This is a genomic window from Amycolatopsis keratiniphila (assembly GCF_000400635.2).
Classification (GTDB): domain Bacteria; phylum Actinomycetota; class Actinomycetes; order Mycobacteriales; family Pseudonocardiaceae; genus Amycolatopsis; species Amycolatopsis keratiniphila.
This window is the reverse complement of record NC_021252.1, coordinates 1-114,109: the sequence shown is the minus strand read 5'-3', so window position 1 is coordinate 114,109 and position 114,109 is coordinate 1. Positions and strand designations below refer to the sequence as shown.

Here is a 114,109-nt window from a genome sequence, read left to right as displayed (position 1 = left end):
CGCGCGGACGGGACCGGAGTGAGCGGCGGGCCGTCCTCACGAAGGCGTTTCTTCAGGTGGATCGTCTTGTACCCGGTGCTCAAATACCCCTCGTTCTTGAGCTTCGCCATCTCGGCGTTGACCGACGCGGGTGAGGCGCCGATCGCGGAGGCGATGTCCGCGTGGTTCAGCCCGATGTCGATGACGACGCCGTTTTCACCGGGAATCCCGTAGAGCGCCTGCATCCTGGTCAGGAACGCGGTCAGCCTGCTCCGGACCTTGGCCGTCGCGAACCCCAGCGCGACGTTCCGCAGCCGCAGCCGCACGGCCAGGTGCGCGGTGATCAGGGCCATCACCTCGTGATCTTCGTCGAGAAAGCCCTGGAAGGCGTACCGCGGGATCTCCAGTGCGCGAACCGGTTTCGTGGCGATGTACGAGAGGTGACTCGGCCGTCCGGCCAGGCAGTCCTCGACGCCGAGCACGTCACCGGCGCCGAACAGGTCCACGATCGTCGGCGGCGAGCCGCCCTGTGCCGCACGCAGCGCCTTCACGTAGCCGGACCGCGGGATCAGCACCGGCGGCGCCGGGTCACCCTGGTTGAGCAGTGTCGTGCCCGCCGCGTGATCCACGTGTTTGCCGAGGTCGAGCAGCCGACGGCGCTGCCGTTCGGTGACCGCGGCCAGGAAGTCCCCGCCCATCAGCCGGCCACCGGAAGCGGGTCGGATGTCTTTGCCGTCAATGGTGACTCCCAGTGAGAGAAAAAAGTGAATCGATTTCTTGCCCGGCCGGGTGAGAATCACGTCGGGTAGGTGAAAAACGCCTTGCCGTTCAGCCGGAGACTAATGCTCAGCGCCATTGCGACAAAGCAACACGGAGCGAGCGAAACCCGTCCAGGGAGCGATTTCGCGACGGAAAGTGACCGACGATCCGTTCGACGGCCCGCGAAAAGATCACGCACCGTACTCGATCACGAGCGCGGAATCCCGCGCGATACCGCTGGATTCGTCAGGAAATCAGGGTTAGCCGTACATCCGTCTGATTCCGAATCAGCGATCGGAATCCCACCGGACTCCTGGTGGAGACGAAAAAGAGGCGGGTGTGGCGTCAGTGCACGTGCAGATGCACGACCTAACCCAGGTCCCGTCCGGCGCTGGATTAACGGAGAGTCGAAGTCATGTCGCCCTTGACGACTCCCCGTCACCGCCGCAGGTTTTTCGGCAATCTCAGCATTTTGGGGGAATCTCAACCCCGGCGAGGGCTGACGAGTCCCGATTCGTAGGCGAGTACCACCAGCTGCGCCCGGTCGCGCGCGCCGATCTTGGTCATGATGCGGCTGACGTGCGTGCGGGCGGTGGCCGTCGAGATCACCAGCTGCGCGGCGATCTCGTCGTTCGACATGCCGCCGGCGACCAGGCCGAGGACCTCGCGTTCGCGGTCGGTGATCTCGCGGACGGCGCTCACGTCGATGCGGCGGTTCTCCGGGCGATCGACGAACTCCGCGATCAGCCGGCGGGTCACGGTCGGCGCCAGCAGCGCCTCGCCCGCGGCCACCACCTTCAGTGCCCGCAGCAGCTCCACCGGATCGGTGTCCTTCAGCAGGAACCCGCTCGCGCCGGCGCGCAACGCCTCGTAGACGTACTCGTCGACGTCGAAAGTGGTCAGGACCAGGACCTTCACCCCGGCCAGCTCGGGATTCGCGGTGATCCGCCGCGTCGCTTCGAGCCCATCGACGCCGGGCATTCGGATGTCCATCACGACGATGTCCGGCCGATGCTCGACGGCGGCCGCGACCGCCTGCTCGCCGTCGCCCGCCTCGGCACAGACCTCGAAGCCGTCTTCGGTCTCCAGCAACACCCGGAAACCGGCGCGGACCAGCACCTGGTCGTCGGCGAGAACCACCCGGATCGTCATTCTTCCCCCTTGATGGGCAGGTCCACGCGAACCTGGAAACCGCCGTCCACCACGGACGTCGTGAGCGCGCCGCCCAGCGCGGCCGCCCGTTCGGACATCCCGCGCAGCCCGTGCCCGGGCGCGGGTTCGACGGCGCCACGGCCATCGTCGCGGACGAGCAGTGTCAGCGCACCGGTTTTCCGCTCGAACCTGACGTCCACACCCCGCGCCTGGTTCGCGTGGCGGACCACGTTGGTCAGCGATTCCTGCAGGATCCGGTACGCGGCGCCGTCGACCGGGGCGGGCAGCTCCCCCGGCTCGCCGTCGACGCGGACCTCGAGCCCGGCGGCACGGGCGTGCTCGAACAGCTCGTCGGCCTGGGCGAGGCTCGGCGCGGGCGCCTTGTCCTCCCCGGAGCGCAACACGGCCAACGTCGCGCGAAGGTCCTTCAGCGCCGAAGCGCTCGCTTCCTTGATGTTCAGCAACGCCTCTTTCGCCTGCTCAGGCCGCCTGTCGGCGACATGCGCGGCGACGCCTGCCTGGACGTTGATCATCGCCAGGCTGTGCGCGACGACGTCGTGCACCTCGCGGGCGATGGTGAGCCGCTCCTGCTCGGCCATCCGGTGCCGGTGCTCGTCGGCCTGCTCGCGGCGGGCCCGCGCGGCGGCCATCCCGTTGCGCACCGCCGTCCCGACCCCGACGACCGCGATCACCCAGACCAGGCCCAGCCCGGCCCGCAGGTCGAAGCCGGCGAACCCGTGCCGGGCGAACAACACGATCCCCGCCACCGCCAAGAGCGCTCCGCCGGTGCCGCCCGCGACGAGCGGCCCGCGGATCTTGGTGAGCAGGAAGAGCGCGATGGTCGGCAGCACGATCGCCGGTCCGCCCGGGTTGCCGGACATGTAGTAGCCGAGTGTCGACGCGGATGTGAGCAGGAAGATCGTCATCGGGAAGCGGTGGACGATCAGCAGCGGCACCGCGGTGGCGACCAGCCAGAGCACCCCGGACGAGGTCAGCTGCGGCGCGTCCGGCTGCCAGCGCGAGGCGCCGCTCGTGGCGCCGAGGACGAACCCCAGCGGCAGCACCACGCGCAAAACGCGGCCCACCCAGGGGGTCCATGGATACCGTTCCTTCAGCAGCACAGGACGAAAGCTACCCGGGGCGGGGGCGGGTCGCGTCCGTTGAAAAGCGGCTTCCGGGCTACGCCGCGTGCGGTAGCCGCCGCAGGACCGAGACCATCATCAGTACCCCGCCTGCCACCTGCACGGCCAGCACCGCCGCGTGATCGGCGGATCCCATGGTGAACGCGGCGAACAGGCCCCACGCCCCGGTGCCCGCCATCGTCCCGGCGCCGGTCCACACCAGCACCAGCCGCGGCCAGAACCGCCCTCGCGAAACGTTCGCCAGCGCCAGAGCGGCGAGGACGGCGAGCACCGCGATCACGATGTCCTGCCCACGAGCGGCGACGCCACCGGGACCGAACGCCCAGACCGTGTGGAAGGCCGCGCAGACGAGTGCGGTCACGATGCCGAGCCCGCCCGCCGCACCGATGGTCCCCGGCTTCACGGTGCCGGTGACGACGAACCACCAGCGGTCGCGGGCGTAGAGCACGAACGCGGTCAGCAGCATGATCCCCTGCCAGGCGAAGCCGCCGTAGACGACGGCCCAGACCCAGTTCTCCAGCGGCAGTTCGGCCGATTGCGTGGTCGTCAGGTCGGCGGCGATCACCGGGATGTCCAGCACGATCGGGGCGAGCAGTCCGGTGCCGATCCAGATCGGGAACAGCAAGAGCGGCGCGGGGATCCGGCGTCCCCAGGAGTAGGTGAACGCCAGCGCGAGGATCACCGCGACGACGTCCATGCCGCCGGTGACCAGGTTCGCGAACACCATCAGGTCTGAGTCCACAAAGGACGCATCACGGAGGCCGAGGCTGCCGCCCGTGACCCAGGACGCCTTCAACGTCAAATACGGGAGCGTGCCGAGGATCGCCGCGTAGCAGACGATCAGGCGAGCGCTGGAGATCTTGGGTGGAGCCATCGCTACGGTCATGCGACCAGCGTCGGCGTTCACGCCGCGGAAAGGCTCCCTCGCGAGCCTGGTCCGCCTCCCCCTTCAGAAGGAGCTGGGCAGCTTCGCCGCCGTCTCTTCGTCGGCCGGGGTCAGCGTCGCCAGGGAGATCTCGGAACGCCGCCCGAGGTACAGGTACGAGAACTCGAACCGCAGCAGGCCGACGTCCGGGTGCAGGTATCGCTTGAGCACGATCCGTTCGCCTGTGACGTCGTGTTCCTTCCACATCCGTTCGAAGAGTTCGGACTCCTGCCGCAGACGCTTGACCAGGTTCTTCCACGCCGGCTCGGCGATGTGCTCGGCCATCGCGGCGCGGAAACCGGCGACCACCCGGGGCAGGTTGAGCTCCCAGTCCGGCAGCCTGCGGCGCCACTCGGGATTGGTCAGGCACTGGATCAGCGTGTTGCGCTCTTCGAACGGGATGTCGTCGAGGCCGCCCATGAGCCAGTCGTAAGCGCGGTTGTAGGCGAGGATGTCGCATCGCGCGTTGCGCACGCAGACCGGGAACGGCTCCAGCTTGTCCATCATCCGGTGGATGTTCTGGCTGAGGAGCTTGCAGTCCTTCTCCAGCGGGGGCTCGGGCGCGCCGGCGAGGGTGAACAGGTGCGTGTGCTCGTGCGGGTCGAGCCGCAGGGTGCGCGAGATCGCGTCGAGTACCTGCTCGGACGCGTTGATGTCGCGGCCCTGTTCGAGCCACGTGTACCAGGTGACCCCGACCCCGGCCAGCTGCGCGACCTCCTCGCGGCGCAGTCCGGGCGTGCGGCGCCTGCCGCTGATCGGCAGGCCGACCTGGTCCGGGGTGATGCGCTCGCGGCGGCTGCGCAGGAACGCGGCCAGCTCGTGCCGCCGCACCTCGGCCACTCGCGAATCGACGGTCATGGTCACCTCATCAGGTTCGCAAAGCTCGAAGCCGGTTACCAGGTAGTGGCGGTACCAGGATAAACACACTCCTGGTACCAGGGTCGCGATCGGCTGATCGTGGTACTCATGACTTCGACGCAAGTTCCGGCGACGCCCGCGCGCGTCACCGCCGGACCGGCCCTGACTTCGGCGGGCCTGGTCACCGTGCTGCTGGGGGCGGCACTTCCGCTCATCGACTTCTTCATCGTCAACATCGCCCTGCCCGCGATCGGTTCGGACCTCCGCACCTCGTCGGCCACCTTGGAACTGGTGGTCGCGGCCTACGGGATCGCCTACGCCGTCCTGCTCGTCGTCGGCGGTCGGCTCGGTGACGCCTTCGGCCGCCGCAAGCTGTTCCTGATCGGGCTGGCCGCGTTCACGTTCACCTCCCTGCTCTGCGGGATCGCGCCGACGGCGTTGACGCTGGTGCTGGCACGGGCCGCGCAGGGGGCGGCCGCGGCGCTGATGCTGCCGCAGGTGCTGTCGATCATCCAGGCGACGACCACGGGCGAACGCCGCTCCAAGGCTCTGGGGCTCTATGGCGCGACAGCGGGACTTTCGATGGTGTTGGGGCAGTTCCTCGGCGGCGCGCTGGTCGCCGCCGATCTCTGGGGTACCGGCTGGCGGCCGATCTTCCTGGTCAACGTGCCCGTCGGGATTGCCGGCCTGGTGGTCGCGCGGCGGCTGATCCCGAAGAGCCGTTCGCGGAACCCGATCGGCATCGACCGTCCCGGCACCTTCTTCCTGGCGATCGCGCTGGTGTCGCTGCTGCTCCCGCTGGCGGAAGGACCGGTGCAGGGCTGGCCACTGTGGACGATCGCGTTGCTGGTGGTGTTCCCGTTCGCCGCGGCCGGGTTCGTCCACGTCGAGCGCCGGATGGAACGCCGGGGCGGTGTCCCGCTGCTGCCGCCGTCGGTGATGCGGATGCCGAGTGTGCGCCAAGGCCTGCTGGTCGGGGTGCCGTTCTTCATCGGGTTCAGCGCGTTCATGTTCGTGTTCGCGGTGACGCTGCAGGACGGTCTGCACCTGGGGCCGTTCGGTTCCGGCCTGGTGACGGCGCCGCTTTCGCTCGCGTTCTTCGCGATGTGCCTGGTCAGCAGCCGTCTGGTGACGCGGTTCGGCCAGCGGGTGGTGGCCGCCGGTCTTTCGGTGCAGCTGCTCGGGCTGCTGACGCTGATCGGCACCGTGCTGCTGGAATGGCCGGATCTCGGGGTGCTCGATTTCGTGCCGGGAATGCTGCTGTGCGGTCTCGGCCAGGGACTGGCGATGACGACGGTGTTCCGGATCGTGTTGTCGAAGGTGCCGCCGGAGATCGCCGGGGTCGGCAGCGGGATGCTGACGACGTCGCAGCAGGCCGCGATGGCGCTGGGCGTGGCGACGCTGGGGACGTTGTTCGCGTCCGCCGGTGCCGGGCCGCTCGGGATGAAGGGCGCGTTCGCGCTGGTCATCGGCATTCAGGCGGTGCTGACAATCGGCGTGATCACGGTGGCGCGGCGGCTGCCGGATCCGCGGGCCTGAGAAAATTCGATTTCACCCGTCGGAGTTGTGGCTCCCCGAGCGACGATGGGGTTGTGACGGAACCACGGGTGCATCGGGACCCGGCCTTCGCGCTGCTTTCGCTGTACGAGACGGCGTTGCCGAAGGTCTACGGGTACCTGCTGTCCCGGTGCGGTGATCGCACCCTCGCCGAGGAGCTGACGTCGGAGACGTTCCTCGGCGCGGTCAGGGCCTGTCGCAAGGAGCTCGCACCGCCGGTGAGCACCGGGTGGCTGATCGGCGTCGCCCGGCACAAACTCGCCGATCACTGGCGGCGCAAGGAACGTGAGGAGCGCGGGCTGCGGCTCGTCCACGAGGAGGAGTACACCGATCCGTGGGACGAACGGCTGGACGCGCTGCTGGCGCGTGAGGTGCTCGCGTCGCTCGGGGCGCATCATCAAGCCGCGTTGACGCTTCGCTACGTCGACGGCCTTCCGGTCCCGGAGGTCGCCGAGCATCTCGAGCGCACGGTGCACGCCACGGAGGCGTTGCTCGTGCGGGCCCGTGCCGCGTTCCGGCGTGCTTATCAGGAAAAGGAGGGTCGCGATGCCTGATCCGTTCGACGCGCTTCGCGCGCCCTCGCAGCCTGTCGAGCCTGACCCGCTCTTCGCCGCCGAACTGCGCGACAACCTTCGTCGCGCCGTCCTGAACGGAGCCGAGATGACAGTCGATGCCGAAGTCCGCTCGTTGACGCCGTACCTCGTGGTGACGGATGCCCGCGCCGCGCTCGATTTCTATGTCGAGGTGTTCGGGGCGCGACGGCGGTCCGAACCGATCGTGATGGAGGACGGCCGCGTCGGGCATGCCGAACTGGCCATCGGGGACAGCGTGCTGATGTTCGCCGAGGAGTTTCCCGAGCTGGGCATCGTCGTGGCGCCCTCCGGTGGCCCGCTGATCCGGGTCGAGGTCGCGGACGCGCACGCTTCGGCCGCGCGGGCCGTGGAGCTGGGCGGAGAGCTGCGACGTCCCGTCGCGGACGAAGGCCACGGGCTGAGCGGGGAGATCAAGGACCCGTACGGCCAGCGATGGCTCGTCGCGCAAGCGGCGCCTCGACCTGCCTCCGCGGCTACGCCGATCCGGCACGGCGAAGCGGGCTACTTCACCTTCCAGGTCCCGGACGACGAACGCGCGAAGGCTTTCTACGGCGCCGTTCTGGGCTGGCAGTTCTCGCCCGGGACGGTCGAGGGCGGCTGGGGCGTCGAAGGCTCCGGCCTGCAGGGCGGCCTCTGGGGTGGCCCGGGGCGGCAGGTGGGCTGGAAGCTCATGTACGCCGTCGACGACCTCGCCGCCGCCCTCGACCGTGTCCGGGCACAGGGCGGCCAGGCAGGCGAAACCGAGCAGCAGCCCTACGGCCTGAGCGCCGACTGCGTGGACAACCAGGGCATCGAATTCTGGCTCTGGGAACAGCCGCGCTCTTAAGTCACCACCCCACCCCCCACCACTCCCAGGGGGGCGACCCCGAAGCCAGTCTATCGCCGATGGGGGCGGGGAGGCGGACGTGAGCCGGGTTGTCCACAGGTGGGAACCATTGTGGACAACCGCTTGCCGTGAAGGCCTCCTTCCCTACCCTGAACGTAGGGAAGGAGGCCTTCACGGCAAGAGAGTCAGCGGCCTGCGGCGTAGCCCTGCATTCCGCGCGCGTTGGCAGCGGCGCGAAGCACGCCACCGGAACGAGAAACGGCCGAAAGCCGCCCGAGCGCCCAAGGACCGGCGTCGACGACGGCATGCCCACGCGCGGCAAGGGCGTCCATTGTGGACTGACCGAGCCGCGACTCGACCACCAGTTCCCGCGGCGTCCACGAACGCGGATAGAACGAACTCGGGAACGCGGTGGTGTGCCACGCCGGCGAATCGATCGACTCCTGCAGGTTCAGCCCGCCGAGCGTGTGCGCCAGCCAGAAACACAGCTGCCACTGGTCCTGCTGGTCGCCACCGGGGGTCCCGAACGCGAGCACCGGCTCGCCGTCCCGCAGGCCCATCGACGGCGAAAGCGTGATCCGCGGCCGTTTGCGCGGCGCGAGCGAGTTCGGCAGTCCCTGCTCCAGCCAGAACATCTGCCCACGTGAGTCGAGGCAGAATCCGAGTTCCGGGATCGTCGGGCTCGATTGAAGCCAGCCACCCGACGGCGTCACCGAGATCATGTTCCCGGCCGCGTCGACGACGTCGATGTGCACGGTGTCGCCACGGGTCTCGCCCAGCGGCCCGACCGTCGGCTCCCCTGTCGCACCGGAACCGGATTCCAGCCCACGCAACCTTTCGAGGATCGCGGGCAGCCGCGGCGAGGGACCTCCGGGCCGCAGTTCGGCGGACGCTTCGTCGGTGATCAAAGCCCGTCGGGCGTCCGCGTACTCGCGGGAGATCAGCAGATCGATCGGCACCTCGGGCGAGTCGCCGTACCAAGCCTCACGGTCCGCGAACGCCAGCTTCGCCGCCTCGACGGCCAAGTGCACCGTGCGTTCCGTCGGGATTCCGTCCACATAGGACAATTCGTCGCGCAGGCCGTCCAGCAGCCGCGCCTGCTGCAGCAGTGCCGGACCTTGCGTCCAGGCGCCCATCTTCACCAGGCCCCAGTCGCCGAAGTCGACCTGCAGCGCGTCCTCGTACGTCGCTTCCCAACCGGCGATGTCCTCGCCGGTGAGGAGACCGGCGTGATCGCGGCCGGAGTCGTCACGGAAAGCCTTGCGGCTGAACGCCTCGATCGCCTCGGCGACGAAGCCTTGCGACCACGCGCGGCGCCCGGCGTCGATCTGCGCCTCGCGGCCGCTAACCGCCTCGGCCTCGGTGAGCAGCCTCTCCCAGGTGTCCGCGAGCGCCGGATTGCGATGCAACCCCTCGGCGGGCTTGCCGTCCGGCAACCAGAGCGCCGCGGACGTCGGCCAATGCTCGGTGAAAAGTTCCTGGACCGCGCGGATCGTGTCGCCGACCCGGCTGACCAGCGGAATCCCGTTACGCGCGTACGAAATCGCGTAGCCGAGGACATCGCGCAACGACTTCGTGCCGTGATCCCGCAAGAGCAGCAGCCAGCCGTCCCACGCGCCCGGGACGGTCGCGGGGAGCAGGCCGCTGCCGGGGATCAGGTCGAGCCCGAGGTCGGCGAAGTACTCCGGCGTCGCGGCCGCGGGCGAGACCCCCTGACCTGCGAGAGCACGCGGAGTCCGATCCGCGGCGGTGACGAAGATGCCGGGGACCTGACCCGCCGGACCGCACAGATGCGGCTCGGCGACCTGCAGGACGAACCCGGCGGCCACCGCCGCGTCGAAGGCGTTGCCGCCGTTTTCGAGCACCGCCATACCGGTGGCCGAGGCCAGCCAGTGCGTCGATGCCACCATGCCGTGGGTGCCGGCCAGTTCCGGCCTGGTCGTGAACACGACGGTGATACTACGCTTTGCTAACTACTTTTTCAGTCCCAGCAGTTGAAGAGCACCTCGCCGATGAAGTCGGGCCGCCAGTGCTGGACGTCGTAGTGGTTCTTCCAGCGCGGTGCCGTGATGTCGATCGGTGCTTCAAGCTCCGCGCGCGTGAACAACCGGTACCCGGGAAGGAGTTCTCTCAGAACGGCCAGCAATCCCGGCTCGTCGACGAAGGTGATCGATCCGTAGCCGATGGATGCGTCCGCGATGCCAACGATCTCCCGCCGTCCGCCCTCGTCCCAGTCCTGTGTCCACAACACCGCGACGGTTCGATGTTCATAGGCGATCTCGCCGGTTTGGAAGTTCCGTGCCACGTCGCCCGGCACGAATCGGACGACCTGGCCACGCGTTCGCCGGGCGGCCTCGTAACAGACCTTACGGAACTCCTTCGCCTCCATCACCCACCGAAACTATCCGCGCGCGGCCACCGGAGCGTCATAGTTTTCCAGCGTCGCCGCGTTCGCCGCCCGCGACGTGATCCACGTGAACACCTTGGTCATCGGCCGCGACCCCAGGATCCGGTACAGGAAGTTCCGGTAGCCGACCATGAACCGGGTCTTCGGCGCGAGGAAGGTGCCGATGCCGGCCGCCTGCTTCTGCGAGACCTTGACCGGACCGCGCAGTTTCTCTTCGTAACGGGCGAAGGCGACTTCGTGGTCTCCGTGCGCGGCGGCGAGTTCCCCCGCCAGGACGTACGCGCCCATCATCGCGAGCCCGGTGCCCGAACCGCCCGGCCCCGCGCACCAGGCGGCGTCACCGAGCAGCACGACCCGGCCCCGCGACCACTTGTCGAGATGGATCTGGCTGAGCGAATCGAAATACAGCGTGTCGGTATCGCGGAGGCTCTCCAGCAGCGTCGGGACTTCCCAGCCGAAGTCGGCGTAACGCTCGGCGAGAGCCTTCTTCTGCGCTCCGACGTCGCGTCGGTTGACCTCCAATTCCCCTGATGCGAAGACGAAACTGACGTTGAGTGCCGAGCGATCGCGGCCGCTGGCGACCATGACCGTCCGGCCGGGGACGCTGCAGATCTGGCCGAGGTGGTCCAGATCCAGGTGATTGGGCGCGTTGAAGCCCGCGGTGTGGAAGCCGAGATCGGCGCGGAACAGCTCTTCCTCGCCGAACGTCAGCCGCCGCACACCCGAGTGCAGCCCGTCCGCGCCGACGACCAGGTCGAATCTGCGCGGCTCTCCGTGGGCGAAGGTGACGTCGACACCGTCCGAGCGCTCGTCCAGCCCGGTGATCCAGTCGCCGAAGACGTACTCGACGTCGTCTTTCGTGTGGTCGTAGAGGATGCGCGTCAGATCTCCGCGCTCGATCTCGACTTCGCCGCTGAAGAAGACCGACGGCATCTGGGCGACCTTCTTGCCCCGCGGGTCGACGATGACCTGCGCGCCCATCGCGGTTTCCTTCGCGCGGATGTCCTCGAGGATCCCCATGCGCTTCAGCAGCGTCATCTGCTCGCCGCGGAAGTCGACCGCGCTGCCGCCTTCACGCAGGGCCGGGGCGCGTTCGACGACGGTCGGCGCGAAACCGCGCTTCCGCAGCCAGAAGGCGAGGGCCGGACCCGCGATGCCGGCGCCGGAGATCAGAACGGTGGTCGTCATGGCTTGCTCCCTGGGTTCGTGGTGATGGGAGCGACCGTACGGCAGATTTGCACACTTGGTCAAGCCGCTTGGTTAAACCAAATGGATAAACCGCGTGGTCTAGGATCTCGGGCATGGGTAATCGCGAGGACCTGATGGCGGGTGCCATCCAGTGCTTGAAGGAAAAAGGCTGGTCACGCACGACCGTGCGGGATATCGCGACGGCCGCGGGAGTCAGCCACGCGGCGATCGGCTACCACTTCGGATCGCGCGAAGCCCTGCTGCTGACGGCGTTCTCTCAGGCGATGGACGACTGGGGCAGGGAGATCCAGGTCGAGATGCGGGGCGCCGTCGACCCCGACGCGTCACCGTCCGAGCAGTACGCGGCTTCCTGGCGCGCGATGATCGACTCGTACGGGCGCAACCGGCAGCTGTGGATCGCCTCGATCGAGGCGTTCGTGCAGTCCGAACATCACCCTGAGTTGCGCAAACAGCTCGCCGCCGCGCAGCGCGAAGGCCGCCGGGGGATGGCGGCGGGCATCCTCGGGATCGACGAGGACACCCTCACCGAGGCGGACGAGCGCCGGGTCGGCGCGGTCGCCACGGCCCTGAACTCGGGCGTGATGCTGCAGCACATGCTCGATCCGGAGAACGGTCCGACGGCCGAGGAGGTCGTGGACGGGCTGATGAAGCTCGTCTCCCTAGTGTCATGAAAGGGTCGTTCAGGACGGGAAATGTCCTGAACGACCCTTTCATGACACCCGCGGGAGGCAGGTGGGTCAGGAGACGGCGACCTTCCGCCGCAGCGCAGCCCGCGGCCGCCCGACGCCCTGCCACGACAGGCCGGCGTCCAGGATCTGGTGCGGGTCGAGGAGATTGCGCGTGTCGACGACCGAATCGCCGTCCATCTGCTCGGCCATGTAGGTCCAGTCGAGCCGTTTGAACTCGTCCCATTCCGTCAGCACGACGACGGCGTCGGCGGCCTTCGCGACCTGGTACGGGTCGTCGACCACGGTCATGCCGTCGATGTGCCCGCCGACGGCGGGGTCGTACGCGGTCAGTTCCGCGCCGAGCGCGCCCAGCACGGAAGCGACGGCGAGGGCGGGCGAGTCGCGCAGGTCGTTCGTCCCGGCTTTGAACGCCAGCCCGAGGACACCGATCCGCGAACCGGCCAGCGTGCCGCCGACGGCGCCGGCGATTTTCGCGACGACGCGGTCCCGCTGCGCGATGTTCTCCTCGATCGCCGAGGTGAGCAGCGTGAAGTCGTACTGCACCGACTCGGCGACCTTCACCAGCGCGCTGGTGTCCTTCGGCAGGCACGAGCCGCCCCAGCCGGGGCCGGGTTTGAGGAACGAGCGGCCGATGCGCCGGTCGTAGCCCATGCCCTCGGTGACGAGGTCGATGTCCGCGCCGAGGCGTTCGCACAGTTCGGCGATCGAGTTCACATAGGACAGTTTCATCGCGAGAAAGCAGTTCGCCGCGTACTTCACCAGTTCCGCGCTGGCCGCGTCGGCGACGACGACCGGGGCGGCGAGGTCGGCGTAGAGATCGCCGACCCAGCGGGCGGCCGCGACGTCGTCCGAACCGACGACGATCCGGTCGGGACCGAGGAAGTCCTCGACCGCGGTGCCTTCACGCAGGAACTCGGGGTTCGACACCACCGGCACGTCCGTGCGGCCGAGCATCGCCTGGATGCGCTTCGACGTCCCTACCGGAACGGTCGATTTGGTGATCAGCGCGCACCCCGGCGGGATGACGTCGCCGATCTCGGCGGTCACGGCTTCGACGGCCCGCAGGTCCGCCGAGCCGCCCGCGCCCATCGGTGTTGGCACACAAAGGAAAACGGCCTCGGCGTCGCGAACGGCTTCGCGCGCGCCGACCACGAACTCGAGTCTTCCGCTGGTCAGCCCCCTCGACACCAGCTCGGACAATCCCGGCTCCAGGATGTCCACTCGTCCGGCGGAAAGCCTTGCGACCTTCGCCTGGTCGACATCGACGCAAGTGACTCGATGCCCCAGGCCGGCCAGGCAGGCCCCCGTGGTCAATCCGACGTAACCGGTCCCCACCACCACGATCCGAGCAGCGCTCATGCTGCTGAAGGTGACAGCCGGAGTTGACCTCCGAGCGAACGGAATGCTTCAGGCCCGAATACTCCTCACGACATGCTCCGCACCGTAGTGAGCCATCCCACCCGGGCCCGATGCGAACGAGCGTTAACCTATGAACGGTTGCCGACGAAAGGGAGAACATGCAGATCACCGATACCGCGGCGCTCGTCACGGGTGGCGCGTCCGGGCTCGGCGGCGCGACCGCGAAGGCGCTCGCCGCGAAGGGCGCGCGGGTCTTCGCGCTGGACCTCGCCGGTGCCATCGCCAACGCCGAGCAGGTCGAGGGCATCACCTACGTCGAGGCGGACGTGACCGATCCGGAGCAGGTGCGCGCCGCCGTCGCGACCGCGGCCGAGTCCGGGGTGCCGCTGCGGACCGTGGTGAACTGCGCCGGGATCGGCCCGTCCGCGCGGATTCTTTCGAAGAAGGGCCCGCACGACCTCGCCCTGTACGCGAAGGTCGTCCAGATCAACCTGATCGGCTCCTTCAACGTGCTGACGCTGGCCTCCGAGGCCATCGCCAAGACCGAGCCGCTGGCCGACAACGCGCGCGGCGTCATCATCAACACCGCGTCGGTCGCCGCCTTCGACGGCCAGATCGGGCAGGTCGCGTACTCGTCGTCCAAGGGCGGCATCGTCGGGATGACCCTGCCCGCCGCGCGCGACCTCGCTTCGCACGGGATCCGCGTGCTGACCATCGCGCCGGGCATCGTCGACACCCCGATGCTGGCGACGGTGAGCGAGGAGTTCCGCGCTTCGCTGGCCGAAGGCGTGCCGTTCCCGAAGCGGCTCGCGCGGCCGGACGAGTACGCGCAGCTCGCGCTGTCGCTGATCGACCACGACTACCTGAACGGCGAGGTCATCCGGATGGACGGCTCGCTGCGCATGGCTCCTCGCTGAGCCTGCCCCCGCGTGAGAGGAACGGTCCGTTCCTTGCGAAATTTGCAAGGAACGGACCGTTCATTGCATCTCAGGGGCGGGTGAGGCGGACGTCCAGGCTGATGCCCGACGTCGAGATCTCACCCCTCCGGAACGCGGTTTCGGCGACCAGCCCACCGAAGTCGACCGGCGTGTACGCACGCCGCCGCAGCTGCGCGAGCGTCTGCCGCGTCGCCAAAGCGGCCAGTTTGCCGAGCCGCATGCTCTCCACCTCGCGCGCGATGTCGCCGTCGGTCGAGTCCCGGTTCATGTCCTGCACCACGGCCGTACCACCAGGGCGCAGCACCCGGTACATCTCGTCGAGTGCCTTCACCGGCCACACGAAGTTCTTGAACGCCGCCTGGCACACGACGAAGTCGAACGACTCGTCGCCGAACGGCATCGCCGCGACATCGCCCTCGCGGAACGAGACCTCGACGCCTTCGGTCCGCGCGTATTCGCTCGCGATCTCGACGAACGTCGGCGCGACGTCGAGGCCGGTGACGGAGAACCCGAGCCGCGCGAGTTCGACGGCGAAGTAGCCGGGGCCGAAGGCGACCTCGAGGATCTTCGCGCCTTCCGGCAGGTCCGCGGTGAGTTCGCGCGCCTGCCGCCGCCAGCTTTCGATCTGCGGTCCGGTGCCGCGCTGCCGGGCGTAGTTCCGCGCCAGCGCGCCGCCCATCTCCGGCACGATCTTGAACCGTTTCCTGTCCTTGATGTTCGACATGTCTCTCCAGGTTGTTCGCCCGGAGCCCGGCTATCCTCGAAGTGCCGTCTCGTGGCCGGGTTCCGGTTGCGGGATCGTCGCCCCGGCGGGGTGCTGCAACACCTCGCCGGGGCTCTTTCAACTGCGGGTACTCCCCCTTTCCGCCACCATGGCCCGCCACTGCGCGAGCCCCGGCATCGAACCGGAAGTCAGTTCCCCGAGGATCGAGCGGACCCACTCGGCCTCGGCGACCCGGATCGCCAGGTGGTACTCGGTTTCGAGCAGCACCAGCCGCGGGATCTCCTCGATCAGCCGCGCCAGCTCCGCTCGCGTCGAGGCGATGTCCTCGTCCAGCGCGGCCAGGCGGGTGCGGAGCAGGGCGACCACCTCGTCCGGGCCGAGCCACCCCATCACCGACAGCCCGGCGACGAACTTCGGCTCCTCTGGCGCGAGCTCGGCGAGGAGTTCACGCAGCCAGTCGAGCATTTCGTCACGGCCGGCATCGGTGATCCGGTACACCGTGCGCTCGGGGCGGGCGCCGTCGCGACCGCTCTCCGCGGCCTCGATCAGGCCGTGTTTCCGCAGGTTGCCGACGACCGTGTAGAAGGACCCCCATTTGATCCCCATGTCGCGGTCCTTGCCGCGGCTCTTCAGGACCGAGGCCATTTCGTACGGATGCATCGGGCGCTCGTTCAGCGTGGACAGGATCGCCAGCGCCAGCAGATTCCCCACCTTGCGCCGCTTCACCGCGCCTCCTCGTAGACGAGTACTCGTCAACGAGTATCCACAGGCGCGTGAATGATCGCAAGCTCCGCAGGAGCCGGGATCAGAGGTCGTTCATGTACGGCACGGACGTCTGCGCGTGGTCGGTCATCCAGTTCCGCAGCGCGTGCGTGGCCAGGACGTCGTCCTCGTTGTAGCGCAGGAGACGCTCCCGCTGGACGTCGTCGGGGACACCGCCGTCCATGCCGACGGCGTCGCGGTACCACCTCATCGACGCCTCGCCGCCCGCTTCCGGGTCGCGCCACGCGAACCCGGCGACCGGGGCGATGACCTTGAGTCCCTTGCCGTGCGAGCACAGGAACTGGTCGGTGACGCTGCGGAAGAGGTCGATCCATTCTTCGGAGTCCACAAAGGACGCGATCTCGGCCTTCTTGGGGACACCGGGGTACTCGCCGAACCGGGTCGCGGAACCGAAGAGCCACCGGTTCTCGGCGAGCGCGTTGTAGCAGTAGGCGCGGAAGGTCAGGCCCGCGGCGAGCGTGCGCTCGCGGACTTCGGTGAACCAGGCCCAGAACTCCGCGAACGACCGGGCCTCGTCGGCGGTCGGCAGCGGCTCCCAGGTCGCGAACGCCCGATAGCCCTGCTCAATCCCGATGTCGGCGCCGGTCAGCAGCGAACCCCACAGGTACGCGCCGGAATCACCGAAGCTCTCCATGTCGACGTCGACCTCGACGTCGCCGCGCGGGACCTCGACCCGGTCGACCTTGCGCACCATCGTGAGATCGGCGAGCCAGGCGCGCGCCAGGATGATCGAGTCGGCGAAGGTGCCGCCGGTCCAGTTCATCGGCGGGGGCTCGTCGGCCGGATCGAGCGCGGCCAGCTTGTCCACTGTGGACACCCCGGCGCGGCGCAGCTCCATCGCGTCCTCGCCGCGGACGACCAGGCTGACGTCGCGGGTTTCGGTGAGCACGACCTCGCACGTCGGCCACCAAGGGCAACGCCGGCACTCGAGGACGCGAGAAGGCTCGGCGAGCGGTTCTTCCCCTTCGGCGGCGGCGGTCGCGATAGCGAGCCTGTCGGCGAAGCGGCTCTGGTACTCCGTCAGCGCGCTTCGGCCGCCAGGCCAGGTGGCCGCGGACAGGTCGTGCCAGACGACGACGTCCGCGTCGAGCCCGATGACGCCGCCGACGGCGCGGTGCCCTTCGTGCTTTCCGAGCGCTTCGAGCATCCGATGGAGGTGCGCGAGCCGCATCTGGTCCCGCGGTTGCGAGCGGACCTTTCGCGCCGGGTCGGGCAGCCGGTTCGCCGGATCGAGATCGGTCATCACGGTGGTCGGCGCACCCGCGCCCCGATCGGTGATGCGGTGCCGCACGACCAGCACCGGCACGTAGCCGTCGCCGGTGTTGACGAGGAGCTCGGAGCCGCCGCGCCGGTGACCGGCGCGATCCACCGGAAGCAGCGCGCCCCAGATGTAGCGCGCTTCGGCGGCGAAGGCCTCTTCAGTGAGCTGCACACGCTCGGCGGCCGGGAGGTCGCGGGAGATCTTGACCCAGGTCGCCTCGGGACCGGTCGCGTCCATGAGCCGCTGCACGATCGCGTCGCGATGCGCCGACGCGTCGGCGATCCGCTGCTGGGCGGCCGGGTCGGGCGGGGCGAGCGGGACCTCGCGCATCGCCGGATCGTGTTCCAGGTGCACGCGACGCCGGCAGCGGCTCACCGCTCCCGCGTCCAGTAGCACCTCGTTACTCACGGACAACACTCTAGAAGGCCACCGGCAAGCCGACATGCCCGCCACATCGGGGACCAGTAAGTTCGTCAGTGACACAGCGTGGGAGGTGCCATGGCGCGCAAGGCCAAAGCCGTCGAGGGCGAAGGCAGGTTTACCCCGAAGAAGGCGAAGAACGCCGTCGCGGTGGCCAAAGTGGTCGGACCGGCCGTACTGCCGGTGATCGCGCCGTACGCCGTTCGAGCGGCGGGCGCCGCACGAGAGCTATACGACCGTTATCAAGCGAAGAAGCTCGGCGTCGCCGTCGACCAGCTCGGCGAGTTCAGCGGACGCGGTGCGGCGTTGCACGCGCGGATCGCGGGGCTGACGCAGGGGCTCGCGGAGCTGAAGAAGTCCGCGAAGGCGACAGACGCCGACGTGGCCTTCGCGAAGGACACCCAGGGGACGCTGGAGCAGCTTTCGGCGACCGTTCGCGCTTCGGAGCGGATGCCGGCCGCGCGGCGGAAGGCGGCACACCGGGCCGTGGCCGGGGAGCTGGACCAGCTGGAGGGGAAGCTGCTGCACCGGCTGGGGATCTGAAGCCGCTCTCGAACGCTATGAACGGGCCGTTCCTTGCAAATTTTGCAAGGAACGGCCCGTTCATAGCGTTCGGCTACTTGATGAAACCCTTCTTCTTCATCCATTCGTAGGCGACCTCGCCCTGGTCCCGCCCGTCGACGTCGACCTGCTTGCACAGCTCGATCATCTGCTTGTTGTCGAGGGCGGCGGCGACGGTTTCCAGCGGTCCGCGCAGTTCCGGGTGCTGGTTCAGGAATTCCGTCCGTAGCGTCGGCACGGCGTTGTACTGCGGGAACGCCTTCTTGTCGTCTTCGAGGACGCGGAGGTTCAGCCCGGCGATCCGGCCGTCGGTCGTGAAGATCTCGCCGATCGGGCAGGTCCCGCTCGCCACGGCCGAGTAGATCGTCCCGATGCCGAAGTTCTTGATCACCGGGTTCTGGAACCCGTACGCCCGCACGGCGGCGGGGAAACCGTCCTGGCGGCTGGTGAATTCGGTCTCCAGGCAGAACACGTTCTGGTCCGGTTTCCGCTTCAGGAACTCCGCCAGGTCCGAAGTCGTCTTCAGGTTGTTCGCCGCGCCGTAGGCCTCGGTGACCGCGAAGGCGTACTGGTCGTTGAGCGGCGAGTAGTTCAGCCAGGTGACGCCGAACTTCGCCTCGTCGGCCGCCTTCGTGGCTTCGTACTGGGCCTGTTCCCCGCCGGGGACGGGGAGTTCGTTGCCCTGGTAGTTGATCCAGCCGGTGCCGGTGTACTCCCAGGTGACGTCGGTCTGGCCGGCCAGCAGCGCCTGCCGCGACGAGTTCGAGCCCTTGATGTCGGTCAGGTCGACGACGTCCGCGCCCGCCGCGGAAAGCGCCATCTCGGCCATGTAGCCCAGGATGATGTTCTCGGTGAAGTCCTTGGAGCCCACCGTCACCTTGACGCCCTTGAGCGATTCGACGGGCTTGATGGAACCGGGTTCGATCTTGTACGGCAGCGCGGTGTTGACCTCCAGCCCGCACGCGGAAAGCGTGCCGCACAACAGGATCGCGCCGAGGATCGCTTTGATTCGCATGTCAGCGCAGTCCCTTCGGTCCGAAGAACTGTTCCGCCACCGCGCCGAGCCAGTCCACCAGCAGCGCCAGCGCGACGGCGAGCACCGAGCCGGTGATCAGCACCTTCGTCAGGTTGAGCTTGTAGCCGGTGTCGATCAGCAGGCCGAAACCCCCCGCGTTGACGAACATGCCGAAGGTCGCCGTGCCGACGGCCAGCACCAGCGAGGTCCGCAGGCCGGCCAGGATCAGCGGGATGGCCAGCGGGAACTCGACCCGCCACAGCACCCCGGAGGCCGACATGCCGATCCCGCGGCCCGCGTCGATCAGCGACGGGTCGACCTGCTGCAGGCCGACCATCGTGTTCCGCAGCACCGGAAGCAGCGAATAGAACGCCAACGGCAGCGCGGCGACCCACAGCCCGCCGGTGGCGCCGGTGACGATGAACCACAGCACCAGCACACCCAGCGCGGGCGCGGCCTGGCCGATGTTCGCGACCGCCAGGAAGACCGGCGCCGCCCATTTCGCCCACGGCCTCGTGACGAGCACGCCGAGCGGCACCGCGACGGCGACCACGATCGCGGTGACCACGACGGTCATCGCCAGGTGGTCGCGCAGCGCGGCGAACAGCCCGGCGGCGTTGAGGGTCTCCTTCTCCGTCGCGCTCAGGTCGCTGCTGAACACCCAGATCAGCACCCCGGCGACGATCAGCAGCACCGCGGCGGGCTGGGCGAACAGCCGGACCCGTTCGGCGCCTCTCGACGAGGACTCGGTGGAGAACCCGGTATCGACGGCCGTCATGCGGTCACACCTTCCGCCGGGCTGTCGTCGGAGTGCTCCTCGCGCAGCTGCTGGATCGTCGCGATGACGGTGTCGAGCTCGATCGTCCCGGCGTACTCGCCGCGGGCGCCGGTCACCGGGACGCTGCCGCCCTCGGCGAGCATGGCTTCGAGCGCGTCCTGCAGCGTCGACTGGAGGCTGACGTAGTCGCGCAGCGGTTTGCCCGCGGTGGACAGCGACGTCGCCTTGGTCAGTTCGCGGACGTGCACCCACCGCATCGGACGGCGCCGCTGGTCGAGCACCAGCGCGAAATGCTTGCGCTGCTGGATCAGCTTCTCGCGCACCTCGGACGGCGACTCGCTCACCGTCGCCGTGAGCGCGTCCTGCTTCAGCTCGACGTCGCGAACCCGCAGCAGCGTCAGCTGCTTCAGCGAGGCACCGGCGCCGACGAAACCGGCGACCGTGTCGTCGGCCGGGTTCGCGAGGATCGCGTCCGGGGTGTCGTACTGCAGGATCCGCGACTGGTTGCCGAGCACCGCGATCTTGTCGCCGAGCTTCACGGCCTCGTCGAAGTCGTGGGTGACGAAGACGATCGTCTTCTTCAGGTCGGTCTGGAGCCGCAGCAGTTCGTCCTGCAGGTTGCCGCGGGTGATCGGGTCGACCGCGCCGAACGGCTCGTCCATCAGCAGCACCGGCGGGTCGGCCGCGAGCGCCCGCGCGACGCCGACGCGCTGCTGCTGCCCGCCGGACAGCTGACGCGGGAACCGGTCACGGAAATCGGCCGGGTCCAGCCCGACCAGGTCCATCATCTCCTCGACCCGGTCGTCGACCTTCTTCTTGTCCCAGCCGAGCAGGCCGGGCACCACGGCGATGTTCTGCGCGACGGTGAAATGCGGGAAGAGCCCGGCCTGCTGGATCGCGTAGCCGATGCGGCGGCGCAGGGTGTCGACGTCGAGCTTGAGCGCGTCGTCGCCACCGATGGTGATGCGGCCCGACGTCGGCTCGATCAGCCGGTTGATCATGCGCATGGTCGTGGTCTTGCCGCAGCCGGACGGGCCGACGAAGACCACGATCTTGCCCGCGGGCACCACCATCGAGAAGTCGTCGACCGCGGGCTCACGGGTGCCGGGGTAGCGCTTCGTGACGTTCTCCAGCTCGATCTCGACGCCGGATACGGTTTCAGGAGACTCAGCCACGGACACCCCTAGAGACGGTCAAACGGTTGATCAGGACGTAAACGGCGTCGAGGACCAGTGCGAGGACGACCACGCCGAGCGTCCCGGTCAATGCCTGGTTGAGGGAGTTCGTGCTCCCCGCGTTGGTGAGGCCGGAGAAGACCTCGGAGCCGAGGCCGGGACCCTTCGCGTAGGCCGCGATGACCGCGATGCCCATGAGCATCTGCGTCGCGACCCGCATCCCGGCGAGGATCGCGGGCCAGGCGAGCCGCAGCTCCACCCTGGTCAGCACGCCGAACCGGCTCATGCCGATACCGCGCGCCGCGTCGCTGACCGCCGGATCCACCCCGCTCAGCCCGACGATCGTGTTCCGCACGATCGGCAGCAGCGCGTAGAGCACGAGCGCGATGACGGTGGTGTTCGCGCCGAGGCCGAACACCGGGATGAGCAGCCCCAGGAGGGCGAAGGAGGGGACGGTGAGGATCGTGCTCGCCAGCGCCGTGGCGACGGCCGACCCGATCGGGCTGCGGTAGACGGCGACGCCGATCACCACACCGAGGACGGCGGCCAGGATCGTGCACTGCACGACCGCGCTGACATGGAGGAGCCCTTGGAGGGCGAGTCTGTCCCACCGATCCGAGATGTACTCGAAGAGGTTCATCGCGTGCTGGTTCTCCCGCCGCCTCTGGGTGAGCCTCCTCACCCATTCGGAGTAGCTGTATCGGGAGCCTGACTACCCAAAACGCTCGCGGTCAAACCCCTGTTTACCGCCTTTTATCCCGCCAACCTGCCCGATCCGGCCTGATCGGGCAAACGCACACGCCGTCTTTCCCGCTGCTCACCAGCCGGGAGGAGATCGACCACCCGGACGTGCGTCGAATACCCTTCACCCGTGAGTAAAGGCAGCCATCACCGAAGCGCGTTACGCGTTGTGCGTGGTGGATTGCTCGGCGTGAGTTCCGCGGCGCTGGCCGTGACCGCTCACATGATCGGGGACGGCGACCTCCCCGATACGGCGATGACGCTGTTGCTCACCGTGCTGATCGGCTGGAACGCCGCCGCGCTCGCCGCGAAGGCGCGCGGGCCGCTGGCCACCATCGTCGACCTCGGCGCCGGTCAGATCGTGATGCACCTCGTGCTCAGCTCGCTGAGCACGCACGGACCGGTGCACGACGAACCGGCCCCCGTCTCGGGCGGGCTCGCGATGACCGTCGCGCACGTCGTCGCCACGCTGATCACCGCGTTGCTGCTGGCCAAGGCCGACGGACTGCTGCTCGGCGTCCTCTCCTGCCTGCGCGCACTGGTCCCCTTCATCCTCAACGCGCTCCCGGTGCCCGCCGCGGTCGCGGCCCCGGTGCTCGCCCGTCCGGCGGGCCCCGGTCACCTCGTGCGGGTGGACCTCCGCCGCGTCCACGGCAGGCGCGGCCCGCCGCTGTTCTCCTGAACCCACGACATCCCCCGTAATCCGGCGAGGCCCTCGAGCCCGCCGCCTCAGTCACGTTCAGGAGTTTTCGTGTCCAAGCACGTCTTCAAGCGCGCCGGTTTCCTGGCCGCCACCGTCGGCATCGCCGGCCTGCTGTCGGCCGGGGTCGCCTCGGCGCACGTCACCGCCAACGTCTACGGCCCCCAGCCGTCGAAGGGCGGCTACGGCTCGATCTTCTTCCGCGTCCCCAACGAGGAGAAGGACGCCGGCACCATCAAGGTCGAGATCACCGTCAAGCCCGAGTACGCGCTCAGCTCCGTGCGGGCCAAGCCGCTTCCCGGCTGGAAGGCCGAGGTCGTGAAGTCCAAGCTGCCCACCCCGGTGACCACCGCGTCCGGCACGCAGATCACCGAGGCCGTCTCCAAGGTCTCCTGGACCGCCGAACCCGGCACCAAGATCGCCGCCGGATCGACCGAGTTCCAGGAGTTCCAGATCAGCGCGGGCCAGTTCCCGACCAACGTCGACTCGATCGAGTTCCCGGCCACCCAGACCTACGAGAACGGCAAGGTCGTCGAGTGGAACCAGCCGACCCCGGCCTCCGGCGAGGAGCCGGAGCACCCCGCGCCGACGGTGAAGCTCGCCGAGAAGACCGCTGACGGGCACGGTGGCGGCCACGGCACCGACGCGAAGGCGTCCGAGGAGTCTCACGCCGCTTCTTCGTCGTCCGACAACACCGCCCGCTGGCTCGGCGGCGCCGGCCTGGTCGTCGGTGCGCTCGGCCTCGGCGTCGGCGCCGGTGCCACCCTGCGCGCCCGCCGCGCCACCGCCGTCTCCGGCAAGAGCGACACCGAAGGAAAGTAGATGCGTAAAGCGATCGTCGCGCTGGCGATCACCGGGGTGGCGTGGCTCGCCACGGCCACCCCGGCGCTGGCGCACAACGTCCTGATCTCCTCCGACCCGGCGAAGGGCGCTTCGATCGCCGCCGGGCCCGCGAAGATCACGCTCACGTTCGACCAGTACGTCCAGAACGCGAACGTCAACCAGATCGCGGTCATCGGACCGGGCGGCGGCCAGTGGGCCGAAGGCCAGGTCGAGGTCCGCGACAGCGTCGTGACCGTGCCGCTGCGGCCGCTCGGCCCGGCGGGCGAGTACAAGATCGGCTACCGCATCCTGTCCGCGGACGGGCACGCCGTGACCGGCGAGGTGCCGTTCACCCTCACCGCCGCGGGCACCGGGACCCCGGCGAGCGCCGACGCCGCGCGCAGCAACGCGGGCCAGGCCGAGACCGCCCCGGCGACCGGCGGCGAAGGCTCGTCCGGCGTGCCGATCTGGGTGTGGATCGCGGGCGCCGTCGTACTGCTCGCCGTCGGACTGACCGTCGCACTGCGCACCGGCGCCGGTGACAAGGAGAAGAGCGGGTCATGACCCAGGCCGAGACCACCTCACGCGCCCGCGTCGCCGTCCTGTTCTGCGTGGTGACGGCGGGCATCGTCGGCGCCCTGATCGGTGTCGCGCTGACGGCCACCGCCCCGGTGCCCGGGGTCGCGCAGGTCAGCGAGGTGGTCTCGGTCTCGATCCCGATCGTGCGGGTGCTGCTGGACATCTCGGCGGTCGCGACGATCGGGCTGGCGCTGCTTTCGGTACTGGTCGGCTACGACCGGCCGAAGCTCTCCGAGCCGATCATGCGGATCGCGCGGCCCGCGGGCGTCGCGGCCGCGCTGGTCTGGGCGACCACCGCGCTCGTCGCGCTGATCCTGCAGACCGCCGAATACCGGCCGGGCTCCAGCACGCTGTCGATTTCGGACGTCGGGAGCTACATCGCCGACGTCGGCGCGGGGAAGGCGCTGCTGATCGTCGCCGTCCTGGCCCTGCTGCACGCGGGGCTCGGGATTCTCGCGCTGAAGCACGGCGAGAAGGTGCCCGCCGAGGTCCGGGTCGGGCTCGGGCTGTTCGCGCTGCTTCCGCTACCGGTCACCGGGCACGCGTCGAACTGGAACTACCACGACTACACGATGATCTCGATGGAACTGCACGTGATGAGCGCCGTCGCCTGGACCGGCGGGCTCGGCGCGATGGCGGTGCTGCTCGTCGGGAACCGGACACTGCTGGCGCACGCGCTGCCGCGGTTCTCGAAGCTGGCGACGCTGTGCCTGATCCTCGGCGCGGCGACCGGGCTGTTCAACGGGCTGATCGAGATCTCGCTCAACCCGTCGCTCGGGTTCTGGGAAGGCGTCTTCACCACGCCTTACGGGCAATTGGTGCTGGCGAAGCTGTTGTGCACCGGGGTGATCGCGGGCCTCGGCGCGTACACGCGCTGGAAGCTGATGCCGCAGATCGTGCGGCACAACCGCACGGCGCTGGCCGCGTGGGCGACGCTGGAACTGACGGTGATGGGGCTCGCGTTCGGCTTCGCCGTCGTCCTCACGCGAGCCCCGGTCGTCCCGACGACCTAGTCGTCCTGTGTCAGAAGCGCGTCGCTCGCGAGCTGTGACACTGTTTGCTCCATACGGCCGCATTTGGGCGGTTTCACTGTCCTCCGCCGGGCTCCACCGGAATGCTCTACGCGTTCGCTGGGGTTAACCCGAAGAGGGGATGGTTGATGGGCGGCCCGTTGCCGGGTGAAAGTGAAGTCAGCACGCCACAGGTACCGCGGCAGCGATCGGCGGTCAGGCTCACCAGGCAGGTGAGTTCTGGCCCGCGCCAGCTCCCGCCCGCGCCCGCGCATTTCACCAACCGCACCGCCGAACTCGCGCTGCTGGAGAAACTGCTGGCCCAGCACGACACCGACGGCCCTGCCGTACAGCTGATCAGCGGACAGGGCGGGATCGGGAAGACCGCGCTGGCCACCGCGTGGGGCCGTCAGCTCGGAGAACGCTTCCCGGACGGGCACCTCTGGGCGGATCTCGGCGGGTTCAGCACCAACGGCCCGCTCTCGGTGAGCGAAGCGCTCGGCCGGTTCCTTCGCGCGCTGGGTGTTCCGCCGGAGGGGCTGCCCTCGGACGTCGAGGAGCTCACCGCGCTGTACCGCACGACGACCGCCGAACGGCCGTTGCTCGTGCTGCTCGACAACGCCGGATCGACCGAACAGGTGCTTCCGCTGCTGCCCGCCGGCGTGGGAAGCCTCGTGATCGTGACTTCGCGGCGCCGTCTGGGCAGGCTCCAGACCGAACATCGCGCGCGGCTGGTCGAGTTGGCCCCGTTCGGTTCCGCACACAGCGCTGAGCTGCTGAGTCGCGCGGTCGGCGCGGGCCGCGTCGACGCCGAAGCCGCGCAAGCGCGGGACATCGCCGAGCTGTGCGGCGGTCTGCCGATCGCCCTCACCACGGTCAGCGCGAAGCTGGCCGGACGGCCGAAGATGTCGCTGGAGAAGATCGCCACCGAACTGGGGAAGGAATATCGTCGACTGGCCACGCTGTCGACGAAAGAGGCGCAATCGGTGGAAGCCAGCTTCAACCTCTCCTATGACGAGCTTCCCTCGGACGCGGCCGCGCTGTACGCGGCGCTCGGGCTCCATCCCGGCCCCGATTTCGGCGTCGGCGTGGCGGCCGCGTCGATCGCCGTCCGCGAGGAGGTGGCCGAAGACCTGCTGGACCAGCTCGTCGACGTCGGGCTGCTGATCGACCGCGGCGACGACCGGTACACCTTCCACGACCTCGCGCGCCTGCACGCCAAGGAGAAGACGGCGGGCAACTCCTACGACCGCGACATCGCGGTGCGCCGCATGCTCGAGTGGTACCTCTTCACCGCGTCGAAGACCACCGTCATGACGGTCCCCGACCAGGACCCGATCCCGTACCGCTACGAGTACCGGCCACCGTCGCCGATGTCGTTCGCGTCGTCCGACGAGGAACTCGCCTGGCTCGAACTCGAACGCGAGAACCTCATCGCCGCCGTCAAGACCGCCGAAACCTGGCAGCTGCCCGAACTGGGCTGGCAGCTGGCCGCCGCGATGTGGCCGCTCTTCCTGCTGCGCAAGCACTATCCGGACTTCCTGGAGGTGAGCCAGGCCGGCGTGCGCTGCGCGCGGGCGTGGGGCAACGCGTCGGCGGAGGCGTTGATGCACAACCGCGCCGGCGCCGCCTGCCGCGGCACCGGCCGGTACGACGAAGCCGTCTCGCACTACGAGGCGGGACGCGAAGCGGCGCGGAAGGCCGGGAACGAGGTCGTCGAGATCCGGTCGGTGGAAGGGCTCGGCCTGGTCGCGCTGGCGCAGGGCAGGCTCGACGACGCGGTGCGGTGGTTCACCGAAGACCATCGCCTGAGCGAAGGCCAGGACCGCACGCACGACATCGGGCTCGCGCTGATCAACCTCGGCTCGACGCAGCTCAAGGCCGGACGGCCGGAACCCGCGATCGAGCACCTCACCCGCGCTCGCGAAGTGCTGTCCGCCGACCCTTACAACGTGGCCCGCGCCCGCACCGAACTCGGTCGTGCCCTCACCGCGACCGGGGATCTCGCGACCGCCCGGACCGAACTCGAAGCGTCGCTGGCCACCATGGAGGCCAGCGGGTCGAGGTTCGAGGTGGCCAGGGCCCTGGCCGCGTTCGGCGAGGTCGCCGAGGCGGAAGGGAACACCGACGAGGCCCGGCGGTACTACGACCGGGCGTTGCCCATCCTCGTCGGCCTCGGCCGCCCGGAGGCTGACGCTCTGCGCACACGGCTGGAACAGCTGTGAGCCCAAGGCACCGATCGGTGCCCGGCGACCGAGTGAACGCGCCGATGTGAATGACGCAGCGTAGCTGCAAGTTGCACATTCGGGGGAGCATTAGGCCGGGAGAAGTGATTAGCCCGGGCGAATTCGTCACCGTTTGATCGGCGAATTCAGACAAGCGACGAACGGTCATTCGCCGTCGGCGAATGCACGTGCAGATGCCTTTCCCGGGTGAGTCACCGATACCGGTTCCAGCGCGCGCCGGTGCGTCCGTTCCGAAGATCGTTCAATCGTTTTCGCAGCTCATCCCGCACGCTGGGATGACTCCGGAGAATGGGGAGAACACTCGTCGTGAGCTTCAGTTCACGGATCGCGCGCAGTACCGAGAAGCCGGACCACGTCGTCACGTCGAATCCGTACCGCTGCGCGAACACGCGATAGCGGGCCGGGGGATCACCGAACCGTTCATGGCCGACGGCGAGCGGCGTCAGATCCCATTCCGGCGGCCCGACACAGGACGAATCGAAATCGCACAGCACCGGCCCGTCCGGTCCGGGGATCACGTTCCCGGTGTGCGCGTCCCCGTGGACGAGGCCCCTGGGCAGGGGGAAGTCGAGGTCCGCGAGCGCGGCTTCGACCTCGGCGCAGCGTTCGAGCAGGAACCGCCGGTCGCCCTCGTCCAGCTCTTCGGCGTCCGAAACGCGGGCGCGGACCGCGGCGAGCGGCGCCCATTCGGCGAGCCCCTCGGGCGGCGGCAGCGCGTGGACCTGGCGCAGCAGCCCGGCCAGGTCGGCCGACTTCGCCTTCCGGCCGGTCTCGGGCACCTTCCACCAGACCGTCACGAGATGTTCGCCGACCGGCAGCGGCTGGTCGAGGCCGGGAACGAGGCGGATGGCCGGCACCGCGTGCCGTTCGAAATGCCGCGCGACCCGCACGACCGTGCCGACGCGATGCCGCAGGCGGGTGGAACCGACGATCCGGACGACGAACGGCGCACTCGCCAGCTCGTAGACGGCGTTGTTGGTGAACCTCAGCAGGCGGGCGCCTTCGGGGTCGACGCCCAGCAGGTCACACGTCCGCCCGAGGGCGTCGCGCAGGATGCCGGGCGTGAACCGGCCTCCCGGTCCGGTCGGCTCAGGCGGCGTAGAAGGAGTTGAGGCGGTCGGCGAGGTCACGGGCGTCCGCGTTGTTCCGGCGGCGCTCCGCCTCGACCTGCAGTGGCCGCATCCGGTCCTTCACCCGCTCGGACTTGATGCCCTCGGCACAGTCGACGGCCTTCGAGCCCACCTTGGCGCCGTGGTCGAGATCGCCTTCGAGCAGGTGGTTCGTGGCCAGGGCGCTGAGCATGAACGTCTTGCTGCGGGCCATGTCGTCGGTGTAGGACTCGACGGCCTTGGTCAGCGCCGGGATCGCGTACTTGGTGTGCTCGGCGTTCTTCGACGCGAGCACGGTGTGCACGGTGCCGATCATGGCGTAGACGTCGGTCTCGGTGAAGAACTTGACCCAGGATTCGGCCTCGGCCAGGTTGGCGCGGGCGAACTCGTCCTTGCTCCGGCCGAGCAGCTTCACGGCCTGTTCCTCGTTGCCCATCATCGCGTAAGCCCAGGCCTCGTTGGCGCAGAGCACGGCGACCGCCAGCTCGGAGCCCGATTCCTGAGCGGCGATCTGGCCGAGCTGGAACAGTTTCAGCGCGTCGTTGGGCGCGTCCTGGTGCAGGTAGACGCGGCCCATCCGGTAGAGGACGTTGGCGACCAGCGGGTGGTTGTCGCCCTGTTTGGCCAGGTCCAGCGCGTTCGCGAAGTGTCCGCGAGCGGAATCCTTGAGGCCGGTGTCGAAGGACGTCCAGCCTGCCAGGCTGTGCAGGTCGGCGAGGGCGACGTACAGGCGGTTCTTGACCATCTCGGTGCCGCTGGATTCGAGCATCTGCTGTCCCCAGGACAGCTGCGCGACCACGGCGTCGCGGCAGAAACCGCCGCCGTACTGGTAGTCGAGGGACCGGAGCGCTCTGGTCGCGGCTTCCACCTGGCGGACGTCGGTCATGCCGATCCGCCCGGGGGCGGGCGTCTTCGCGGGCCCCGCCGACCACGTACCCGATTCCGGACCGAACACCGCCGCACCCATCGTGACCTGGGCGGCGTGCGCGAGGAACCTCCGTCGCTTCACGGACTCGTCCTCCTCCGCCTGCTGGCCGTCGGCAGCACCGACGACCTTTATCGCTGTCGCCTCGTCATAGGCGAGACCCATGTATCCCCTGGGGACACCAAGGCCGTCAGCGATGCGGGTGAGCACGTCGTACGCCATCACCTGGCGACCTTTGAGGATCTCGGACACCTCGGACTGCGACTGGCCGGTCATCGCGGCGATCTGACGCTGCGAAACACCGTGCTTGCGCAACAGCCGGTACACCGAGGAGATCTCCCGGGCGGCCAGTGCGGCTCGCATCTCCGGCTGCTCCCAGGCATCCGGTGGCACGGGGTGACTCTGGCGACCCGAACCGCTTGCAGCGTCCGAGCCGGCGACAGCGCCGCCACCGATACTGGCGTCCATTGCGCCCCCTCACAGTTCCGTTGGGGTCGAGAAACAGCGTAGGCACACCTATTCAACCGTGCGAAACACCGGATCGCCCGTCGTGATCGGCCCGGCAGAAGTCGTTTGACCGCTTACCGTGAAACCGCGTCCGGTCACCGCTATGACGGCGGTTCGACCTTCTATCGCACTCGGTTTCACATCACTGTAGTTGTCAGATCTTCGTGACCGACCGGCCACCGGCCGCGATCACGGAGAGCTACCAAGTCTCCGAACCCCCTACAGGTGCGGACACGCGGATACGAAGACGACGTGGAACGAGAGAGCGGAGAAGAGCCAGTGGAGTTCGTGGACTCGATCGCAACAGGCTCCATCACCGCGGGACGGCCCGGTATGGCCACGCGCCACCTGCGTGCGGCCGGCCCCGCCGGTCAGCAGACGGTCGCCGTCGCCCCCGGCGCGAACCGTCCGGTCTCCCCTTCCGCCCCGGTCGACCCCCGTACCGCGAGTGTGCGCCGTTACGAAGGCGGACAACTGGTCTGGCGGGTGCAGTGCGGCGATCTCATCAGCCGTGAACGCGCCGTCACCGTGTTCGTCGAAGACAACCAGGTGGTTCTCGTCTCGCCGCCAGGAGAGACCGCGCGCCTGACGTCCGGCCAGCTCGGACAGCTCAGGGCAGCGCTCAACGAAGCCGCCAAAATGGCGGAAAGGTAACGGTGAGTTCTCCGTGGATCAGGTCCTAGGGCAAGTTCTCCGCAACGCGGTTTGGGAACGCCTCGACATGCTCTCCGATCTCGCGAACCGGGCCGACGCGCAGTCGCTCGTATCGGTCGCCCGCTCGGAGCTCCCCCGCCTCGCCGAAGGCTGGCGCGCGATGCTCCAAGCGCACGAGCCCGACGAGCGCGGGGACTGTCCCACCTGCTCGACCCGCTGGCACAAGTGCAAGGCCCCCTGTTCGGTATGGCAGGTCGCGCACGAGCACCTGGTCGCCGGCGGCCTCGCCCCCCAGCAGATCGCGGCCACCCAGGACCACCGGCGCGAAAGCCGCCGCCGCGTCCCGGGGCAGAGCCGCGGGGTGAGCCCGGCCGAGACCACCGGCAGGCACGCGCTGGTCAACCCGCGTCGTCCCATCACGGCTTGAAAGCCAGGCGAGTGAACGGCGGTCCGAGCAGCCCCCTCGGCAACCACGCCACGATCTCGCCTTGCCGTCGGCGGTTCGCGCGTACCCCCGAACGCGACGAACCGCTCTCGGTAATCACTCCGGTCCCCACCGCGATTAATCGAAAATTATCGGCAGAACACCTAGCGAAGGCAGTAATCGGTCGCTAGGTTGATGATCACAAACGCAGCGCGATACCTGCCCCGGAGCGCGCTGCCATCCCCCGAACCCCGCGGGCCGGTGCCGTTGCACTCCCCTCCCCCGACCGGCACCGGTCCGCGGTCTCCAACCTTCAGCTGACGCCCTTCACCCGCGTGACCAGTACCGCGGCGATGACGGTGGACAGCGCCGAAGCCGCGAAGAGGCTCGGATATCCGCCCAGGTAGGCCAAAATCGGCGCGGTCAGCATCGGCGCCACCACCTGCGGCAGCGAGTTCGCGATGTTGATGACCCCGAGGTCCTTCGCCCGGTCCTGCGCGGTGGGCAGCACCTGGGTGAGCATCGCCAGCGCGACGGCCATGTACGCGCCGAAACCGACTCCCAGCAACGGTGACGCCGCGAGCGCGGCCGTCCAGTTCTGCCAGACGACCAGCAGCAGGGCGGCGACGGCCATCACCGACGACGCCGCGAGGACGTACGGCTTCCGGCGTCCCGTCTTGTCGGAGAAATGCCCGGCGATGAGCGCGCCGACGACGAGCGCCGCGCCGTAGAGGCCCATCATGATCAGCAGTCCGGTGTCCGGGTCTTCGTAGTGCACCGCGTCCTTGAGGAAGAACAACAGGTACAGCGTCCCGAAGGCGTTGCCGAGGTTGATCATGAAGTGGCAGCCCCACGCCCAGGCGAAATCCGGATGCCTGCGCGGGGAGATCCACAGATTCGCGAGCACGTCCCGGGTCCTGGCGGACGGCCGGAACGCGACCGGCAGCCGCGCGTCCGGCGTGCGCAGGACGAACGCCGCCGCGCCCGCCAGCACGACGGCCGCGCACACCGCGTATCCCAGCGGGAGCCCGGCGAGGTCGAGCATCACCACGACCACCACCGCGCCGAGCACCGTCCCGAGCATCTGGGCGATGCCGACCAGCCCGCCGACCTGAGCGCGCTGGGGTACGGGCACCCGGTCGGCGATGGCCGACACCAGCATGGCGAGCATCCCGTTCAGTCCCGCCTGGACCAGGCACCAGCCGAGCACCATGACCGCGACGTTCGGGGCGAACGCGAGGACGAGCAGTCCGGCGGCGGCGACCGCCGCGCCGCCCGCCGTCCACGGGTGACGGCGGCCGCGGGCGGAGCAGGTCCGGTCGGACAGCAGGCCGACGGCCGGGTTGGCGATCAGCGCGACGAGCGCGCCGATCCCGGTGACCAGGCTGAACACGGCTTCTTTGCCGGCGGCGTCCAGCAGTTCGGCCTGTTTGGGCAGAAGGACCTGGATGGGCGCGTAGATCCCCAGCCAGAGCGCGATGTTCGCGAAGAACAGCAGGCTCATCCACCCGGCGCGGACCCTGGCGACCGGCTCGGCGAGCGCCTCGGGCAGGTCCCGGACCTCACTCATGGCGGATCAGTTCCCGGTACCAGCCGAAGGAATCCTTCGGCGTGCGCTTCTGCGTCTCGTAATCGATGTGCACCAGGCCGAACCGCGGCTGGTAGCCCTTCGACCATTCGAAGTTGTCCATCAGGGACCAGACGAAGTACCCGCGGACGTCGACGCCGGCGTCCATCGCTTCGCGCACGGCGACCAGGTGGCTGTCGAGGAAGTCGATGCGTTCCTGGTCGTGGACGTGGCCGTCTTCGGCGACGACGTCGTCGAAGCTGCAGCCGTTTTCGGTGATGTAGATCGGCGGGAGGTGCTCGCGGTAGCGCTCGTGGAAGCCGACGAGCAGATCGCGCAGCCCATGCGGAACGATCGGCGAATCGTTGGTGGTCATGGGATAGCCCTCGATCGCGCGAAGCTCGAAGGGCAGCGGATTGCCTTCGCCGGGCGCGGCGACACCCTGCGGCTCGTAGTAATTCACCCCGTAGAAGTCGAGGGGCTGCGCGATGGTCGGCAGATCGTCGGCGAAACCCGCCGGGAGATGCGCGACGACTTGTTCGGGATATCGGCCGAGCAGCACCGGATCCGCGTAAGTGCGATTGATGAGGGCGTCGATCCATTCGCCGGCGGCCTTGTCTTCCGGCGAATCGGTGGCGGGCCAGATCGGCGAATGATTGTTGGCCGTGCCGACGCTGCGGGCACCGGCCGCGCGCAGCGCCTGGACCGCGAGACCGTGCGCGAGGTTCTGGTAGTGCGCGGTGGGCAGGGCGTCGAGCAGGAGGGTCTTGCCGGGCGCGTACTCGCCGATCGCGTAGCCGAAGATCGACATGACCATGGGCTCGTTGAGCGGGATCCACATTTTCACCCGATCGGAGAACCGTTCGCCCACGATGGCGGCGTACTCCCCGAACCGTTCGGCGGTATCACGGGAGAGCCAGCCGCCCTTGTCTTCGAGTGCCTGCGGGAGGTCCCAATGGAAGAGCGTCCCGGCGGGCGCGATGCCGGCTGCGCAGACTTCGTCGAGCAATTTGTCATAGAAGGCAAGGCCTTCGGCGTTGGGCTTGCCTTCGCCGTCGGGCTGGATCCGGGGCCAGGCGAAGGACATGCGGTAGGCGCCGACGCCGAGTCCGGCCATGAGCGCGATGTCTTCGGAGTAGCGGTGGAAGTGATCGGCCGCTACCTTGGCGTGCTCAGCCCGCGCGATCTTTCCCTCCGTTTCGGTGAACGTGTCCCAAATGGACTGTCCCCGGCCGCCTTCACCGGTCGCCCCCTCGATCTGGAAGGCGGAGGTCGATACACCCCACAGGAATTCGGACGGGAAGGTCGGATTCTCCACCGGCTACGCACCTTTCCTCTTCAGACTCGGCCGAACATGAAAAGTTCTCAGATACTATGCCTTCACTCGACCGGGGGGAACCCTGTCGACACGATAAAGTCGCAGATCAGCGAAGGAGGAGCCCGAGTGTCCGACATCCAGGCCGCGAAACCGCAAGCGGAGACGACTCCGCTCCGGCGGCAGCCCGTTCAGCAGCGCAGCGCCAAGCGGGTGGAGCAGATGCTCGACGCCAGCGCCCAGCTGATCGACGAACTCGGTTACGACGCCTTGACGACCACGCTGATCGCGAAGCGCGCCGGGGTGGCCGTCGGTTCGCTGTACCAGTTCTTCCCCGACAAGCGGGCCGTGGTGCAGGCGCTGACGCAGCGGAACCTCGAACGGTTCGTCGCCTCGGTGTCGGAAACCCTGAACGAACTCGCGCCCGAGCACTGGTGGGACGTCGTGGACTCGATCCTCGACATCTACCTCGCGATGCACCGCGAGGTCCCCGGCTTCTCGAAGGTGCACTTCGGTGACGTCGTGGACAGGCAGCTCCTCGACGAGACGCGCGACAACAACGCGGTGATCGTCGACGCGCTCACCGATGTGCTTTCCGCGCGGATCCAGTCGCCGCCGGACGACATCCGGTTCGCGCTGACGATCGCGAACGAGACCGCCGACGCGCTGCTGAAGCTGGCTTTCCGCCGGGACCCGCGGGGGGACGAGCGGATCGTGGCGGAGGCGAAGTCGGTTGTGAAGGGTTACTTGGCGAGCAAGTTCGGGGAGGCTTGAGGGTCAGTTTCGCTCGGCCTCGGGGGGCTGAAGGACGCTTTCGCCGCATGCGACGCGGCGAAGGACGCCTTCAGCCCACCTTCATCCACTGTGGACTCCCGAAGCTCTGCCCGGACCTCATTCGAGACGTTGGACGTCCCCAAGGAGGCCTTGCTCCATTCGTGTCCACCGGCGCCCGACCGGTCGCCCCACCAGTCACACGACTCCCAGCAACCACGCCCACATGCTCATTGACCTGGTATTACCCGGTTGTCCACATAAGTTGTCCACACCCACCCACAGTTGTGGACAACCTCGCCTCTCACCCCTCCGAACCCCGTCCCCCGTCGCCCCCTCCCGATACGCTGGTGCGGGGCGCGCCCCCCAGGGATGGGTGGGGGGTGGGGTCGCGGGGTCAGCCGAAGTTTTGGGACTCGCCTCGGTAGGTGGGGACGGTCCGGTCGACGCGGTCGCCGACGACGACGTGGTAGTGCGTGAAGCGTTCGGCGAGTTCGCCGGCCTTCGCGTGGCGCAGCCAGACGCGGTCGCCGAGCCGCAGGTGCCGGGCGGCTTCGCCGGACACGGGGGTTTGGACTTCGCCGGCGCCTTCGAAGCCGAGTAGCGAGAGACCTTCGGGCAGGTAGGGCGTCGGGAGCCGCGAAGACTCCGCAGGGCCCGAAGCGATGTAGCCGCCGGAGAAGAGCGTCGCGACCTTCGGTGCGGGGCGCCGGACGACGGGCAGCGCGAACATCGCGGCCGGGCGCGGCGAGAAGTGCGCGTAGCCGTCGAAGAGCGTCGGCCCGATCAGGCCCGAGCCGGCCGCGATTTCGGTGACGGCCGCTTCGGCGCCGGTCGATTCGACGCTGCCGCTGCCGCCGCCGTTGACGAATTCCAGATCCGCCAGCGCCCGGACGGCGCGAACCGCGGCCGCGCGGCGTTTCGCGATTTCCACAATGGACTTTCGCTGCATCCAGCCGATGACGGAGTTCTTGGCCCCGCTGCCCGCCGCGTCGCCGAGCCCGGCGATCTGGCCTTCGTACGCCATCATCCCGACGAGCCGGAAACCCTTGCGGGACAAGATGGTCCGCGCCAGATCCGCGGCTTGGCGCGGGCTGAACACCGGCGAGCGCCGGGTGCCGATGTGCACGCCGGGCAGCGGCCGCCACGAAGCGTCGAGTTCCAGGCAGACCCGGATTTCGGGATGCCCCTGTCCCAGCGCGGCATCGACCAGGTCGAGGTGTTCGGGCGAGTCGACCATGATCGAGATCGCCGCCCGCGCCCGGTCGTTCGCCGCCAGCCGCCGCAGCGCGCCGTGATCGGCGGTCGGGTACGCCACCACGATGTCCTCGGACGTCCCCTGCTCGACATGCCAGACGGCTTCGGCGAGCGAGTAGCACATGAGGCCTTCGAAGCCGGGACGCGCGAGAACCCGTTCGAGCAGATACCGGCAGCGCACGGATTTGCTGACCACGCGGATCGGTTTCCCGGCGGCCCGCCGCAGCAGGTCGGCGCCGTTCGCGTCGAACGCATCCAAGTCGACAATCGCGAACGGAGGATCCAGGTCCTTCGTCGCCAAGTCGTACACCGTCGCACTGGTCACCCGAACTAAGGTACGACAGAAGGGCTTGAAACGCGAATACTATTCACTTACTGTTTCGGCACTCACAGCCTCTCGGAATAGGTGGGCGCATGACACGGTGGAGCAACTGGGCCGGCACCGCGACGGCGTCGCCGCTGCGTGTGCATCGGCCGCGGGACACGGGCGCGATCGCCGAGGCGATCGGCCGGTCCGCCGCGGACGGACGACGTCTGCGCCCGCTCGGCAGCGGTCACTCGTTCACCGCGATCGCCGCCGCGAACTCGGACGCCATGGACCTCACCGGCTGGACCGGGATCGCCTCGGCCGACGTCGCGAAAGGCCTGGTCACGGTCCGTTCGGGCACCACGCTCAAGCAGCTCAACGCCGAACTGGACGCGCTGGGCCTGGCGATGACCAACCTCGGCGACATCGACGCGCAGACCGTCGCGGGCGCGATCTCCACCGGCACCCACGGCACCGGCGCCAAGCTCGGCGGCATCGCCACCCAGATCGCCGCGCTCGAACTCGTGCTCGCCGACGGCACCGTGGTCACCTGTTCGGCGGACGAACGCCCCGACCTCTTCGCCGCGGCGCGGGTCGGACTGGGCGCGCTCGGCGTCATCAGCACAGTCACCCTGCAGTGTGAACCGTCGTTCCTGCTCTCCGCCCAGGAGCGGCCGGAACCGCTCGAACAGGTCCTCGAAGGCTTCGACCAGTTCGCCGACGAGAACGACCACTTCGAGTTCTACTGGTTCCCGTACGGCAAGAACGCCCTGGTCAAGCGCAACAACCGGCTTCCGGCGGGTAGCGAGCACCGGCCGTTGAGCAGGCTGAAGGAGTTCGTCGACTACGAGGTCACCGAGAACGTCGCGTTCGGCGGCCTGTGCCGCCTCGGCCGCGCGGTGCCGAAACTCGTGCAGCCGCTCGGCCGGTTCGCCTCGAACATCCTTTCCGCCCGCGAGTACAGCGACACGTCGCATCGCGTCTTCGTGACCCATCGCGGCGTGCGGTTCGTCGAGTCGGAGTTCGCGATCCCCCGCGAAGCGCTGCACGACGTCTTCGCCGAACTCCGCGCGTTCGTCCCGAAGCTGGAGAACCCGGTCGCGTTCCCGGTCGAGGTGCGCGTCGCCGCGGCGGACGACATCTGGCTCTCGACCGCGAACGGCCGCGACTCGGCCTACATCGCGATCCACCAGTTCGTCGGCATGCCCTACCGCGAGTACTTCGCCGGATTCGCGTCGATCGCCGGCGAGGTCGGCGGCCGCCCGCACTGGGGCAAGATGCACGACCTCGACGCCGCGACGCTGCGCTCGCGGTACCCGCGTTTCGACGACTTCCTGCGGGTCCGCAAGGAGGTGGACCCGGCCGGGGTCTTCACGAACACGTACCTCGACCGGGTCCTCGGCACTCCCTAAGCGGTTTCGAACAACGCGCTGACCGACTCCCCGTTGTGGATCCGGCGCATCGCCTCCGCCAGCGCGGGCGCGATCGACAGGACCCGCAGCTTCGGGCTCTGCTCCTCCGGCGGGATGGGCACCGTGTTCGTGCAGACGACCTCCAGCACGTCGGGCTGGCTGCCGATCCGATCGAGCGCGCCGCTGGAGAAGAGGCCGTGCGTGCAGGCGACGCGGATCGAGCGCGGCTTCAGCTCCCGCAGCTTGTTGAGCAGTTCGATCACCGTGCTGCCCTTGGCGATCTCGTCGTCGAGGACGATCACGTCGCGGCCGGTGATCTCGCCGATGACCGAGCTGATCTCGACCCTGTCGTCGGCGAAGCGCTGCTTCGCGCCCGCCGCGACCTGGACGCCGAGCAGCCGGGCGAAATGCGCGGCCTCCTTGGCGTTGCCGAGATCCGGCGAGACCACGGTGGTCGCGGACAGGTCGTACTGGCGGAAGTGCTTCGCCAGTTCCTGCAACGCGTGCAGGTGATCGACCGGGACGCTGAAGAACCCGTGCACCTGCGGCGAATGCAGCGTCATCGCGAGGACGCGATCGGCGCCGGCGGTCGCCATCAGGTCGGCGACGAGCCGTCCGCCGATCGAGATCCGCGGCGCGTCCTTCTTGTCCGACCGGGCGTACGAATAGTGCGGCATGACGACGGTGATCCGCTTCGCCGAAGCGCCCCGGGCGGCGTCCAGCATCAGCAGCAGTTCGACGAGATGTTCCTGCACCGGCCGCACCAACGGCTGGATCAGGAAGACGTCGCGCTCGCGGCAATTCGCTTCGAGCTGGACTTCGAGACAGTCGTTGGCGAACCGCTGCACCTTCACCGGATGCAGGGGAACGCCGAGATGGGCGCAGATCTCTTCGGCGAGCTCGGGATGTGCGCTGCCACTGAAGACCGCGATGTCCTCGCGCAAGGACCTTCTCCGTTCATTCAAAAGACGGATTACGTCCACACACTAGAGTTTCACAGAGCGGAAACGGCCTGAGAGATAGCAGTATCACCCGAGATCGCTTCGAGGACGCGTCCCGCCGTCGACGGACTGTCGAGCAGCGCGACGAGGATCGCGGCGACGTCCTGCCGGGGAATGGGTCCGCGGCCGGTGGACTCGGCGATCAAGATCTTGCCGGTGCCCTCGTCGTCGGTGAGCTGTCCCGGCCGGAGGATCGTCCAGTCGAGATCGCGGGCGCCCAGATCGTCTTCGGCCGCCTTCTTGGCCTTGAGGTAGATGCGGAACTCGTCGGAGACGTCCGCGGTCTCCCATTTGTCCGCCCCCATGGAGCCGACCTGGATATGCCGCCGGACGCCCGCCCGCTCGGAGGCGGCCGCGAAGAGTTCGGCGGCCGCTCTGTCCACAGTGTCCTTGCGAGCGGTGCCGCTGCCCGGCCCGGCGCCCGCCGCGAAGATGGCGGCGTCGGCGCCGTCGAGCACCTTGGCGACGGCGTCCACATCGGACTTTTCCAGATCGAGGACGACCGCTTCGGCACCGGCGGCTTCGAGATCGGCGACATGATCGGGGTTGCGCACGATCCCCACCGCCTGATCACCGCGTGCGGAGAGCAGTTTCTCCAGCTTCAGCGCGATTTGTCCGTGTCCACCCGCAATGACGACTCGCATGGACCCGACCGTAGCGCGTTCAGTCCACTTCGGCAGGGAGCTCGGTTTCGCGGAGCAGCTGCTCGTAGACGATCTCGTTGACCAGGCGCGAGACCGGGTCCTCGTCGAGGATCATGCGCTCGCTGTGGCCCTCGAGGTCGAGGTCGGCCACCGCGTTGGGGTCGGCGGTGACGATGCCGAGCCCGTAGGCGCGGGCACGCGGCAGGCAGTTGCCGACGTAGTCTTCCGTCAGTACGGCAGGCGATGGGAGAACCATCGCGGCCTCGCCGTAACGTGCGAACGGAACCGCGGAGGCCATCGCGGTGCGCCAGTGCCGGGCGACCGCGAGGACGCCGATGATCTCGGCGGCCGGCGCGGGTGCGGTCGCGGCCAGCTCTGGCCATGTCCAGGTGTCGACGGTGGCGCGATCGACGACGGGACCCATGCCCATCGCGATGCGCTCCGCGTGCACGTCGGTACGGAGCCGGGCGACCACGCAGATCTTGCGGCCGAGCACGGTGGTCTCCGGCAAGACGATGCCGTTCCAGCCGAGCAGGGCCGCCGCCTTGCGCGAAAGCTCCCCGACGCTCGCGGGCAGTTCGATCGGCGGCACCACCCGGCTCGGCAGTGACCGGCTGCGCTTCGCGCCACCGGCGACCGTCGAGCTCTCCATGTTCGGTGTAGCCGCCACGTTCCGCCTCCTTCGAACCTGGTTTCCCTAGGGCTCGTCATCCCCGTGCCACCTCGGTGGAAGCGGCACATGACCTGTCTAACAGGGCGAGGAGGCGGCGGCGCCGGACAACGGGAGTGGCTGCGATCGGCGGCACTTTGTCATCGGTGACCGGTCGGTAGGCGGTCATTCGACTTCAGTCCGACCGTGCCGCCAACCGAGTGAGAGGGAGGTAAGTGGTGTTACCCGGTGTCTCCGAACGGTCACGGGCAACGAAACGAGACGTTAGGCCATTCGGCCCAATGAATACTCATTCCACTTTGGACTTTCGCAGGTCAGTCAGGAGATCGTCGCGGTACGAAGGAGTTCTTCGACGCCCGGCGTCCGCCACTCGTCCATCACCACGATTTGCCTGTCCGCAAGGAACCAGATCCGCTGGGTCACGCTCGTCTCGCCGCTTCCGCCCGTCTGTCCACGAGGAACACACTGGATCGTCCACTCCTCGTAGGTCGCCGTCGCCCCGCCGACCGGTGCGGTGGCGGAAGCCGTCCGCGCGGCGTCACCCTCTTGGCGGAGGTCCTTCCGCCCGGCGGCGTTGCAGGCCCGTCCGCCCGCGCTGCGCCGGTAGAACTCCCCCGGCCGGTACGGCGGCTGCTCGGCGGACCGCTGGGTGTTGTCCGTGAGGAGGACGTACTTGCAGTTGAAGTACTTCTTGGGATCCGGGCAGCCCGGGCCGACGAGCACCTTCTCCAGCCCCTGCGAGACCACGGACCAGTCCTGCGGCAGATGCAGGGTGAGCGCTCCGGCCGAGACGTCGGTGACGCCCTGCGCGGGCGGCGCGGACGACGTGCCTTTGACCACCTTTCCGCTGGTCACGCCGTTGACAAGGGCGGGGTTCAGCAGTCCGCGCACTTTGTCGTAGGGCAGTGTGTGGTCTTGGACGCTGCAGGCGGTGGTGAAGCCCAGGTCGGTCATGTTGGCCGTGACCTCGAGGGCGGTCGGCGCGAACGCGAGCCACACCTTCGGGTCTCCGGTGAGGTCGGCCGCCTGGAGCGGCCGGTACGGGAAAATGGTGCTCGGAGGGCCGCACTGCTCCTTGTCGGGCCAGAGGATCTCGGTCAGTTCCCGGAGGCCCTCGTCGGTGAACTTCCCGGGGGCGAACAGTTCGGCCGGCGTGAGCGCCTTGCCCTCCTTCAGGTCGATGGTTACCGCGGCGCGCCCGTTTCCCCAGGTCGAGTGGGGTTTGTTGGTGAGGTCGTGGGTGTAGCGCACCGAGAGGTACCGCTCGTTCTCCGTGCGGATGTCGGCCTTCGTGGTCAGCGTGTACGGGCCGCGTTCCGGCTCCAGCTTGGCGGCGCCGGGGCCGGTTTTGCGGTTCCAGGCGTCGATCGGCGCGGTCAGCGCGTCGTTGACCCGCTTGAGCCAGGCTTGATCGGCCGAACCGGTCACTTCCGGACGTTCGCCGGTGTAGGCGAGGGTCGTGCCGGGCACCGTCCCCGACTCGGTCTTCATCGCGACCTTGAGCGCGACGGCCTGTTGCGTGGTCGGCGGCGAAGGCGGCGGAGTGCTCGCGTCGGAGAAGACGACCACCGAGCCGACCACGGCGGCCGTCGCCGCGATGACGCCGGCGGTGATCTTCAGCCCGACCGCGATCCCGCCGGTCGACGCGGCCGCCGCACCCGTTCCGGCGGCGACGACGCCGGGAGCGGCCGCGGTACCGGCGCTGAGCAGGACCAACGGCGTCGCCGCGGCGAGCACGCCCGCCGCCTTCGCCAGCCGCGACCAGCCCTTGCGTTCCCATTCGTCGCCGTACGCCGCGCGGGCGACGCGTTCCAGTTCGCTGACGAACACGAGCGCGTCGACCGGTCGTTTCGACGGGTCCTTCGCCATCCCGAGCGCGACGATCTCGTGCACCGGCTGGGGGACTTCGCCGAACGGGATGGGTGCGTGTTCGTGCAGCGTGCGCAGCACCTCGGTCTGCTCGGCCTCGTACGGCCGGTGGCCGGTGACGCACTGGAAGAACACGCAGGTGGCGGCGTAGACGTCGGTCGCGGGAGTGGCCTGCCCGCCGGACCACTGCTCGGGCGCCATGTACGCGGGCGTGCCGACGGACGGGCCGCGTTCACCCGCCAGGACGGCCGTGCCGAAGTCGACCAGCTTGCTCTCGCCCGTGTCGGCGACGAGAACGTTGGCCGGTTTGTAGTCACGGTGGACGACGTTGGCGGAGTGCGCCGCGGCCAGCCCGAGCAGCGACCCCTTCAGGACCGTGAGCGCCGCCTCGGGTTCGAGAGCACCTTCGGCCTGGAGGACGGAACGCAGCGAGACGCCGTTGATCGCCTCCATGACGATCGCCGCGCCCTGCGGCGTCTCGAAGAACTCGTACAGCTTCACGACGTGCGGGCTCGTCACCCGGTGCAGCGCCAGGGCTTCCTGGCGGAACGCGTCGAGATAGGCGGGCTCGGCGGCGAAGCGGGAGAAGAGGTATTTGATCGCGACGACGTGGCCGGTGTTGTCCTGGCGCGCGAGCACCACGCGGCCGAAGGTGCCGGTGCCCAGCTGCTCCAGCTCCGTGAAGCCGGGCAGTCTCCACTCGTCGCTTAGTTCCACTTCGCCTCTTCCAGGATCTTGTCGAGGCCTGGAGTGTTCCACTCGTCCACGATCACGAGCTGCGTTTTCGGCAGGAACCAGACCCGCTGAGTGACGCTACCGCCGCCGGAACACGTGAGTCGCCACTCTTCGTAGGCCGCCTTCTTCGTCCCGATCGAACGAAGCTCCTTCGTCTGGAGGACAGGCGACCCCTGTGTCTCCCCTGGTGCCCCGAGCGAGTGACATGGACGCGGGCCGGTGGATCGGTTGTACGGCTTGCCCGGTTCATAGGGTGGGGTGGCCGGATCGACCCGCGAGTTGTCGCTGAAAACGACGCCCGCGCAGCGGAACGGCTGCGTGCACTGGTCGGCGGTCACCAGGTAGCGCTCGATGGGTCCGCCGGACAGCAGACGCCAGCTTTCCGGTGTGGTGATGGTGAAAGCGCCGATGTCGTCCTCTTTGGTCCGTTCGCCCTGCGTGCCGCCGAGCAGATGCGCGACCGCGGGACTCAGCAGGCCGCGCAGCCGTTCGTAGGGCACGGTGACGGTCGTCGGATTGCAGACCATCGGGTACCCGAGCGCGTAGGCCGCGACGCGGAACTCCATCCCGTTCGCCGCGGGCGCCGCCTGCACGATCGCCCCGTCCTGGGTGTACCGGTCCGACATCGCTCCCGCGGGAAGGTGCTCCGGCTCCGATGGCGGCGTGGCGAGGCACTCGCCCGGTTTGGCCGAGGCGTACAGCCGGTCTTCCACCATCCGCATCCGCCCGGCGTTGCCGTCGACGTCGTCGAACAGGCCCGCGGTCGGGATCACGTCGCCGTCGGACAGGTCGATCACGAGGGTCCGGACGGCGTAGGCGCCGCGGTTCCCGAGCTGGACCGTCTCGACCGAACGTTCGTAGACGACCGAGATCAGCTTGTCGTCCTGGCGCAGGACCTCGGCGGTGGTGGACATATGCGGGATGTCGCCGTCGGGCTCCTTTTCCGGCGGGCTGCCCGGTGGCCAGACGCTCGTGAGCCAGTCGTCGATCGGCGCCATCAGCGCCTTGTTGACCCGCTCCTCGACCGCTTTGTCCTTCAGCCCGCTGATCCGGACGTACTTCCCGTTGAAGTCGAAGCCGTCGAGTTTCTCGGTGCGGGTGAGGAGGTCGACCTTCATCGCGGCGACGGTCGCCGTCCGTGGCGGTGCTTCGTCTTCGCTGTTCGTGTCGACCACCACGACCGTCCCGACGGCGACCGCGGTGGCGGCGGCGACCGCGGCGGTGATCTTGAGGCCGAGCGCGATCCCGCCACCGGCGGTGGCCGCGACCCCGCCGCCCGCGATGACCGGCGCGGCCGCCGTTCCCGCGCCGAGCAGGGCCAGCGGGGACAGGGCGACCAGGACGCCGGCGCCCTTGGCGAGCCAGTGCCAGCCGTTGCGCTCCCAGTCGTCGCCGTACGCCTTCCTGGCGCACGCCTCCAGCTCCGTGACGAACTCGGCCGCGCCCGACGGCCGGTGGGCGACGTCCTTCGCCATGCCGCGTGCGATGAGGTCACGGACCGGTTCGGGGACCTCGCCGAACGGGATCGGCGCGTATTCGTGCAGCGTGCGGAGCACTTCGGTCTGCTCGGCCTCGTACGGCCGGTGGCCGACGACGCACTGGAAGAACACGCAGGTGGCGGCGTAGACGTCGGTCGCGGGGGTGGCGACGCCACCCGCCCACTGCTCGGGCGCCATGTACGCGGGTGTGCCCGCGGCGACCCCGGTCTGCCCGGCGAGCACGGCGATGCCGAAGTCGACGAGCTTGCTCTGCCCCTCGCGGGTGACCAGGACGTTGGCCGGTTTGTAGTCGCGATGGACGGTGCCCGCGGCGTGCGCGCCGGCGAGACCGAGCAGCGAGCCCTTGAGGATGGCCAGCGCGGCTTCGGGTTCGAGCTTCTCCTGGCGGCCGAGGATCTCTTTCAGGGAGATTCCGTGAACGGCTTCCATGATGATCGCGGCCCCTTGCGGGGTCTCCACGAACTGGTGCAGACGGGCGATATGCGGTCCCGAAACGCGGCTCAAGATCTGCGCCTCATGGCGGAACTCGGCCAGGCGCCGCGGGTCGGCGGCGAACCTCGCATACAGGTATTTGATGGCCACGACCTGCGCGGATTCGTCGTGCCGGGCCAGCACGACCCGCCCGAATCCACCCTCGCCCAGCGACCCCAGCTCGGTGAAACCCGGCAAGGCCCAGTCGTCCACAGATTCCTCCGCGATTCCCGATCGTGCCCCCTTGGAGGTGAGCTGCGCCGCAGCGGTTCCCCGCCTTCCGGGTTTAGGGTTACCCGTCGGTCACTTAGCCCGTAGCGATGGAGGAACGATGCGTTCGCCGAAGGATTTCTTCGCCCCGCTCGCGGTGGGGGCGCCGGAACCGCTCCGCCAGATCCCCGTGCCTCCTTCGCGGATGATCCATTTCTTCGATCCCAGCAACGAGAAGATGGCCGCCAAGGTCCCGGACATCGCCAAGAAGGTCGACGTCCTGCTCGGCAACCTCGAGGACGCCGTGCGCGCCGACCGCAAGGAGGCCGCGCGGAACGGGCTCGTCTCCATCGCGAAGTCGACCGACTTCGGCAAGACGCAGCTGTGGACGCGCGTCAACAGCCTGGACTCGCCGTGGGTGCTCGACGACCTGATCACCCTGGTCACCGAGATCGGCGACAAACTCGACGTGATCATGGTGCCGAAGGTCGAAGGCGCGCAGGACATCCATTACGTCGACAGGCTGCTCGCGCAGCTCGAAGCGCGGGCCGGGCTGACGAAGCCGCTGCTGGTGCACGCGATCCTGGAGACCGCCAGCGGCGTCGCGAACGTCGAGGAGATCGCCGGCGCGAGCCCCCGGATGCAGGGCATCTCGCTCGGCCCGGCCGACCTCGCCGCGAGCCGGCGGATGAAGACCACCCGGGTGGGTGGCGGGCACCCCGGTTACCTCGTGCGCACGGACCCGACCGGCGAGGACCTGAACGAGGGACGCACGACGTATCAGCAGGATCTGTGGCACTACACCGTCGCGCGGATGGTCGACGCCTGCGCGGCGAACGGGATCCTGCCGTATTACGGGCCGTTCGGCGACATCCGCGACGTCGTGGCCTGCGAGGACCAGTTCCGCAACGCGTTCCTGCTCGGCTGTGTGGGCGCCTGGAGTCTGCACCCGGTGCAGATCGACATCGCCAAGAAGGTGTTCTCGCCCTCGCCCGAGGACGTCGCCTGGGCACGGCGCGTGATCGCCGAGATGGGTGATGGCACCGGTGCGGTGATGATCGACGGCAAGATGCAGGACGACGCCTCGGTCAAGCAGTGCCGGGTGGTCGCCGAACTCGCGGACGCCCTCGCCGCCGACGATCCTGAACTCGCCGCCGCGTACGACGCGGCCACGAAGGAGGCTTCCTGATGAACCCCCGGCGTTCCGTCCTCTACATGCCCGGCGCGAACGAAAGAGCGCTGGAAAAGGCCAAGACGCTGGACGCGGACGGTCTCATCCTCGACCTCGAAGACGCCGTCGCGCCCGACGCGAAGGAAGCCGCACGTGAACGCGTTTGTGCCGCCGCTTCGTCGAAGGAGTACGGCTCGCGCGAGGTGACCATCCGCGTCAACGGCCTCGACACCGAGTGGCACGACGCCGACCTCCGCGCCGCCGCGCAGGCGGGCCCGGCCGCGATCGTGGTGCCGAAGGTGAACTCCGCCGCCGAAGTGCACAACATCGAGCGCGCGCTGGAACTCGGCGGCGCGCCGGACCACACGAAGATCTGGGCGATGGTCGAAACCCCGGTCGCGATGCTGTACGCCGAGGAGATCGCCGCGGCGTCCGAACGGCTGACCGTGCTGGTCATGGGCACGAACGACCTGGCGAAGGAACTGCACGCCGAGTTCGTCCCCGGCCGCGCGCCGCTGCTGGGCGGGCTTTCCCTCGCGCTGCTGGCCGCGCGCGCCACCGGCAAGGCCATCCTCGATGGCGTCTACAACGACGTGAAGGACCTCGAAGGCTTCGAGGCGGAATGCCTTCAGGGGCGTCAGTTCGGCTTCGACGGCAAGACACTGATCCACCCGGCGCAACTGGAGCCGTGCAACCGGATCTTCGCGCCTTCCGAGGAGGAGATCACGCGGTCGCGCAAGATCATCGCGGCGTTCGAGGAGGCGCAGGCGGCCGGGCAGGGCGTCGTGACCGTGGACGGGCGGATGATCGAAAACCTGCACGTGGAGAACGCGCGGCGGATCCTGGCGCTGGCCGAGGCGATCGGCGGCTGAAGGACGCCATACCCGCATGAGATGCGGCGAAGGGCCCTTTAGCCGCGTTGTATGCGGGGAAAGCGTGCTTCAGCCCGCGCTAAGCTGGTCGACGATAGCCCCGGATGGCCCCTGACCTGCTGGTCATGTCACCGGGGCTTTGATCTTTCTGCGGCCGAACGGCACGCATTTAGTCCTCTGAATGCGGTAGTTGGCGATGCGAACGACCGCATTCAGAGGACGGAATGCGTCAGGGCCAGGGGCGCGGAGTGGGGCGAAGGGTTTCGTAGGCGGCAGCGGCGCGAAGGACCTCGAGGTCGGCGAAGCGGCGCCCGCTGATCTGGAGGCCGATGGGCTGGTCGTCGCTCGTGTAGCCGCAGTTGATCGAGACCGCGGGCTGGCCGGACATGTTGTACGGCACGGTGAACGCGATGTGCTCGAACGGGCGGCGCGGGTCGTTGGTCGGCGAGGGCCAGTCGGCGGGCGGGGCCGAGACCGGGCAGGTCGGGGACAGGACGACGTCGAAACACTCGGTCGCGCGGAGGGTCGCGACGGCGATGGCGTCGATCTGCGCGAAGCCGCGGTAGGCGTCGACACCGGTGACGTCGGCGCCGCCGGCGGCCCAGTCGGCGATGTACGGCAGCACCTTCGCGCGGCGGTCTTCGGGCAGGGCGGACATGTCAGACCAGGCACGGACGCGCCAGAAGGTATCGAGTCCGTCGAGCATTTCCCGGCGCAGGAACGGCGAAACCGGCTCGACGGCGGCACCGGCCGCCTCGAAGACACGTGCGGCTTCGGTGACGGCGGCGATCGTCTCCGGCAGCACGGGAAGCCCGACGCCGGGGTCGAGATGCAGCCCGATCCGCAGGCCCTCGAGCTCGCATGACAGCGCCGCCCAGTCCACAGAGGACGGGGGCAGCGAAAGGTGATCGCGACCGTCCACACCGGACAGAACGCTCATCAGCAGCGCGGTGTCGGCCACGGTCCGCGTCATCGGCCCGGCGACACGGCCGAGGAACGGCGGATCCACCGGCACCCGGCCGAAGCTCGGCTTCAGCCCGACCAGGCCGCACCAGCCGGCGGGCAGCCGGATCGAGCCGCCGATGTCGGTGCCGACGTGTAGCGGGCCGTAGCCCGCCGCGGCCGCCGAACCGGCACCGGCGCTGGAACCACCGGGCGTGCGCGTGGTGTCCCACGGATTCCGTGACGCGGTGTGGAAACTCGACAGCCCGGACGTCAGCATCCCGTAGTCCGGCATGGTCGTCTTGCCCAGCAGGACCCCGCCGGACTCGCGCACGCGAGCGGCGGCGGGCGCGTCGACCGAAGCCGGTTCCAGCGAAGAAGCAGCTGTGCCGAGCGGGACCGGCGTGCCGCGCGTCGCGATGTTCTCCTTGAGCGTCAACGGAACACCGTCGATCGGACCGAGCGGCTCCCCGGCGTGCCATCGGCTTTCGGACGCCTTCGCGTCTTCGCGCGCGCCGCTCGGGTCGTACGCGTAGAGCGCGTGCAGTTCGGGCTCGCGCGCCTCGACGCGGGCGAGGACGGCTTCGGTGACCTCGACCGGCGACAGCGTCCCAGCGCGGTACTGCGCGACCAGTTCGACGGCGGTCAGATCGGGCAACTCCGGCACGGCAAACTCTCCTTACGTCGCGGGCGGTTCGAAGCGGCCGTCGACCGCGGTCCAGCCGCCGTCCACCGCCAGCACGGAGCCGGTGACGAACGACGACGCGTCCGACGCCAGGTACACGACGGCGCCCGCGAGTTCGTCGGGACGCGCCCATCGGCCGAGCGCGCCCTTGGTCGCGTACGCGTCGTACCAGGCCGGATTCGCCTTGATCTGCGCCGTCAGCGGGGTTTCGACGACGCCGGGCGCGATCGCGTTGACCCGAACCCCCGCCGGACCGAACTCCGCCGCGGCCGTGCGGAAGAGCTGCACAAGCCCGGCTTTCGTCGCCGCGTACGGGCCTTGGCCGGGCTCGACGGTGGTGCCGCGGATCGATGAGAACCCGACGATGCTCCCCCGTCCGCGCTCGACCATCCCGGCGCCGAACGCGCGCACGACCTCGAAGGTCGCGCCGAGGTTCAGCGCGAGCACCCGGTCGAATTCCTCGCGCGTGTACTCCAGCAGCCGTTTGCGCACGTTGGTGGCGGCGGTCAGCACGACGACGTCGATCTCGCCGAGCTCCGCGGCCGCACGGGCGGCCGCGCCCTCCGAGAGCAGGTCGACCTCGTACGCCTCGCCAACGCCGGTTTCCTTGGCGGCGGCGACATCGCGGTCCGCGACGATCACCTCGGCGCCGTGTGCGGCCAGCGCCTTGGCGGATTCGCGGCCGATCCCGCTGCCACCGCCGAGGACGACGGCTCGCTTTCCGTCGAGCCGGAACAGGTTCTCGTAGCTCACGGGCGCAGCACCGCCATTCTCGTCACGGTCAGTTCTTCGACCGCGAACCGCGGCCCTTCCCGCCCGATCCCGGAATCCTTCACACCGCCGTACGGCATGGTGTCGGACCGGAAACCGGGCACCTCGTTGACCACCACACCGCCGACTTCGAGTTCGTCGAGCGCGCGGAACGCCGTCTTCAACGACGTGCTGAACACCGAGGCGTGCAGCCCGTAACGCGACGCGTTGACCGCCTCGAACGCTTCGTCCACAGAGGACACGGTGCGGAGACAGACCACGGGACCGAAGATCTCCTCGTCCCAGCATTCGAGGCCGTCGGGCACGTCGAGCAGCACGGTCGGCCGGATCACCGTGCCCTCGACACCGCCTCCGACCAGCCGCGCACCGGCCGAAGTGGCTTTGTCGACCCACTCCTGAACGCGCCTGGTGGACCCCGGATCGATCAGCGCCGACACCCGCGTCTTCTCGTCGCGCGGATCACCGGTGACGACCTCGCCGAGCCGCGCGAGCACCCGCTCGGTGAACTCCTCGGCGACGGCGTCCACGACCAGCACCCGCTGCACCGAGATGCAGGCCTGCCCGGACGCGTAGAACCCGCCGCGCAGCACGGCGTCCGCCGCCGCGTCGAGATCCGCGTCCTCCGCGACCACCAGTGCCGCGTTGGAACCCAGCTCCAGCAACGTCTTCGTGGGTGCGGCGTCGCGCGCGATCCGGTGCCCGACCAGCGCGGATCCGGTGAACGACACCGCGCCGACCCGCCGGTCCGTGACCAGCGCCGAGCCGACGGCCGCGTCCCCGGTGACCAGCTGGACCATCGCGGGCAGGTCGGTCAGCGAACGCACCAGATGCACCAGCCACAACGTCGCCAACGGCGTCTGCGGCGCGGGTTTCACCACCACCGGGCAGCCCGCCGCGATGGCGGGCGCGATCTTGTGCGACGCCAGGAGCAGCGGATAGTTGAATCCGGCGATGCCGACCACCACCCCGATCGGCTTGCGTTTCCAGAAGCCGACCAGCCCGTCGCCGGACGGCAGCAGGTCGAGCGGGACGGTCTCGCCGTGCAGCCGCGAGACCTCCTCGGCGGCGGCCTGCCAGGTGACGATCGTGCGGGCGACCTCGACGCGGCAGTCGACCAGCGGCTTTCCGGTCTCCAGCACCAGAAGCTGCTCGAAGTCGGAGCGCCGCGCTTCCAGAGCCGCGGCGACGTCGTTCAGGAGCGACCGGCGGGTCCGCGACGGCAGGGCCGCGACCTGCTTGAACACCGCGACCGCCTCGTCGATCGCCCGCGTGGCCAGCTCCGGCGTCCCGACCGGCGCCCGGCCGATCTCACTCCCGTCGAACGGGAAGTTCACCGGCAACGTGTCCATAGTGGACACCCAGCCGTCACCGATCGGCAAGCCTTCCGGATATTCAGGCATCGTCCCCTCCCCTCAGCCGCGCCAGTTCGGCCCGCAGATTCGGCGCGGCCGCCAGCAGTTCCCTGGTGTACTCGTGTTCCGGCGCGTCGTAGACCTGGTCGACGTCGCCCATCTCGACGATCTCGCCGCGCCTCATCACCGCGACCCGGTCGCAGACGTGCCGCACCACACCGAGATCGTGCGAGACGAAGATCAGCGTCAGCGAATACAGCTCGACCAGCGACGCGAGCAGGTCGAGGATCTGCTTCCGCACCGAGACGTCGAGCGCGCTCACCGGCTCGTCCGCGATGAGGACGCGCGGATTCGGCGCGAGTGCCCGCGCGATCGAGATGCGCTGCCGTTGCCCGCCGGAGAACTGGTGCGGATAGCGGCCGGCCGCGTCCTCGGGCAGCCCGACGGCCTTCAGCAGCTCCAAAACCCGCGCGGGATCCCGTCGGCCCAGCGGTTCGGAGATGATGTCGCGCACCCGCATCCGCGGATCGAGCGAACCCATCGGATCCTGGAAGACGATCTGCAGTTCCGACCGCAGGAAGCCGAGTTTGCGCTCCGGCAACGTGTCCACGCGTTTGCCCTGGAACGAGACGCTGCCCGCCGTCGGCTTGTCGAGCGCGGCCAGCAATCTGACCAAAGTGGACTTTCCCGAACCGGATTCGCCGACGATGCCGAACCGCTGACCGGCCTCGACGTCGAACGACACTCCGCGCAACGCATGCACATCACGCCGGGTGTAACGACGTTCGAGATCCCGCACCGAGATCATCATCGGCTCGCCTCCAGATCCGAAGCGGCCAACAGCTTCTTCGTGTATTCGTGCTGTGGCGCGGTGAGGACGTCGCGGGTGGTACCGGCTTCGACGATCTCGCCGTCCAGCATCACCAGCACCCGCTCGCACACCGACGCCACGACGGCGAGGTCGTGCGTGATGAACAGCAGCGCGCTCTCCCGCTCCCGCACGCCGTCGAGGATCAGTTCCAGGATCTGCGCCTGCACGGTGACGTCCAAAGCCGTCGTCGGCTCGTCGCAGATCAGCAGCTTCGGGTCGTTGGCCAGCGCGATCGCGAGGACGACACGTTGCCGCTGCCCGCCGGACAGCTGATGCGGATACGCGCGAGCGACCCCGGGCAATCCGACGGACGCCAGCAAGGACTCGGGATCCTTCCCGCTCTTGCGATGGATCCGCATCGGCTCGGCCACCTGCGCACCGACCCGCATCGCCGGGTTCAGCGCGGTCATCGGCTCCTGGAACACCATCGAGAGTTCGTTGCCGCGCAACCGCGACAGCTCCTTCTCCGGCGCGCCGAGGAGCTCGCGGCCGTCGAGTTTCACCGATCCGGAGGCGGCGAGCTCTTCGGGCAGCAGCCCCATGATCGACAAGGCCGTCAACGACTTCCCGGAACCGGACTCGCCGATCAACCCGACACGCTCACCGCGCGCGATATCGAACGAGACGTCGCGGACCAGGCCGCCGATGCCGAGACCGTCTGCCCGCAGTGTCATAGCCGCGCCGCCAATCGGGGATCGAGACGATCACGCAGGCCGTCGCCGAGCAAATTGAAGCCGAGGACGGCGATGGCGATCGCGACACCGGGCACGAGCGCGAGCCGCGGATGCAGGGTCAGGAACACCTGGGATTCCTGGAGCATACGGCCCCACGACGGGGTCGGCGGCCGCGTGCCGAAGCCGAGGAACGACAACGCCGCTTCCGCGAGCACGGCGATCGCGAACGACACCGACGCCTGCACGATCAGCAGCCCGGAGATGTTCGGCAGCACGTGCCGTGCGGCGATGTTCAGCCGTGACCGGCCCGCCGACCGCGCGGCCAGCACGAACTCGCTGCTCATCACCTGCAGCGTGCCCGAACGCGCGATCCGCGCGAACGACGGGATGGTCGCGATGCCGATCGCCACCATCGCGGTCAGCGTGTCCGCCCCGAACACCGCGCCGAACATGATCGCCAGCAGCAACGCGGGGAACGCGAGCACGAGATCGTTGACCCGCATGACGAATTCGCCGAGCCACCGCGACGACATCCCGGCGAGGATCCCGAGCGGCGTCCCGATCAGCGCGGCGATCCCGACCGCGACCACGCCGACGTACAGCGTCGTCCGCGCGCCGACCATGATCTGGCTGAGCACGTCGCGGCCGAAGCTGTCGGTGCCGAGCGGGTTCGAGCCGCTGAAATCGTGCAGCCGGTTGGCCGCGTCGACCTTCACCGGGTCGAACGGCGTCCACACGAACGAAAGCAGCGCGGCGACGACGATCAACGCGACCAGGACACCGCCGACGAGGAGACTGCGGTTACGCATCAGGAACCCCGCAATCTCGGGTCGAGCACCGTGTACAGGACGTCGACCACGAAGTTCACCAGCAGCACACCGACCACCAGGACCAGCACGATCCCCTGCACGGACAACAGGTCCCGCGACGCCACCGAGTCGAGCAGCATGCTGCCCAGCCCCGGCAGGACGAACACGCGCTCGACGACGACGGCACCGATCAGCAGCGTCGAAAGTTGCAGCCCGAGCACCGTCACCACCGGCACGGCGGCGTTGCGCAGCCCGTGGCGGAACAAGGCTTGGAACGGCCGCAGCCCCTTGGAGCGCGCCGTGCGCAGGTAGTCCTGGCCGAGCGTGTCGAGCACGGCCGACCGGACATAGCGCGTGAGCACCGCGCCCTGCACCAGCCCCAGCGACAGCGCGGGGAGGACCAGACCGCGGAGGAATTCGCCCGGATCCTGCACCGGCGGTGTCCAGCCGCCGGAGGGCAGCCAGCGCAACTGCACCGCGAAGATCTGCACCAGGATGATGCCGGCGAGGAACGCGGGGATCGCGACGCCGATCTGCGACAGCCCGGAAAGCGCGGTGCCGTCGGCCTTCCGGTGCCGCACCGCGGCGAACGTCCCGGCCGGGACGGCGATCAGCAACGCCACCAGCATCCCGGCCCCGACCAGCCACAACGTGACGCCGAGGCGGTCGGTCAGCGCCGGGCCGATCTCCTCGCGGGTGACGTACGAACGGCCGAAGTCGCCTTGCAGGACACCGCCGATCCAGTCGAAGTACTGCGTCGCGAGCGGCCTGTCGATGCCGAATTCGGCGCGCGTCTTCGCGATCAGTTCCGGCGTCGCGTTGACGCCGAGCGCGACCTGCGCCGGATCGCCCGGCAGCACGGCCATGAACAGGAACACCACGATGGACGCGACCAGCACACTGGCCACCAGGATCGCCACGCGGCGCACGATCTTGACCGTCATCGCGGCGCCAATCCCGTGAGATCGAAGGACTCGCTGACCTGGTTGCGGACGAACCCGGTCACCTTGTTCTTCGCCACGATCACGTTGGGGAACAGGAAAAGCCAGTCCGCGGCGGCGTCCTCGGACAGCCGCCGCGCGACCTGGCGCATCGCGTCGATCTGCTCCTGGGGCGTTCCGGCGTCGGCCTTCGCCAGGTTCTGCTGGACGGGCTTGCCGTCGTAACCCCAGTAGTACTTGGGCCTGCCGAAGGTGACGATGTCGCGCGCCTCGACGTGCTGGATGATCGACAGGTCGTAGTCGTGGTCGGTGAAGACCTGCTTGAGCCACACCGCCGGGAAGTCCAGCGGCTCGATCGTCACCGTGACCCCGACGTCCGCCAGTTGCGAGGACACCACCTGTGCGGCCGAAACCGCGTACGGCAGGTTCGGGATCCGCAGCCGCAGTGAAGGATTCGGTTGGCCCGCTTCCGCGAGCAGCGCTTTCGCCTTCGCGGGATTGAACGGATACGCGTTCGACAGGTCTTCGTACCAGGGGTCCGTCGGCGGGACCATGCTGCCGATGAGCGTGCCTCGGCCGGCCCAGGCCGTGTCCAGCAACGCTTTCCGGTCGATCGCGTACGACAGCGCTCGCCGCACCCGGACGTCGTTCAGCGGCGGGCGCGCGTTGTTGAACGCGAGCGTGACCTCACTGTTGGTGGTGCCTTCGACGACGGTGAACCGGTCGTCGCTCTGGAACTGCGGGATCGAGTCCGGCACGGTGATCGCGGAGATGACGTCGATCCCGTTGCTGAGCAAGGCGTTGTTGAGCGCCGTTGGATCCTTGATGTACTTGAGGACCACCGTGGAGTAGGCCGGTTTCATGCCCCAGTACGCGGGATTCTGCTTGAGCACGATGGAGTCGCCCCGGCGTCGCGAGGACACCGTGTACGGCCCCGTCCCGACCGGCTTGTTGGCCAGATCCGCGACCCCGGTCGGGCTGAACATCGCGCCGAGACGGCTGGTGAGGCTGAACAGCCAGCCGTTGCTGGGTTTCGTGAGCACGACCCGCGCGTGGTCCGGCGCCACCACGTCGACCCGGTCGACGACGTCCATTGTGGACTTGATCGACACGGTCCAGTCGGTCTTCACGCGCATCAGCGAGAACTTGACGTCCTCGGCGGTGAACGGCGCCCCGTTGCTGAACTTCGCGTTCTTCCGGAGCTTGAAATCGTAGGTCTTGCGGTCTTCCGACACCGTCCACGATTCGGCCAGCAGCGGCACGATCTTCGCGTTCGCGTCGAGCTTCACCAGGCCCTCGTAGACGTTGTAGAGCAAGGCCTGCGGGATGGCGGCGCCGTCCGTCCGGGTGAAGTCGAAGTTGGCGGGTTCGGCGGTGTAACCGATCGCGAGCGTGCCCGGATCCTTGGCCACCGTGGCACTCGAACCGGCGGAACAGCCGGACGCCACCAGCAGGAACGCCACCACTGCCGCGTGAATCCGGGCTTTCATCCTGCCCCCTGACCGGTAGACTGGTCGGACCAGTAAACCAGACGAGACGGCAGGGTCAAGATGGAATTCGAGCCGGTCGCCCCTGTCCGCGCGTACCAGCGTGTCGTCGAACAGATCGAGGAGGCCGTGTTCAGCGGCCGGATCAAACCGGGTGACCGGCTGCCGAGCGAACGCGAGCTGATGGTCCAGTTCGGCGTCGGCCGCTCGACCGTGCGCGAGGCGCTGCGTGTACTGCAAGCAGCGGAAATGATCCGCTCGCGGCCCGGAGACCCGCGCGGTCCCGAGGTTCTGGCCGCCTCCCCCGCCGCGTTGCACCGGTCGATGCACCGGCTCGCGCGGGCCGACCATCTCGGGTTGTCCGAACTCCTGCAGTTCCGCATGGTGCTCGACGGTTCCGCACATCTGCTCGCCGCGCAGCTCAGGACGGAGGAGCATCTCGCCGAACTGGATGCCGCGCTGGAGGCGATGCGCGAGGGCGTCTCGAAGGGATTCGCGGAGTTCTCGCACGCGGACGTCGCGTTCCACGAGGCCATCGCCCGTGCGACGGGGAATCCGCTGCTGGTGATCAGCGGCGAGGTCGTCCGCGGCGTCGTACTGGAACTCATCGAGGACAAACTGGAGCACGCCGACGACCGGACGGCGTTGATGCGCAGCTGGCTGACGCATCACGAAGAGGTGCTGGGCGCGATCCGCGCCTCCGACGGCGAGCGCGCTTCGCGGCTGGCGAAGCGGGCGCTCTACGACAACTACGCCGAGTACGTCCCCGAAGAACAACGACGTCTCTTGCAGCCACTGCTCGCTTGACCCACCCCTACACTCACTCAGGTGGGGGATACCAACAAAGCTTCGGCCACCCGGCAAGGCGTCGGTCTCGCGCTGTCCGGCGGCGGCTACCGCGCGATGTTGTTCCACACCGGAGCCCTGTGGCGGCTCAACGAACTCGGCTGGCTGTCGAAGATCTCGACGTTCTCCAGCGTTTCGGGCGGCTCGATCGCGGCCGGCGTGCTCGCGCACGCCTGGGCGGAGCTGAAGTTCGAAAACGGTGTCGCGGACAACTTCTCCGACAAGGTGGTCGCACCGATCCGGAACCTGGCCCGCAAACGGCTCGACATCCCGGTCACCCTGCTCGCCATGGCCATGCCCTGGCGGAGTGCCGGCGAAGAGCTCGCGCGGGTGTACGCGAAACACCTGTTCGGCGACTGCTGCCTGAAGGACATCGACCCGACGGGGCCGCAGTTCGTCTTCACCGCGACGAACCTCCAGGACGGCGCGCTGTGGTGGTTCTTCCGGCAGAACGGCCCGCACGGGAACATCCCGCTCGCGACGGCGGTGGCGGCGTCTTCGGCGTTCCCGCCGATGCTTTCACCCGTGGTGATCCAGGATCCGCATTCCGCCGAGCGGAAACGCAAGATCGTGCTGAGCGACGCCGGCGTCTACGACAACCTCGGCCTGGACCCGGTCGAAGGGCACGCGACCGTGCTGGTGAGCGACGCGGGCAAGCGGATGAAGGTCACGCGCAACGTCAAACGCGACTGGGGGCGGCAGCTGCTGCGCGTCCTCGACGTGATCGACAACCAGGTGCGCGAACTGCGCCGCGGCGCGCTGCTGAAGTCCTACGTGGAGAAGGATTTCGCCGGCGCCTACTGGGGGTCTTACGTCGATCTCGCGAACTTCCAGCTCGAAGACTCGCTGACGGCGCCCGCCGAGCGCACGCACGTACTGGCGGAAACCCCGACGCGCCTGACGAAACTGCCGGAAGTGCTGCAGGAGCGGTTGATCAACTGGGGTTACGCGGCCTGTGACGCGGGGATGCGGAAGTGGGTCGACACCGAGGCCGCGGCTCCGGGCGGGTTCCCGTTCCCGGGCGCCGGGGTGGGTTGAGCGCGTCCCCGAATGCAAGGAAAGGTCCTTTCCTCGCAAATTTTGCAAGGAAAGGACCTTTCATGGCGCTCGTCAGGAGACGAGGTTCGCGTAGACGATGACGTTGTCCTTGTAGCTGTGCTCTTCCTTGTCGAAGACACCGCCACAGGTGATCAGCCGCAGCTGCGGCTTGTCCGTGTTGCCGTAGACCGCTTCCTCGGGGAACTGGTCCTTGGGCACCTGGTCCTTCTTCTCGACCACGAACTTCAGGCTCTTGCCGTCGCTGCGGTCGACGAGCACCTCGTCACCCGGGTTGACGTCCTTGAGCTTGTAGAAGATGCCCGGCTGCTTGTTGCCGTCGACGTGGCCGAGCAGGATCGCCGGGCCGACGTCACCGGGCACCGGCGAAAGCTGGTACCACGCGGCCTGCATCGGCTTCTTCGCCGAAGGGACGGCCATCTTGCCGTCCTTGTTGATCGCGACCGCGATCAGGTTCGACTCGGCGCCGATCTTGGGAATCTTGACATTCGTCGGCCGGACGCCGTCGAACGGCTTCGTGACCGGGACGGTCGATTCCGCCGGGGCCTGCTGTGCCGCGGGCGCCGGTTCCTCGGAACCGCAGCCGGTCAAGGCGAGGGAAAGAACGAGGGTGGCCGCGACCGCGCGGCCACCCCGCCTCAGGAACTTCGTCGACATCGATCAGGCCGCGGTGGCGCCGAAACCGGTCTCGATGCCGCCCTTGGGGGCGTACTTGACCTGCTTCTCCGGCTTGCCCGGGGTGGCCGCGCCGCCGCCGATGGGCGCCTCGAACTCGATGTCGGCCTTGCCCGGCTTGCCGTCACAGGTCCAGGTGAAGGTGCTGGAGTTGCCCTTGAAGGACTTCTTGACCTTCACGATGTAGACCCAGTAGCGGCCATCGTCCTCGGCCTGGTTGCTGTACAGGGTGTCGAAGTCCGGCGCCGAAACGTTCGACGGCTCGCCCGACTCGCAGGCGATGACCAGCGCACCGACACCGTTGTCGCCGATGTAACCCGCGCCGACGTTGTCGACGTAGGGCTCCTCCGGCGGGGTGGTGGGCTTCTCCGAGGTGGAGGTCGGCGACGGCTTGCCGGAAGTCGGCTTGTCGCTGCTGGTCGGCGTCGGCTGCTGCGAGGACGACGAGGCCGGGGCGCTCGACTCCGGCGAAGCCGACGTCACCTTGCCACCGGTCCACGAAGGCGAGGGCGCCGTGGTGGGCGTTTCGCTCGTCGGTGCGGGGGGCGTGGTCGTCGTTTCGTCCTGCGCCAGCGCGGCCGGCGTCACGGCCAGCGAGATGACGGCGCCGGCCAGCACCGCGCCCGCGAGGCGGCCCAACGTCTTCTTCAAAATGATCTCCCAGTGGAAAAGCATCGCAACACACGGTGACCCCCACCGTGCGACCACCCCGAGGAATCCCACGATCGGGTGGCAGCGTGATACTGCCGGAAAAGCATCGCCCGATGTAGTGAAAAGAGGGTGACAAGAACCACTGGGAAAACCGGTAACGCCATCGAGATCATGGCCGATACAAGGCCCCGAAAGTCGCTCCGCGGTGGGGAAACTAGCGGCGACGAAGGAATGTTAACACCCGGAGGGCCGGAACGACCGCCTTGCGGAAGTATTTTTTCCGCTTCCGCGACCCGGCCGGAAAAGGCCCGTTTTTCTGGGCGTCCTCATTCCGCACAGTGATTACTCGGACCGTTGTCACCGGCCGGTTCACACCTTCGGAGTACCTGTTCGTGAACTATTGCCCATCAGGAAGTACATGCCGGTGGCGAGCAACCTGAAGGTCACGATCAGAACACCAGGAACAGGGCCACGGCGAACGACAGCACGCCGACGAGGCCCCCGGCGAACAGCCAGGGCTTCGGTGACGTCCGCTTCCGCACCGCACGGACGCCGCCCACTCCCGCGATCAGGAGGCCGAGGCCGAACCCGATCCCGGGGATGAAGGTGGCGAGGGTCCGGTTCTCCGCGTCGCAGGCCCAGACCCCGTCGCTCGGACAGGACGTCGCCGCGAGTTCGGCCAGCAGGCCCGCCGCGACGATCGCGACGAAGCCCAGCACCAGGAGCCAGAACAGGCCCCACAGCCATTGCCCGAGCCGCCGAGGCGGTTTCGTCTCGTCCACGTGCCCAAGCTAGCCGAGTGCGGAGGCCAGATCGGTCCAGAGATCTTCCGGATCTTCGAGACCGACGCTGAACCGGACGAGCCCAGCGGGCACGTGGGCGTCGCCCGCCATCCAGGCCCGCCGCTCGACCAGGCTCTCCACCCCGCCGAGGCTGGTGGCGGCGCGGATCAGCCGCAGCGACCCGATGACCTTGTCCGCGGTCTCGGCGTCCGGGAGCTCGAACGCGATCATCGTGCCGGAGCCGGGATACCGCACCCGGGTGATCGCGGGGTGGTCGAGCAGCCGCGTCGCCAGCAGCTTCGCCGTGCGGGTCTGCTCGGCCAGCCGCACCGGCAGGGTCCGCAGCCCGCGCAGGGCCAGCCACGCTTCGAGTGCTCCCGGTGTCGACCCCAGCCTGGTGCGCGCGTCGCGCAGGGCTTTCGCGACGCCTTCGTCGGCCGCGATGGTGAGACCGAGCAGCAGGTCGCTGTGGCCGCCGATGAGTTTCGTCGCGCTGTGCACCACGATGTCGGCACCGAGCTCCAGCGGGCGCTGACCGAGCGGCGTGGCGAACGTGTTGTCCACCGCCACCAGGCCGTTCGCCGCGGCGGCGATCGTCTCGATGTCGATGACGTCGAGCGTCGGGTTGGTCGGCGATTCGAGCCAGAGCAGGTCGGCGTCGGCGGCGGCGACCCAGGCGTCCGTGTCCTCCGGCTCGATCTCGGTCACCACCAGGCGGCCGGTGCCGTGCGCGTGCGCGAGCAGTCCGCGAGACCCGGCGTAGGAGAACGTCGGGACACAGACCTTCGCCCCGACCGGCAGGGTGTCGACGACCGCGCTGAGCGTCGCGATCCCCGACGCGAACGCCGTGGCGTGCCCGCCTTCGAGCGCGCCGATCGCGGCTTCGAGGGCCTCCCAGGTCGGCGTGCCGTCCTGCCGCGAGTACGCGCGGTCGGCGCCGGCGTCGAAGGTGCTCGCCGCGACGATCGGCACGTTCAGCGGCTCGCCGGGCCCCTCCGGACGTCCGGCGGCGACGGCGAGGGTGCGGGGTGACCAGTCGTTCGTGTCCACCCCGCCACCGTAAACCGTGCCCTCGTCAGTGGGCGTACACCTCGAACTCGTAGAGGGAGTAGCCGTACTTCGTCCCGCGCTGGACACCGGCCATCCGGACATAGCGCCCGTCCACCGCCTCGAACGCGACGTTGTCCGTTCCGCCGTTTCCGTCCACTATGGACGCCGCGTCCCGCCAGTTCGTGCCGTCGGACGAGACCTGCACCTTGTACGCCCTTCCCGTACGCGGATTCCCATCGCAGGACCACGCGGGAGACGCGCTGCACCGAACCGAGATCGACGGTGATCGACTGGTTGTCGCTCCAGTCACTGGCCCAACGGGTCGACAGGTCGACGTCGATCGCGTTGGACGGCGGCGAGTTGTACCAGCCGGTCTCGTGGCTGCTCGCGCTCACCGACCGGCCGGTGGCGAGGTTGGCGATGTTGTCGCCGCGTTTCGCCGGGAATTCCACGACCTGCTGGAAGGTCGGCCGGTTCTGGGTGCTCATCTTGTCCTGCGTGATGCCGCCGAGCGCGCGGTGGATGATCGTGTCGGCGCACCACTGGTCGCCCGCGGCGCAGTCGCCGTCGCCGGGGTACACGGTGTTCGCGGGCTGCGCGGCCGCCTGCGTCAGCGAGTCGAGCAGCACCTGACGGCAGGCGGTGACATCGCCGCCACCGCAGTACTTCACGGCGAGCGGACCGGCCACGTTCTGCCCGAGGACCGAACGGATGTCCTTGTGCACGTAGCCCCACCAGCCGGACTGGTACGACGAACCGGCGTGCCCCTGGCCGACGTGCTTGCCGGGAACCTCGTTCTGCCAGCCCGAAGGCGACTCGTTGATCTTCAGCACGCCGACCATGGCGCCATAGGCGGCGTCACCCATACCGGGTTTGAACTGGGCGTTGACCAGCAGCGGCCACCAGGCGTCCATGATGCGGATCGCGTCGGCGTTGGCGTAGACCTTGCTGCCCGGCGCGGTCTCCGAGCGCAGACCTCCCGCGGCGAGCCAGGTCTTGAGCTTCGCCACCGCGTCCGCGGCGGGGCCGGTCACCGGCGCCTTGTCGATCACCTTGAACAGTTCCGGCAGCACCTTCTCCGCGCGGAGGTCGGCCAGCGCCGCCTCCTCCATGGCCTGCGTGAGGTTCACCCGCGTCACCTTGGTGCCGCTGGAGACCATCTTCTTGACGCGCGCGTCGATCAGATCGCCGCGGTGCACGGAACTCTTGTCCGCGCCGCTGGCTGCGTAACCGCTGGCCTGCGCGTTGTTCCAGCTGATGTAGTAGTCCTGGTTGATCGACTGCGGGTGCTGCGAAGACGGCGTGTAGTTCGCGAGGTTGCCGTCGGGATTCCAGCCCTGCCAGTCGAATCCGGCGTCGGCCTTCACCGGCATGGCCGGGTCGACGTTCGGATTGCGGACGGGGTTCGAGCCGGAGTTGAAGTACGCGACGTCACGTGAATCGGCGTAGAACCAGTTGTAGGTCTGGTTGACGTCGGCCGCCGCGGCCTGGAAGTCCTGCGCGGACTTGATCGCGTCCGGGTCGTTGAACTTCTGGAAGCCGATGATGGTGTCGATCTCGTGCTGGAACGTCGACCGCAGCGACGCGTACGCCACCGGCTTCCCGCCGACCAGCGCCCGGCTCGTCACCGGCCCGTACTTGGTGCGGAAGCTGCGCAGCGTGTACGAGCCTTCGGCCGTCCCGTCGGCGACCGTGGGCTTCCACGCGTTCTTGCGTTCGACGATCTCGAACGGCAGGCACTGGCCGCGGAAGCGGTAGAAGTTGGAGTTCTTCGTCGGCGCGGAGCCGTTCTGCTCGCACAGTTCGACGGCGTAGGTGTCGATGATGTCCTGCGACGCCGAAGTCGCGCTCCACGAGTAGTCCTTTCCGCGGCCGAGCAGCACGTACATGCTGATCCCCGCGAACGAGGCGCCGCGAGCGCTGATCCCCGGGCCCTGGATCTCCTGCAGCATCAGCAGTTGCGGCGCGAAGTAGCCGGCCTGCGGGCCGAAGACGGCGACCGGGTGACCGCTCGCGGTCTTGGCGCCGGACACCACCAGCGCGTTGGACATGCCGTGCTTCTCCGACAGCAGGTTCCCCGGCAGGACACCGTCGTCGAAGATGCCGCGGACGGCCTTCTGGTCCTCGGGCGCCGGAACGTCCACCTTGGCGGGCGTCGCCGTGCCGGCGGAACCGGTCGGGTCGAAGACCAGCTGCTGCCCGGTGACCGAACCCTTGTCCGGCATCGCCGCGCCCTGCGGGTTCGACGGCGCCTTGCCGTAGTCGAACGTCTGTCCATTGTGGAGGGTCTTCACGGTCTCGGGATCGTCCTCGGACCGCAGGCTCCGCCAGACCTTGTCGCCTTGTTCGAGGCCGTACTTCTCCTGCATCGCCATCTTCGCGATGGCGTTCTGCACCTCGCCGCCACCGCCGGCGCCGAACTGCGCCCCGACGACGGCGGCGAGCACGACGAGGTCGGTGAGCTTGAACGGCTCGATCGTCCCGGCGTTCGTGATCGCGTCGACGTGCCCGGTGAGCACGTACTCGCCGGGGAAGTAGCGGCCGCCGTGCGCGTCGGAGATGTACTTGTTGACGCCCTGCACGTAAGCCTCGGCGTCGGCCTTGCCCTGCGCGCCGCGCGGGCCGCTGGCCGCGGCATTGTCGATCTGCTTCTGGAGTTCCTGTTCGGTGTACGGCGCCGAGGAGAAGAAGCTCTGCTCGAGTTCGCGGTTGCCCTGCGCGCCACCGGCGAACGAGGTCAGCTGGCCGCGGCCGACGCGGCGCATGATGTCCATCAGCCACAGGCGGTCCTGCGCGGCGGCGTATCCGGCGCCGTACATCGTGCCGGGCCGCGTGGTGCCGACGATCCGGGGCACACCGGTCGCCTTGTCGCGGGTGATCGTCACGTCCGAGCGCGGTTTGATCGTGCTCTCGACCTGCCCGGACGGAACCCCGAACGAGGCGTCGTTGAAGAACTGGTTGATCTTGTCCGTGGTCAGTGTCTTGTAGCCGTCGGCGAGCGAGGCGTATTTGCCGAGCTGATCGGCCGAATGCGCGGGCCGGGTGCCGAACGCCTTGTGCGCCAGGATCTCGGCGAGCGTGGCGTTCCCCTTGGTGCCGGGCGGGAGGATGTCACCGCACTGGCCGCCGCAGTAGTCGTCGAGCGCGGCCGCCACCACCGAGTTCTGTGGCGCTTCCGCGGCGTTCGCCTGCAGTGCCGGAACGGTGCCCGCCACCAGCGTCAGCCCCGCCAGCGTCGTCAAGACCCGTATGCCTCGTCGCATGAAAGACCTCCGTCGTCGGAGAGTGACGAGGCGCACACTACCCACGGGTATCCAAATTTGTGAAGACTATTCGCGTTCTTGCCACCGTTCGGCGGAACACTCGCCCTGCGGACCCGCTACCTGCGCAGGTAGCTTATGGACATGTCTTTGCAGAAGCCCCAGATCGACCGCCCGGAGGGCCCCGCGCCGTCCGACCTGGAGAAGTCCGACATCACCGTCGGCGATGGCCAGGAGGCGAAGGCCGGCGACACCGTCTCGGTGCACTACGTCGGCGTCTCGCACTCGACCGGCGACCAGTTCGACGCCTCGTGGGATCGCGGCGAACCGCTGCGCTTCGGCCTCGGCAAGGGGCAGGTCATCCCCGGCTGGGACCAGGGCGTGGCCGGGATGAAGGTCGGCGGCCGCCGCAAGCTGGTCATCCCGCCGCATCTGGCCTACGGCGAGCGTGGCGCCGGCGGCGTCATCAAGCCGAACGAGACCCTGATCTTCGTCGTCGACCTCATCGGCGTGAACTGATTCACCACTGACGAGCCGAAAGGGCCCTTCACCGCATCGCATGAGGTGAAGGGCCCTTTCGCCGCAGCTGATGACCCAACGAAAGAGGCCCCATCGCGGTGGCGATGGGGCCTCTGACTACAAGTGGGCGAGGAGGGAGTTGAACCCTCACGTCCTTTCGGACACACGGACCTGAACCGTGCGCGTCTGCCATTCCGCCACTCGCCCGAGTGCTTCGTTCTCTGACAGCTCGCAAAGCGTAGCAGGCCGTTTTCACGGGTTTCACCGGGGGCCGTGTCCGACTGGCCGTACCCGGATAGGATCGACGGGGAAGCACACGTGTGAGGAGGGTTGCCCGGTGGGCCGCGTCGAACGGTTTGACAGACGGCTCGAGAACCTCGTGGGCAATACCTTCGCGCGCATGTTCGGTGGCAACGTCGTCACGCAGGAAGTGGCGGTGGCGCTCGAGCGCGAGAGCGAGGAGAACGTTCGTGAGCTGGCCGGTGGTCGACAGCTCGCTCCCAACCACTACATCGTGTCGTTGGGGCAGGCTGATCACGAGCGCATGGCCGGAGACGAACGGCGGGTCACCTCGGTGTTGGCGGAGGCGGTCAAGGAACACCTCGCCGAGCACGGATGGGACACCTATGGTGACGTCGTAGTTTCGCTCGAGCGCAACGAGGCGCTGCATACTGGACAGTTCAAGACCCGTTCGTCCGTCGATCCCGACGTCAAGCCCCACGGCGCCGAAGGTTCGTCACGGTCGGCACGACCCAGCAACGCAGGAGACCCAGCAATGAGCCAGCCCCCCGGCTACGGCCAATACGACCAGGGTGACCCGTACGGCCAGCAGGGCCAGTACGGCTACGGACAGCAGGCTGGCCAGCAGCAGCCCGGGTACGACCAGGGTTATGGCGGCCAGCAGCAGGGCGGCTACGACCAGGGTTACGGCGGCGGCGCACAGCAGCCCGGCTACGACCAGTACGGCGGCCAGCAGCAAGGCGGCTACGACCAGGGCTATGGCGGTCAGCAGCCGGGGTACGACCAGTACGGCGGCGGCCAGCAACAGGGTGGCGGCTACGACCAGGGCTATGGCGGCGGCGCACAGCAGCCCGGCTACGACCAGTACGGCGGCCAGCAACAGGGCGGCTACGACCAGGGTTACGGCGGCGGCGCACAGCAGCCGGGGTACGACCAGTACGGCGGCCAGCAGCAGGGTGGTGGCTACGACCAGTACGGCGGCGGCCAGCAGCAGCAGTACGGCCAGCCCGCCGCGGACCCGTACGCGCAGGGCGGCGGCTACGGCGGCCAGCCGGCGGCGGGCCGTCAGCTCACCGCGAGCCTCCAGCTGGACGACGGGTCGAACCGCTCGTACTCGCTCAAGCAGGGCGGGAACGTCGTGGGCCGCGGCCAGGACGCCGACTTCCGGCTCCCGGACACCGGTGTCTCGCGCCGTCACCTGGAGATCACCTGGGACGGCCAGAGCGCGACGCTCGCGGACATCGGTTCGACGAACGGCACGACCGTCAACGGCACCCCGGTGCAGACCTGGCAGCTGGCCGACGGCGACGTGATCCGCGTCGGCCACTCGTCTCTCGTGTTCCGTACGCAGGGCTGACCGGCGGCGTCCGGAGGGGGTATCGCAGAATTGCGGTGCGGGACCTGTGGTGGATCGGCACCGCGGGTCGTACGCGGAGAGCAAGGGCGTTCGGAGCCGACCATCCCGGACGGCACGGGCTCTCCGCGGCGTACAGGAGAAACGGGAGCGGACACAACAAGTGCCAGAGCTGGTCGTTCAACTCACCAGGGTGGGCTTTCTCGTGCTGCTCTGGCTCTTCGTGTTCGCCGCGTTGCGTGTCGTCCGTTCGGATCTGTACGCGGCCTCCGGGCTGCGAGTGGCCGTCCCGACGTTCGGCCGCAAGAAGAAGGAAAACAAGAAGCCGCGCGGCGGGAAATCGCCGCAGCAGCTGCTCGTGACCCATGGTGCGCTGGCGGGAACCAGGATCGCCTTGGACGGCAGGCCGATCCTGATCGGCCGCGCCGACGACTCGACTCTGGTGCTGGACGACGACTACGCGTCGACCCGGCACGCCCGGATCGCCCTGCGCGGGGAGGATTGGTACGTGGAAGATCTGGGTTCGACGAACGGGACGTACCTCGACCGGGCTAAGGTCACGGCACCCCTCCGGGTCCCGCTCGGAGTCCCCATCCGGATCGGCAAAACGGTGATCGAGCTTCGCCCATGACTCTCGTCCTCCGCTACGCGGCTCGCAGCGACCGGGGCCTGGTGCGTTCCAGCAACCAGGACTCCGTGTACGCAGGTCCCCGCCTGCTCGCCCTCGCCGACGGCATGGGTGGGCACGCCGCGGGTGAGGTGGCCAGCAAGGTCGTCATCGCCTCACTCGCACCCCTCGACGACGACGATCCCAGCGACGATCTCCTCGCTCAGCTGAGAGAGGCCGTCCAGAACGGCAACGCCGCCATCGCCGAGCTCGTCCAGCAGGACCCGGACCTCGACGGGATGGGCACCACCTTGACCGCCGTGCTGTTCGCCGGTTCGCGGATGGGTGTCGTGCACGTCGGCGACTCGCGGGCGTATCTGATGCGCGGCGGTCAGTTCTCGCAGATCACGCGGGACGACAGCTTCGTCAACGAACTTCTCGAACAGGGCCGGATCACGCCGGAAGAGGCCGCGGTGCACCCGCAGCGGTCGCTGCTGCTGAAGGCGCTGACCGGGCACGAGGTCGAGCCGAGCCTGACCGTGCGCGAGGCCCGCGCCGGTGACCGGTACCTGATCTGCTCGGACGGCCTGTCCGGCATGGTCAGCGACGAGACGCTGTCCGAGGCGATCCAGATCCCGGATCCGCAGGCCTGTGCGGACCGGATGATCGAGCTGGCGCTCAAGGGCGGCGGCACGGACAACGTCACGGTGATCATCGCCGACGTCGTCGACGTCGACTTCGGTGAGGACGCGCCCATCGTAGGCGGCGCCGCCGGGGACGGCAGCGACGAGTTCCACCAGGGGGACTCCCCCGCCGCCCGCGCCCGTGCGCTGACCCAGCCCGCGCCGCAGCCGCGGCCGGAGGTCCAGCCCCAGCAGGAGGACCCCAAGGTCAAGCGCCGGAGGCGATTTCGCTGGCTGGCGGGAGCGGTGGTCGTCCTGATCGTGCTGGCCGCGGCGGCGATCGCCACGCGGTATTTCGTGCTGAGCCAGTACTACGTCGGCGAGGGGCCCGGCGAGGAGGTCGTGATCTACCGCGGCGTCCCCGGCAGCATCCTCGGCATCGACCTGCACGCCTACGAGCAGGGCTCGTGCCCGCCGGGCGGGCTGTGCACCGACAAGCTGCTGGTGCCCGCGTTGCAGGAGGACGCGCGGATCGCGGTGAAGAACGGTGTCAAGAAGGACAACCTCGACGACGCCCGCAAGTACATCGACGACTTCCTGCGGCCGCACAAGCAGCTGGCCGACTGCAAGCCGAACACCAGCTCGACTTCCACGCCGCCTTCCGCTTCGTCACCGCCTCCGGTGTCGTCGTCGGCAGCAGCCCCTTCTACCCCCGCCTCGCCGAGTTCGGCGAACCAGCCAGCGGGGAGGGACTGCTCGACGCCGGCCACGGCAGCACCAGGGGGCGGTAACTGATGAGCACGCCGCTCGCCGATCCGGCTTCGGCCCAGTTCGCCACGAACCCTCCGCGCGAGCTGCCCAAGCGGCGCGGGACCGAACTCGTCCTCCTGGCGTTCGCGACGTTCATCGTCACCGTCGCGCTCGTGCTGGTGGAGGCGAACCAGGAGCAGGAGCTCACCAGCTCGATCATCTGGCTGGGGCTGTCGTACCTCGGGGTGCTGACGGCGGCGCATCTGGCGGTCCGCCGCTGGGCGCCGTACGCGGACCCGGTGATCCTGCCGTGCGTCGCGCTCCTGAACGGGCTCGGCCTGGTGATGATCCACCGGATCGACCTGGCGCTCGCGGAACGCGCGGTGCAGCAGGGCAAGGAGTACACGCCCGACGTCACCAAGCAGGTGCTGTTCACGGCGATCTCGCTGGTGCTGTTCGTGGTGGTGCTGGTCGTGATCAGCGACCACCGCACGCTGACCCGCTACGGCTACACCTGCGGTCTGGTCGGCATCGTGGCGCTCGCGCTGCCCGCGGTGCTGCCGTCGAGCCTTTCCGAGGTCAACGGCGCGAAGGTCTGGATCAAGCTGCCGTTCTTCTCGATCCAGCCCGGCGAGTTCGCGAAGATCCTGCTGATGATCTTCTTCGCTTCGTTCCTGGTGACGAAACGGGACCTGTTCATGGTCGCGGGCAAGAAGATCGTCGGCGTCGAGCTGCCGCGCGCCCGTGACCTCGGCCCGATCCTGATCGCGGCGGCCGCCTGCCTCGGCGTGCTGGTGTTCGAGAAGGACCTCGGGACGTCGCTGCTGTTCTTCGGCGTCACGCTGATGATGTTGTACGTCGCGACCGAGCGGATCATCTGGGTGGTGCTGGGCGTCGGCTTCTTCGCCGCCGGCGCGATCATCGCCTACAACCTGTTCACGCACGTCCAGCAGCGCGTCCGCAACTGGATCGACCCGCTCGCCACCTACGACGACGCGGGCGGCGGCTACCAGGTCGCGCAGGGGCTGTTCGGGCTCGGCACCGGCGGGGTCGGCGGCACCGGCCTCGGCGCCGGGCGGCCGGACATGGTCCCCGAGGCCAAGACGGACTTCATCACCACCGCGATCGGCGAGGAGCTCGGCTTCATCGGCCTCGCCGCGATGCTGATGCTGTACCTGATCCTGGCGACGCGCGGGATGCGCAGCGCCCTCGCGGTCCGCGACACCTTCGGCAAACTCCTCGGCGGCGGCCTCTCGTTCGCCATGGTCATGCAGATCTTCGTCGTCGTCGGCGGCGTCACGAACCTGATCCCGAACACCGGGATCACCGCCCCGTTCCTCTCGCGCGGCGGTTCCTCCCTGCTCGCGAACTACATCCTGGTGGCCCTCCTGCTCCGAATCTCCGACGCCGCCCGCAAACCCGCGGTGCGGCCGAAGCCGCAGCAGCCCCAGGCGCCGCTCGCCGAAGCCCACACGGTGATGGTGCAGCGGCCGCCCGCGAACGGTGAGGGGAGCGCCTCGTGAACACCCCGCTCCGCAAGGTCGGCATCGCCATGCTCGTCATGGTGGTGCTCCTGCTCGCCAACGCCACCTACATCCAGGTGGTCAAGGCCGACGACTACCGCACGGACTCGCGCAACCTGCGGGTGCTCTACGACGAGTACTCCCGCCAGCGCGGCCTGATCGTGACGCCGGACGGCACGGCGCTCGCGAAGGTCGAACCCTCGAACGACAAGTACAAGTTCATCCGGACCTACGCCGACGGCCCGATGTACGCGCCGGTCACCGGCTACTACTCGATCAACTACGGCTCGGGCGGCCTGGAGCGGTCCGAGGACGACGTGCTCAACGGCTCGGATCCGCGGCTGTTCGTGCGGCGCCTGTCGGACATGGTCACCGGCCGCGACCCGCGCGGCGGGAACGTGCGGCTGACGATCAACCCGGCCGTGCAGAAGGCCGCGTACGACCTGATGACGCAGAAGGGTTACACCGGCTCGGTGGTCGCGATCGAGCCGAAGACCGGGCGCATCCTGGCGATGGTCTCGACGCCGTCGTACGACCCGAACAAACTCGCCTCGCACGTCGGCAAGGAGCAGATCGCGGCCTGGGGCCAGTGGCGCGACGACCCGAAGAAGCCGATGCTGAACCGCGCGATCTCGGAGACCTACCCGCCGGGTTCGACGGCCAAGCTGCTGGTGACCGCGGCCGCGCTGGAGAACGGCAAGACGGCGGACATGCCGGTCAACACCGCGCCCAACGTCAAGCTCCCCGGCACGCAGACGACACTGGAGAACTACGGCGGCGCGGCCTGCAAGGGCAGCACGCTGAAGGAAGCGCTGCGGTATTCCTGCAACGTGCCGTTCGCCGAGCTCGCCGGCGAACTCGGCAAGGACAAGCTGAACGCGACGGCGAAGAACTTCGGTGTCGGCGAGGATTTGACCGTGCCGATGCGCGTCGCCGCTTCCTCCCTCGGGCCCCTCGAGTCGAAGGCGGCGCTGTTCCAGAGCGCCATCGGGCAGCGCGACGTGCGGCTGACCCCGATCCAGGACGCGCTGCTTTCGGCGACCATCGCCAACAACGGGATGGCGATGAAACCGCAGCTGGTGCAGGCGCTGCTGGCGCCGAACCTGTCGACCATCGAGGACTACAAGCCGGCCGAGCTGACCGGTGACGCCGCGATGTCCAGCGCGAACGCCGCGATCCTGCGCGACATGATGCTGGCGTCGGAGGAGAACACGAAGGGCGCGGGCAAACGAGGCGACATCCAGATCGCCTCCAAGACCGGCACCGCCGAGCACGGCAACGACCCGAAGAACACCCCGCCGCACGCCTGGTACACCGGGTTCGCGCCGGCGATGGACCCGAAGATCGCCGTCTCGGTGATCGTCGAGTCCGGGGGTAACCGCGGGCTCGAAGCGACCGGTGGCACCGTGGCCGCGGAGATCGGCCGCGCCGCCGTCAACGCCATGCTCGGGGGTGGATAGCGGATGCTGTCCTCGGGTCAGCTGCTGGCCGACCGGTACAAGCTGACGAACCGGATCGCCGTCGGCGGGATGGGCGAGGTCTGGCAGGCCAGTGACACGCGGCTGGACCGGACGGTCGCGATCAAGATCCTCAAGGCGGAGCTGTCCGGCGACGCCGAGTTCCTGCACCGGTTCCGGACCGAGGCGCGGATGACCGCGTCGCTGAACCACCCCGGCATCGCCGCGGTGCACGACTACGGCGAGACGGTCGCGGACGAGCTGTCGATCGCGTATCTGGTGATGGAGCTGGTCGAAGGCGATCCGCTGGCCGCGATCATCACCCGCGAAGGACGGCTGAACGCCGAGCGCACCCTGGACATCCTGGAGCAGGCCGGTAACGCGCTGCAGGCCGCGCACGAAACGGGTCTCGTGCACCGCGACGTCAAACCGGGCAACATCATGGTGACCCCGGCGGGACAGGTGAAGATCACCGACTTCGGGGTCGCGAAGGCCGCCGACGCCGCCCCGGTGACCAGGTCCGGCATGGTCATGGGCACCGCCCACTACATCGCCCCCGAGCAGGCGCTCGGGCACAACGCCGAACCGGCGAGCGACGTCTACTCGCTGGCCGTGTGCGGCTACGAATGCCTCACCGGGCACCGGCCGTTCCTTTCGGAGAACGCGGTGACGGTCGCGATGATGCACATCCGCGACCTCCCGCCGCCGCTGCCGCCGGACGTGCCGCCGGGCGCCCGCGCGGTGATCGAAGCGACCCTGATCAAGGATCCGAGACAGCGGTACAACAGCGGCGGCGAGTTCGCGGCCGCCGTCGCCGCGGTCCGTGCCGGTCTGCCCCTGCCGACGCCGTCCGGGCTGGTGAACGTGGCCTACCCGGCCGGCCAGCCCGTGCTGCCGCAGCAGGTGCCGCCCGGCCCGCACTCCCCGCCGAACCCGATGGCGGCCGTAGGACCGGCGTCGCATCCGGCGATGCACCCGGTCACCGGTCCGCCACCGATGGCGGTCCGCCGTCTGCCCGGCAGACGGCCACAATGGGGCTGGTGGCTGCTGCTCGCGGTGATCCTGATCGCAGTACTGGTGGCAGGAGCCTTCCTCATCGTGAGACTGGTCGGTTCGGGCAACGGACCGCAGTCGGGCGGCGTGGAAACGAGTGAACACGCGCCGGCTCCGGGTAAGAAGTCCGAAGGTCCTCCGCCGACGTCCGCATACCCCGCGGCACCGACGGAGGGCGGCACCGAGGAGCCGGCCGGACAGGCGAATCCAGGAATGATGAGCAGCAAACCTTGGACGGAATGGAACGGCACGCAGAGATGAGCACACCAAGACTGCTCAGCAACCGCTACGAGCTGGGCGAGACGCTCGGCTACGGAGGCATGTCCGAGGTCCACCACGGCCACGACGTGCGCCTGGGCCGGGAGGTGGCGATCAAGATCCTGCGTGCCGACCTGGCGCGGGATCCCCAGTTCCAAGAACGTTTCCGTCGCGAGGCACAGAACGCGGCGGCACTGAACCACCCGGCGATCGTCGCCGTCTACGACACCGGCGAGACGAACACCGAGTTCGGCCCGCTGCCCTACATCGTGATGGAGTACGTCGAAGGACGGACTCTGCGCGACATCGTGAAGACCGAAGGCCCGATGTCGCAGAAGCGGGCCATGGAGGTCATGGCCGACGTCTGCGCGGCACTGGACTTCTCGCACCGGCACGGCATCGTGCACCGCGACGTCAAACCGGCGAACGTGATGATCACGAAGAACGGCGCCGTCAAGGTGATGGACTTCGGTATCGCGCGCGCCATGCACGACGGGCAGTCCGCGATGACGCAGACCGCCGCGGTGATCGGCACGGCGCAGTACCTCTCGCCGGAGCAGGCCCGCGGTGAGTCCGTCGACGCGCGTTCCGACGTCTACGCCGCCGGTTGCGTGCTGTACGAACTCATCACCGGCGAGCCGCCCTTCACCGGCGACTCGCCCGTGGCGGTGGCGTACCAGCACGTCCGGGAAGACCCGAACCCGCCGTCGTCGGTGAACCCGGCCGTGGCGCCCGAGCTCGACGCCGTCGTGCTCAAGGCGCTCGCGAAGGGCCCGGCGAACCGGTACCAGTCGTCCGCGGAGATGCGTTCGGACCTGGTCCGGACGCTGTCCGGTCAGCGGCCCGCCGCGCCGATGGTGATGTCGGAGGACGAGCGCACCCAGGTCATGGACTCCGACCGCCGGGTGCCGCCGCGCTACGACCAGTACGAAGAAGACGACGAGGACCCGGCCGCGAAGAAGAAGCGGCGGGCCTGGCTCATCGCCGGTCTCGTGGTCTCGCTGGCCGCCATCGTGCTGCTGATCATGTGGCTGATGGGCGCTTTCCAGGGCGCCGGCGCGGAGAGCAAGGCGGTCCCGAAGGTGGTCGGGCAGTCCGAGGTCTCGGCGAAGGACACGCTGCGCGGCGCCGGCTTCACCTCACTCGAAACCAAGAAGATCACTTGCACCGGCGAGTCCGTGAACGGCCAGCCCTCGTGTGACGAGAACCAGATCGACAAGGTCATCAGCATCAACCCCGCCGAGGGGCAGGTGGTACCGACCTCGGACAAGATCACGCTGACCGTCGGCTCGAAGCCGGGCAAGGTCAAGACGCCGGACCTCAAGGGCAAGAGCGTCTCCGAGGCCACCACGGCGCTGACCGAAGCCGGTCTGAAGCTCGGTGCGACCACCGAGGAAGAGACCGAAGACCCGAACCAGGCGGGCAAGGTCATGTCGCAGAACCCGAGCGCGCAGGCCGAGGTCGATCAGGGTTCGAAGGTCGACATCACGGTCGGCAAGTCCAAGGAACTGAAGACGGTCCCGAACTACAAGGGCAAGACCCAGGCCGAGGCCGAAGCCGGATTGAGGACGGCCGGGTTCACCCCGCAGGTCACCAATGTGGACTCCGACCAGCCCAAGGGCACCGTGATCGACCAGACCCCGAACGGCGGCAAGCTGGCCGTCGGCAGCGTGGTCAAGCTGTCGGTGTCGAACGGCAACCAGGAGACCTTCGACATGCCGAACCTGAAGGGCATGACCGAGGAGCAGGCGACGCGGCAGCTGCAGCAGCTGGGCTGGAACGGAACCCTGGACACGCAGGCCGACAAGAACGGTGACAAGGATCTGGCGGGCAAGGTCAGCAAGACCAACCCGCAGGCCGGTTCGAAGATCGCGAAGAACGCGCCGATCACGCTGTTCATCGTCGAAAGCGACGAGACGCCGACGTCGTCGAGCTCGCGGCTCTTCCCGCCTCCGTGATCCGGAGCTGAGTGAGGAGGGCCCCGCACGGTTTCGTGCGGGGCCCTTTTCATGTCCAGCCCGTTCGGGAAATGGTGACCGATTTACCCGGTTTCACGAGGGGTCGTGAGTGAAAGAGGGTTATTGAGGGGCAAGTCGTGTTCGTGATCGAGGCCTCCGCCGGGGTCGTGAGTGGCGATGCTCGTTCTAACCCTCTTTGCCACTCACGACCCGCTGGATAGGCATCGCTCAGAGCGCCAAGCTGTCGAGCAGTCCCTGGTAAGCCTGCTGAATCCGCCCGGCGCTGGTCCGCACCACGACCGCTTTCGGCCGCGTCGCGATGAGCGCCACGAGCCGGTCGTACATCTCCGCCAGCCGTTCGGGCCCGCCCAGCGTCTCGTGCGCCTCGACGTGTTCGGGCTCCGCCGCCGCGCGCGTGCGCTCGGCGAACCGCCGGAGCACGTTGTCCTTGGTGTCGAGGAGGACGATCTCGTGGAACTCAGCGGCCGTTTCGACGGCGAGCGTTTCGAGGCGTTCGAGGAGATCGGCGCGGCCGAGGAACTGCGGGACGATGACGTCGTGGCCCGCGAGCAGCTGGGTGCGAGCCGCACTCACGGCGAGGTCGCGGGCGAGCGTCCCGGCTTTCGCGGCGTTCTCGCGCCAGGCGCCGAGCAGACCGCGGAGCCGGTCGATGTCGAGGTTCAGCGTCAGCGGATGGTCTTCGGCGTACAACCGGGCGAGGGTCGACTTCCCGCAGGCGGGCGGGCCGTTGAGCACGATGAGCCGCGGCATCAGGCGTTGCGCCGGAGCAGATACGCGACGGCCGTCGCGCTCAGCAGCAAGGCGGAGACCGCCGCCACGACGGCGATGATGAACGGGCCGGTCAGTGGTTGTTGCGACGCCAAGGCGCGCAGCAGCGGATTGGCCAGCGGCAGCCACTTCACCAGGAGCACCGCCGCGAGGGCGAAGATCGCGGCCAGGACGGACCAGCCGACCCGCGGCACCAGCAGCCGCGAACAGGGCAGGCCGATCGCGATCCCGAACAGCGCGCACAGCGCGTGCGCCGAGGCACCCAGCGCGAAGGTGCCGATCGTGAAGCCGCCGGTCCGGAGCCCCGACCACAGCACCGTCACGAGGATCAGCACGACCGCGCAGCCGAAGACGGCCAGCGTGGCGCCGCCGAGGACCGACCGCCAGCGTCGTGCGTGGCTGAAGGTCACCAGCCGCTGGACCGGGTCTTCGACGTCGAGCATGGCGATGGTCAGCCAGCACGACACGACGAGGAGCGAGCCCGCGCTGATCCCGTACTGCGGCAGCAGCGGCGACTTCGGATCCGTGTAGAGCACGGTGTTCACCGCGATGTACGCGAGGATCGCGGGCAGATAGCGCTGGGAATGGCCGAGCAGCGCGAGGTAGTAGCGGGTCATGGCGAGCACGGCGCCACCTCCCGGACCGAAAAGCCGCGGTTGAGCGCGCGGAGCAGGACCGCGTCGGCGTGCCCGGCTTCGACCGTCAGGACGACCTTCCCGTCCTCCGCCACGACGTGGCTCACGCCGGGTTCCGAAGACCAATCGCCGCTGGGGCCGTGCAGGACGATCCTCGTCGCGTTTTCGGCTCTTGTTTCGACACGGGTCAGGAGGCCGCCGTCGATCCGGTAGACGTCGTCGGCGTGGGCGTGCACGACGGAGGCGCGGTGATCGGTGAAGACCACGCTCGCGCCCCGCTCCTTGGTCTCGGCGACGAGTTCGCCGAGCACGGTGTGGGCTTCGACGTCGAGACCGGACCAAGGCTCGTCGAGGATCAGCAGGTCCGGCTCGGCGAGGACGGCCTGGGCGAGGCCGACCTTCTGGGCGTTGCCCTTCGACAGGGTCCGCAAGGGCGCGTCCGGGCCGCCGACCAGCGCCAGCCGGTCCAGCAGGGGATCGATCGCCGACAAGTCGACATGGCCGTCGATGCGGGCCATATGCCGCAGGTACGCCCTGGCACTCATCCGCTGTCCCGCCGGAAAGCGGTCCGGAAGGTAGCCGACGCGCGGATCGCCCACGACGGTTCCCGAAGTCTCACGGGAAAGTGCCGCGAGGATCCTGAGCAGCGTCGACTTCCCCGAGCCGTTCGAACCGAGGATGCCGAGCACGCGGCCCGCCGGGACGTCGAGGTCGACGTCGGCGAGCACGGGTTCGCCGCGGCCGTAGCGCTTACCGACTCCTTCGAGCCGGATCAGCGAGGTCACGCAGCAGCGGCCTTCTGCAGCGCACGGGTCGCCTGTTCGAGTTCGTTGACCGTGGCGTCGGCGACCGGGTGCCCGGCGGAGGCCATCCAGTTCGCCAGCATCCGGTGACCACCCTGGGTGAGCACGGACTCGGGGTGGAACTGGACGCCTTCGAGCGGCAGCTCGCGGTGCCGCATGCCCATCACGACACCGGACTCGGTGCGGCCTGTGATTTCGAACACGGTCTCGTCGATGGTTTCCGGCAAAACGGTCAGCGAGTGGTACCGCGTGGCGGTGAATTCCGCAGGAAGCCCGGCGAGCACTCCGTCGCCCGAATGGTGGACTTGACTGGTCTTGCCGTGCAGCAGTTCCGGGGCGCGGTCGACGGTGGCGCCGAAGACCACGCCGAGCGCCTGGTGGCCGAGGCAGACGCCGAGCATCGGGATGCGTTCCTCGGCGCATTTGCGGATGACGTCCATGCTCTGACCAGCGCGTTCCGGGGTTCCGGGGCCGGGAGAGACGAGGACCGCGTCGAACTCGCCGAGCTTGTCGATGTCCACGACGTCGTTGCGCCAGACGGTGCAGTCGGCGCCGAGCTGGGCCAGGTACTGGACCAGGTTGTAGACAAAACTGTCGTAGTTGTCGACGACGAGCACGCGCATGAAGCCAGCTTAGCGGCTCCCACCAGGTGGACCGTACGCCAGATCACAATGATTGTTAGGGCTACCTAACTTACCGTGGTAGGAGTGAGCCGTTCTCTTCGTGTAGCCATCGTGGGTGCCGGTCCGGCCGGCATCTACGCCGCCGACATCCTCGACAAGTCCGACGCTGACGTGACGATCGACCTGTTCGAGCGCATGCCGGCGCCGTTCGGGCTGATCCGGTACGGCGTCGCGCCCGACCATCCCCGGATCAAGGGCATCGTCACCGCCCTGCACAAGGTGCTCGACAAGCCGAACATCCGGCTGCTGGGCAACGTCGACTACGGGACCGACCTGAAGCTCGACGACCTGCGCCAGTTCTACGACGCGGTGATCTTCTCGACCGGCGCCATGGCCGACCGCGCGCTCGACATCCCCGGGATCGACCTGGACGGCAGCTACGGCGCCGCCGACTTCGTCTCCTGGTACGACGGGCACCCGGACGTGCCGCGCACCTGGCCGCTGAACGCGACCTCGGTCGCGGTCCTCGGCGTCGGCAACGTGGCGCTCGACGTGGCGCGGATCCTCGCGAAGACCGCCGACGAGCTGCTCAGCACCGACATCCCGGACAACGTCTACCAGGGACTGAAGGCCAGCCCGGTCACCGACGTGCACGTGTTCGGCCGTCGCGGCCCGGCTCAGGCGAAGTTCACCCCGCTGGAGCTGCGCGAGCTGGACCACTCGCCGAACGTCGAGGTCATCGTCTACCCCGAGGACATCGAGTTCGACGAAGGCAGCATCGCCGCGCTGCGGGCGTCGAAGCAGATCGACATGGTCGTGAAGACGCTGCAGGAGTGGGCGATCCGCGACCAGGGCGACCGGCCGAAGCGGCTGCACCTGCACTTCCTGCACTCGCCGTGCGAGATCGTCGGCGAAGACGGCAAGGTGACCGGCCTGCGGACCGAGCGCACCGAACTGACCGGTGACGGCAACGTGCGCGGCACCGGCGAGTTCCACGTCTGGGACGTCCAGGCCGTCTACCGCGCGGTGGGCTACCTGTCGTCGCATCTGCCGGAGATCCCGTTCGACCACACCACCGGGACCGTGCCGAACCAGGCGGGCCGGGTGCTGGACATCGACGAGGAGCAGGTGCCGGGCGTCTACGTGACCGGCTGGATCAAGCGCGGGCCGGTCGGCCTCATCGGCCACACCAAGGGCGACGCGGCCGAAACCATCGCGAGCCTGCTGGCCGACGCCGGCAACCTCACGGCCCCGGCCGTCGAGGACCCCGACGCGATCCTCGGTTTCCTGACCGAACGCGGCGTTCCCTTCACCACCTGGGAAGGCTGGGGCAAGCTCGACGCCCACGAGAAGGCGCTGGGCGTCCCGCACGGCCGGGAACGCGTGAAGGTCGTGGAGCGCGACGAAATGACCCGCATCTCGCGCTCCTGAACCCTGTCCGTGAAGGCCTCCTTCCCTACTCTCAAGGTAGGGAAGGAGGCCTTCACGGCGTTCCCAGGTAAGCGAGGACCGCGAGAACGCGGCGGTTCGTGTCGTCCGAGGCGACGATGCCGAGCTTCGCGAAGATGTTCGCGGTGTGCTTCCCCACCGCCCCTTCGCTGAAGTGCAGCCGCGAAGCGATGGCGGCGTTGGAACAGCCTTCGGCCATCAGTCCGAGCACCTCGCGTTCGCGCGGGGTCAGCGCGGAGAGGGGGTCGGAAGCGTTGCCCGCCACCAGTTTCGCGATCACCTCGGGGTCCATCGCGGTGCCGCCGCCCGCCACTCGCCGCACCGCGTCGATGAACTGGTCCGCGTTGAAGACCCGGTCCTTCAACAGGTATCCGATCGCGCCTGCCCCGTCGGCGAGGAGTTCCCGCGCGTAGAGCTGCTCGACATGTTGCGACAGAACGAGAATCGGCAGCCCGGGGATGTCGCGCCGCACGGCCAGCGAGACCTGGAGTCCTTCGTCGGTGAGCGTCGGCGGCATCCGGACGTCGACGACCGAAACGTCGGGCCGGTGCGTGCGCAGCGCGCGCTCCAGTTCCGGCCCGGTGCCCACCGCCTCGACGACGTCGAAACCGTGCGCGGTCAGCAAATGCGTCAAACCGTCTCGGAGGAGGTACTGGTCTTCGGCGACGACGCATCGGGGTCGAGCTGGCACGGGATCTCCATGATCGCCTTCGTCGGCCCGCCGAGCGGGCTGGTCAGAGCAAAAGTACCGTCGAAGGCGCCCAGTCTGCGTTCGATCCCGCGAATCCCGCTCCCCCGGGCCGCGTTCGCGCCGCCCTTCCCGTCGTCGGTCACCTCGATCCGCAGCAGACCGTCGTCATAGCCCAGTTCGATCGACACTCGCCGAGCCTCGCCGTGTTTGGCGGCGTTGCCCAGCAACTCGCTGACCGCGAAGTACGCGCACGCTTCCGCGGGCTGCTCCAACCGGGGCAGGGTGCCGTTCACCGAAGCCCGCAGCGGGCTGTCGAGCGCCATCGCGCGCACCGCGTCACCGAGCCCGCGCTCGGACAACACCGGCGGATGAATCCCGCGCACCAGCAGCCGCAACTCGGTCAGTGTCTCGGACGACGTCTGCCGCAGCTCGGCGGCCAGTCGTTTCGCCGCGGCCGGGTCGCTGTCGATGAGCGCTTCGACCGCGCCCAGCTTCATCCCCATCGCGACCAGCCGCGACTGGACCCCGTCGTGCAGATCCCGCTCGATACGCCGCAGCTCGGCGGCCTGCGCGACCGACGCGTCGGTCCGCGTCTGCTTCAGCCGTTCGACACGCTGCCCGAGCCGCGAAGCCTCTGTCGGACCGAGAAGCACCTTCGCGAAGCGCGCTCCCAGACGGGTAAGCCACGGCGTCGCGGCCAGTCCGGCGACGACCGCCGCCACGGCGACAGGAGTCAGCGCGAGCGCTTGCCCGAACGGCCGCCAGATCCACAGCGCCACCACACCCCAAAGGCCGAGGGACACCAACGCCACCGTCGGCACGGCCAGCGCCAGCAGCACCGCGGAGTTGACCACCGCGGCGGCCAGATCGCGCCAGGTCGCACGGTCGACCATCACCCAGCGCAAACGCGCCAGCCTCGACGGCCACCACGGGGTGTCGTACAGCTGCCGTCCGTGCCGGTACATCCCGTCCGCCCGCGGCACGGGGAACGGCGGCTCCGGCAGATACGGCCGGTCGATCCGCACGCCGGTCCAGTACTTGGCCTCGCGGCGCAGGGTGTCGGTCACCGAACGACCGGCGACGACCATCGCCGGGAACAGCGGCGCCGGCCAGATCAGGGCGAGCAGCGTCGGGATCGCCATCCCGAGCTGTGCGGCCGAAAGCGCGAGCAGGCCCAGCTGGAAGCCCAGCGCCTTCAGCCTGGTCTTGAGCCAGCCGTCCCCGGTGCGGCCCGGGCGGGGGCCGAGCCACCAGCGCGTCCACTTCCCGTACAGCCGGAGGGCGCGCGGCCCGGCCAGCAGGACCGCGGGGATCAGCAGCAGGCCCGCGACCGGATTCCACAGCTGCCAGCCGAGGTCGCGTCCGGTCGCCGGATCGCCGGTGATCCATTCGAATCGTTTGGTCCACTTGATGAACCACGACCGCTTGAACAGGCTGTTCCCGTCGCGGTACCAGCCGTCGCGCTCGCGTTCCGGCTCGGGCGGCGCCGGCCGGTAGGGCGGTTCGACCTCTACACCGCACCAGCGCCCGGCCAGTCGCCGGGTGAGCGCGGCACGCGGACGCGTCCCTTCGAGCGCGAGCGTGTAGGCGAAGACCAGGCCGACACAGAGCAGGCAGAAACCCACCAGTTCGAGCAGCAGGTCCAGCCAGCTCACCAGCGCCAAGGCCGCGAGCACGAAGCCCCGGCGCACGGAGGTGAGGTAGGTGCGGAACATGCGACGAAGTCTTCCCCACCGCCCCGGCCCGGCACAGTGACCACAGGCCCCCGATCAGGGTGGGTCCAGCCCCACCCCAGCTGTGGGTTCAGCGTCATTCTGACCAAGTCCGTTGCGCCATAACGTTTTTCGCATGCCACTCATCGAAGTCACCAACCTCCGCAAGACGTACGGGGAGCACGTCGCGGTCGACGACGTTTCGTTCCACGTGGAACAGGGCGAGATCTTCGGGATCCTCGGGACCAACGGCGCCGGCAAGACCACCACGGTCGAATGCCTCCAGGGACTGCGCACGCCGGACTCCGGCACCATGTCGGTCCTCGGCCTCGACCCCGGCAAGGACCACGCCGCCCTGCGGCAGCGCCTCGGCTCGCAGCTCCAGGAGAGCCGCCTGCCGGACAAGATCAAGGTCCACGAGGCGCTCGACCTCTACGCCTCCTTCTACACGAACCCCGCCGACACCGGTGACCTGCTCGCGAAGCTCGGTCTCACCGAACAACGGGACAAGTACTTCGGCAAGCTTTCCGGCGGTCAGAAGCAGCGCGTCTCGATCGCGCTCGCGCTCGTCGGCCGCCCCGAGGTCGCCGTCCTCGACGAGCTGACCACCGGACTGGACCCGCACGCCCGCCGCGACACCTGGAAGCTCGTCGAGGCCGTGCGCGACACCGGTGTCACCGTCCTGCTCGTCACGCATTTCATGGACGAGGCCGAACGCCTTTGCGACCGCCTCGCGATCTTCGACGCCGGGCGCGTGGTCGCCACCGGCACCCCGGCCGAACTCCGTGACCGCGCCGGTAAATCCACTTTGGACGAAGCCTTCGTGACCCTGACCGGCCGCGACTGAGCCAGGAGACCAACAATGAACACACTCGCCAAGATCACCCTCACCGAAACGAAACTCGCCCTCCGCACGCCCGGCTTCGTCATCGGCGGGCTCGTCCTGCCGACGGTCGTCACGGCCGTGCTCGGGGTGATCCCCGGGATTCGCGCGGAGAGCGAAACGACGTCGGGTATGCGTTTCCTCGACGCCTGGGTGCCGTCGATGGTCGTGCTCACCATCGCCATGATGGGCCTGCAATCGATCCCCGGGATCATCGCGACCTATCGCGAACAAGGCATCCTTCGCCGCTTCGCCACCACTCCGGTGCACCCCGCCCAGCTGCTGGTGGCGCAGCTGATCATCAACGTCATCGTGACGATCGGCGGGGTCGGCCTCCTTCTCGTGACCGCGGGCGTCGTCTTCGACGTCCCCACCCCGCGGCATCCGCTCGGCTTCCTGCTGACGTTCGTCCTCGGCACGACCGCGATCTTCGGGCTCGGCCTGATCGCCGCCTCGGTCGCCAAGACCAGCCGCGCGGCGAACGGGCTCGCGCTGATCGCCTACCTCCCGATCATGTTCCTCGGCGGCGTCTACCTGCCGCGCCCGTTGCTGCCGGAGGCCATCCGCGACATCGGCGCGTACATCCCGCCGGGCGTCAAGGCCCTCGAAGACGCCTGGACCGGCACCGGCGCCCAGCCGCTGCAACTCGCCGTGTTGGCGGCTTTCGCGGTGGGCAGTTGTGTCGTGGCGGCGAAGCTCTTTCGCTGGGAGTGACGACGGCTTCCGCCAAAGTGGTGATGATGATCGTTTTCTCTTGTGGCTGGAGCCGCGGGTGGGTAGTCAGGAAGGCGGCCCACGTTCACCGTGTCTCTCTCGGAGGTTCGATGTCTCTGGATGTATCGCCCGCGCTGCTGGAGAAGGCCGAGCGCGGGGAGGTCTCCGACGCCGAATTCGTCGCCTGCGTCCGGGAGTCCCTGCCCTACGCCTGGACCGTGATCACCGGTGTCATCGCGGAGGCCGAGGGCGCGGCCGACGGATTCGCCGACAACGAGACGCCGCCGCCGAGCGAGGCCGAACGCGGCCAGCTGCTGCGGGCGCTAGCCTCGGACGCCATCCGCGGCGGCCTGGAACGGCACTTCGGCGTGAAGCTGGCGTTCCAGAACTGCCACCGCGTCGCCGTGTTCAAGAAGTCCCAAGTGGACAGTGATCGCTACCGCGCGTTCGTCTCCGTCCGCGGCCAGCTGCTGAACCAAAGCCCGGAACTGCGCGACTGCTAACCCCTGCGTAGCGCGGGAAGGACCTCTTCCCCGATCCGCGCGATGTTTTCGAGCGTTCCCTCCGGCGTACCGGACGCTTCCACCATCATGATCACGTGGGAGACCCCGGTACGCCGGATGCTCGTTCCCAGCCTGTCGACGCAGTACTCCACTCCGCCGATCGGGTGCATCTCGCACAGTTTGTCGGTGTAGGACACCGGATCCTTGTCCAGGCCCCGTTTGCCGTCGAGGTACACGTGCCCGGCGAATCCCTCTTTCAGGGAACCCGGCAACGCCGACCGCACGACGTCCAGCGCGTCGTCCCCGACCTGGCACATCACCGTCGACACGTGCTCGGCGGCGGATTCCCCGTACGCGGCAAGGGTTTTGATCTTGCCGTCGTCGTCGGTGTGCAGGCCGAGCAGCATCGGCAGCCCACGATCGGCGGCGAGCCGCACCGCCCGCGAACGGGCATCGCCGCAGGCCACGACCAGCCGCGGGGCGCGTTCCGGCCGCGGCACCATCGGCACCTCGCGGAACTTGAAATGATCGCCGTCGGCCGAGACCGTCTCCGAGGTCATCGCCGCGAGCATCAGGTCGAGGCTCTCCTCGAACCCCGTTTCGTAGCGTGAAGCGCCGGTGCCGAACACCTCGAGGTCCTGCCACGGCCCGCCGCGGCCGACGCCGATCCGCAACCGTCCACCGGAAACGGCGTCCAGCAGCGACCACTGTTCGGCGAGCGCCACCGGATGCGCGACGGACAGCACGCTCACCGCGGTGCCGACGGCGATCCGCTCGGTGCGGCCGAGCACATGCGCGGCGAGGGTGATCGCGGACGGGCAGACGCCGTACGGCATGAAGTGGTGCTCGGCGAACCACACGTCGTCGAACCCGGCCCGCTCGGCCGCGATGGCGGCGTCGACCGACCGGCGCAGCACGTCGGCGTCCTCCTGCCCGGGAAACCGCCCCGAGACGAGGAAGACGCCGAACCGCGCGGCTATTGGACGCTCACTTCGTTGAACCAGAGGCGCGGTTCCAGCCACGGGAAGACGACGAACATCAGCAGCGCCACGATCCCGAGCGCCAGCACGACCGCCGTCGCCAGCTTCACCGCGAAGGGGCCCGGCAGCTTGCGCCAGATCCAGCCGTACATCAGCGCGCCTCCGAGATCTTGGGCAGGAGTTCGGCGTAGGAGCCGACCTGGTTCTTCGGCACCTGCTGGGCCAGCACCGCGTGGATGATGAGCCGTTCCTTCGCCGAGAACTTCGGGTGACAGGTCGTCAGCGTGAGCAGCGAGACCTGATCGGCCTTCGGCAGGATCTCCGGGTCCTTGTACGGCACCGGGTTCACCGTGTCGCCCTTGGTCGGGAACACGATACGGCGGCCGTTGGTCTCGCCGTAGGGGCCGCCGTCGGCGGCGTTCGGGTTGCGCAGGGTCCCGACGTTCTTGCACTTCGGCTGCGCGCCCTTGCCCGCCGCCCAGCCTTCGACCTCGTCCTTGTACGGCAGCACCTTGTAGATGTAGAAGTCGGTCTGCGTCTCGATGATGATCTGGTCGCACGAGCTGAGGTTGTCCAGATCGTTGAACGGCGCGCCCTTGCCGACCCGGTGTCCGGCGATGGCGAAGTTCCCGGGCTCGCCCGGCAGCGCGGTGCCCTTGTAGTGGCCGGGGCCCACTTCGAGCGCGGCCTCGGTGGTGCCTTCCTGGATGGTGAAGTTGAAGTCGGCGCCGAAGACCGGGATGTGGATCCTGGCGAACGCCTTCCCGTCGACCAGGTCCGGATGCAGCTGCCGGTCCTTGCCCCATTCGCCGTCCAGCTCGGAACTGGCCTCGGACTGTTTGCCCGCGGAGAAGAGGTCGGTCACGTAGACCTCGTAGACCATGAACAGCAGCACCACGAGGCCGGCGGTGATGAGGAGCTCGCCCACGGTCCGGATGGCGACGCCGCCCTTGCCCAGTTCGCGCGGCGGCGGACGTTCTTCGGTCGCGGTGCCACCGCCGACCGGTTCGAAGACGACGGTCTCTTCGGTCGACCCGGGCGGCGGCATGGGACGCCGGCGCGGCGGCGGCGCGTCGCTCCGGCGGCGCGGCGGCGGACCTTCGTAGGACCTGCCGTCCGGCGGCCTCCGGCGGGGGGTGGGCGCCTCTCCCGGGCCGCGCCGCGGCGGGATTGCGTCGTCCGGTCTACGCCGGGGGGCCGGACGGCCTCCGCCGGGTGGTCGTTCGGAGTACCGCCGACGGTCCCCGCCCGGCTCTTCCCGCTCAGCCACGCAAAGCTCCTCAGTCTCGAACCAAACCGCTGCCGAACCGTCTGTGACACCATTGTCACAGTGCGGGAAATCGACCGGTCCCGGACGGTGCCCAGCGGCGCTCGTTTACGTTAACGTGTGCACGTGGCGCTGGTTGCGCACCCGAAAGCGGGTCATCGCCACCAGGGAAGCCGAACAGTACGCGAGGAACACGATGCCGAAGTCCAAGGTCCGCAAGAAGACGGCGTACACCCCGCCGACCGATCGCCGCACGCCGGTGAAGGTCAAGGCCGCGGGCCCGTCGAACCTGTTCTACAAGATCGTGATGTTCGGCCTCATGCTGATCGGCCTGATGTGGCTGGTCGTGAACTACATCGCGGGCGACAAGATCCCCTTCATGGCGGACTTGGGCAACACGAACTTCGCCATCGGTTTCGTGCTGATGATCGCCGGGCTGCTCATGACGATGCGGTGGCGGTGAGCATTACCCCGGATGGCGGCTTGACGCCGAATTACACCGGTGTGACTCATCCCCAGTGTGGATAACCCCTGTGGATAACTACCCCACCTCGTGGGCGCCGCAGCGGAACGTTGTGGTAGTGGCCTGGGTGCTCACCCTGTTGCTGCTGGCAGGCGTGCTGTGGCTGGCCATCGGCGGCGACGTCGGCGGCACCGTCCTGACCGGGGTCGCGATGCTGTCCGTGGGCGCGCTCGCACTGCACGGCACCCTGCTCCGTCCCCGGCTGGCGGCAGGCCCCGGCGGACTACTGGCCAGGACCGTGGGCGGTGCGCACCGCTACTCCTGGAGCGAAGCCCGGCTCCGGCTGCGCACCACGCGCCGGCTCGGCCGGGACAGTCTGACCCTCGAGGTCGAATCCGGCGACCACCTGCTGGTGTTCGGCCGGATCGACCTCGGTGAGGACCCCCGCGACGTGCTGGAGGTCCTCACCACCCTCAAGGGTCAGGCGTTGTCGTAGTAGTGCACGTCGCCGTTCGGGCCGTGTGACCAGCCCGGGACGGCCGGGCCGACCGCGGGCGGCGCGTACTCCCCGAAGATCTCGTACGGCGAGGCCGGCGAGCAGATCGGGTTGATCTTGACGACGCAGTTTCGCAGGGATCCGCTGAACTTCGCCTTGACGTGCCGGGGCCGCTGGTCTTCCACCACCGCCGGGCCCGCCGTGATCTCCCAGCCGGTGGCCGCGCCCGGTCCCGTCGTGCCGACGGTCTGCGTGGCCGCCGAGGACGTGACGCCGGGATCGCCGAAGCAGATTTTCAACGCCGAATCCACGTAGGCGACACGGAGCGTGATAGTGCTGCCTGAGCCGAGGAAATAGCGTTTCGTGTAGGTCTGACAGGTCTCGGCGGCTTGCCCGGCCTGTGCGACCGCGGGTGCCGATACCGACGCCAGCACGGCGACGGCGGCGAGAGCTGCTGCTTTCCGGATCTTCATCTCAACCCCCAAGTTGACGATGCACATGATCAACTCGAAGGTACCCAGCCCGGCTGCGTCTCCACCGGGTTTTCGGGTGACCCACTCGGGGGAAGCTCGGCTACTCCGGGTAGCAGGCGTAGGAGGGCACGCCCCGGCTGGTGGCGAGCTCGCAGGACGCGGAAATCGTCTGCGAGTCCTTCCAGACGACGAGCCCGATCATCGCCACCACGACGATCGCGATCCCGCCGAGCTGCCATTTCAGCCGGTTCTTGTCCGGCGCGTACAGCAGCGCGAAGGTGGTCAGGAGCCCCGCGACGAACCCGCCGGCGTGCCCGAGGATGGAGATGCCGGGCACCTGGAAGGTGATGAAGACGTTCAGGCCGAGGATCACCAGCAGCCACGTCGGATTGAGCCGCAGCTTGATGACGATGACCGTGTACGCGCCGATGAGCCCGAAGATGGCGCCGGACGCGCCGACCACCGGGACGGCGTCGAGGTCGCTGAAGACCAGGTTCGCGACCGAGCCGCCGAGCAGCGAGACGAAGTAGAGCACCGTGAACGGGACGCGACCGAGCGCGGTCTCAAGCGGGCGGCCGACGAACCACAGTGAGAACGCGTTGCTCGCGATGTGCAGCAGGCCGTACTGCAGGAAGCCCGAGGTGAGGATCCGCCACCATTCGTCGCCCGCCAGCGTCGCGGGATTCCACAGCTGGCCGTACTGGAACAGCTCGGAGAAGTTGTTGTTCGCGAGGCTGCCGGACTGGGCGACCGTGATGAAGAAGATGAGGACGTTGAGCGCCAGGAGGACCGGCGTCACGACAGCCGTCCGGGCGGGCTGAGCGCCCGCGAGGGTGCGTGAGCCGTAGCCGGCGTCGCGATACTGCTTCTGCTGGACGCGATCCTGCTGACGGCCGGCCTGGACGCAGTCCGTGCACTGGAAGCCGACGGCGGCTTCGCGCAGGCAATCCGGGCAGGCCGGACGCTCGCAGCGTGAACAGCTCAGCCCGGTCGGCCGGTTCGGGTGCCACCAGCAACCGGGCATGGCGGCCTGCTGGAACTGGGGATTCGGTGGTTGGCTCACGATGCCACCAACCTACCGAAATCCCCAGTGACCGGCTGCGCGATCAGCGGCTGATGCTGACCTTCTCGATGACGATGTCCTGCAGCGGACGGTCCGCCGGACCGGTCGCCGTGCGGCCGATCGCGTCGACGACCTCGCGGGAAGCCTGGTCCGCGACCTCGCCGAAGATGGTGTGCTTGAAGTTCAGGTGCGTCGTCGGCGCGACGGTGATGAAGAACTGCGAGCCGTTGGTGCCGGGTCCGGCGTTGGCCATGGCCAGCAGGTACGGCTTGGAGAACTGGAGCTCCGGGTGGAACTCGTCGCCGAACTTGTAGCCGGGGCCGCCGCGGCCGGTGCCGGTCGGGTCGCCGCCCTGCAGCATGAAGCCGTCGATGACGCGGTGGAAGATCGACCCGTCGTAGAACGGGCCCGAGTTCGCGCCCTGCGCGTTGGGCTGGGTGTACTCCTTGGTGCCCTCGGCGAGCCCGACGAAGTTCGCGACCGTCTTCGGCGCGTGGTCGGGGAACAGGTTCAGGTTGATGTCACCCTGGTTGGTGTGCAGAGTGGCCTTCAGCGCGCCACCAACGAGGGATCCCTTGCTTTCAGTCACGAGCTTCATCGTGCCATCTGCGGCAAGATCTGGGGAAAAGGGGCACGATAGGTTACAAGCAACGAAGCAGAATCAAAACGATTGATGAGGTGAAGGCCATGACCCGGGCCGCAGATTCGGTGAGCGAGTCGGCGAAGGCCGGCGCGCTCGGCCTGCGCAAACGTGCTGTCGAGGCGGGTAAGGAAGCCACCGCCCACGCCGTCGAGGTAGCCGAGCAGAAGCTCTCCGAGAGCGCCGGTGAGATCGCTAAGACCAGCCGTCGCGCGCGCAAGAAGCTCGCGAAGAAGACGGAACTGACCCGCAAGGAGCTCAAGCGGAGCTCGAAGGCGGCTCGTAAGGAGGCGCTGGCCAGGCTTTCCGAGATGCGGAAGCCGGGCCGCAAGGCACGCAAGGCCGCCATCCTGGCCGCGAAGTCCGCCGGCGAGTCCAAGCGCCGGGGCAAGAAGGACTTCAAGGCGGCGAAGAAGGACTTCAAGGCCGCGCTCATCGAGGCGAAGACCGCCGCGAAGGGGACGCGCAAGCGTCGTCGCTGGCCGTGGGTGATCGGTATCGCGGTCGTCGGCGCCGGTGCCGCCTACGCGCTGCGTTCCAAGCAGGAGCCGCCGGTCGCGCCCGCGCCGCCGAAGGCCCCGCCCGCCCCGCCCGCTCCTCCCGCGAAGCCCGCCGCTCCGGCCGCGGCCGCGCCGAAACCGGCACAGCCGGCTCAGCCCGCCGCTCCGGCGAAGCCCGCCACCGGCAATTCGGGTGCGGCCAAGCCGACGGCCCCGAAGAACGGGCACCAGGCTTCGAACGCGGGTTCCGCCGACAAGAAGAACTGACGCCTCACCCTCTTCTGCTTGTCGCGAAGGGCCGCCCAGGACCACTTTTCGGTCCCGGGCGGCCCTTTCACGTCTCGGTGACGGGAAGGGTGCGGGTGAGCGTGTGCCCGCGGCGCATCCGGCCGTCGGGGGTGAACTCGCCGAAGAAGTACACCTCCATCGTGAGATCCCTCTTGCGGTTCGTCACGTACAAGGTGCTCCGGGCGGCGATCCGGTCTCCGGCCGCCACCGCTTCGTGCACCTCCCAGCGCGCGGTGGGCCGGTTCTTGCGGACCGGGCGGGTGTGCGCGATGAGGTTGTCCCGGTCCATCCGGTGGCCGTCGGCGATCTGCACGATGTCCGGCGTGTGATAGCGGTCGACGATCACGCCCGCGTCTTCGTCGCTGTTCAGCAGGTCGTCGTGGAAGGACAGGTGGAAATCCGCGATGAACTTCTTCGGGTCCGTGCCGTGGAAGGGCGCCATGGTTACTCCCAGCCTCACGAAAGATCTCTTACAAGCTGTAAGATATCCACGGCCCATCAATTCTGACAAGGTGTAAGAGATGTCTCGATCCCCGGCGCGGAACCAGCGCTCCGACGCACAGCGCAGCAGGGCTTCGATCCTGGACGCGGCGCTTCAGACCCTCGGCGCCGATCCCGACGCCGGCGTCGAAGCCATCGCCACCGCCGCGGGCGTGACCCGTCAGACGGTCTACGCCCATTTCCCGTCACGAAGGGACCTCTTGGCCGCGGTGCTCGACCGCATCACCGAGGAGGCCGTCGCCGCGATGGACGCCGCGGACCTCGACGACGGCCCGGCCGCCGAGGCGCTCGTGCGGCTGATCGAAGCCGGACGCCGCACGTCCGGGAAGTACCCCGCTCTGCTCCGGAAGATCACTTCCCTGCCCGCGAGCCCGGACGCCGATGAGCGACGCCATTCACCGGTCGCCGAGCGGCTCGAACGCGTCATCCGGCGGGGTAAGGCGTCGGGCGAGTTCGACGACCGGCTGCCGACGGGCTGGCTGGTGGCGGTCACCGTGAAACTCGGGCACGCGTCCGGCGAGGAGGCCGACGCCGGCCGGATGTCCGCCGACGAGGCGGCGGACGCCTTGCACACGAGCTTGCTCCGGATATTCGGCGCGACACCGTGAACATGACGAAGGGGCGCCCTCCGCTCTCAACGGAAACGTTGAAAGCGAACGACGCCCCTTGGCGCGTTTACGTCAAGCGCGATCAGGCAGACGCAGCGTGCTTGTCGATCAGCTGGCCGAGGCGGGGCAGGGCCTCCTCGACGTTCTTCTTGCCGTTCGGGCGCAGCTTCGAGTACACCTTCTTGATGCTGTCGCGGCTGCTCTTCTCGGCGCGCGAGTCGGTGACCGACAGGAGCGCGTCCGAGGCCTCGTCGCTGCGGCCGACCAGGTAGGCACCGAAGTCGTTGCCGCCCTTGGCCTTGTAGTCACCGTAGAACGGCTCGAGGGCGACGGTGAAGTCGTCGAGCAGGGTGTCGACGGCGGCGGGGATGATGCCCGGCTTGATCTTCTTGACGGCGGCGAAGCCGGTCTTCACGACGGCACCCGAAACGCCGCCCTTGTCCGAGACCTCGGCGTCGACGAGGCCTTCGAAGTCGCTCACGACCGCCGGGCGACGGCTGGAGTCGAGCAAGATTTCCTTGAGGGTGTCAGCCACGAAACCTGTCCTTTTGTCTTATGGGGAGAAATGATCTTTTGTGCCGCCGAGCCACACCGCAAGGCGGCCTCCGCCGGATCTGGCGTCGCGCTGGTCCCGCGAAACCTCGCGCGTGCGGCACAGGGTAGTACAAGATCAACTTCACTCTGACGTGTGGATACCACTACCTAGAGCTTCAGCTCACCGATAGCCTCCTTCGCCACCGTACGTGCCTTGATGCTCTGCTTCTGGTTGGTGGTCACGACTACCGCGTTTCCACCCTTCGCGACGGCGTAAACGGCGCCTTCGCCGGAAGGCTGGTAGCCGCCCTTCCAGCCCGCCGGTTCGTCGGCGGGGTTGGAGGTGTCGATGGGCGCCGCCTGATCCACCAGCGCCTTGGCCACGGCGGGTTCCCCGACGTACACGCGCACGGTGAGCTGCAGTTTCCCGCTGAGCGCGTAGAAGAAACAGGTCGGATGCGGCTGATCGGCCGACGTCTTGACCTTGGAGACCTTCTGCCCGTTGGCATCCGAGACGAACTCGTTGCCCAGGTACGGGCACGGGCCTTTGCCGGTGGGCTCCGGCGCGGGCGGGATGCTGGGCGCCGCGGTACTCGACGGCGCGGGCGAACTCGCCGCGGGCGGCGGCTGTTCCGTCGGCCCGCAGGCCGCCAGCAGCGGCACGACGAGCGGCAAGATCAGAAGACGTCGCATAGTGGCGTCCAGTGAAGCAGATCGCCGTTTTCGTGCGACGATGGCGCTGCGCGAGGAGTCTTCGGGAGGGTCAGTGCTCAGCAAGGAGCAGTACCTGGGTGCGGTGGCAGAGCGCATCCAGCGCAGCGGGGGCAGGCTGAACACGGTCCAGATCGGCCCGAGCGCCGCTGTCGTGGGCCTGTTCACCGAGTCCGTGATGATGTCGACGATGAACTACTGCGTCGTCGCCGCGGCCATCCCGGAGGTGACGGCGCCCGCGTTGTACGACTTCACCGGGCTGGCGACGCAGCACGCGCGCGCGAACGTGATGGGCACGGTCGGCTGGACGGCCGCTTCGGTGGTGATCGCCGGACTGATCGGTGACCGGGTGTACCCGGACGCCGCACAGGCCGCGTCGGCGAAATCCGGCAACCAGTTCGGCGGCGAGACACGCATGGTGGCCGTCGACGTTTCGGCGGCGCAGATGTACGCGTTCGTCGGCGGGAAGCTGTGGGGCGCGGCGGTACAGGGTTCGGTCAACGCGAAGCTGACGTTCTGTTTCCCGCAGCCCGCCGAGGTCTATCAGCAGGTGCAGTGGGCGCAGTCGCAGGGCCAGCAGCCGCCGATGCCGCCGGGACCGCCCGGCCCGCCGCCCGGCCAGCAGCCACCGCCCGGCTGGCAACCGCAGCAGCCACCGCCGCCGCAGTATCCGGTCGGGCCGCCGCCCGCGCAGGGTCCGCCGCCGGGTCAGCATCCGCCGCACTATCCGCCGCCCGCGCCCGGTTATCCGCCGCAGCGCCCGCCGGGGTACTGATGGACCGCACGTTGCGCGGCTGGCCTTCGTTCCCCGAAGAACTCCCGGAGTTCGACACCGAGGCCACCCCGGCGACCCCGCGCGAGCTCTTCCTGGAATGGCTCGACGAGGCGGGGGAACACGTCCTGGCGCCGCACGCCGTCACTCTGTCCACAGTGGACGCGGATGGGGTGCCGGACGCGCGCGTCGTGATCCTCAAGGACGTCGACGGGGACACCTGGGCGGTCGCGACGAGCTCCGAAAGCCCGAAAGGTGTGCAGCTGGCGAAGAATCCGTTCGCCGCGCTGACGTTCTTCTGGCCGGGACGAGGCCGTCAGGTCCGGCTGCGCGGCCCGGTCTCGGTCGCCGATCCCGAGGTGTCCGCGGCCGATTTCACCGCCAGGCCGCCGGCGTCCCGGGTGGAGGCGTTCATCGGCAGGCAGTCCCAGGTGCTCGACGATCCGGCCGATCTCGACCGCGCGGCCGCGGAAGCGGAGCGGTGGGTCGAGGAGAATCCCGGTGTGGCACCGGAAACCTGGACCCGCTACCTGGTGACGCCGTCCGAAGTGGAGTTCTGGCAGGCGAGCCACGACCGGCGGCACCGGCGGCTCCGCTACCGGCGCGTGGACGGAAGCTGGCACAAAGAACGCCTCTGGCCGTAAACGGTAACTGGGAACGACGATCGTCGGGTTGTCGTGGATGATTCACTTCGGCGACGGTGAACGCCACCTTGTCCCCAGATCGTTCGGAGGCGAAATGTCCACACGCCGTCGCATCGGGGGCGCCTTGGCCGCCACAGGGCTCGCCCTGCTGGCCGTCACGACGCCCGTCGCGAGCGCCCAGACCGGCGACCCGGCGAGAGGGCTGTATTCGGTGGAAGGCGCGTCCACTCCCGACAAGCGCACCGAGGTCGCCCGTACCGGTGTCGACGTCGCGGGCTCGCGTGGCGGCGCGCTGACCGTCGTCGCCACGCCGGGGCAGGCCGCGGCCCTGCGCGCCGGCGGCTTCGGCCTGAAGTCGCTCGGCGACTTCGACGGCATGCTGAAACAACGGAGCGATCGGGCGGGCACCGCGGCCGTCGCGGGCGACTTCCCGCCGGGCGACGAGGCGTACCACACCTACGCCGAAACGACCGCGGAGCTCCAGAAGGCCGCGAAGGACCACAGCGACATCGCGACGCTGTCGAGCATCGGCAAGTCCTACGAAGGCCGCGAGCTGAACCTGTTGAAGATCAGCGACAACGCGGGCACGGACGAGAACGAGCCCGAGGTCCTGTTCACCTGCAACCAGCACGCGCGCGAACACCTCACCACCGAGATGTGCCTGCGGATCGTGCAGCGGTTCACCAGCGGCTACGCGAGCGACCCGGCCATCAAGAAGATGGTCGACGAGCACGAGATCTACGTGATCCCGAACGTCAACCCGGACGGCTCCGAGTACGACATCACCGGCGGCGAGTACCAGGGCTGGCGCAAGACGCGGAAGCCCGTGCCGGGCAGCAGCGCGGTCGGCACCGACCCGAACCGCAACTGGGACTACAAGTGGAACTGCTGCGGCGGGTCGAGCAACAGCCCGTCCGCCGAGGACTACCACGGTCCGTCGGCGTTCTCCGAGCCCGAGACCAAGGCGGTCGCGGACTTCGTCGACTCCCGTGTGGTCGGCGGTACGCAGCAGATCAAGACGCACATCGACTTCCACACCTTCTCGGAACTGGTGCTCTGGCCGTACGGCTACACGAAGGCCGAGACCGACACGGGCCTGAACGAAGAGGAAGCGAAGCGCTTCGCCGACGTCGGCAAGCAGATGGCCGCCACCAACGGCTACACGCCGGAGCAGTCCAGCGATCTGTACGTCACCGACGGCGACGTCAACGACTGGGCGTGGGGCAAGCACAAGATCCTCAGCTACACCTTCGAGATGTACCCGAAGGACGGCGGGATCGACGGCTTCTACCCGCCCGCTTCGGTGATCCCGGAGCAGACCGCCCGCAACGACAAGGCCGTCGACATCATCGTCAACGAGGCGAAAGCCTGAGATCGGCCACTCGCGACGCCCGGCTCTTCGGCGAATCCAAGCCGAAGCTCCGGGCGTCGCCCAGGTCCTGGTGAACAACCCACCGCGCGCGCAGCTTGCCGGTCGCCGTGTTTCCTCCGTATTGGCACCCGTCGATCCCTCGCAGCCTGGCAGGATCGGCAGGTGCGCAAGCGGTTCTCGGAAGGCTCCCCGATCGCGTCGACGGTGGTCACCGGCGACGACTTCGACGAACTCGAGCACACCTTCCAGGCGTTCCTCGCCCCGGACACGGTCAAGCTGCACACCCCGGCGCCCACCGGGTTCTTCGACATCTCCCAGCTCAGCGGCCTCCGCGTGACCGGAATCGACCCGAACGGCCTGTCGGTCTACGAGCTGACGCTGGACTCCGACGTCGTCCTCCAGGGCGAAGAGACCCTGGACGCGTACACCGTCGTCGTGACCCTCAACGGCCAGAGCCAGGTCAAGATCGACGGCGAGATCGTGCCGTCACGACATGTCGTGACCGGTCCGGGCACCCGGTTCCAGACCAGGTACGACCATCCCGACATCCTCCTGCTCCGCCTGGGCAGGCAGCTGGTGACGGACACGATGCACGAGCGGCTCGGCGAGGCGCCGACGTCGCCCCTGCGGTTCGATCCGGTGATCGCGCCGGACATGGACCAATGGCTCACCCTGCTCCACACCTTCAGCGAGACCGCCGCGTCGGGGATGTTCGACCGGTCGCCGCTGGCCGCCGCGCATTTCGAGAAGCTGCTGCTGCACGGGCTGCTCGACAGTCAGCCGCATTCGCTGTCCGGCGATCTCGCCGCGGAACGGCATCGGCCGAAGTCGACGGCGGTACGCCGAGCGATGACCTACTGCGAGGAGCACGCCGCCGAACCGGTGTCGATCGGCGAACTCGCGATGGCCGCGCGGGTCAGCGTGCGCGCGCTGCAGCAGGCGTTCCGGACGGATCTGGGGCTGACGCCGATGGAGTACCTGCGCCGGGTGCGGCTCGACCACGTGCATCAGGACCTGCTCGCGATCGCGCAAGGGCGCGCCGAAGGCACCGTCACCGACGTCGCGCTGCGGTGGGGCTTCACGCATCTCGGCCGGTTTTCCGGTTTCTACCGCGACACCTACGGCAAACTTCCCTCGGAAACGGCACGCTTCACCGCCTGAAGGAGTCCGGATGCTGGTCGAGCTGGCCATCGGCGACGCGTACGGAGGCGCCTTCGAGCACGCGTACCCGAGCTTCGTCGCGGAACACAACAACCTGACCGGCTACGTACCGCATCACGGTCAGCCCGGTGCCCCGGCCGGCCGCTACACCGACGACACGCAGATGACGATCGCGATCGCCGAAGCGCTCGTCTCGGGACTGCGATGGACGCCGCTGCTGCTCGCCGAACAGTTCGTGCGGGCGTATCACCGCGATCCGCACGACGGCTACGCGCCGCGGTTCCATCAGCTGCTCAGCGAAGTCCGCGACGGCGAGGAGCTGCTGCGGCGGCTCCGGCCGCAGAGCGACAAGAGCGGCGCCGCCATGCGCGCCGGGCCGATCGGGATCCTGCCGGCCGTCGACGACGTGCTCTATCACGCGAAACTGCAGGCCAGGATCACGCACGACACCCCGGCCGGGATCGCCGCGGCGCAGGCGGCCGCGCTGGCCGTGCACTACTGCCACCATCGGCTCGGTCCGCTTTCCGAGATCGCGAAGTGGATCGAAGGCATCCTGCCCGAGGACGTCGGGCACGGTGGCTGGGCGCTGCCGTGGTCGGGCAAGGTCGGACCGCAGGGCTGGATGAGCGTGCGAGCCGCGCTGACCGTGTTGACCGGCGGCGGAGGACTCGCCCGGATGCTCCATTCCGCCGTCGCGCTCACCGGCGACGTCGACACCGTCGCGACGATCGCGCTGGCCGCCGCCTCACGCTCGCCCGAGGTGGCGCAGGATCTGCCGCCGGTGCTGTGGCGCGATCTGGAGAACGGCGAGTTCGGCCGCGACCATCTGGCCAGACTCGACGAGCGGCTGCTGCACATCTGACGTAGGCGGGATCCACGGAACGCTGACGTGCGTGCGCCCCCGGTTCGGCAGACTGAGCCGGTGAGGTGGCTGATCAGAGGTGGTGCCGTCGCCGCTTGGCTCGCGGTGAGCGCGTCGCTCGTGGTCGGCACGGCGAACCTGGAGCCCGAACATGGGGAACGTCCGGTCGGCGCCTTCGGGTTCGCGATCGTCGGGCTCGCTTGTCTCGCCCTGACCGCCGTCTGGCGGATGCCGGTGACGGCAGCGGGGACGGAAGCGTTTGCGCTCCTGCTCTACCTGGGGTTCGGCTATCCCGACGGTCCGGTGCTGTTCGCCGGTCTCGTGCCGTTGTTCGCGCTCGGGATCCTGCGCCCGCGACGGCTCGCGTACGCCGTCGCGGCCGGTATGGCGGCGACGGTCGTCGGCACGAACGTGGCCACCGGCGGGGCAGGCGTCCTCGATCTGGTCTTCGTCGGCTGGGCCGGCGTCGCGGTCTTCGCGGCCGACGCGCTTCGAGGACGCCGTGAGCGGACCGCGGCCGCCGAACGGGCGGAACGTGATCGCGTCCTCGCCGAGCGGCTGCGTATCGCGCAGGATCTGCACGACAGCGTCGGCCACGCGATGGCGGTGATCAACGTCCAGTCCGGGATGGCCCGGCACGTCATCGACGATCACCCGGAGGTGGCGAAGGAAGCGCTCGAAATCGTCCGCACGGTCAGCGGCACGATCCTGGACGAACTGAACGCCATGGTGCGGCTGCTGCGTGACGACTCCGCCCCGTTGCGGCCGTCGCCGGGTGTCGCGGACATTCCGGAGCTGGTCGCTTCGATGGATCGGGCCAAGCTGGCCGTCACGCTGGACCTCGACGCTCCCGGGATCGATCAGCCGGTCGGCGGCGCGGTGTACCGGATCGTCCAGGAATCGCTCACGAACGCCGCGAAGCACGGCGCTTCCCCCGTCGGTGTGACCGTGCGGGTGGGCGAGAACGGCCTGCGGCTCGACGTGGTCAACGACGTCCGCACGCCCGGTCCGGACGTTCCCGGTGCCGGGATCAGGGGAATGGGCGAACGGGCCAGGGCGACCGGCGGCACACTGACCGCGGGACGCGAGGACGGGAGGTTCCGGGTGAGCGCGCGATGGCCGTGATCAGGGTGGTGCTCGCCGACGATCAGCTACTGGTGCGGTCCGGCTTCGCGGCGTTGCTCCGGGCGGAAACCGGCATCACCGTGGTGGGCGAGGCGGACGACGGCGAGGCGGCGGTGGCCGTCGTCGCGGAGACCGTGCCCGACGTGGTGCTGATGGACGTCCGGATGCCCGGCCTCGACGGCATCGAGGCCACCCGCCGCATCGTGGCGGACGAGCGGCTTTCCGAAGTCCGTGTCGTCATGCTGACCACTTTCGACCTGGACGAATACGTCTTCGACGCCTTACGCGCGGGTGCCAGCGGGTTCCTGCTCAAGCACACCGCGCCCGCGGATCTGCTCCAAGCCGTCCGTGTGGTCGCCGCGGGCGACGCGCTCCTCTCCCCGAGCGTCACCCGGCGGCTGATCGCGGAATTCACCGCGCGGCCGTCGGCGTCGCTGCCCCGTGCGGACGGTTCGGCGTTCACCGAACGGGAGCACGAAGTCGTGCAACGGGTCGCGCAGGGGATGTCGAACGAAGAGATAGCGCGGGAGTTCTTCATCAGCGCGGCCACGGTGCGGACGCATGTCAGCCGCGCGATGAGCAAGGTGCACGCCCGCGATCGCGCTCAGCTGGTGGTGTTCGCCTACCGGAGCGGGTTGGTGCGCGCCTGACGTAGCCGTCGATCTCCACGGCGGCACGACGACGCGACCTCGTCCGTCGAGCGACGCTTCCGCCATGAAATTCACCGTGAAAGCCGCCCTGCTCACCGCGCTCCTCACCTTGCCGGGAGCCACGACCGCCGTCGCGGCGGAACGCCCGGCCCGCTGCGCCGAACAACGCTTTTCGGTGCAGGTGAACGGCGAACACCAGACCATCGCGGGAGAACTCTGTTCCAGGGGCCGGCTCACCGCCCGCACCCCGGTGCAGATCCTGCTGCACGGCGGGACCTACGACCGCTCCTACTGGGACTGGCCGTACCAGCCGCGTCGATACTCCTATATGGACAGTGCGACCCGCGCGGGCTACGCGACGCTCAACCTCGACAGGCTCGGCTACGGCCGCAGCAGCCGCCCGGACCCGGAGACCCTCGACTTCGACGCCGGCGGCGAGGCCGTGCATCAGGTCGTCCGGCAGCTGCGCCCGCGGTTCCGCACCATCGTCCTCAATGGACATTCGATGGGCGGCCTCGTCGCGGAAAGAGCCGCCGAGCGAGGCGGCGTCGACGCCGTGATCATCAGCGGCATCCCGCGTGACCGGCCCGGCGCCCGAGCCGCGACCACGTCGCCGTTCCATCCCGCCGAACTGGACCCGAAGTTCGCCGGAAAGCCTTGGGCCCGCGGCTATTTCACGACCCGCCCCGGCACTCGCGCCCAGACCTTCCATCACCCCGGCACCTACGACCCGGCGATCATTTCCGTCGAAGAGGCCCTCAAGGACACGCTGGCGTCGGCGGAACTCCGTTCGGTGGGGCCCGGCGCGGCGAAACGATCGGCGCCGAAGGTCCCGACGGCGTACGTCCTGGGCGAGCACGACACCCTGGTCTGCGGAAGCGGCGACTGTGGTGCCGACGAGATCGTGCGGGGCAGCGGCCATTCGATCAACACCAGCCTCGCCGCGCGGAGCTTCTACCGGTGGACCTTCGCCTGGTTGGCTCGAAAGTTAGGGTAACCTAACCTAGACTGGCCGCATGGATTCCTTGACGCCGGTTCGCGAGGCCGCCGACCATTTCGGGCTGGCGATCTCGACCCTGCACTACTGGGAGCGCCGCGGGCTGATCACCGCCCGCCGCCGCTCGGGGCAGCGGTACTACGCCGACGATCAGCTGTACCGCATCGCGCTGATCAAGCACTGGCGGCAGGTCGGCGGGCTCGGCCTGGCCAGGATCACCGAACTGCTCGCCGAACAGCACCGCTGGCGGGAAGTGGTGACCGGGCGGCTCGCCGAAATCGAGCAGGAGCGTGCGCGGCTCGACACCGCGCACGACTACCTGGTCGAACTGCTCACCTGCCGCCGCGAGGAGAACCTTGAGGACTGCCCGTGGTTCCGCGACCGGGTCGACCTGCCCGCTCACGCCGCGGCGAGCTGAGCCCCGGCATCGTCAGCGCCGCGACCACCGCGGCGGCCGCGAGACAGGCGGCGGAGGCGAGGAACGCGGCGGTGTAGCCGTGCACCAGCGCCTCCCCTTTCGGCAGGCCGGACGGCGAACCCGCGGTCACCGCCGCCGCGAGCGCGGTCAACACGGCGAGCCCGAGCGCGCCGCTGGTCTGCCGGACCGTGTTCAGCAGACCGGCGGCCAGCCCGTTCTGCCGTTCCGGCACCCCGCTCGTGGCGGCCACGGTGATCGGGGTGAAGGCCGCCGCCGTCCCGAATCCGAACACCATTCCCGGCACCAGCACGGAAACGACGTAGGAAGTGTGCGCACCGGCCAGCACCGCGATCGCGGCGAAACCCACCGCGCCGATCGCGCAGTACAACGCCGCCGCACGCCGGGGCCCGATCCGCACCGAGAGCCCGCCCGCGGTCCGTGCGCCGGCGAACATCGCCACCCCCACCGGCAGGTAGGCCAGCCCGGCCCGCATCGGCGAATAGCCGTGGACATCCTGCAGGTACAACGAAAGCAGGATCGGGCTGGCGAGGAAACCCAGGCCCAGCAAGAAGATCACCATGTTCCCGCTGCTGACCGAGCGCAGCCGGAAGATCCCGAGCGCGACCAGTGGTTCGCCGGCCCACCTGTGCTGGTGCACCAGGAAAACGGCGAGCAGGACGAGTCCACCGGACAACGGGAGCAGCACGGCCGCGCTGCCCCAGCCGTCGGACGACGAACGCATCACCGCGTAGACCACACCGACGAGTCCCGTCGCCGACAGCACCGCGCCGAGCACGTCCAGCCTGCCGCGAGGACGGGTTCGGTCTCGCAGCGGCAGCACCGCTCCGGCGGCGACGACGGCCACCACACCGATCGGGACGCTGACGAAGAACACCCAGCGCCAGCCCGCCCATTGGGTCAGCAGGCCACCGATCACCGGTCCCGCCGCGGCACCGGCCGCGCCCACCGCGCTCCAGGTGCCCAAGGCCCGCGCACGGCTGGCGGGTTCGGTGAACGTCGTGGTCAGCAAGGAGAGTGTCGCCGGCATCAGCAGCGCGCCGCCGAACCCTTGCACCGTGCGGGCGACGAGCAGCGTTTCCGGGGAACCGGCGAGTCCGGCGGCGAGCCGCGCGACGGTGAACAGGCTCATCCCGAGCACGAAGATCCGCCGGACGCCGAATTCGTCGCACAACCGGCCGCCCAGCAACAGGAACCCGGCGAAGGCGAGGGTGTACGCGTTCACCACCCAGGCCAGCGCACCCGCCGGAAACCCGAGACCGAACCGGATCGACGGCAGGGCAACGGAAACGATCGTCGCGTCGAGGATCACCACGAAGGATCCTGCACAGGCCAACGCGAGCACGACGCCTTCACGTCTCATATCGTCACCCTCCGACTCCGGCGGCGGATGATCTTCCGCCGCCGGGCCAGCGTGCCCGCTGAAGCACGCTTGAGGGCAAGCCCGGCCGGCTCCTCGAACGGTCTTTGAGCACCACGTTCTCGGTGACGAACGTCACCGATCAGACGCAGACCCAGCAGCAGAGACGATCGCCCCGGGTCTTGGCGCCACGGGCGAGTTCCGCGAGGCCGGTCAGCACGGCGGCCAGGTCAGCGGGATCGGCCTGACCGCCGAACTCCTCGGTCCGGGACCAGGGCTCGGCCACCTCTCGCAGGCGCGCCGCGTCGGCGTCGGACAGTGCGTCGGACAGCTCTTCGGTCAGCGGGACGACCAGACGCGCGCCTTCGTCGGCCATGGCGACCGGGGCGAGGTCGCGAGCGATGACGGTGTCATAGTCGACGCCGGTGAGCAGGGACTCCGCCGTGCCCAGCTGCACGAACGGATCGACACCCTTGAGCTGGACGGTCGGCGAGGAAGCCTCGGACGGTCCTCCGACGAGGTCGATCGTGGCGGCCGCGGCGTCGTTGTCCGGCGCGGCGAAGTAGTCGAAGAGGACACCCATGCGCGCATTCTGACGGAAATGAGAAGGCCACCCGCGGTACGGGTGGCCTTGTCGCTTTCCGGAGTGGAGCTGAGGGGAATCGAACCCCTGACCCCTGCCTTGCAAAGGCAGTGCTCTACCAATTGAGCTACAGCCCCGGGTCGCAGGCGATCATGATAACCGCCCGCGCCGAAATCAGTTGTTGCGGGACGCGTCCGCGGCCTTGGCCGGGGCGCTTCCGTTGGTGGAAGCGGTTCCCAGCGGGCGCTCGGTGGGAGCGGTGGCCTCACGCCAGAGGTCGGCCTCGGCCTTGGCGGCCTTGTTGCGCTTGATCACGAACAGCACGCCGCCCGCGATGACCGCGAGTGCCAACAGCTTCTTCATCAGAAGCCCCCTCTTTCCGCCGAGTTGCTCCACTTCCCCACCGATGCTACTGCACGCCGTTCGCCGGACGCCCCCTGCCCGACGTTCCACGTGGAACGAAGACCCTGCCGGGAAGGGCCCAGGACCTTAGCCACGGGGGCAGCAGAATGTGGTCATGCGAGATGTGAAGGCCTGTAGCGAGCGCGAGTACTTCGCCTTCGTCGCCGAACGACCACTGATGTTCGGCATCCGATGCCTTTCCGACCTGGAGTCGTTTCTGATCGGCTACGACGAGCACGCGCTTCGGCACGGCGGCCCCGGGCTCGACGGCTGGCGGGACTGGTTGGTCGCACGTCGCGGAAAGGATTGCAACCACGGCTGGACCGGCCAGGTGCGCCACCTCGCGCTGCCGGAAGGCTGGGCCAGCTGGGACATCACAGCCGAGCAGGAAGCACGGGTCTCGAAACTGCTCTTCACGTTGCTCGACGAGTTCCTCGCCGAAACAGAGGCCGATGAGCGCGACGAAAAAGCCGGCCCGCGATAATCGCGAACCGGCTTTCGGGGTGGGCCCACCAGGACTTGAACCTGGGACCTCTTCGTTATCAGCGAAGCGCTCTAACCGCCTGAGCTATGGGCCCGAACGAGGAGAAGATTACAGGACGCCTTTCGGCGCCCTGCAACCGGGTCACTCTCGTTCGGAAAGGGTCACTTCCAGGCCTCCGGCGAGGTCGGCGGAGACGTTGTAGATGAAGGCGCTGACGGTGGCCAGCGCCGAGATCAGCACGATGTTGATGGCGCCGAGGATGGCCGCGATCCCGAAGACGCGGCCGGCGCTGATCAACGGGTCGGCCGGCGCGTCGGCCCCTTCGCCGCCGACGAGCGACGAGTAGGTCCCGTTGAGTTTGTCCCAGACGCCCATGCCGTCGAGGACGGTGTAGAGGACGCCGACGGCGACGAGCCACACGAAGAACAGCGCGACGCCGAGGACGAGGGACAGTTTCAGCACCGACCAGGGGTCGAAGCGTTTGATCTGCAGGCTGGCGCGACGCGGTCCGCGGCCGGGGCGGCGGAGCGCGGTGGGGGCGGCACGGGTGCGGGAGGCCGACGGGATGGCGGAGGGGGCGGGGTCGCCCTCTCCGCTGTCGCCGAAGAGCCTCTTCGCGGCTGTGCCGCTGACCCCGTGATAGTCGGTCACGGTGGTCGTGTCCCGCTTCGGGTCCGAGTGGGCCACGTCTTCGGTGGCGACCGAAGACACCGAGACCGTCTGCTCGCTGGAGCCTTCGGGTTCCCCGGCGCCGCTGTCACGCTGCCAGGGCGGGCTCGAAGAACCCGCCTGCGCGCCGCCTGCTTCGGGCTTCTCGGATGGTGTCACGAGGTGTCAGTCCTTACCCAGTACGTGGGGCGTCGTCTACTCCTGCTCCGACGCCGGGGTTTCTTCTCCTTCAGTACTACCTGCAGTGGCGACGTCTGAGGGCTCGTCCGCGTTGCGTGCGACCGCGAGAAGAGTGGTTCCTTCGTCGAGATTCATCAGCCGCACTCCCTTCGTCTGCCTGCCCGCCTTGCGCACCTGCCCGGCCGAAGTCCGGATCACCCCGCCGCTGGAGGTGATCGCGTAAAGCTCGTCTTCGGCGTCGACGATGACCGCGCCCACCAGCCTGCCACGTTTCTGGTCGTACTGAATGGTGAGCACACCCTTGCCGCCGCGGCCCTGGACCGGGTAGTCCTCGGTCGGGGTCCGCTTGGCGTAGCCGCCGCCGGTGGCGACGAGGAGGAACTTGTCCGGCTGGACGACGTTGATGCCGAGCAGTTCGTCGCCGTCGTTGAACCGCATGCCGAGCACACCGGACGTCGCGCGGCCCATCGGGCGCAGGGCTTCGTCGGTGGCGTGGAAGCGGATCGACTGGCCTTCCGCGGACACGAGCAGCAGGTCGTCCTCGGCGGCCGCGAGGACCGCGCCGACCAGTTCGTCCCCTTCGCGCAGGTTGACGGCGATGAGGCCGCCGGCGCGGTTGGAGTCGAAGTCGGTGAGCTTGGTCTTCTTCACCAGGCCGCGGCGGGTCGCGAGCACGAGGTACGGGGCGACCTCGTAGTTCGGGATCTCGATGACCTGGGCGATCTGCTCGTCGGGCTGGAACGCGAGCAGGTTCGCAACGTGCTGGCCGCGCGCGTTGCGGTTGGCCTCGGGCAGGTCGTACGCCTTCGCCCGGTACACGCGGCCCTTGTTCGTGAAGAACAGGATCCAGTCGTGCGTCGAGCAGACGAAGAAGTGCTGGACGATGTCGTCCTGTTTGAGGGTCGCGCCCTGGACGCCCTTGCCGCCGCGTTTCTGCGAGCGGTACAGATCGGTTTTCGTTCGCTTGGCGTAACCCGTGCGGGTGATCGTGACGACGACGTCCTCGACCGCGATGAGGTCTTCGACCGAGACCTCGCCGTCGAACGGGATGATCTTGGTGCGCCGGTCGTCGCCGTACTTGTCGACGATCTCCTGGAGCTCCTCGGCGATGATCGCGCGCTGCCGCTCGGGCTTCTCGAGGATGTCCTTGAGGTCGGCGATCTCGAGTTCGATCTCGGCCAGGGTGTCGATGATCCGCTGCCGCTCCAGTGCCGCGAGGCGGCGGAGCTGCATGTCGAGGATCGCGGTCGCCTGGATCTCGTCGACGTCGAGCAGGCTCATCAGCGCGGGCCGGGCCTCTTCGGCCGAAGGCGAGCGCCGGATGAGGGCGATGACCTCGTCGAGCATGTCCAGCGCCTTGACCAGACCGCGCAGGATGTGGGCGCGTTCCTCGGCCTTGCGCAGCCGGAAGCGGGTCCGGCGGACGATGACGTCGATCTGGTGCTTCACGTAGTGCCGGATCATCTGGTCGAGACGCAGCGTGCGAGGCACGCCGTCGACCAGGGCCAGCATGTTGACACCGAAGTTCTGCTGCAGCTGGGTGTGCTTGTACAGGTTGTTCAGCACGACCTTGGCGACCGCGTCACGTTTGATCGTGACGACGATCCGCATGCCGCTGCGGCTGTTGGACTCGTCGGCGATGTCGGAGATGCCGGTGAGCTTGCCGTCGCGGACCAGGTTCGCGATGTTCTCCACCAGGTTGTCCGGGTTGACCTGGTACGGCAGCTCGGACACGACCAGGATCGTGCGGCCCTTGGCGTCCTCTTCGACCTCGACGACCGCGCGCATGCGCACGGAGCCGCGGCCGGTGCGGTACGCGTCCTCGATGCCGGAGTTGCCGAGGATCATCGCCTTGGTCGGGAAGTCCGGGCCCTTGATCCGGACCAGCAGCGCGGCGAGCAGTTCGTCGTCGCTGGCCTCGTAGTTCTCCAGCGCCCATTTGACGCCGTCGGCGACCTCGCGCAGGTTGTGCGGCGGGATGTTGGTCGCCATCCCGACCGCGATCCCGGAACCACCGTTGACCAGCAGGTTCGGGAACCGCGACGGCAGGACGTCGGGCTCCTGGGTGCGGCCGTCGTAGTTGTCGGAGAAGTCGACGGTCTCTTCTTCGATGTCCTGCAGCATGTGCATCGCGAGAGGTGCCAGCCGGGACTCGGTGTACCGCATGGCGGCGGCGGGGTCGTTGCCCGACGAACCGAAGTTGCCCTGGCCGTCGATCAGCGGGTACCGCAGCGACCACGGCTGCGCGAGCCGCACCAGCGCGTCGTAGATCGCGGAGTCACCGTGCGGGTGGTAGTTGCCCATCACGTCGCCGACGACGCGGGAGCACTTGTTGTACCCGCGGTCGGGGCGGAAGCCGGAGTCGAACATCGAGTACAGCACGCGGCGGTGCACCGGCTTGAGGCCGTCCCGCACGTCCGGCAGCGCCCGCGACACGATGACGCTCATCGCGTAGTCGATGTAGGAGCGCTGCATCTCCTGCTGGATGTCGACCGGTTCGATCCGGTCGTGGTCCGGAGCCGGCGGCAAGGTTTCCGTCATGAGGTCCTTCTCGTGGGAGCAGTCCTAAAGGGACAAAGAGGAACGGGGACGTCTACACGTCCAGGAAGCGCACGTCCTTGGCGTTACGCGTGATGAAGGAACGGCGCGCTTCGACGTCCTCGCCCATCAGGACCGAGAACAGGTCGTCGGCCTGCGCGGCGTCGTCCAGGGTGACCTGGCCGAGCAGCCGGTTCGCCGGGTCCATCGTGGTCTCCCACAGCTCTTCCGCGTTCATCTCGCCGAGACCCTTGTAGCGCTGGATCGCGTCGTCCTTCGGCAGCTTCCGGCCGGCCTCGACACCCGCCTGGATGACGGCGTCGCGTTCCCTGTCGGAGTACGCGTATTCCGGGTCCTGCCGCGGCCACTTGATCTTGTACAGCGGCGGGCGCGAGAGGAACACGTGCCCGTGCTCGATCAGCGGGGGCATGAACCGGAACAGGAAGGTGAGCAGCAGCGTGGTGATGTGCTGGCCGTCGACGTCGGCGTCGGCCATCAGCACGATCTTGTGATAGCGCAGCTTCTCGATGTCGAACTCTTCGTGGATACCGGTGCCGAGCGCGGTGATCAGCGACTGGACCTCGGTGTTCTTGAGGACGCGGTCGATCCGGGCCTTCTCGACGTTGATGATCTTGCCCCGGATCGGCAGGATCGCCTGGTACATCGAGTCGCGGCCTTCCTTGGCCGAACCGCCCGCCGAGTCACCCTCGACGATGTAGAGCTCGCATTCCGACGGGTTGGTCGAGCGGCAGTCCTTGAGCTTGCCGGGCAGCCCGCCGATCTCCAGCGCGCCCTTGCGGCGGACCAGGTCGCGCGCCTTGCGGGCGGCCATCCGCGCCTGCGCCGAGGAGATCGACTTGTTGATGATCGTCTTCGCCTCGGTGGGGTTGCGCTCGAACCAGTCGGCCAGCCATTCGTTCGAGGTCTGCTGCACGAACGTCTTGGCCTCGCTGTTGCCCAGCTTGGTCTTGGTCTGGCCTTCGAACTGCGGCTCGGAGAGCTTGATCGAGACGATCGCGGCGAGACCCTCGCGCACGTCGTCACCGGAGAGGTTGGCGTCCTTCTCCTTGAGCAGCTTCTTCTCGCGCGCGTACGCGTTGACGACACGGGTGAGCGCGGCGCGGAAGCCTTCTTCGTGCGTGCCGCCCTCGTGCGTGTTGATCGTGTTGGCGAAGGTGTACACCGACGGCGTGAAGCCGTTGTTCCACTGCATGGCGACCTCGACCTCGAGGCCGGTGCCCTTGGCCTCGAAGGAGATCACGGACGCGTGGATCGGGTCCTTGCTGCCGTTGATGTGCTTGACGAAGTCTTCGAGACCGCCCGGGTAGCAGTAGGTCTTCTCCTTGACCCGCGCCGCCTGGCCGGAAGCGTCCGCTTCGGTCTCTTCGTCGGCGACGCGCTCGTCGCGCAGCGAAAGGGTCAGGCCCTTGTTGAGGAAGGCCATCTCCTGAAGACGCCGGGAGATCGTCTCGAAGTTGTACGTCGTGGTCTCGAAGATGTCGCCGTCGGCCCAGAAGGTGATCGTGGTGCCGGTGTCCTCGGCCGGGCCGAGGTCTTCCAGCTCGCCGGGGATCTGGTCGGTGTACACCTGCCGCCAGCTGTGCCCGCCGCGTTTGACCTCGGCGATCAGCTTGGTCGAGAGCGCGTTCACCACGGAAACGCCGACGCCGTGCAGACCACCGGAGACCGCGTAGGAGTCGCTGTCGAACTTGCCGCCCGCGTGGAGCACGGTGAGCACGACCTCCAGGGTCGGCTTCTGCTCCTTGGGGTGGATGTCGACCGGGATGCCGCGGCCGTCGTCGACGACGCGCACCCCGCCGTCGGCCAGCAAGGTAACCTCGACCTTGGTCGCGTAGCCGGCCATCGCCTCGTCGACGGAGTTGTCGACCACCTCCTGGACGAGGTGGTGGAGGCCGCGTTCACCGGTGGAACCGATGTACATACCGGGACGCTTGCGGACGGCTTCGAGGCCTTCGAGCACCGTGATCGACGACGCGTTGTACTCGCTCTTGTTCTCGGTCACAGGCGTTGATTCTCCTCGTCTCGCCCGAGCGGACGCTCGCTCATCTCCAGTGTACTTGGCCGCGTTCGCAGACATGCGGCAAGGACACCCCTGATTTGCTCACAGGCGAGCTAATTCGTTCGAAGAAGAGTCTTGACGTTGGCGAAGCACTCTGGGCGCGTTCTAGGCGCTTTAATGGGCACTGTCGCGGCGAAGCGCAACTCGGGTCAGCCGTACGTGTCACGCGGGCCGCGTCCCGGCACGTGCCGCGGCCCTTTCCGCCAACTCGGCGCCGTCGGTCCCTGGATCCGCATCTTCTTCACCACGCCGTTCCCGACGCCTTTGGCGATCTTCGCCAGCAGTTGCCCCTGAAGCAGGCGAAGCTGCGTCGCCCACGCCGTCGAACTCGCGCGGACGGTCAGCTCGCCGTCCTTCAAGGCCACCGGCTGAGCGTGTTCGGCGACCTCTTCACCCACCAGGCGCGTCCAGCTTCCGAAGACCTGACCGTTGGCCAGCCGCGTGTTCCAGCCGCGGTCGACCGCGATCCTGGAGGCGAGCCTGCCGAGCGGTTGCGGGTCGCGGGCGTCGGCGCCCGGCCCTGACCAGCGACGACGTCGCGGGCTTTGGCCGACCGAAGCGGCTCCCCCTCCGGTGATACGGCCGCGGCGCACGCCCGGTTCAACCCCGCGGGCCTTCGCTTTGGCCTTCGCGGCGTCCAGAGCAGCACGCGCGAGATCACGACCCGTGGTCGGTTCTTTGCTTTCGGTATCGGTTGCGCCGTTCGATACCGAGGGGCGATCACTCCGCGTATCGAACAAGGCTCCCTCACTCGGGTTACCACCCGGGTGAGGGGTGTCAAGCCGCTTATCAGGCCCCTTGGTCACGCGGGGCGATAACGCGTTCACGGTGTTATCCACACTGTCCACAGGTTTGTCCCCAGATCGGTGGGCAACTGCTGTGGCGCCGATCACCCGGGGTGTCCGCCGCGCGGATTCACCCTCGGTTGATCTCACCATCGGCCACGAGGAAGCGATGTCCGGCCAGTTCGGCGGGCACGTCCTCGTCCACGGCGGCGGTCACCAGCACCTGCTCGGCGCCTGCCGCCACCTCCGCCAGCCGGGCCCGGCGACGCCGGTCCAGCTCGGCGAACACATCATCCAGCAGAAGCACCGGTTCCCCGGCTTCGCCACGCAGGAGCTCGTAGCTTCCCAGACGCAACGCGAGCGCGAACGACCAGGACTCCCCATGGCTCGCGTAGCCCTTCGCAGGTGCTTCGCCGAGGATGAGATCGAGCTCGTCCCGATGCGGGCCGACCATGCTCACCCCGCGTTCGAGCTCCAGGTTCCGCGACCGTTTCAGGGCCTCGACCAGCACTTCCTTGAGGACCGCTTGGTCGGCGCGAGGTCCGTCCGGAGTGCCGTAGCCCTCCGGCATCGCTTCGCCCAGGCTCGACTTGTACGCGATCTTCGCCGGTCTCGAGTCCGGCGCGACCCCCATGTACGCGGAGGCCGCGTACGGCGCGAGGTCGGCGATCAGGTTGAGCCTGGCCGCCAGCAACGCGGCGCCCGCCACCGACAAGTGGTCGTCCCAGACGTCGAGCGTCGACAACGCGTACGGGTCTTCGCGTCCCGTACGCCGTTTGCCCGCCGTCTTGAGCAGGGCGTTCCGCTGCTTCAGCACCTTCTCGTAATCGGCGCGGACCCCGGCGTACCGGGGAGCGCGCAGCACGAGGAGCTCGTCCATGAAGCGGCGGCGCTCCCCGGGATCCCCGCGCACGAGTGCCAGGTCCTCCGGGGAGAACAGCACCGTGCGCAGGATCCCGAGCACGTCGCGGGGCTTGCCGACCGCGCCGCGGTTGACCCGCGCGCGGTTCGCCTTGCCGGGCGTGATCTCCAGCTCGACCGTCAGCTCACGGTCCTCGTTGACCACCGCGACCCTGATCAGCGCGCGTTCGCACCCGTGCCGCACCAACGGCGCGTCGGTCGCGACGCGGTGCGAGCCCAGGGTCGCGATGTAGCCGATCGCCTCCAGGAGGTTCGTCTTGCCGCGGCCGTTCTGTCCGACGAGGACGGTCGGGCCGGGTTCGAGCGCGAGATCGGCTTGTGGCCAGGACCGGAAGTCGGTGACCTGCAGATGTCTTAAATACAACCCGCTCGCCTAGTCGCCGGCCTTCTTGACCGAGTGCCCGCCGAACTGGTTGCGCAGCGCGGCGACGGCCCGCATGGCGGCCGAGTCCTCCTGGCGCGAGGCGAACCGCGCGAACAGCGCGGCCGAGATGACCGGCGCCGGGACCGCGTTGTTGATCGCCTCTTCCAGCGTCCACCGGCCTTCGCCGGAATCCTCGACGTAGCCCTCGAGGTCGTCCAGCTCCGGGTCCTCGTCGAGCGCGCGGACGAGCAGGTCGAGCAGCCACGAGCGGACGACGGTCCCCCGCTGCCAGCCCTTGATCACCGCGGGCACGTTCTCGACGACCTTCGCGGCTTCGAGCAGCTCGAAACCTTCGGCGAAGGCCTGCATCATGCCGTACTCGATGCCGTTGTGGATCATCTTCGCGTAGTGACCCGAGCCGACGGCGCCGGCGTGCGAGAAGCCCTCGTCACGCGGGCCTTCAGGGCGAAGCGCGTCGAAGATCGGCATGGCCTTCTCGACGTCCGAAGCCGCGCCGCCGACCATCAGGCCGTAGCCGTTGTCCTTGCCCCACACGCCACCGGAAACCCCGCAGTCGAGGTAACCGATCTTCTTCGCGGCGAGCAGATCCGCGTTGATCCGGTCGTCGGTGTACTTCGAGTTGCCGCCGTCGATCACGAGGTCGCCCTCGGACAGCAGGTTGCCGAGCTCCGCGACGGTTTGCCGCGTCGGCTCGCCGGCGGGCACCATGATCCAGACGATCCGCGGACCGTCCAGTTTGGACACCATGTCCTCGAGTGAGGTGGAGTCGGTGACGTCGGGGTTGCGGTCGTAGCCGACCACCTCGTGACCGGCCGCGCGCAGCCGCTCACGCATGTTGAACCCCATTTTGCCGAGGCCGATGAGTCCCAGCTGAGCCATGAAGATCCCCTTTGGTGCGAACAGAAATGGAGGCCGGTCAGCCCGGGAGGCGAACCGGCATCAGGAGGTACAGGTAGCCGGGGACGACGTTGCCCTCCTCGTCGGCGGGCTTGATCAGCGCCGGCCGGTTCGGGGTGGTGAACGTCAGTTCCGCCCGGTTCGCGTTCAGCGCGCCGAGCCCGTCGACGAGGTAACCCGGGTTGAACGCGATGGTCACCGGCTCACCCTCGTAGTCGACCTGAAGCTCTTCTTCGGCCGAACCCTCGTCGTCGCCACCGGCGGAAAGCCGCAGCGAACCGTCGTTGAACTCCAGCCGCACCTGGGTGCCACGCTCGGCGACCAGCGAAACACGCTTGATGGACTCGGCGAGCGCGGAGACCTCGATGACGGCGCGCGACGTGTGCTGCGCCGGCAGCAGCTGCCGGTACGGCGGGAACTCCGCGTCGAGGAGACGGGTCGTGGTGTAGCGGCCGGAACCGGAAAGACCGAGAAGGCCTTCACCGCTGGCGAGCGCGAGGCGGATCTTCGAGCCGCTGGCGCCGAGCGTCTTCGCGGCCTCGGCGAGCGTGCGCGCCGGGACGAGCACGGCGGCGTCGGACAGCCCCTCGGCCGGCTCCCAGGTGAACTCGCGCATGGCGAGCCGGAAGCGGTCGGTGGCGACCAGGGTCAGCGAGGAGCCGGAGATCTCCAGGCGCATACCGGTCAGCATCGGGAGGGTGTCGTCCTTGCCCGCGGCGACGACGACCTGGGTGACGGCCTGGCCGAACGCGTCACCGGTGAGCTCGCCGGCGAAGGCGGGCTGGGACGGGAGCTGCGGGTAGTCCTCGACCGGCATGGTCGGCAAGGAGAAGCGCGCGGACCCGCAGGTGATGGTCGCGCGTGCGCCGTCGACGGAGATCTCGACGGGCTGCGCGGGCAATGACTTGGTGATGTCGGCCAGCAGACGACCGGAGACCAGGAGGCGGCCGCCGTCGGCGATGGTGGCCGGGACGCCGACCGTGGCGGAGACCTCGTAGTCGAATCCGGAGACGGTGAGGGCGTCACTCGTCCCGTCGGATCCCGCATCGAGCAGGACACCGCCCAGAACCGGGACCGGAGGCCGCGACGGGAGGCTTCTCGCCACCCACGCGACGGCGTCGGCCAGCCCGTCACGCTCGACGCGGATCTTCATGCGCGCTTCCTTTCGACAGCCGAGCCCCTGACGGCTCGAAAGCTCAACGGGTCACCTCGGCCGGAGAGCGCGATGGCCAGGTGCCTCGCAGGTGTGTTCGGTCCGTGCGAGGACGCGAACGCACGTCGACACGCAGACCAGGTGCAGGGACCCACGTTAGGCCGTCCCCGGGGTCCACGTCACCTCGGCCTCCCCTTGCTTTTGTCGACAAGACGACACGGCTCCGGAGCTGTCCCCAACTTCGTCCTTCGCCTGTTTTTGTTTTGTTCTCTTCTAGAGAAGAAGAAAAGACAGCAGTAGTAATAGGTGTTGTGGATTGTGTGGACAAGGCTCGTTCGCGCAGGTCCGGGCGCTCGGAAGCCTGTGGACTCCGGGTGTGTACGGACGGTGGACAGCTGGGGGCGTCCGTGGATGGATTCGGGCGGCGCTCGATCTGTCCACAGTCATCCACAGTTGTCCCCACGGTTATCCCCAGTTGTGGGGCGGTTTGTACCCAGGGTTGTGGGCGGCGTTCGTGACCGGAATCGCTCGGGAGAGTGATCTGTGCAGCCCGCATCACCCTTGTGCACAAGATGTGGGCAACCTGGGGACAGCGTGTGGATCTTGGTGTGGAAATGCTGTGGATTGCCTGTGAGCGCGATGTGGACGGAATCCCGGTCGCCGCAGCTCTCCGGCTCGAGGGAGTTGTGCACAAGCTGCCCACAGCATGTGGATTCCTTTGTACACAAGGAAAAACGCGAAGGGGACTCAAGCGCGCTTCGCCTCCTTCGCGCCCTTCGCCGCTTCTTCTCATGTACCCGTGCTTCGCGGCTCTACACGCGTTTCAGGCCTATGTGGACACGAAGAAGGGGCTCCCACCTGGACGGTGAGAGCCCCTGAAAAGCGTTGTGTACTAGTGGATTACTGCCGAGCGCGCTGTTTGATCCTGGAGGTCAGCTCCTGGACCTGGTCGTAGATGCGCCGTCGTTCGGCCATCTCCTTGCGGATCTTCTTGTCCGCGTGCATGACGGTGGTGTGGTCGCGGCCGCCGAAGGTCTGCCCGATCTTCGGGAGCGACATGTCGGTCAGTTCGCGGCAGAGGTACATCGCGATCTGGCGTGCGGTCGCGAGCGCCTTCGTCTTTCCGGGCCCGCAGAGGTCGTCGAGGGTCACGTCGAAGAACTCGGACGTGACGCCCATGATGGTCGGCGCGGTGATCTCCGGCGCGTGCGAATCCGGGATGAGGTCCCGGAGCACGATCTCGGCGAGGGCCACGTCGACCGGCTGCTGGTTCAGCGACGCGAAGGCGGTGACGCGGATGAGCGCGCCTTCGAGTTCCCGGATGTTCGCCTCGACGCGCGAAGCGATGAACTCCAGGACCTCGCCGGGAACCGCGAGCCGGTCCTGCGCCGCCTTCTTGCGAAGGATCGCGATACGCGTTTCGAGTTCCGGCGGCTGGATGTCGGTGATGAGGCCCCACTCGAACCGCGTGCGAAGCCGGTCTTCCAGCGTTTCGAGGCGCTTCGGCGGGCGGTCGGAGGAGACGACGATCTGCTTGTTCGCGTTGTGGAGGGTGTTGAAGGTGTGGAAGAACTCTTCCTGCGTACCTTCTTTGCCTTCCAGGAACTGGATGTCGTCGACGAGCAGGATGTCGATGTCGCGGTAGCGGCGCTGGAACGCGACCTTGCGGTCGTCGCGCAGCGAGTTGATGAAGTCGTTCGTGAACTCTTCGGTCGACACGTACCGCACGCGCATACCGGGGAACAGCCGCTGGGCGTAGTGCCCGACCGCGTGCAGCAGGTGGGTCTTCCCGAGCCCGGACTCTCCCCAGATGAACAACGGGTTGTACGCGCGCGCCGGTGCTTCGGCGACGGCGACCGCGGCCGCGTGCGCGAAACGGTTCGACGCCCCGATGACGAAGGTGTCGAACGTGTACTTCTCGTTGAGCTTCGTCTTCGACGTCTGCGGCTGCGCCGGCGCGGTGTAGGGCTGGCCCGCGATCGGCTGACCGGAGAACGTCGGCCAGATCTCCGTCACGGCGGCGAGGGCCTCGCCCTCTTCGTCGACTTCTTCATCGCTGTCATCGCCATCGTTGAGGCTGTTGTCCACCGGCTGCTGCCGCGGCGGCCTCGGCTTCGGAGGCTCGGGCCGGGGCCTGGTCGGGGACAGCATGCCGTCACCCTCGGGCAGCGGAGGAGGACCCGACACCGGGCCGGACCCGTTTTCCACCCGGCCGGGTGACGTCGGTTCGTAGCGAGGTCCCGGCGAGGGCGGGGGCATCGAAGTGTGGGGCTCGGTGCTGTCGACCTTCACCGCGAGCGAGACCGCGCGGCCGAGCCGTCGCGAGAGGGCTTCGGTGATCGCGCCGCGCAGGGCGCGTTCGATCGCTTCCTTGGCGAAGTCGCTGGGGGCGGCGAGGAGCGCGGTGCCGTCGAGCAGGCCGATCGGCCGGGTCACCCGCATCCAGGCGCGCTGCTGCGGGGAGAGGGTGCCATCGGACAGCTCGCGCACGACCTGTTCCCAGATGACGCCAAGATTGTGCTGGTGATCGGACAC

The 114,109-nt window shown here is 68.6% G+C and carries 109 protein-coding genes, 3 tRNA genes and 1 pseudogene (1 of these 113 cut by a window edge); 45 read left to right on the top strand and 68 right to left on the bottom strand.

Translation table 11 applies throughout. The features are described from left to right. From AORI_RS41500 to AORI_RS41480, 5 genes are all read right to left on the bottom strand, one after another. Positions 1–677: the 5' portion of a Crp/Fnr family transcriptional regulator gene (locus tag AORI_RS41500; RefSeq protein ID WP_016330563.1), read on the bottom strand. The gene continues 46 nt to the left of window position 1, outside the view; the window shows 677 of its 723 coding nt (coding positions 1–677); the start codon lies at positions 675–677; its stop codon lies off the left edge, out of view. Between the two features lie 544 nt (positions 678–1,221). Further along, on the bottom strand, positions 1,222–1,890 hold the full coding sequence (locus AORI_RS41495; protein WP_016330562.1) for a response regulator: 669 nt from the start codon (positions 1,888–1,890) through the stop codon (positions 1,222–1,224). Further along, positions 1,887–3,011 (bottom strand): sensor histidine kinase, encoded by a 1,125-nt coding sequence (locus AORI_RS41490; protein ID WP_016330561.1) that lies wholly within the window; start codon positions 3,009–3,011, stop codon positions 1,887–1,889. Before AORI_RS41490 ends, AORI_RS41495 begins: the two co-directional genes overlap by 4 nt. Positions 3,012–3,069: 58 nt before the next feature. Further along, entirely contained in the window at positions 3,070–3,918 is an 849-nt protein-coding gene (locus tag AORI_RS41485; RefSeq protein ID WP_228688277.1) for a hypothetical protein, read from the bottom strand. Between the two features lie 63 nt (positions 3,919–3,981). Then, the gene (locus AORI_RS41480) at positions 3,982–4,815 is read right to left on the bottom strand and encodes a helix-turn-helix transcriptional regulator (protein ID WP_016330559.1); all 834 of its coding nucleotides are present in this window, start codon (positions 4,813–4,815) and stop codon (positions 3,982–3,984) included. A 108-nt stretch (positions 4,816–4,923) separates the two neighbouring features. Here AORI_RS41480 and AORI_RS41475 point away from each other — a divergent pair, with 108 nt between their 5' ends. The 3 genes from AORI_RS41475 to AORI_RS41465 are packed head-to-tail and all read left to right on the top strand — an operon-like array spanning position 4,924 to position 7,791. Further along, positions 4,924–6,354 (top strand): MFS transporter, encoded by a 1,431-nt coding sequence (locus AORI_RS41475; RefSeq protein WP_016330558.1) that lies wholly within the window; start codon positions 4,924–4,926, stop codon positions 6,352–6,354. A gap of 53 nt (positions 6,355–6,407) precedes the next feature. Next, positions 6,408–6,926 (top strand): RNA polymerase sigma factor, encoded by a 519-nt coding sequence (locus tag AORI_RS41470; protein ID WP_016330557.1) that lies wholly within the window; start codon positions 6,408–6,410, stop codon positions 6,924–6,926. Continuing rightward, positions 6,919–7,791: a VOC family protein gene (locus AORI_RS41465; protein ID WP_016330556.1), complete on the top strand. Its 873-nt coding sequence runs from the start codon at positions 6,919–6,921 to the stop codon at positions 7,789–7,791. Before AORI_RS41470 ends, AORI_RS41465 begins: the two co-directional genes overlap by 8 nt. Before the next feature lie 185 nt (positions 7,792–7,976). Here the strand turns inward: AORI_RS41465 and AORI_RS41460 are convergent, their stop codons facing one another. From AORI_RS41460 to AORI_RS41450, 3 genes are read right to left on the bottom strand one after another with little or no spacing between them, the layout of a single operon-like run. Further along, positions 7,977–9,740 (bottom strand): gamma-glutamyltransferase family protein, encoded by a 1,764-nt coding sequence (locus AORI_RS41460; RefSeq protein WP_016330555.1) that lies wholly within the window; start codon positions 9,738–9,740, stop codon positions 7,977–7,979. A gap of 32 nt (positions 9,741–9,772) precedes the next feature. Further along, the gene (locus tag AORI_RS41455; protein WP_228688432.1) at positions 9,773–10,180 is read right to left on the bottom strand and encodes a hypothetical protein; all 408 of its coding nucleotides are present in this window, start codon (positions 10,178–10,180) and stop codon (positions 9,773–9,775) included. A 12-nt stretch (positions 10,181–10,192) separates the two neighbouring features. Continuing rightward, positions 10,193–11,386, bottom strand: a complete 1,194-nt coding sequence (locus tag AORI_RS41450; protein WP_016330553.1) for an FAD-dependent monooxygenase — start codon at positions 11,384–11,386, stop codon at positions 10,193–10,195. Between the two features lie 113 nt (positions 11,387–11,499). On the opposite strand from AORI_RS41450, the gene AORI_RS41445 reads away from it, so the two are divergent. Continuing rightward, a complete protein-coding gene (locus AORI_RS41445) occupies positions 11,500–12,078 on the top strand; it encodes a TetR/AcrR family transcriptional regulator (protein WP_016330552.1) in 579 nt (192 codons plus the stop codon). Between the two features lie 66 nt (positions 12,079–12,144). Here the strand turns inward: AORI_RS41445 and AORI_RS41440 are convergent, their stop codons facing one another. Beyond that, positions 12,145–13,455, bottom strand: a complete 1,311-nt coding sequence (locus AORI_RS41440) for a UDP-glucose dehydrogenase family protein (RefSeq protein WP_081809617.1) — start codon at positions 13,453–13,455, stop codon at positions 12,145–12,147. Between the two features lie 158 nt (positions 13,456–13,613). Between AORI_RS41440 and AORI_RS41435 the strand changes: the two genes are divergently transcribed. Further along, positions 13,614–14,372, top strand: a complete 759-nt coding sequence (locus tag AORI_RS41435) for an SDR family NAD(P)-dependent oxidoreductase (protein ID WP_016330550.1) — start codon at positions 13,614–13,616, stop codon at positions 14,370–14,372. A gap of 70 nt (positions 14,373–14,442) precedes the next feature. On the opposite strand, the gene AORI_RS41430 is transcribed toward AORI_RS41435, so the two are convergent. From AORI_RS41430 to AORI_RS41420, 3 genes are all read right to left on the bottom strand, one after another. Further along, positions 14,443–15,117: a class I SAM-dependent methyltransferase gene (locus tag AORI_RS41430; protein ID WP_016330549.1), complete on the bottom strand. Its 675-nt coding sequence runs from the start codon at positions 15,115–15,117 to the stop codon at positions 14,443–14,445. 117 nt (positions 15,118–15,234) lie between these two features. Beyond that, a complete protein-coding gene (locus AORI_RS41425) occupies positions 15,235–15,843 on the bottom strand; it encodes a PadR family transcriptional regulator (RefSeq protein ID WP_016330548.1) in 609 nt (202 codons plus the stop codon). Between the two features lie 79 nt (positions 15,844–15,922). Next, entirely contained in the window at positions 15,923–17,605 is a 1,683-nt protein-coding gene (locus AORI_RS41420; protein WP_420806995.1) for a TM0106 family RecB-like putative nuclease, read from the bottom strand. Between the two features lie 54 nt (positions 17,606–17,659). Between AORI_RS41420 and AORI_RS41415 the strand changes: the two genes are divergently transcribed. Continuing rightward, complete coding sequence (locus AORI_RS41415) at positions 17,660–18,124, top strand: DUF6474 family protein (protein WP_016330546.1); 465 nt, start codon at positions 17,660–17,662, stop codon at positions 18,122–18,124. A gap of 73 nt (positions 18,125–18,197) precedes the next feature. Here the strand turns inward: AORI_RS41415 and AORI_RS41410 are convergent, their stop codons facing one another. Genes AORI_RS41410 through AORI_RS41395 form a run of 4 tightly spaced genes read right to left on the bottom strand, consistent with a single transcriptional unit; the run spans position 18,198 to position 21,750 of the window. Beyond that, a complete protein-coding gene (locus AORI_RS41410; protein WP_016330545.1) occupies positions 18,198–19,157 on the bottom strand; it encodes a glycine betaine ABC transporter substrate-binding protein in 960 nt (319 codons plus the stop codon). Between the two features lies 1 nt (position 19,158). After that, the gene (locus tag AORI_RS41405) at positions 19,159–19,935 is read right to left on the bottom strand and encodes an ABC transporter permease (RefSeq protein ID WP_016330544.1); all 777 of its coding nucleotides are present in this window, start codon (positions 19,933–19,935) and stop codon (positions 19,159–19,161) included. After that, a complete protein-coding gene (locus tag AORI_RS41400) occupies positions 19,932–21,116 on the bottom strand; it encodes an ABC transporter ATP-binding protein (RefSeq protein WP_016330543.1) in 1,185 nt (394 codons plus the stop codon). Before AORI_RS41400 ends, AORI_RS41405 begins: the two co-directional genes overlap by 4 nt. Then, positions 21,103–21,750 carry an ABC transporter permease gene (locus AORI_RS41395; protein ID WP_007030477.1) on the bottom strand — a complete coding sequence of 216 codons (648 nt, stop codon included), beginning with the start codon at positions 21,748–21,750 and terminating at the stop codon, positions 21,103–21,105. The genes AORI_RS41400 and AORI_RS41395 overlap by 14 nt, the downstream gene beginning before the upstream one ends. Positions 21,751–22,041: 291 nt before the next feature. Here AORI_RS41395 and AORI_RS41390 point away from each other — a divergent pair, with 291 nt between their 5' ends. The 5 genes from AORI_RS41390 to AORI_RS41370 all read left to right on the top strand — a co-directional run bounded on the left by AORI_RS41390 (position 22,042) and on the right by AORI_RS41370 (position 27,187). Beyond that, entirely contained in the window at positions 22,042–22,533 is a 492-nt protein-coding gene (locus AORI_RS41390; protein WP_016330542.1) for a hypothetical protein, read from the top strand. A 69-nt stretch (positions 22,534–22,602) separates the two neighbouring features. Then, positions 22,603–23,373, top strand: coding sequence for a YcnI family copper-binding membrane protein (locus AORI_RS41385; RefSeq protein WP_016330541.1), 771 nt, complete (start codon positions 22,603–22,605; stop codon positions 23,371–23,373). Beyond that, complete coding sequence (locus AORI_RS41380; RefSeq protein WP_016330540.1) at positions 23,374–23,937, top strand: copper resistance CopC family protein; 564 nt, start codon at positions 23,374–23,376, stop codon at positions 23,935–23,937. It begins immediately after the preceding gene. Continuing rightward, positions 23,934–24,965: a copper resistance D family protein gene (locus AORI_RS41375; protein ID WP_016330539.1), complete on the top strand. Its 1,032-nt coding sequence runs from the start codon at positions 23,934–23,936 to the stop codon at positions 24,963–24,965. Before AORI_RS41380 ends, AORI_RS41375 begins: the two co-directional genes overlap by 4 nt. A gap of 230 nt (positions 24,966–25,195) precedes the next feature. Next, positions 25,196–27,187 (top strand): tetratricopeptide repeat protein, encoded by a 1,992-nt coding sequence (locus AORI_RS41370; RefSeq protein ID WP_228688276.1) that lies wholly within the window; start codon positions 25,196–25,198, stop codon positions 27,185–27,187. Positions 27,188–27,399: 212 nt separating this feature from the next. On the opposite strand, the gene AORI_RS41365 is transcribed toward AORI_RS41370, so the two are convergent. Together AORI_RS41365 and AORI_RS41360 are read right to left on the bottom strand one after the other, a co-directional pair. Beyond that, on the bottom strand, positions 27,400–28,338 hold the full coding sequence (locus AORI_RS41365; RefSeq protein ID WP_016330537.1) for a phosphotransferase family protein: 939 nt from the start codon (positions 28,336–28,338) through the stop codon (positions 27,400–27,402). Further along, complete coding sequence (locus AORI_RS41360; RefSeq protein WP_016330536.1) at positions 28,298–29,605, bottom strand: helix-turn-helix transcriptional regulator; 1,308 nt, start codon at positions 29,603–29,605, stop codon at positions 28,298–28,300. Before AORI_RS41360 ends, AORI_RS41365 begins: the two co-directional genes overlap by 41 nt. 423 nt (positions 29,606–30,028) lie before the next feature. Between AORI_RS41360 and AORI_RS41355 the strand changes: the two genes are divergently transcribed. Further along, positions 30,029–30,403 (top strand): hypothetical protein, encoded by a 375-nt coding sequence (locus AORI_RS41355; RefSeq protein ID WP_016330535.1) that lies wholly within the window; start codon positions 30,029–30,031, stop codon positions 30,401–30,403. Positions 30,404–30,416: 13 nt separating this feature from the next. Continuing rightward, entirely contained in the window at positions 30,417–30,830 is a 414-nt protein-coding gene (locus AORI_RS41350; protein WP_016330534.1) for a hypothetical protein, read from the top strand. Positions 30,831–31,140: 310 nt separating this feature from the next. Here the strand turns inward: AORI_RS41350 and AORI_RS41345 are convergent, their stop codons facing one another. Then, complete coding sequence (locus AORI_RS41345) at positions 31,141–32,397, bottom strand: MFS transporter (protein WP_016330533.1); 1,257 nt, start codon at positions 32,395–32,397, stop codon at positions 31,141–31,143. Further along, on the bottom strand, positions 32,390–33,712 hold the full coding sequence (locus AORI_RS41340) for a GH1 family beta-glucosidase (protein ID WP_016330532.1): 1,323 nt from the start codon (positions 33,710–33,712) through the stop codon (positions 32,390–32,392). The genes AORI_RS41345 and AORI_RS41340 overlap by 8 nt, the downstream gene beginning before the upstream one ends. Before the next feature lie 126 nt (positions 33,713–33,838). On the opposite strand from AORI_RS41340, the gene AORI_RS41335 reads away from it, so the two are divergent. Continuing rightward, the gene (locus tag AORI_RS41335; RefSeq protein ID WP_016330531.1) at positions 33,839–34,483 is read left to right on the top strand and encodes a TetR/AcrR family transcriptional regulator; all 645 of its coding nucleotides are present in this window, start codon (positions 33,839–33,841) and stop codon (positions 34,481–34,483) included. A 394-nt stretch (positions 34,484–34,877) separates the two neighbouring features. On the opposite strand, the gene AORI_RS41330 is transcribed toward AORI_RS41335, so the two are convergent. Further along, entirely contained in the window at positions 34,878–36,062 is a 1,185-nt protein-coding gene (locus tag AORI_RS41330) for an amino acid deaminase/aldolase (protein WP_016330530.1), read from the bottom strand. Between the two features lie 89 nt (positions 36,063–36,151). On the opposite strand from AORI_RS41330, the gene AORI_RS41325 reads away from it, so the two are divergent. After that, on the top strand, positions 36,152–37,456 hold the full coding sequence (locus tag AORI_RS41325; protein WP_016330529.1) for a D-arabinono-1,4-lactone oxidase: 1,305 nt from the start codon (positions 36,152–36,154) through the stop codon (positions 37,454–37,456). Here the strand turns inward: AORI_RS41325 and AORI_RS41320 are convergent. From AORI_RS41320 to AORI_RS41300, 5 genes are all read right to left on the bottom strand, one after another. Continuing rightward, a complete protein-coding gene (locus AORI_RS41320; protein WP_016330528.1) occupies positions 37,453–38,400 on the bottom strand; it encodes a ribose-phosphate diphosphokinase in 948 nt (315 codons plus the stop codon). The two genes, AORI_RS41325 and AORI_RS41320, sit on opposite strands and share 4 nt — an antisense overlap. 50 nt (positions 38,401–38,450) lie before the next feature. Next, a complete protein-coding gene (locus tag AORI_RS41315; RefSeq protein ID WP_016330527.1) occupies positions 38,451–39,101 on the bottom strand; it encodes an NAD(P)H-binding protein in 651 nt (216 codons plus the stop codon). A gap of 19 nt (positions 39,102–39,120) precedes the next feature. Next, the gene (locus AORI_RS41310; RefSeq protein WP_016330526.1) at positions 39,121–39,771 is read right to left on the bottom strand and encodes a hypothetical protein; all 651 of its coding nucleotides are present in this window, start codon (positions 39,769–39,771) and stop codon (positions 39,121–39,123) included. 318 nt (positions 39,772–40,089) lie between these two features. Next, positions 40,090–42,357 carry a serine/threonine-protein kinase gene (locus tag AORI_RS41305; protein WP_016330525.1) on the bottom strand — a complete coding sequence of 756 codons (2,268 nt, stop codon included), beginning with the start codon at positions 42,355–42,357 and terminating at the stop codon, positions 40,090–40,092. After that, complete coding sequence (locus tag AORI_RS41300; RefSeq protein WP_016330524.1) at positions 42,348–44,558, bottom strand: protein kinase domain-containing protein; 2,211 nt, start codon at positions 44,556–44,558, stop codon at positions 42,348–42,350. The genes AORI_RS41305 and AORI_RS41300 overlap by 10 nt, the downstream gene beginning before the upstream one ends. A 118-nt stretch (positions 44,559–44,676) precedes the next feature. Here AORI_RS41300 and AORI_RS41295 point away from each other — a divergent pair, with 118 nt between their 5' ends. Further along, a complete protein-coding gene (locus tag AORI_RS41295) occupies positions 44,677–45,744 on the top strand; it encodes an HpcH/HpaI aldolase/citrate lyase family protein (protein ID WP_016330523.1) in 1,068 nt (355 codons plus the stop codon). Continuing rightward, positions 45,744–46,598: an HpcH/HpaI aldolase/citrate lyase family protein gene (locus tag AORI_RS41290; protein WP_016330522.1), complete on the top strand. Its 855-nt coding sequence runs from the start codon at positions 45,744–45,746 to the stop codon at positions 46,596–46,598. The genes AORI_RS41295 and AORI_RS41290 overlap by 1 nt, the downstream gene beginning before the upstream one ends. A gap of 229 nt (positions 46,599–46,827) precedes the next feature. Here the strand turns inward: AORI_RS41290 and AORI_RS41285 are convergent, their stop codons facing one another. Genes AORI_RS41285 through AORI_RS41250 form a run of 8 tightly spaced genes read right to left on the bottom strand, consistent with a single transcriptional unit; the run spans position 46,828 to position 55,133 of the window. Beyond that, positions 46,828–48,207, bottom strand: a complete 1,380-nt coding sequence (locus tag AORI_RS41285) for an amidase (RefSeq protein ID WP_016330521.1) — start codon at positions 48,205–48,207, stop codon at positions 46,828–46,830. Between the two features lie 12 nt (positions 48,208–48,219). Continuing rightward, a complete protein-coding gene (locus tag AORI_RS41280) occupies positions 48,220–48,978 on the bottom strand; it encodes an SDR family NAD(P)-dependent oxidoreductase (protein ID WP_016330520.1) in 759 nt (252 codons plus the stop codon). Further along, on the bottom strand, positions 48,975–50,396 hold the full coding sequence (locus AORI_RS41275; protein ID WP_016330519.1) for an aldehyde dehydrogenase family protein: 1,422 nt from the start codon (positions 50,394–50,396) through the stop codon (positions 48,975–48,977). The genes AORI_RS41280 and AORI_RS41275 overlap by 4 nt, the downstream gene beginning before the upstream one ends. After that, positions 50,389–51,159 (bottom strand): ABC transporter ATP-binding protein, encoded by a 771-nt coding sequence (locus tag AORI_RS41270; RefSeq protein ID WP_016330518.1) that lies wholly within the window; start codon positions 51,157–51,159, stop codon positions 50,389–50,391. The genes AORI_RS41275 and AORI_RS41270 overlap by 8 nt, the downstream gene beginning before the upstream one ends. Continuing rightward, positions 51,156–51,893 carry an ABC transporter ATP-binding protein gene (locus tag AORI_RS41265; protein WP_016330517.1) on the bottom strand — a complete coding sequence of 246 codons (738 nt, stop codon included), beginning with the start codon at positions 51,891–51,893 and terminating at the stop codon, positions 51,156–51,158. The genes AORI_RS41270 and AORI_RS41265 overlap by 4 nt, the downstream gene beginning before the upstream one ends. Next, positions 51,890–52,702, bottom strand: coding sequence for an ABC transporter permease (locus AORI_RS41260; RefSeq protein WP_016330516.1), 813 nt, complete (start codon positions 52,700–52,702; stop codon positions 51,890–51,892). Before AORI_RS41260 ends, AORI_RS41265 begins: the two co-directional genes overlap by 4 nt. Next, on the bottom strand, positions 52,702–53,646 hold the full coding sequence (locus tag AORI_RS41255; RefSeq protein ID WP_016330515.1) for an ABC transporter permease: 945 nt from the start codon (positions 53,644–53,646) through the stop codon (positions 52,702–52,704). Before AORI_RS41255 ends, AORI_RS41260 begins: the two co-directional genes overlap by 1 nt. Further along, positions 53,643–55,133: an ABC transporter substrate-binding protein gene (locus AORI_RS41250; RefSeq protein WP_046199747.1), complete on the bottom strand. Its 1,491-nt coding sequence runs from the start codon at positions 55,131–55,133 to the stop codon at positions 53,643–53,645. The genes AORI_RS41255 and AORI_RS41250 overlap by 4 nt, the downstream gene beginning before the upstream one ends. A 60-nt stretch (positions 55,134–55,193) precedes the next feature. Between AORI_RS41250 and AORI_RS41245 the strand changes: the two genes are divergently transcribed. Together AORI_RS41245 and AORI_RS41240 are read left to right on the top strand one after the other, a co-directional pair. After that, positions 55,194–55,937 carry a FadR/GntR family transcriptional regulator gene (locus AORI_RS41245; RefSeq protein ID WP_016330513.1) on the top strand — a complete coding sequence of 248 codons (744 nt, stop codon included), beginning with the start codon at positions 55,194–55,196 and terminating at the stop codon, positions 55,935–55,937. Between the two features lie 21 nt (positions 55,938–55,958). Then, positions 55,959–57,014: a patatin-like phospholipase family protein gene (locus AORI_RS41240; RefSeq protein WP_016330512.1), complete on the top strand. Its 1,056-nt coding sequence runs from the start codon at positions 55,959–55,961 to the stop codon at positions 57,012–57,014. A 72-nt stretch (positions 57,015–57,086) separates the two neighbouring features. Here the strand turns inward: AORI_RS41240 and AORI_RS41235 are convergent, their stop codons facing one another. The 5 genes and pseudogenes from AORI_RS41235 to AORI_RS82110 all read right to left on the bottom strand — a co-directional run bounded on the left by AORI_RS41235 (position 57,087) and on the right by AORI_RS82110 (position 63,453). Beyond that, a complete protein-coding gene (locus AORI_RS41235; protein WP_016330511.1) occupies positions 57,087–57,689 on the bottom strand; it encodes a class F sortase in 603 nt (200 codons plus the stop codon). A 3-nt stretch (positions 57,690–57,692) separates the two neighbouring features. After that, a complete protein-coding gene (locus tag AORI_RS41230; RefSeq protein WP_123798225.1) occupies positions 57,693–58,358 on the bottom strand; it encodes a hypothetical protein in 666 nt (221 codons plus the stop codon). 449 nt (positions 58,359–58,807) lie between these two features. Further along, complete coding sequence (locus AORI_RS41225; RefSeq protein WP_016330509.1) at positions 58,808–59,140, bottom strand: hypothetical protein; 333 nt, start codon at positions 59,138–59,140, stop codon at positions 58,808–58,810. A 9-nt stretch (positions 59,141–59,149) separates the two neighbouring features. Continuing rightward, entirely contained in the window at positions 59,150–60,190 is a 1,041-nt protein-coding gene (locus AORI_RS41220; protein ID WP_016330508.1) for a trans-sulfuration enzyme family protein, read from the bottom strand. Positions 60,191–60,215: 25 nt separating this feature from the next. Continuing rightward, positions 60,216–63,453, bottom strand: a pseudogene (locus AORI_RS82110) (penicillin acylase family protein). Positions 63,454–63,594: 141 nt separating this feature from the next. On the opposite strand from AORI_RS82110, the gene AORI_RS41210 reads away from it, so the two are divergent. After that, complete coding sequence (locus tag AORI_RS41210; RefSeq protein ID WP_043848490.1) at positions 63,595–63,969, top strand: FKBP-type peptidyl-prolyl cis-trans isomerase; 375 nt, start codon at positions 63,595–63,597, stop codon at positions 63,967–63,969. 124 nt (positions 63,970–64,093) lie between these two features. Here the strand turns inward: AORI_RS41210 and AORI_RS41205 are convergent. Further along, a tRNA-Leu gene (locus AORI_RS41205) sits at positions 64,094–64,176 on the bottom strand. Positions 64,177–64,306: 130 nt separating this feature from the next. Here AORI_RS41205 and AORI_RS41200 point away from each other — a divergent pair. The 7 genes from AORI_RS41200 to pknB all read left to right on the top strand — a co-directional run bounded on the left by AORI_RS41200 (position 64,307) and on the right by pknB (position 73,792). Next, on the top strand, positions 64,307–65,566 hold the full coding sequence (locus tag AORI_RS41200) for a DUF3662 and FHA domain-containing protein (RefSeq protein ID WP_016330505.1): 1,260 nt from the start codon (positions 64,307–64,309) through the stop codon (positions 65,564–65,566). 160 nt (positions 65,567–65,726) lie between these two features. Beyond that, positions 65,727–66,194 carry an FHA domain-containing protein FhaB/FipA gene (locus AORI_RS41195; protein ID WP_007030429.1) on the top strand — a complete coding sequence of 156 codons (468 nt, stop codon included), beginning with the start codon at positions 65,727–65,729 and terminating at the stop codon, positions 66,192–66,194. Continuing rightward, the gene (locus tag AORI_RS41190) at positions 66,191–67,588 is read left to right on the top strand and encodes a PP2C family protein-serine/threonine phosphatase (protein WP_016330504.1); all 1,398 of its coding nucleotides are present in this window, start codon (positions 66,191–66,193) and stop codon (positions 67,586–67,588) included. The genes AORI_RS41195 and AORI_RS41190 overlap by 4 nt, the downstream gene beginning before the upstream one ends. Then, entirely contained in the window at positions 67,588–69,066 is a 1,479-nt protein-coding gene (locus tag AORI_RS41185) for an FtsW/RodA/SpoVE family cell cycle protein (protein WP_016330503.1), read from the top strand. Before AORI_RS41190 ends, AORI_RS41185 begins: the two co-directional genes overlap by 1 nt. Then, positions 69,063–70,526, top strand: coding sequence for a peptidoglycan D,D-transpeptidase FtsI family protein (locus AORI_RS41180; RefSeq protein WP_016330502.1), 1,464 nt, complete (start codon positions 69,063–69,065; stop codon positions 70,524–70,526). The genes AORI_RS41185 and AORI_RS41180 overlap by 4 nt, the downstream gene beginning before the upstream one ends. Positions 70,527–70,529: 3 nt before the next feature. Continuing rightward, entirely contained in the window at positions 70,530–71,837 is a 1,308-nt protein-coding gene (locus AORI_RS41175; protein WP_016330501.1) for a protein kinase domain-containing protein, read from the top strand. Further along, entirely contained in the window at positions 71,834–73,792 is a 1,959-nt protein-coding gene (gene pknB, locus AORI_RS41170; protein ID WP_043847832.1) for a Stk1 family PASTA domain-containing Ser/Thr kinase, read from the top strand. The genes AORI_RS41175 and pknB overlap by 4 nt, the downstream gene beginning before the upstream one ends. Positions 73,793–74,020: 228 nt before the next feature. Here pknB and AORI_RS41165 read toward each other — a convergent pair whose 3' ends face one another. From AORI_RS41165 to AORI_RS41150, 4 genes are read right to left on the bottom strand one after another with little or no spacing between them, the layout of a single operon-like run. Then, the gene (locus AORI_RS41165) at positions 74,021–74,563 is read right to left on the bottom strand and encodes an AAA family ATPase (RefSeq protein ID WP_016330499.1); all 543 of its coding nucleotides are present in this window, start codon (positions 74,561–74,563) and stop codon (positions 74,021–74,023) included. Next, positions 74,563–75,207, bottom strand: coding sequence for a hypothetical protein (locus tag AORI_RS41160; protein ID WP_016330498.1), 645 nt, complete (start codon positions 75,205–75,207; stop codon positions 74,563–74,565). Before AORI_RS41160 ends, AORI_RS41165 begins: the two co-directional genes overlap by 1 nt. Beyond that, positions 75,195–76,001, bottom strand: coding sequence for an ABC transporter ATP-binding protein (locus AORI_RS41155; RefSeq protein WP_016330497.1), 807 nt, complete (start codon positions 75,999–76,001; stop codon positions 75,195–75,197). The genes AORI_RS41160 and AORI_RS41155 overlap by 13 nt, the downstream gene beginning before the upstream one ends. Next, entirely contained in the window at positions 75,998–76,642 is a 645-nt protein-coding gene (locus tag AORI_RS41150) for an aminodeoxychorismate/anthranilate synthase component II (RefSeq protein WP_016330496.1), read from the bottom strand. The genes AORI_RS41155 and AORI_RS41150 overlap by 4 nt, the downstream gene beginning before the upstream one ends. 111 nt (positions 76,643–76,753) lie before the next feature. On the opposite strand from AORI_RS41150, the gene AORI_RS41145 reads away from it, so the two are divergent. Then, a complete protein-coding gene (locus AORI_RS41145; RefSeq protein ID WP_016330495.1) occupies positions 76,754–78,073 on the top strand; it encodes an FAD-dependent oxidoreductase in 1,320 nt (439 codons plus the stop codon). Between the two features lie 52 nt (positions 78,074–78,125). On the opposite strand, the gene AORI_RS41140 is transcribed toward AORI_RS41145, so the two are convergent. Continuing rightward, a complete protein-coding gene (locus AORI_RS41140) occupies positions 78,126–78,782 on the bottom strand; it encodes a response regulator (protein ID WP_043847831.1) in 657 nt (218 codons plus the stop codon). Further along, positions 78,722–80,497: a sensor histidine kinase gene (locus tag AORI_RS41135; RefSeq protein ID WP_016330493.1), complete on the bottom strand. Its 1,776-nt coding sequence runs from the start codon at positions 80,495–80,497 to the stop codon at positions 78,722–78,724. The genes AORI_RS41140 and AORI_RS41135 overlap by 61 nt, the downstream gene beginning before the upstream one ends. 133 nt (positions 80,498–80,630) lie before the next feature. Between AORI_RS41135 and AORI_RS41130 the strand changes: the two genes are divergently transcribed. The 3 genes from AORI_RS41130 to AORI_RS41120 all read left to right on the top strand — a co-directional run bounded on the left by AORI_RS41130 (position 80,631) and on the right by AORI_RS41120 (position 82,594). Beyond that, on the top strand, positions 80,631–81,341 hold the full coding sequence (locus AORI_RS41130; protein ID WP_016330492.1) for an ABC transporter ATP-binding protein: 711 nt from the start codon (positions 80,631–80,633) through the stop codon (positions 81,339–81,341). Between the two features lie 15 nt (positions 81,342–81,356). Continuing rightward, entirely contained in the window at positions 81,357–82,091 is a 735-nt protein-coding gene (locus AORI_RS41125; RefSeq protein ID WP_016330491.1) for an ABC transporter permease, read from the top strand. A gap of 110 nt (positions 82,092–82,201) precedes the next feature. Then, positions 82,202–82,594: an SCO5389 family protein gene (locus tag AORI_RS41120; protein ID WP_005161845.1), complete on the top strand. Its 393-nt coding sequence runs from the start codon at positions 82,202–82,204 to the stop codon at positions 82,592–82,594. On the opposite strand, the gene AORI_RS41115 is transcribed toward AORI_RS41120, so the two are convergent. From AORI_RS41115 to AORI_RS41110, 3 genes are read right to left on the bottom strand one after another with little or no spacing between them, the layout of a single operon-like run. Continuing rightward, positions 82,591–83,511 (bottom strand): LLM class flavin-dependent oxidoreductase, encoded by a 921-nt coding sequence (locus AORI_RS41115; RefSeq protein ID WP_016330490.1) that lies wholly within the window; start codon positions 83,509–83,511, stop codon positions 82,591–82,593. The genes AORI_RS41120 and AORI_RS41115 overlap by 4 nt on opposite strands. Before the next feature lie 59 nt (positions 83,512–83,570). Beyond that, positions 83,571–83,726, bottom strand: coding sequence for a hypothetical protein (locus AORI_RS83780; protein WP_005161850.1), 156 nt, complete (start codon positions 83,724–83,726; stop codon positions 83,571–83,573). Continuing rightward, on the bottom strand, positions 83,726–84,622 hold the full coding sequence (locus AORI_RS41110) for a class E sortase (protein ID WP_016330489.1): 897 nt from the start codon (positions 84,620–84,622) through the stop codon (positions 83,726–83,728). Before AORI_RS41110 ends, AORI_RS83780 begins: the two co-directional genes overlap by 1 nt. Before the next feature lie 415 nt (positions 84,623–85,037). On the opposite strand from AORI_RS41110, the gene crgA reads away from it, so the two are divergent. Beyond that, positions 85,038–85,304: a cell division protein CrgA gene (crgA, locus tag AORI_RS41105; RefSeq protein WP_034322048.1), complete on the top strand. Its 267-nt coding sequence runs from the start codon at positions 85,038–85,040 to the stop codon at positions 85,302–85,304. A gap of 118 nt (positions 85,305–85,422) precedes the next feature. Further along, a complete protein-coding gene (locus AORI_RS41100; protein WP_016330487.1) occupies positions 85,423–85,800 on the top strand; it encodes a PH domain-containing protein in 378 nt (125 codons plus the stop codon). Here the strand turns inward: AORI_RS41100 and AORI_RS41095 are convergent. From AORI_RS41095 to AORI_RS41085, 3 genes are all read right to left on the bottom strand, one after another. After that, positions 85,785–86,273, bottom strand: a complete 489-nt coding sequence (locus tag AORI_RS41095; RefSeq protein ID WP_016330486.1) for a hypothetical protein — start codon at positions 86,271–86,273, stop codon at positions 85,785–85,787. The two genes, AORI_RS41100 and AORI_RS41095, sit on opposite strands and share 16 nt — an antisense overlap. Before the next feature lie 100 nt (positions 86,274–86,373). Next, positions 86,374–87,336: a rhomboid family intramembrane serine protease gene (locus AORI_RS41090; protein WP_016330485.1), complete on the bottom strand. Its 963-nt coding sequence runs from the start codon at positions 87,334–87,336 to the stop codon at positions 86,374–86,376. Between the two features lie 43 nt (positions 87,337–87,379). Continuing rightward, positions 87,380–87,934, bottom strand: coding sequence for a peptidylprolyl isomerase (locus AORI_RS41085; RefSeq protein ID WP_016330484.1), 555 nt, complete (start codon positions 87,932–87,934; stop codon positions 87,380–87,382). A gap of 89 nt (positions 87,935–88,023) precedes the next feature. Here AORI_RS41085 and AORI_RS41080 point away from each other — a divergent pair, with 89 nt between their 5' ends. Continuing rightward, complete coding sequence (locus AORI_RS41080) at positions 88,024–88,743, top strand: hypothetical protein (RefSeq protein ID WP_016330483.1); 720 nt, start codon at positions 88,024–88,026, stop codon at positions 88,741–88,743. Between the two features lie 67 nt (positions 88,744–88,810). Here AORI_RS41080 and AORI_RS41075 read toward each other — a convergent pair whose 3' ends face one another. Next, positions 88,811–89,206 carry a nuclear transport factor 2 family protein gene (locus AORI_RS41075; RefSeq protein ID WP_016330482.1) on the bottom strand — a complete coding sequence of 132 codons (396 nt, stop codon included), beginning with the start codon at positions 89,204–89,206 and terminating at the stop codon, positions 88,811–88,813. A 79-nt stretch (positions 89,207–89,285) separates the two neighbouring features. Between AORI_RS41075 and AORI_RS41070 the strand changes: the two genes are divergently transcribed. Continuing rightward, positions 89,286–89,873, top strand: coding sequence for a TetR/AcrR family transcriptional regulator (locus AORI_RS41070; protein ID WP_016330481.1), 588 nt, complete (start codon positions 89,286–89,288; stop codon positions 89,871–89,873). A gap of 82 nt (positions 89,874–89,955) precedes the next feature. On the opposite strand, the gene AORI_RS41065 is transcribed toward AORI_RS41070, so the two are convergent. Continuing rightward, positions 89,956–90,408 (bottom strand): DUF6918 family protein, encoded by a 453-nt coding sequence (locus AORI_RS41065; protein ID WP_016330480.1) that lies wholly within the window; start codon positions 90,406–90,408, stop codon positions 89,956–89,958. A gap of 167 nt (positions 90,409–90,575) precedes the next feature. Next, positions 90,576–91,100 (bottom strand): DUF2020 domain-containing protein, encoded by a 525-nt coding sequence (locus tag AORI_RS41060; RefSeq protein WP_016330479.1) that lies wholly within the window; start codon positions 91,098–91,100, stop codon positions 90,576–90,578. Positions 91,101–91,173: 73 nt separating this feature from the next. Between AORI_RS41060 and AORI_RS41055 the strand changes: the two genes are divergently transcribed. The 9 genes from AORI_RS41055 (at position 91,174) to AORI_RS41015 (ending at position 99,119) form a co-directional block, all read left to right on the top strand. Further along, entirely contained in the window at positions 91,174–91,893 is a 720-nt protein-coding gene (locus tag AORI_RS41055; RefSeq protein WP_016330478.1) for a hypothetical protein, read from the top strand. Continuing rightward, positions 91,893–92,534 carry a pyridoxine/pyridoxamine 5'-phosphate oxidase gene (locus tag AORI_RS41050; protein WP_016330477.1) on the top strand — a complete coding sequence of 214 codons (642 nt, stop codon included), beginning with the start codon at positions 91,893–91,895 and terminating at the stop codon, positions 92,532–92,534. The genes AORI_RS41055 and AORI_RS41050 overlap by 1 nt, the downstream gene beginning before the upstream one ends. A gap of 94 nt (positions 92,535–92,628) precedes the next feature. Beyond that, a complete protein-coding gene (locus AORI_RS41045) occupies positions 92,629–93,906 on the top strand; it encodes a M14 family metallopeptidase (RefSeq protein ID WP_081809755.1) in 1,278 nt (425 codons plus the stop codon). Between the two features lie 162 nt (positions 93,907–94,068). Beyond that, the gene (locus AORI_RS41040) at positions 94,069–95,067 is read left to right on the top strand and encodes a helix-turn-helix transcriptional regulator (RefSeq protein ID WP_016330475.1); all 999 of its coding nucleotides are present in this window, start codon (positions 94,069–94,071) and stop codon (positions 95,065–95,067) included. Between the two features lie 10 nt (positions 95,068–95,077). After that, positions 95,078–95,929 (top strand): ADP-ribosylglycohydrolase family protein, encoded by an 852-nt coding sequence (locus tag AORI_RS41035; RefSeq protein WP_016330474.1) that lies wholly within the window; start codon positions 95,078–95,080, stop codon positions 95,927–95,929. Between the two features lie 60 nt (positions 95,930–95,989). Continuing rightward, on the top strand, positions 95,990–97,054 hold the full coding sequence (locus AORI_RS82345) for a sensor histidine kinase (RefSeq protein WP_016330473.1): 1,065 nt from the start codon (positions 95,990–95,992) through the stop codon (positions 97,052–97,054). Further along, positions 97,045–97,704, top strand: a complete 660-nt coding sequence (locus AORI_RS41025) for a response regulator (RefSeq protein WP_016330472.1) — start codon at positions 97,045–97,047, stop codon at positions 97,702–97,704. The genes AORI_RS82345 and AORI_RS41025 overlap by 10 nt, the downstream gene beginning before the upstream one ends. Before the next feature lie 64 nt (positions 97,705–97,768). Continuing rightward, complete coding sequence (locus AORI_RS82340; protein ID WP_016330471.1) at positions 97,769–98,701, top strand: alpha/beta hydrolase; 933 nt, start codon at positions 97,769–97,771, stop codon at positions 98,699–98,701. 19 nt (positions 98,702–98,720) lie between these two features. Beyond that, positions 98,721–99,119 carry a helix-turn-helix domain-containing protein gene (locus tag AORI_RS41015; protein ID WP_043847828.1) on the top strand — a complete coding sequence of 133 codons (399 nt, stop codon included), beginning with the start codon at positions 98,721–98,723 and terminating at the stop codon, positions 99,117–99,119. Here AORI_RS41015 and AORI_RS41010 read toward each other — a convergent pair. From AORI_RS41010 to AORI_RS40995, 4 genes are all read right to left on the bottom strand, one after another. Further along, entirely contained in the window at positions 99,034–100,500 is a 1,467-nt protein-coding gene (locus tag AORI_RS41010; RefSeq protein ID WP_016330470.1) for a DHA2 family efflux MFS transporter permease subunit, read from the bottom strand. The genes AORI_RS41015 and AORI_RS41010 overlap by 86 nt on opposite strands. Positions 100,501–100,639: 139 nt before the next feature. Then, the gene (locus AORI_RS41005; RefSeq protein ID WP_016330469.1) at positions 100,640–101,080 is read right to left on the bottom strand and encodes a hypothetical protein; all 441 of its coding nucleotides are present in this window, start codon (positions 101,078–101,080) and stop codon (positions 100,640–100,642) included. A gap of 64 nt (positions 101,081–101,144) precedes the next feature. Continuing rightward, positions 101,145–101,217, bottom strand: a tRNA-Ala gene (locus AORI_RS41000). Between the two features lie 37 nt (positions 101,218–101,254). After that, positions 101,255–101,443: a DLW-39 family protein gene (locus tag AORI_RS40995; RefSeq protein ID WP_016330468.1), complete on the bottom strand. Its 189-nt coding sequence runs from the start codon at positions 101,441–101,443 to the stop codon at positions 101,255–101,257. A gap of 154 nt (positions 101,444–101,597) precedes the next feature. Here AORI_RS40995 and AORI_RS40990 point away from each other — a divergent pair, with 154 nt between their 5' ends. Next, positions 101,598–101,966, top strand: a complete 369-nt coding sequence (locus AORI_RS40990) for a hypothetical protein (protein WP_043848482.1) — start codon at positions 101,598–101,600, stop codon at positions 101,964–101,966. A gap of 20 nt (positions 101,967–101,986) precedes the next feature. On the opposite strand, the gene AORI_RS40985 is transcribed toward AORI_RS40990, so the two are convergent. The 9 genes from AORI_RS40985 to dnaA form a co-directional block, all read right to left on the bottom strand. Next, positions 101,987–102,060 (bottom strand) — tRNA-Ile (locus tag AORI_RS40985). 47 nt (positions 102,061–102,107) lie between these two features. Then, on the bottom strand, positions 102,108–102,794 hold the full coding sequence (locus AORI_RS40980; RefSeq protein ID WP_016330466.1) for a DUF3566 domain-containing protein: 687 nt from the start codon (positions 102,792–102,794) through the stop codon (positions 102,108–102,110). A 36-nt stretch (positions 102,795–102,830) separates the two neighbouring features. Continuing rightward, on the bottom strand, positions 102,831–105,356 hold the full coding sequence (gyrA, locus tag AORI_RS40975; RefSeq protein ID WP_016330465.1) for a DNA gyrase subunit A: 2,526 nt from the start codon (positions 105,354–105,356) through the stop codon (positions 102,831–102,833). 52 nt (positions 105,357–105,408) lie between these two features. Then, the gene (gene gyrB, locus AORI_RS40970) at positions 105,409–107,376 is read right to left on the bottom strand and encodes a DNA topoisomerase (ATP-hydrolyzing) subunit B (protein WP_016330464.1); all 1,968 of its coding nucleotides are present in this window, start codon (positions 107,374–107,376) and stop codon (positions 105,409–105,411) included. Between the two features lie 206 nt (positions 107,377–107,582). Beyond that, the gene (locus tag AORI_RS40965; protein ID WP_043848481.1) at positions 107,583–108,074 is read right to left on the bottom strand and encodes a DciA family protein; all 492 of its coding nucleotides are present in this window, start codon (positions 108,072–108,074) and stop codon (positions 107,583–107,585) included. Positions 108,075–108,348: 274 nt separating this feature from the next. Further along, entirely contained in the window at positions 108,349–109,503 is a 1,155-nt protein-coding gene (recF, locus tag AORI_RS40960) for a DNA replication/repair protein RecF (RefSeq protein ID WP_016330462.1), read from the bottom strand. Between the two features lie 9 nt (positions 109,504–109,512). Further along, positions 109,513–110,403 (bottom strand): phosphogluconate dehydrogenase (NAD(+)-dependent, decarboxylating), encoded by an 891-nt coding sequence (gene gnd, locus AORI_RS40955; RefSeq protein WP_016330461.1) that lies wholly within the window; start codon positions 110,401–110,403, stop codon positions 109,513–109,515. Positions 110,404–110,440: 37 nt separating this feature from the next. After that, on the bottom strand, positions 110,441–111,574 hold the full coding sequence (gene dnaN, locus AORI_RS40950) for a DNA polymerase III subunit beta (protein ID WP_016330460.1): 1,134 nt from the start codon (positions 111,572–111,574) through the stop codon (positions 110,441–110,443). A gap of 900 nt (positions 111,575–112,474) precedes the next feature. Continuing rightward, the gene (dnaA, locus tag AORI_RS40945) at positions 112,475–114,109 is read right to left on the bottom strand and encodes a chromosomal replication initiator protein DnaA (protein WP_016330459.1); all 1,635 of its coding nucleotides are present in this window, start codon (positions 114,107–114,109) and stop codon (positions 112,475–112,477) included.

Bases quoted from the DNA above. Each gene is read 5' to 3' on its own strand.
- AORI_RS41150 (WP_016330496.1), bottom strand. From the start codon at position 76,642: ATGCGCGTGCTCGTCGTCGACAACTACGACAGTTTTGTCTACAACCTG.
- AORI_RS41005 (WP_016330469.1), bottom strand. From the start codon at position 101,080: ATGGGTGTCCTCTTCGACTACTTCGCCGCGCCGGACAACGACGCCGCG.
- AORI_RS41485 (WP_228688277.1), bottom strand. From the start codon at position 3,918: ATGACCGTAGCGATGGCTCCACCCAAGATCTCCAGCGCTCGCCTGATC.
- AORI_RS41315 (WP_016330527.1), bottom strand. From the start codon at position 39,101: ATGCGAGTCGTCATTGCGGGTGGACACGGACAAATCGCGCTGAAGCTG.
- AORI_RS41070 (WP_016330481.1), top strand. From the start codon at position 89,286: ATGTCTCGATCCCCGGCGCGGAACCAGCGCTCCGACGCACAGCGCAGC.
- AORI_RS41375 (WP_016330539.1), top strand. From the start codon at position 23,934: ATGACCCAGGCCGAGACCACCTCACGCGCCCGCGTCGCCGTCCTGTTC.
- gnd (WP_016330461.1), bottom strand. From the start codon at position 110,403: ATGGCTCAGCTGGGACTCATCGGCCTCGGCAAAATGGGGTTCAACATG.
- AORI_RS41250 (WP_046199747.1), bottom strand. From the start codon at position 55,133: ATGAAAGCCCGGATTCACGCGGCAGTGGTGGCGTTCCTGCTGGTGGCG.
- AORI_RS41480 (WP_016330559.1), bottom strand. From the start codon at position 4,815: ATGACCGTCGATTCGCGAGTGGCCGAGGTGCGGCGGCACGAGCTGGCC.
- AORI_RS41450 (WP_016330553.1), bottom strand. From the start codon at position 11,386: ATGACGACCACCGTTCTGATCTCCGGCGCCGGCATCGCGGGTCCGGCC.
- AORI_RS40995 (WP_016330468.1), bottom strand. From the start codon at position 101,443: ATGAAGAAGCTGTTGGCACTCGCGGTCATCGCGGGCGGCGTGCTGTTC.
- AORI_RS82340 (WP_016330471.1), top strand. From the start codon at position 97,769: ATGAAATTCACCGTGAAAGCCGCCCTGCTCACCGCGCTCCTCACCTTG.
- AORI_RS41345 (WP_016330533.1), bottom strand. From the start codon at position 32,397: ATGAGTGAGGTCCGGGACCTGCCCGAGGCGCTCGCCGAGCCGGTCGCC.
- AORI_RS41190 (WP_016330504.1), top strand. From the start codon at position 66,191: ATGACTCTCGTCCTCCGCTACGCGGCTCGCAGCGACCGGGGCCTGGTG.
- AORI_RS41415 (WP_016330546.1), top strand. From the start codon at position 17,660: ATGGCGCGCAAGGCCAAAGCCGTCGAGGGCGAAGGCAGGTTTACCCCG.
- AORI_RS41410 (WP_016330545.1), bottom strand. From the start codon at position 19,157: ATGCGAATCAAAGCGATCCTCGGCGCGATCCTGTTGTGCGGCACGCTT.
- AORI_RS40990 (WP_043848482.1), top strand. From the start codon at position 101,598: ATGCGAGATGTGAAGGCCTGTAGCGAGCGCGAGTACTTCGCCTTCGTC.
- AORI_RS41080 (WP_016330483.1), top strand. From the start codon at position 88,024: ATGACCCGGGCCGCAGATTCGGTGAGCGAGTCGGCGAAGGCCGGCGCG.
- AORI_RS41360 (WP_016330536.1), bottom strand. From the start codon at position 29,605: ATGCGAGCCGCACTGGCCGCCCGGGAGATCTCCTCGGTGTACCGGCTG.
- gyrA (WP_016330465.1), bottom strand. From the start codon at position 105,356: ATGACGGAAACCTTGCCGCCGGCTCCGGACCACGACCGGATCGAACCG.
- AORI_RS41045 (WP_081809755.1), top strand. From the start codon at position 92,629: ATGTCCACACGCCGTCGCATCGGGGGCGCCTTGGCCGCCACAGGGCTC.
- AORI_RS41130 (WP_016330492.1), top strand. From the start codon at position 80,631: ATGCCACTCATCGAAGTCACCAACCTCCGCAAGACGTACGGGGAGCAC.
- AORI_RS41265 (WP_016330517.1), bottom strand. From the start codon at position 51,893: ATGACACTGCGGGCAGACGGTCTCGGCATCGGCGGCCTGGTCCGCGAC.
- AORI_RS41260 (WP_016330516.1), bottom strand. From the start codon at position 52,702: ATGCGTAACCGCAGTCTCCTCGTCGGCGGTGTCCTGGTCGCGTTGATC.
- AORI_RS41015 (WP_043847828.1), top strand. From the start codon at position 98,721: ATGGATTCCTTGACGCCGGTTCGCGAGGCCGCCGACCATTTCGGGCTG.
- AORI_RS41035 (WP_016330474.1), top strand. From the start codon at position 95,078: ATGCTGGTCGAGCTGGCCATCGGCGACGCGTACGGAGGCGCCTTCGAG.
- AORI_RS41395 (WP_007030477.1), bottom strand. From the start codon at position 21,750: ATGAACCTCTTCGAGTACATCTCGGATCGGTGGGACAGACTCGCCCTC.
- AORI_RS41085 (WP_016330484.1), bottom strand. From the start codon at position 87,934: ATGAAGCTCGTGACTGAAAGCAAGGGATCCCTCGTTGGTGGCGCGCTG.
- AORI_RS41120 (WP_005161845.1), top strand. From the start codon at position 82,202: ATGTCTCTGGATGTATCGCCCGCGCTGCTGGAGAAGGCCGAGCGCGGG.
- AORI_RS41135 (WP_016330493.1), bottom strand. From the start codon at position 80,497: ATGTTCCGCACCTACCTCACCTCCGTGCGCCGGGGCTTCGTGCTCGCG.
- AORI_RS41210 (WP_043848490.1), top strand. From the start codon at position 63,595: ATGTCTTTGCAGAAGCCCCAGATCGACCGCCCGGAGGGCCCCGCGCCG.
- AORI_RS41295 (WP_016330523.1), top strand. From the start codon at position 44,677: ATGCGTTCGCCGAAGGATTTCTTCGCCCCGCTCGCGGTGGGGGCGCCG.
- AORI_RS41475 (WP_016330558.1), top strand. From the start codon at position 4,924: ATGACTTCGACGCAAGTTCCGGCGACGCCCGCGCGCGTCACCGCCGGA.
- AORI_RS41270 (WP_016330518.1), bottom strand. From the start codon at position 51,159: ATGATGATCTCGGTGCGGGATCTCGAACGTCGTTACACCCGGCGTGAT.
- AORI_RS41010 (WP_016330470.1), bottom strand. From the start codon at position 100,500: ATGAGACGTGAAGGCGTCGTGCTCGCGTTGGCCTGTGCAGGATCCTTC.
- AORI_RS41405 (WP_016330544.1), bottom strand. From the start codon at position 19,935: ATGACGGCCGTCGATACCGGGTTCTCCACCGAGTCCTCGTCGAGAGGC.
- AORI_RS41430 (WP_016330549.1), bottom strand. From the start codon at position 15,117: ATGTCGAACATCAAGGACAGGAAACGGTTCAAGATCGTGCCGGAGATG.
- AORI_RS41235 (WP_016330511.1), bottom strand. From the start codon at position 57,689: ATGTCGACGAAGTTCCTGAGGCGGGGTGGCCGCGCGGTCGCGGCCACC.
- AORI_RS41275 (WP_016330519.1), bottom strand. From the start codon at position 50,396: ATGCCTGAATATCCGGAAGGCTTGCCGATCGGTGACGGCTGGGTGTCC.
- AORI_RS41075 (WP_016330482.1), bottom strand. From the start codon at position 89,206: ATGGCGCCCTTCCACGGCACGGACCCGAAGAAGTTCATCGCGGATTTC.
- AORI_RS41380 (WP_016330540.1), top strand. From the start codon at position 23,374: ATGCGTAAAGCGATCGTCGCGCTGGCGATCACCGGGGTGGCGTGGCTC.
- AORI_RS41165 (WP_016330499.1), bottom strand. From the start codon at position 74,563: ATGCCGCGGCTCATCGTGCTCAACGGCCCGCCCGCCTGCGGGAAGTCG.
- AORI_RS41495 (WP_016330562.1), bottom strand. From the start codon at position 1,890: ATGACGATCCGGGTGGTTCTCGCCGACGACCAGGTGCTGGTCCGCGCC.
- AORI_RS41125 (WP_016330491.1), top strand. From the start codon at position 81,357: ATGAACACACTCGCCAAGATCACCCTCACCGAAACGAAACTCGCCCTC.
- AORI_RS41420 (WP_420806995.1), bottom strand. From the start codon at position 17,605: ATGTCGGCTTGCCGGTGGCCTTCTAGAGTGTTGTCCGTGAGTAACGAG.
- AORI_RS41440 (WP_081809617.1), bottom strand. From the start codon at position 13,455: ATGAGCGCTGCTCGGATCGTGGTGGTGGGGACCGGTTACGTCGGATTG.
- AORI_RS41095 (WP_016330486.1), bottom strand. From the start codon at position 86,273: ATGAAGATCCGGAAAGCAGCAGCTCTCGCCGCCGTCGCCGTGCTGGCG.
- AORI_RS41245 (WP_016330513.1), top strand. From the start codon at position 55,194: ATGGAATTCGAGCCGGTCGCCCCTGTCCGCGCGTACCAGCGTGTCGTC.
- AORI_RS41060 (WP_016330479.1), bottom strand. From the start codon at position 91,100: ATGCGACGTCTTCTGATCTTGCCGCTCGTCGTGCCGCTGCTGGCGGCC.
- AORI_RS41110 (WP_016330489.1), bottom strand. From the start codon at position 84,622: ATGCCGCCGCCCGGGTCGACCGAAGAGACCGTCGTCTTCGAACCGGTC.
- crgA (WP_034322048.1), top strand. From the start codon at position 85,038: ATGCCGAAGTCCAAGGTCCGCAAGAAGACGGCGTACACCCCGCCGACC.
- AORI_RS41255 (WP_016330515.1), bottom strand. From the start codon at position 53,646: ATGACGGTCAAGATCGTGCGCCGCGTGGCGATCCTGGTGGCCAGTGTG.
- pknB (WP_043847832.1), top strand. From the start codon at position 71,834: ATGAGCACACCAAGACTGCTCAGCAACCGCTACGAGCTGGGCGAGACG.
- AORI_RS41185 (WP_016330503.1), top strand. From the start codon at position 67,588: ATGAGCACGCCGCTCGCCGATCCGGCTTCGGCCCAGTTCGCCACGAAC.
- AORI_RS41435 (WP_016330550.1), top strand. From the start codon at position 13,614: ATGCAGATCACCGATACCGCGGCGCTCGTCACGGGTGGCGCGTCCGGG.
- AORI_RS41465 (WP_016330556.1), top strand. From the start codon at position 6,919: ATGCCTGATCCGTTCGACGCGCTTCGCGCGCCCTCGCAGCCTGTCGAG.
- AORI_RS83780 (WP_005161850.1), bottom strand. From the start codon at position 83,726: ATGTACGGCTGGATCTGGCGCAAGCTGCCGGGCCCCTTCGCGGTGAAG.
- AORI_RS41445 (WP_016330552.1), top strand. From the start codon at position 11,500: ATGGGTAATCGCGAGGACCTGATGGCGGGTGCCATCCAGTGCTTGAAG.
- AORI_RS41290 (WP_016330522.1), top strand. From the start codon at position 45,744: ATGAACCCCCGGCGTTCCGTCCTCTACATGCCCGGCGCGAACGAAAGA.
- AORI_RS41175 (WP_016330501.1), top strand. From the start codon at position 70,530: ATGCTGTCCTCGGGTCAGCTGCTGGCCGACCGGTACAAGCTGACGAAC.
- AORI_RS41455 (WP_228688432.1), bottom strand. From the start codon at position 10,180: ATGGAGGCGAAGGAGTTCCGTAAGGTCTGTTACGAGGCCGCCCGGCGA.
- AORI_RS41025 (WP_016330472.1), top strand. From the start codon at position 97,045: ATGGCCGTGATCAGGGTGGTGCTCGCCGACGATCAGCTACTGGTGCGG.
- dnaN (WP_016330460.1), bottom strand. From the start codon at position 111,574: ATGAAGATCCGCGTCGAGCGTGACGGGCTGGCCGACGCCGTCGCGTGG.
- AORI_RS41050 (WP_016330477.1), top strand. From the start codon at position 91,893: ATGGACCGCACGTTGCGCGGCTGGCCTTCGTTCCCCGAAGAACTCCCG.
- AORI_RS41325 (WP_016330529.1), top strand. From the start codon at position 36,152: ATGACACGGTGGAGCAACTGGGCCGGCACCGCGACGGCGTCGCCGCTG.